This window comes from Allorhizobium undicola ORS 992 = ATCC 700741 (assembly GCF_000621665.1).
GTDB lineage: Bacteria > Pseudomonadota > Alphaproteobacteria > Rhizobiales > Rhizobiaceae > Allorhizobium > Allorhizobium undicola.
Genome location: NZ_JHXQ01000013.1, coordinates 1 through 115,343, shown reverse-complemented (window position 1 = coordinate 115,343; position 115,343 = coordinate 1). Strand labels below are relative to the sequence as shown.

General features: G+C 59.9%; 99 protein-coding genes, 1 tRNA gene, 1 other RNA gene and 2 pseudogenes (1 of these 103 running past the window's edge). 41 read left to right on the top strand and 62 right to left on the bottom strand.

All coding sequences use genetic code 11. The annotated features are described in order from the left end of the window. Positions 1-149: the 5' portion of an FAD-binding oxidoreductase gene (locus tag T424_RS0112785; RefSeq protein ID WP_027488080.1), read on the bottom strand. The gene continues 1,261 nt to the left of window position 1, outside the view; only the first 149 of its 1,410 coding nucleotides appear in the window; the start codon lies at positions 147-149; the stop codon falls past the left edge of the window. Between the two features lie 203 nt (positions 150-352). Between T424_RS0112785 and T424_RS0112780 the strand changes: the two genes are divergently transcribed. After that, the gene (locus T424_RS0112780) at positions 353-2,869 is read left to right on the top strand and encodes an ATP-dependent helicase (RefSeq protein ID WP_169737299.1); all 2,517 of its coding nucleotides are present in this window, start codon (positions 353-355) and stop codon (positions 2,867-2,869) included. A gap of 378 nt (positions 2,870-3,247) precedes the next feature. Here T424_RS0112780 and T424_RS0112775 read toward each other — a convergent pair whose 3' ends face one another. Both T424_RS0112775 and T424_RS0112770 read right to left on the bottom strand, forming a co-directional pair. Then, complete coding sequence (locus tag T424_RS0112775; protein WP_027488078.1) at positions 3,248-3,526, bottom strand: DUF6074 family protein; 279 nt, start codon at positions 3,524-3,526, stop codon at positions 3,248-3,250. A 251-nt stretch (positions 3,527-3,777) separates the two neighbouring features. Beyond that, complete coding sequence (locus T424_RS0112770; RefSeq protein WP_027488077.1) at positions 3,778-6,111, bottom strand: glucose/quinate/shikimate family membrane-bound PQQ-dependent dehydrogenase; 2,334 nt, start codon at positions 6,109-6,111, stop codon at positions 3,778-3,780. A gap of 242 nt (positions 6,112-6,353) precedes the next feature. On the opposite strand from T424_RS0112770, the gene pncA reads away from it, so the two are divergent. From pncA to T424_RS0112745, 5 genes are all read left to right on the top strand, one after another. After that, positions 6,354-6,980 carry a bifunctional nicotinamidase/pyrazinamidase gene (gene pncA, locus T424_RS0112765; RefSeq protein WP_027488076.1) on the top strand — a complete coding sequence of 209 codons (627 nt, stop codon included), beginning with the start codon at positions 6,354-6,356 and terminating at the stop codon, positions 6,978-6,980. 57 nt (positions 6,981-7,037) lie between these two features. Beyond that, positions 7,038-7,910 carry a pantoate--beta-alanine ligase gene (panC, locus tag T424_RS0112760; protein WP_027488075.1) on the top strand — a complete coding sequence of 291 codons (873 nt, stop codon included), beginning with the start codon at positions 7,038-7,040 and terminating at the stop codon, positions 7,908-7,910. After that, positions 7,907-8,734, top strand: coding sequence for a 3-methyl-2-oxobutanoate hydroxymethyltransferase (gene panB, locus T424_RS0112755; RefSeq protein WP_027488074.1), 828 nt, complete (start codon positions 7,907-7,909; stop codon positions 8,732-8,734). The genes panC and panB overlap by 4 nt, the downstream gene beginning before the upstream one ends. Positions 8,735-8,902: 168 nt before the next feature. After that, positions 8,903-9,628, top strand: coding sequence for an AzlC family ABC transporter permease (locus T424_RS0112750; protein ID WP_027488073.1), 726 nt, complete (start codon positions 8,903-8,905; stop codon positions 9,626-9,628). After that, positions 9,625-9,939: an AzlD family protein gene (locus T424_RS0112745; protein WP_027488072.1), complete on the top strand. Its 315-nt coding sequence runs from the start codon at positions 9,625-9,627 to the stop codon at positions 9,937-9,939. The genes T424_RS0112750 and T424_RS0112745 overlap by 4 nt, the downstream gene beginning before the upstream one ends. 45 nt (positions 9,940-9,984) lie before the next feature. On the opposite strand, the gene T424_RS0112740 is transcribed toward T424_RS0112745, so the two are convergent. Next, the gene (locus tag T424_RS0112740) at positions 9,985-11,826 is read right to left on the bottom strand and encodes an aminopeptidase P family protein (RefSeq protein WP_027488071.1); all 1,842 of its coding nucleotides are present in this window, start codon (positions 11,824-11,826) and stop codon (positions 9,985-9,987) included. 283 nt (positions 11,827-12,109) lie between these two features. Here T424_RS0112740 and T424_RS22575 point away from each other — a divergent pair, with 283 nt between their 5' ends. Then, positions 12,110-12,274, top strand: coding sequence for a hypothetical protein (locus tag T424_RS22575; RefSeq protein WP_154664901.1), 165 nt, complete (start codon positions 12,110-12,112; stop codon positions 12,272-12,274). A gap of 618 nt (positions 12,275-12,892) precedes the next feature. Here the strand turns inward: T424_RS22575 and T424_RS0112725 are convergent. The 3 genes from T424_RS0112725 to T424_RS22570 all read right to left on the bottom strand — a co-directional run bounded on the left by T424_RS0112725 (position 12,893) and on the right by T424_RS22570 (position 14,771). Further along, positions 12,893-13,765: a 50S ribosomal protein L11 methyltransferase gene (locus T424_RS0112725; RefSeq protein WP_027488070.1), complete on the bottom strand. Its 873-nt coding sequence runs from the start codon at positions 13,763-13,765 to the stop codon at positions 12,893-12,895. 201 nt (positions 13,766-13,966) lie between these two features. After that, positions 13,967-14,566, bottom strand: coding sequence for an SCO family protein (locus T424_RS0112720; RefSeq protein WP_027488069.1), 600 nt, complete (start codon positions 14,564-14,566; stop codon positions 13,967-13,969). 55 nt (positions 14,567-14,621) lie between these two features. After that, positions 14,622-14,771, bottom strand: coding sequence for a hypothetical protein (locus T424_RS22570; RefSeq protein ID WP_154664900.1), 150 nt, complete (start codon positions 14,769-14,771; stop codon positions 14,622-14,624). A gap of 307 nt (positions 14,772-15,078) precedes the next feature. Between T424_RS22570 and T424_RS0112710 the strand changes: the two genes are divergently transcribed. From T424_RS0112710 to T424_RS0112695, 4 genes are all read left to right on the top strand, one after another. Then, complete coding sequence (locus T424_RS0112710; RefSeq protein ID WP_027488068.1) at positions 15,079-15,870, top strand: DUF2189 domain-containing protein; 792 nt, start codon at positions 15,079-15,081, stop codon at positions 15,868-15,870. 143 nt (positions 15,871-16,013) lie between these two features. Beyond that, the gene (locus T424_RS0112705; RefSeq protein ID WP_027488067.1) at positions 16,014-18,002 is read left to right on the top strand and encodes a methyl-accepting chemotaxis protein; all 1,989 of its coding nucleotides are present in this window, start codon (positions 16,014-16,016) and stop codon (positions 18,000-18,002) included. 2 nt (positions 18,003-18,004) lie between these two features. Further along, on the top strand, positions 18,005-18,469 hold the full coding sequence (locus tag T424_RS0112700; RefSeq protein ID WP_027488066.1) for a chemotaxis protein CheW: 465 nt from the start codon (positions 18,005-18,007) through the stop codon (positions 18,467-18,469). A gap of 306 nt (positions 18,470-18,775) precedes the next feature. Then, positions 18,776-19,117 carry a hypothetical protein gene (locus T424_RS0112695; protein WP_154664899.1) on the top strand — a complete coding sequence of 114 codons (342 nt, stop codon included), beginning with the start codon at positions 18,776-18,778 and terminating at the stop codon, positions 19,115-19,117. A gap of 335 nt (positions 19,118-19,452) precedes the next feature. Here the strand turns inward: T424_RS0112695 and T424_RS0112685 are convergent, their stop codons facing one another. Further along, positions 19,453-19,950 carry a CreA family protein gene (locus T424_RS0112685; RefSeq protein ID WP_027488064.1) on the bottom strand — a complete coding sequence of 166 codons (498 nt, stop codon included), beginning with the start codon at positions 19,948-19,950 and terminating at the stop codon, positions 19,453-19,455. A gap of 471 nt (positions 19,951-20,421) precedes the next feature. Here T424_RS0112685 and T424_RS0112680 point away from each other — a divergent pair, with 471 nt between their 5' ends. Then, a complete protein-coding gene (locus T424_RS0112680) occupies positions 20,422-20,943 on the top strand; it encodes a GNAT family N-acetyltransferase (protein WP_027488063.1) in 522 nt (173 codons plus the stop codon). 192 nt (positions 20,944-21,135) lie between these two features. Here T424_RS0112680 and T424_RS0112675 read toward each other — a convergent pair whose 3' ends face one another. Continuing rightward, positions 21,136-22,938, bottom strand: a complete 1,803-nt coding sequence (locus tag T424_RS0112675; RefSeq protein WP_051558959.1) for a methyl-accepting chemotaxis protein — start codon at positions 22,936-22,938, stop codon at positions 21,136-21,138. Positions 22,939-23,244: 306 nt separating this feature from the next. Here T424_RS0112675 and T424_RS0112665 point away from each other — a divergent pair, with 306 nt between their 5' ends. The 3 genes from T424_RS0112665 to T424_RS0112650 all read left to right on the top strand — a co-directional run bounded on the left by T424_RS0112665 (position 23,245) and on the right by T424_RS0112650 (position 26,789). Then, positions 23,245-25,239, top strand: coding sequence for a DEAD/DEAH box helicase (locus T424_RS0112665; RefSeq protein ID WP_027488061.1), 1,995 nt, complete (start codon positions 23,245-23,247; stop codon positions 25,237-25,239). Positions 25,240-25,522: 283 nt separating this feature from the next. Then, on the top strand, positions 25,523-26,368 hold the full coding sequence (locus T424_RS0112655) for a TIGR02587 family membrane protein (RefSeq protein ID WP_027488060.1): 846 nt from the start codon (positions 25,523-25,525) through the stop codon (positions 26,366-26,368). A gap of 10 nt (positions 26,369-26,378) precedes the next feature. Then, positions 26,379-26,789 carry a TIGR02588 family protein gene (locus T424_RS0112650; RefSeq protein WP_027488059.1) on the top strand — a complete coding sequence of 137 codons (411 nt, stop codon included), beginning with the start codon at positions 26,379-26,381 and terminating at the stop codon, positions 26,787-26,789. Between the two features lie 69 nt (positions 26,790-26,858). Here T424_RS0112650 and T424_RS21765 read toward each other — a convergent pair whose 3' ends face one another. The 12 genes from T424_RS21765 to T424_RS0112585 form a co-directional block, all read right to left on the bottom strand. Continuing rightward, complete coding sequence (locus T424_RS21765) at positions 26,859-27,188, bottom strand: hypothetical protein (RefSeq protein WP_051558958.1); 330 nt, start codon at positions 27,186-27,188, stop codon at positions 26,859-26,861. Positions 27,189-27,415: 227 nt separating this feature from the next. Then, on the bottom strand, positions 27,416-27,754 hold the full coding sequence (locus tag T424_RS0112635) for a hypothetical protein (RefSeq protein WP_027488058.1): 339 nt from the start codon (positions 27,752-27,754) through the stop codon (positions 27,416-27,418). Between the two features lie 344 nt (positions 27,755-28,098). Beyond that, a complete protein-coding gene (gene ligA, locus T424_RS0112630; RefSeq protein ID WP_027488057.1) occupies positions 28,099-30,255 on the bottom strand; it encodes an NAD-dependent DNA ligase LigA in 2,157 nt (718 codons plus the stop codon). 27 nt (positions 30,256-30,282) lie between these two features. Beyond that, on the bottom strand, positions 30,283-31,131 hold the full coding sequence (locus T424_RS20910) for an endonuclease/exonuclease/phosphatase family protein (protein ID WP_051558957.1): 849 nt from the start codon (positions 31,129-31,131) through the stop codon (positions 30,283-30,285). Positions 31,132-31,171: 40 nt separating this feature from the next. Then, positions 31,172-32,620 carry a cardiolipin synthase gene (gene cls / locus T424_RS0112620; RefSeq protein WP_027488056.1) on the bottom strand — a complete coding sequence of 483 codons (1,449 nt, stop codon included), beginning with the start codon at positions 32,618-32,620 and terminating at the stop codon, positions 31,172-31,174. A 121-nt stretch (positions 32,621-32,741) separates the two neighbouring features. Continuing rightward, complete coding sequence (recN, locus tag T424_RS0112615; protein WP_027488055.1) at positions 32,742-34,415, bottom strand: DNA repair protein RecN; 1,674 nt, start codon at positions 34,413-34,415, stop codon at positions 32,742-32,744. Positions 34,416-34,451: 36 nt separating this feature from the next. Then, on the bottom strand, positions 34,452-35,330 hold the full coding sequence (locus T424_RS0112610) for an outer membrane protein assembly factor BamD (protein WP_027488054.1): 879 nt from the start codon (positions 35,328-35,330) through the stop codon (positions 34,452-34,454). A 204-nt stretch (positions 35,331-35,534) separates the two neighbouring features. Beyond that, positions 35,535-36,491 carry a UDP-3-O-acyl-N-acetylglucosamine deacetylase gene (lpxC, locus tag T424_RS0112605; RefSeq protein ID WP_027488053.1) on the bottom strand — a complete coding sequence of 319 codons (957 nt, stop codon included), beginning with the start codon at positions 36,489-36,491 and terminating at the stop codon, positions 35,535-35,537. 267 nt (positions 36,492-36,758) lie between these two features. After that, complete coding sequence (gene ftsZ, locus T424_RS0112600; RefSeq protein WP_027488052.1) at positions 36,759-38,573, bottom strand: cell division protein FtsZ; 1,815 nt, start codon at positions 38,571-38,573, stop codon at positions 36,759-36,761. A gap of 97 nt (positions 38,574-38,670) precedes the next feature. Beyond that, positions 38,671-39,999, bottom strand: coding sequence for a cell division protein FtsA (gene ftsA / locus T424_RS0112595; protein ID WP_027488051.1), 1,329 nt, complete (start codon positions 39,997-39,999; stop codon positions 38,671-38,673). Next, positions 39,996-40,931, bottom strand: a complete 936-nt coding sequence (locus T424_RS0112590; protein WP_407921397.1) for a cell division protein FtsQ/DivIB — start codon at positions 40,929-40,931, stop codon at positions 39,996-39,998. The genes ftsA and T424_RS0112590 overlap by 4 nt, the downstream gene beginning before the upstream one ends. Then, positions 40,919-41,845: a D-alanine--D-alanine ligase gene (locus T424_RS0112585; protein ID WP_027488049.1), complete on the bottom strand. Its 927-nt coding sequence runs from the start codon at positions 41,843-41,845 to the stop codon at positions 40,919-40,921. The genes T424_RS0112590 and T424_RS0112585 overlap by 13 nt, the downstream gene beginning before the upstream one ends. A gap of 299 nt (positions 41,846-42,144) precedes the next feature. Between T424_RS0112585 and T424_RS0112580 the strand changes: the two genes are divergently transcribed. Beyond that, positions 42,145-43,449, top strand: coding sequence for an MFS transporter (locus T424_RS0112580; RefSeq protein ID WP_027488048.1), 1,305 nt, complete (start codon positions 42,145-42,147; stop codon positions 43,447-43,449). 34 nt (positions 43,450-43,483) lie between these two features. Further along, positions 43,484-43,714 carry a hypothetical protein gene (locus T424_RS22880; RefSeq protein WP_027488047.1) on the top strand — a complete coding sequence of 77 codons (231 nt, stop codon included), beginning with the start codon at positions 43,484-43,486 and terminating at the stop codon, positions 43,712-43,714. 16 nt (positions 43,715-43,730) lie between these two features. Here the strand turns inward: T424_RS22880 and murB are convergent, their stop codons facing one another. The 18 genes from murB to T424_RS22565 all read right to left on the bottom strand — a co-directional run bounded on the left by murB (position 43,731) and on the right by T424_RS22565 (position 62,686). Then, a complete protein-coding gene (gene murB / locus T424_RS0112570) occupies positions 43,731-44,705 on the bottom strand; it encodes a UDP-N-acetylmuramate dehydrogenase (protein WP_027488046.1) in 975 nt (324 codons plus the stop codon). Further along, positions 44,702-46,117, bottom strand: a complete 1,416-nt coding sequence (gene murC / locus T424_RS0112565) for a UDP-N-acetylmuramate--L-alanine ligase (RefSeq protein ID WP_027488045.1) — start codon at positions 46,115-46,117, stop codon at positions 44,702-44,704. Before murC ends, murB begins: the two co-directional genes overlap by 4 nt. Next, a complete protein-coding gene (gene murG, locus T424_RS0112560) occupies positions 46,114-47,235 on the bottom strand; it encodes an undecaprenyldiphospho-muramoylpentapeptide beta-N-acetylglucosaminyltransferase (protein WP_027488044.1) in 1,122 nt (373 codons plus the stop codon). The genes murC and murG overlap by 4 nt, the downstream gene beginning before the upstream one ends. Before the next feature lie 4 nt (positions 47,236-47,239). Then, positions 47,240-48,394 (bottom strand): putative lipid II flippase FtsW, encoded by a 1,155-nt coding sequence (ftsW, locus tag T424_RS0112555; protein WP_027488043.1) that lies wholly within the window; start codon positions 48,392-48,394, stop codon positions 47,240-47,242. Between the two features lies 1 nt (position 48,395). Beyond that, positions 48,396-49,793: a UDP-N-acetylmuramoyl-L-alanine--D-glutamate ligase gene (gene murD / locus T424_RS0112550; RefSeq protein ID WP_027488042.1), complete on the bottom strand. Its 1,398-nt coding sequence runs from the start codon at positions 49,791-49,793 to the stop codon at positions 48,396-48,398. A 6-nt stretch (positions 49,794-49,799) separates the two neighbouring features. After that, positions 49,800-50,900, bottom strand: coding sequence for a phospho-N-acetylmuramoyl-pentapeptide-transferase (gene mraY / locus T424_RS0112545; RefSeq protein ID WP_027488041.1), 1,101 nt, complete (start codon positions 50,898-50,900; stop codon positions 49,800-49,802). Positions 50,901-50,926: 26 nt separating this feature from the next. Continuing rightward, the gene (locus T424_RS0112540; protein ID WP_027488040.1) at positions 50,927-52,357 is read right to left on the bottom strand and encodes a UDP-N-acetylmuramoylalanyl-D-glutamyl-2,6-diaminopimelate--D-alanyl-D-alanine ligase; all 1,431 of its coding nucleotides are present in this window, start codon (positions 52,355-52,357) and stop codon (positions 50,927-50,929) included. Next, a complete protein-coding gene (locus tag T424_RS0112535) occupies positions 52,354-53,814 on the bottom strand; it encodes a UDP-N-acetylmuramoyl-L-alanyl-D-glutamate--2,6-diaminopimelate ligase (RefSeq protein WP_027488039.1) in 1,461 nt (486 codons plus the stop codon). The genes T424_RS0112540 and T424_RS0112535 overlap by 4 nt, the downstream gene beginning before the upstream one ends. A gap of 277 nt (positions 53,815-54,091) precedes the next feature. Continuing rightward, positions 54,092-55,840: a peptidoglycan D,D-transpeptidase FtsI family protein gene (locus T424_RS0112530; RefSeq protein ID WP_027488038.1), complete on the bottom strand. Its 1,749-nt coding sequence runs from the start codon at positions 55,838-55,840 to the stop codon at positions 54,092-54,094. After that, positions 55,840-56,211: a cell division protein FtsL gene (gene ftsL, locus T424_RS0112525; RefSeq protein WP_027488037.1), complete on the bottom strand. Its 372-nt coding sequence runs from the start codon at positions 56,209-56,211 to the stop codon at positions 55,840-55,842. The genes T424_RS0112530 and ftsL overlap by 1 nt, the downstream gene beginning before the upstream one ends. A 3-nt stretch (positions 56,212-56,214) precedes the next feature. Beyond that, positions 56,215-57,240, bottom strand: coding sequence for a 16S rRNA (cytosine(1402)-N(4))-methyltransferase RsmH (gene rsmH, locus T424_RS0112520; RefSeq protein ID WP_027488036.1), 1,026 nt, complete (start codon positions 57,238-57,240; stop codon positions 56,215-56,217). A gap of 14 nt (positions 57,241-57,254) precedes the next feature. Then, the gene (mraZ, locus tag T424_RS0112515; protein ID WP_027488035.1) at positions 57,255-57,695 is read right to left on the bottom strand and encodes a division/cell wall cluster transcriptional repressor MraZ; all 441 of its coding nucleotides are present in this window, start codon (positions 57,693-57,695) and stop codon (positions 57,255-57,257) included. A 376-nt stretch (positions 57,696-58,071) separates the two neighbouring features. Continuing rightward, an RNA gene (gene rnpB / locus T424_RS21770) (RNase P RNA component class A) lies at positions 58,072-58,466 on the bottom strand. 78 nt (positions 58,467-58,544) lie between these two features. After that, positions 58,545-59,741: an NAD(P)/FAD-dependent oxidoreductase gene (locus T424_RS0112510; RefSeq protein WP_027488034.1), complete on the bottom strand. Its 1,197-nt coding sequence runs from the start codon at positions 59,739-59,741 to the stop codon at positions 58,545-58,547. A 269-nt stretch (positions 59,742-60,010) separates the two neighbouring features. Further along, positions 60,011-60,604 (bottom strand): lytic transglycosylase domain-containing protein, encoded by a 594-nt coding sequence (locus T424_RS0112505; RefSeq protein ID WP_027488033.1) that lies wholly within the window; start codon positions 60,602-60,604, stop codon positions 60,011-60,013. A 293-nt stretch (positions 60,605-60,897) separates the two neighbouring features. After that, positions 60,898-61,656 (bottom strand): N-acetylmuramoyl-L-alanine amidase, encoded by a 759-nt coding sequence (locus T424_RS0112500; protein ID WP_027488032.1) that lies wholly within the window; start codon positions 61,654-61,656, stop codon positions 60,898-60,900. Continuing rightward, on the bottom strand, positions 61,653-62,390 hold the full coding sequence (locus T424_RS0112495; protein WP_027488031.1) for a J domain-containing protein: 738 nt from the start codon (positions 62,388-62,390) through the stop codon (positions 61,653-61,655). The genes T424_RS0112500 and T424_RS0112495 overlap by 4 nt, the downstream gene beginning before the upstream one ends. Beyond that, positions 62,387-62,686, bottom strand: coding sequence for a hypothetical protein (locus tag T424_RS22565; protein WP_154664898.1), 300 nt, complete (start codon positions 62,684-62,686; stop codon positions 62,387-62,389). Before T424_RS22565 ends, T424_RS0112495 begins: the two co-directional genes overlap by 4 nt. Positions 62,687-62,709: 23 nt before the next feature. Between T424_RS22565 and T424_RS0112485 the strand changes: the two genes are divergently transcribed. From T424_RS0112485 to T424_RS0112475, 3 genes are all read left to right on the top strand, one after another. Continuing rightward, positions 62,710-63,936 (top strand): pyrophosphate--fructose-6-phosphate 1-phosphotransferase, encoded by a 1,227-nt coding sequence (locus T424_RS0112485; protein ID WP_027488030.1) that lies wholly within the window; start codon positions 62,710-62,712, stop codon positions 63,934-63,936. A 171-nt stretch (positions 63,937-64,107) separates the two neighbouring features. Further along, positions 64,108-64,743, top strand: a complete 636-nt coding sequence (locus T424_RS0112480; protein ID WP_154664897.1) for a hypothetical protein — start codon at positions 64,108-64,110, stop codon at positions 64,741-64,743. Between the two features lie 113 nt (positions 64,744-64,856). Continuing rightward, complete coding sequence (locus T424_RS0112475) at positions 64,857-65,903, top strand: lytic transglycosylase domain-containing protein (protein WP_027488028.1); 1,047 nt, start codon at positions 64,857-64,859, stop codon at positions 65,901-65,903. Positions 65,904-66,371: 468 nt separating this feature from the next. Here the strand turns inward: T424_RS0112475 and T424_RS0112470 are convergent, their stop codons facing one another. Continuing rightward, complete coding sequence (locus tag T424_RS0112470) at positions 66,372-67,745, bottom strand: serine hydrolase domain-containing protein (RefSeq protein ID WP_027488027.1); 1,374 nt, start codon at positions 67,743-67,745, stop codon at positions 66,372-66,374. A gap of 168 nt (positions 67,746-67,913) precedes the next feature. On the opposite strand from T424_RS0112470, the gene T424_RS0112465 reads away from it, so the two are divergent. The 4 genes from T424_RS0112465 (at position 67,914) to T424_RS0112450 (ending at position 72,099) form a co-directional block, all read left to right on the top strand. Next, a complete protein-coding gene (locus T424_RS0112465; RefSeq protein ID WP_027488026.1) occupies positions 67,914-69,161 on the top strand; it encodes a DUF3419 family protein in 1,248 nt (415 codons plus the stop codon). Continuing rightward, positions 69,158-69,841: a class I SAM-dependent methyltransferase gene (locus tag T424_RS0112460; RefSeq protein WP_027488025.1), complete on the top strand. Its 684-nt coding sequence runs from the start codon at positions 69,158-69,160 to the stop codon at positions 69,839-69,841. Before T424_RS0112465 ends, T424_RS0112460 begins: the two co-directional genes overlap by 4 nt. Before the next feature lie 168 nt (positions 69,842-70,009). Further along, complete coding sequence (locus T424_RS0112455) at positions 70,010-70,813, top strand: glycoside hydrolase family 25 protein (protein WP_027488024.1); 804 nt, start codon at positions 70,010-70,012, stop codon at positions 70,811-70,813. A gap of 83 nt (positions 70,814-70,896) precedes the next feature. Continuing rightward, positions 70,897-72,099, top strand: coding sequence for a lytic murein transglycosylase (locus T424_RS0112450; RefSeq protein WP_027488023.1), 1,203 nt, complete (start codon positions 70,897-70,899; stop codon positions 72,097-72,099). A gap of 818 nt (positions 72,100-72,917) precedes the next feature. On the opposite strand, the gene metF is transcribed toward T424_RS0112450, so the two are convergent. The 6 genes from metF to T424_RS0112415 form a co-directional block, all read right to left on the bottom strand. Next, positions 72,918-73,835, bottom strand: a complete 918-nt coding sequence (gene metF / locus T424_RS0112440; RefSeq protein WP_027488022.1) for a methylenetetrahydrofolate reductase [NAD(P)H] — start codon at positions 73,833-73,835, stop codon at positions 72,918-72,920. Next, positions 73,835-74,836: an ArsR/SmtB family transcription factor gene (locus T424_RS0112435; protein ID WP_027488021.1), complete on the bottom strand. Its 1,002-nt coding sequence runs from the start codon at positions 74,834-74,836 to the stop codon at positions 73,835-73,837. The genes metF and T424_RS0112435 overlap by 1 nt, the downstream gene beginning before the upstream one ends. A 148-nt stretch (positions 74,837-74,984) precedes the next feature. Next, positions 74,985-77,330: a methyl-accepting chemotaxis protein gene (locus T424_RS0112430; RefSeq protein ID WP_037067579.1), complete on the bottom strand. Its 2,346-nt coding sequence runs from the start codon at positions 77,328-77,330 to the stop codon at positions 74,985-74,987. 537 nt (positions 77,331-77,867) lie between these two features. Next, positions 77,868-79,517 carry an energy-dependent translational throttle protein EttA gene (gene ettA / locus T424_RS0112425; RefSeq protein WP_027488019.1) on the bottom strand — a complete coding sequence of 550 codons (1,650 nt, stop codon included), beginning with the start codon at positions 79,515-79,517 and terminating at the stop codon, positions 77,868-77,870. Positions 79,518-79,688: 171 nt separating this feature from the next. Continuing rightward, positions 79,689-81,443, bottom strand: a complete 1,755-nt coding sequence (locus tag T424_RS0112420) for a hypothetical protein (RefSeq protein ID WP_027488018.1) — start codon at positions 81,441-81,443, stop codon at positions 79,689-79,691. 16 nt (positions 81,444-81,459) lie between these two features. Then, entirely contained in the window at positions 81,460-82,188 is a 729-nt protein-coding gene (locus T424_RS0112415; RefSeq protein WP_037067576.1) for a ribonuclease T2 family protein, read from the bottom strand. Positions 82,189-82,378: 190 nt separating this feature from the next. Here T424_RS0112415 and T424_RS0112410 point away from each other — a divergent pair, with 190 nt between their 5' ends. Beyond that, entirely contained in the window at positions 82,379-83,311 is a 933-nt protein-coding gene (locus T424_RS0112410; RefSeq protein ID WP_027488016.1) for an alpha/beta fold hydrolase, read from the top strand. An 87-nt stretch (positions 83,312-83,398) separates the two neighbouring features. Here the strand turns inward: T424_RS0112410 and T424_RS0112405 are convergent, their stop codons facing one another. From T424_RS0112405 to T424_RS0112395, 3 genes are all read right to left on the bottom strand, one after another. Next, on the bottom strand, positions 83,399-83,740 hold the full coding sequence (locus T424_RS0112405; RefSeq protein WP_027488015.1) for a RidA family protein: 342 nt from the start codon (positions 83,738-83,740) through the stop codon (positions 83,399-83,401). Positions 83,741-83,809: 69 nt separating this feature from the next. Continuing rightward, positions 83,810-84,145: a TIGR01244 family sulfur transferase gene (locus T424_RS0112400; RefSeq protein ID WP_027488014.1), complete on the bottom strand. Its 336-nt coding sequence runs from the start codon at positions 84,143-84,145 to the stop codon at positions 83,810-83,812. 103 nt (positions 84,146-84,248) lie between these two features. Next, positions 84,249-85,070: a DUF4432 family protein gene (locus T424_RS0112395; RefSeq protein WP_027488013.1), complete on the bottom strand. Its 822-nt coding sequence runs from the start codon at positions 85,068-85,070 to the stop codon at positions 84,249-84,251. Between the two features lie 148 nt (positions 85,071-85,218). Between T424_RS0112395 and T424_RS0112390 the strand changes: the two genes are divergently transcribed. Beyond that, positions 85,219-86,583, top strand: a complete 1,365-nt coding sequence (locus T424_RS0112390) for a L,D-transpeptidase family protein (protein WP_407921396.1) — start codon at positions 85,219-85,221, stop codon at positions 86,581-86,583. 76 nt (positions 86,584-86,659) lie between these two features. Here T424_RS0112390 and T424_RS0112385 read toward each other — a convergent pair whose 3' ends face one another. The 3 genes from T424_RS0112385 to T424_RS0112375 all read right to left on the bottom strand — a co-directional run bounded on the left by T424_RS0112385 (position 86,660) and on the right by T424_RS0112375 (position 90,522). Further along, on the bottom strand, positions 86,660-87,373 hold the full coding sequence (locus tag T424_RS0112385; protein ID WP_027488011.1) for a ParA family protein: 714 nt from the start codon (positions 87,371-87,373) through the stop codon (positions 86,660-86,662). Positions 87,374-87,646: 273 nt separating this feature from the next. Then, a complete protein-coding gene (locus T424_RS0112380) occupies positions 87,647-88,792 on the bottom strand; it encodes an iron-containing alcohol dehydrogenase (RefSeq protein ID WP_027488010.1) in 1,146 nt (381 codons plus the stop codon). 158 nt (positions 88,793-88,950) lie between these two features. Continuing rightward, complete coding sequence (locus T424_RS0112375; RefSeq protein ID WP_027488009.1) at positions 88,951-90,522, bottom strand: amino acid permease; 1,572 nt, start codon at positions 90,520-90,522, stop codon at positions 88,951-88,953. A 933-nt stretch (positions 90,523-91,455) separates the two neighbouring features. Between T424_RS0112375 and T424_RS0112360 the strand changes: the two genes are divergently transcribed. From T424_RS0112360 to T424_RS0112335, 6 genes are all read left to right on the top strand, one after another. Then, positions 91,456-92,517 carry an ABC transporter substrate-binding protein gene (locus tag T424_RS0112360; RefSeq protein WP_407921398.1) on the top strand — a complete coding sequence of 354 codons (1,062 nt, stop codon included), beginning with the start codon at positions 91,456-91,458 and terminating at the stop codon, positions 92,515-92,517. Positions 92,518-92,582: 65 nt separating this feature from the next. Next, entirely contained in the window at positions 92,583-93,455 is an 873-nt protein-coding gene (locus tag T424_RS0112355) for an ABC transporter permease (protein WP_027488006.1), read from the top strand. Next, the gene (locus tag T424_RS0112350) at positions 93,452-94,240 is read left to right on the top strand and encodes an ABC transporter permease (protein WP_027488005.1); all 789 of its coding nucleotides are present in this window, start codon (positions 93,452-93,454) and stop codon (positions 94,238-94,240) included. The genes T424_RS0112355 and T424_RS0112350 overlap by 4 nt, the downstream gene beginning before the upstream one ends. A 29-nt stretch (positions 94,241-94,269) precedes the next feature. Then, complete coding sequence (locus tag T424_RS0112345) at positions 94,270-95,328, top strand: ABC transporter ATP-binding protein (RefSeq protein WP_027488004.1); 1,059 nt, start codon at positions 94,270-94,272, stop codon at positions 95,326-95,328. A gap of 208 nt (positions 95,329-95,536) precedes the next feature. After that, a complete protein-coding gene (locus T424_RS0112340) occupies positions 95,537-97,267 on the top strand; it encodes a methyl-accepting chemotaxis protein (protein ID WP_027488003.1) in 1,731 nt (576 codons plus the stop codon). A 139-nt stretch (positions 97,268-97,406) separates the two neighbouring features. After that, the gene (locus T424_RS0112335; protein WP_027488002.1) at positions 97,407-98,450 is read left to right on the top strand and encodes a zinc-dependent alcohol dehydrogenase family protein; all 1,044 of its coding nucleotides are present in this window, start codon (positions 97,407-97,409) and stop codon (positions 98,448-98,450) included. Between the two features lie 358 nt (positions 98,451-98,808). On the opposite strand, the gene metH is transcribed toward T424_RS0112335, so the two are convergent. Further along, complete coding sequence (gene metH, locus T424_RS0112330; protein ID WP_027488001.1) at positions 98,809-102,576, bottom strand: methionine synthase; 3,768 nt, start codon at positions 102,574-102,576, stop codon at positions 98,809-98,811. Positions 102,577-102,778: 202 nt separating this feature from the next. On the opposite strand from metH, the gene T424_RS0112325 reads away from it, so the two are divergent. Continuing rightward, a complete protein-coding gene (locus tag T424_RS0112325) occupies positions 102,779-104,032 on the top strand; it encodes an AGE family epimerase/isomerase (protein WP_051558954.1) in 1,254 nt (417 codons plus the stop codon). Between the two features lie 227 nt (positions 104,033-104,259). On the opposite strand, the gene T424_RS0112320 is transcribed toward T424_RS0112325, so the two are convergent. The 4 genes from T424_RS0112320 to T424_RS22560 all read right to left on the bottom strand — a co-directional run bounded on the left by T424_RS0112320 (position 104,260) and on the right by T424_RS22560 (position 106,424). Next, entirely contained in the window at positions 104,260-104,694 is a 435-nt protein-coding gene (locus T424_RS0112320; protein ID WP_027487999.1) for a hypothetical protein, read from the bottom strand. Between the two features lie 290 nt (positions 104,695-104,984). Continuing rightward, on the bottom strand, positions 104,985-105,209 hold the full coding sequence (locus T424_RS22875) for a hypothetical protein (protein ID WP_037067573.1): 225 nt from the start codon (positions 105,207-105,209) through the stop codon (positions 104,985-104,987). Between the two features lie 218 nt (positions 105,210-105,427). Further along, positions 105,428-106,207, bottom strand: coding sequence for a thermonuclease family protein (locus T424_RS23065; protein WP_037067571.1), 780 nt, complete (start codon positions 106,205-106,207; stop codon positions 105,428-105,430). A gap of 1 nt (position 106,208) precedes the next feature. Next, positions 106,209-106,424 (bottom strand): hypothetical protein, encoded by a 216-nt coding sequence (locus T424_RS22560; RefSeq protein WP_154664896.1) that lies wholly within the window; start codon positions 106,422-106,424, stop codon positions 106,209-106,211. Positions 106,425-106,511: 87 nt separating this feature from the next. Between T424_RS22560 and T424_RS0112295 the strand changes: the two genes are divergently transcribed. Then, on the top strand, positions 106,512-107,150 hold the full coding sequence (locus tag T424_RS0112295; protein WP_027487997.1) for an outer membrane protein: 639 nt from the start codon (positions 106,512-106,514) through the stop codon (positions 107,148-107,150). Between the two features lie 440 nt (positions 107,151-107,590). Beyond that, positions 107,591-108,229 (top strand): outer membrane protein, encoded by a 639-nt coding sequence (locus tag T424_RS0112290; RefSeq protein WP_027487996.1) that lies wholly within the window; start codon positions 107,591-107,593, stop codon positions 108,227-108,229. A 120-nt stretch (positions 108,230-108,349) separates the two neighbouring features. Here the strand turns inward: T424_RS0112290 and T424_RS0112285 are convergent, their stop codons facing one another. Further along, positions 108,350-109,078: an SIMPL domain-containing protein gene (locus tag T424_RS0112285; RefSeq protein WP_027487995.1), complete on the bottom strand. Its 729-nt coding sequence runs from the start codon at positions 109,076-109,078 to the stop codon at positions 108,350-108,352. Positions 109,079-109,257: 179 nt separating this feature from the next. Here T424_RS0112285 and T424_RS0112275 point away from each other — a divergent pair. After that, positions 109,258-109,333 (top strand) — tRNA-Ile (locus T424_RS0112275). Positions 109,334-109,533: 200 nt separating this feature from the next. On the opposite strand, the pseudogene T424_RS23245 reads toward T424_RS0112275, so the two are convergent. From T424_RS23245 to T424_RS22110, 3 genes and pseudogenes are all read right to left on the bottom strand, one after another. After that, positions 109,534-109,875: pseudogene (locus T424_RS23245) on the bottom strand (tyrosine-type recombinase/integrase); the annotation flags it as partial. A 601-nt stretch (positions 109,876-110,476) separates the two neighbouring features. Then, positions 110,477-110,743, bottom strand: coding sequence for a helix-turn-helix transcriptional regulator (locus T424_RS0112265; RefSeq protein WP_027487993.1), 267 nt, complete (start codon positions 110,741-110,743; stop codon positions 110,477-110,479). 10 nt (positions 110,744-110,753) lie between these two features. Beyond that, a complete protein-coding gene (locus T424_RS22110) occupies positions 110,754-110,972 on the bottom strand; it encodes a helix-turn-helix domain-containing protein (protein WP_084268489.1) in 219 nt (72 codons plus the stop codon). 95 nt (positions 110,973-111,067) lie between these two features. Between T424_RS22110 and T424_RS0112255 the strand changes: the two genes are divergently transcribed. The 5 genes and pseudogenes from T424_RS0112255 to T424_RS23240 form a co-directional block, all read left to right on the top strand. Next, entirely contained in the window at positions 111,068-111,478 is a 411-nt protein-coding gene (locus T424_RS0112255; protein WP_027487991.1) for a helix-turn-helix domain-containing protein, read from the top strand. Next, entirely contained in the window at positions 111,475-111,828 is a 354-nt protein-coding gene (locus T424_RS0112250; RefSeq protein WP_027487990.1) for a hypothetical protein, read from the top strand. The genes T424_RS0112255 and T424_RS0112250 overlap by 4 nt, the downstream gene beginning before the upstream one ends. 175 nt (positions 111,829-112,003) lie before the next feature. Continuing rightward, entirely contained in the window at positions 112,004-113,149 is a 1,146-nt protein-coding gene (locus T424_RS20890; RefSeq protein ID WP_051558953.1) for a hypothetical protein, read from the top strand. An 80-nt stretch (positions 113,150-113,229) separates the two neighbouring features. Then, positions 113,230-113,736, top strand: a complete 507-nt coding sequence (locus tag T424_RS0112240; RefSeq protein WP_027487989.1) for a hypothetical protein — start codon at positions 113,230-113,232, stop codon at positions 113,734-113,736. Between the two features lie 233 nt (positions 113,737-113,969). Then, positions 113,970-114,993, top strand: a pseudogene (locus tag T424_RS23240) (type II toxin-antitoxin system HipA family toxin); the annotation flags it as partial. 60 nt (positions 114,994-115,053) lie between these two features. Here T424_RS23240 and T424_RS0112230 read toward each other — a convergent pair. After that, positions 115,054-115,343: IS5/IS1182 family transposase (locus tag T424_RS0112230; protein WP_027487988.1), on the bottom strand; the 290-nt coding region annotated here is incomplete at its 5' end.

Sequence of the window (115,343 nt, the reverse complement as noted above, 5' to 3'; positions counted from 1 at the left end):
GCGGGCAGATAGGTGGTGGTGTGGGCGTGCTGCTCCCGGAAGGATTGCCCCGTCTGGAACCGCTCGCCAAATTGCTGCCTGAGCAGGTCGAGAGCGGCGGCAATGCCCGCCTCGTTTCGCTCGCCTGCAATCACATCCTTGCGGCTCATGGCAAGCTCCCCTGCAAAACGATTGTTTCTTCAAAGCGTGGCCGGTTTTAAAACCCAGTTTTAAAACAATGACACGGCGATGCGCAACCGCCACCGCCCTTGTGCCCGGAGGCTTGCTGCGCATTCTTTCAGATTCTCAAGAAATCGGAATAAAACCGGAACATTCTCTGGCCTTTCGACCCCGAATCACTACATTGGGCGGCATGACCAATGGTTTTGACGATATTCCCTTCTTCGACGAGGAACCGCAGCCGCGCCAGAAACCGGCCGCCGCGCCTGCTTCTTCCGGCAGGCCTGAGGCTGCCTCTGGCGGTTTGGGCATTGCCGCCCGCGCCATGGCCGCGCGCGATCAGGCCCGACAGCCGGATTACCTGTCCGGCCTCAACCCGGAGCAACGCGAGGCCGTGGAAACGCTGGATGGGCCGGTGCTTGTGCTGGCGGGCGCCGGCACCGGCAAGACCCGTGTTCTGACCACCCGCATCGCCCATATTCTGGCCAGCAGCCGGGCTTTTCCCAGCCAGATCCTTGCCGTGACCTTCACCAACAAGGCAGCACGGGAAATGAAGGAGCGCATCGGCCATCTGGTCGGCGGCCAGGTGGAGGGAATGCCGTGGCTTGGCACGTTTCACTCCATCGGCGTCAAACTGCTGCGCCGCCATGCGGAGCTTGTGGGACTGTCTTCGGACTTCACCATTCTCGATACCGATGACGTGGTGCGGCTCATCAAGCAGCTGATCCAGGCCGAAGGCATCGACGACAAGCGCTGGCCCGCCAAGCAGTTTGCCGCCATGATCGACGGCTGGAAGAACAAGGGCCTCGATCCCGCGCAAATACCGGAGGGCGATGCCCGCGCCTTTGCCAATGGCAAGGGCCGCGAGCTTTACGCCGCCTATCAGGCGCGGTTGAAAAGTCTGAATGCCTGCGATTTCGGTGATCTTCTGCTGCATCCCATCCGCATGTTCCGCGCCCATCCGGATGTTTTGAAGGATTATCACCAGCGGTTTCGCTATATTCTGGTGGACGAGTATCAGGACACCAACACCGCGCAATATATGTGGCTAAGGCTTCTGGCCCAGCGCCCCGCATCCCCCGGTGCAACCGGCAAACAGCCGGTTAACCTGTGCTGCGTGGGCGATGACGACCAGTCGATCTATGGCTGGCGCGGCGCGGAAGTGGACAATATCCTGCGTTTCGAAAAGGATTTCCCCGGCGCCAAGGTTATCAAGCTGGAGCGCAATTATCGCTCCACCGAACATATTCTGGGGGCTGCGGGCCATCTCATTGCCCATAACGAAGGCCGCCTCGGCAAGACGCTTTTCACCGACCGCATGGAGCCGGACGATGAGAAGGTGGTGGTTCATGCCGCCTGGGATTCGGAAGAGGAGGCCCGCGCCGTCGGCGAGGAAATCGAACGCCTGCAACGCGGCGATGCCGGGGGCCGCAAGCACAATCTCAATGACATGGCCATTCTGGTGCGCGCCTCCTTCCAGATGCGCGAATTCGAAGACCGTTTCGTCACGCTTGGCCTGAATTACCGCGTCATTGGCGGCCCGCGCTTTTATGAGCGGCTGGAGATCCGCGATGCCATGGCCTATTTCCGCCTCGTCTGCCAGCCAGCGGACGATCTGGCCTTCGAGCGCATCGTCAACACGCCGAAGCGGGGGCTGGGCGATACAACCATTCGCAACCTGCATGACTATGCCCGCGCCCGCGACATTCCCATGCTGGCGGCTGCTGCCGACATCGTCGAAACGGATGAACTGAAACCCAAGCCGCGCAAGGCGCTGTTCGACGTGGTGGCCGATTTCCGCCGCTGGCAAAGCCTCTTGGAAAACACGCCGCATACGGAACTGGCCGAGCAGATTCTCGACGAAAGCGGCTATACCGCCATGTGGCAGAACGACAAATCCGCCGAAGCGCCCGGGCGGCTGGAAAACCTGAAGGAACTGATCCGCTCGATGGAAGCCTTCGAGAGCCTGCGCGGCTTTCTCGAACATGTGTCGCTGGTCATGGATGCCGAGCAGAACGAAAATCTCGATGCCGTCTCGATCATGACGCTGCACTCGGCCAAGGGTCTGGAATTCGACACCGTTTTCCTGCCCGGCTGGGAGGAAGGGCTTTTCCCCCACCAGCGGGCCTTGGATGAAGGCGGACGCGCCGGGCTGGAGGAAGAGCGGCGGCTGGCCTATGTGGGCATTACCCGCGCCAAGCGGCGCTGCCATTTGTGGTTCGTCTCCAACCGCCGCATTCACGGGCTGTGGCAATCCACCATGCCCTCACGCTTTCTCGATGAGCTGCCGCCCATGCATGTGGAAGTGGCGGAAGTGGAAACCAGCTATGGCGGCTATGGTCGCGGCGGCTACGGCCAGTCCCGCTTCGACAAGGCAGAACCTTTCACCAACAGCTATTCCACCCCCGGCTGGAAACGCGCCCAGCAGAACCGTACCGAAGCCACGCGCGACAATTGGGGTACCCGCTCCGGCCATGCGGTGGAGCGCATCGGTTACGGCGAAAGCGGCCCGCGCGGCCGCACCATAGAGGGCGAACTGGTGGCCAAATCCACCAGCAGCGAACCCTCGCGCTTTGCCGTGGGCGACCGGGTGTTTCACATCAAGTTCGGAAACGGCAACATCTCGGCCATCGAGGGCAACAAACTGACGATCGATTTCGACCGGGCCGGACAAAAGCGCGTGCTGGACGGCTTTGTCGAGCGGGCGTGAGAGGTTTGCGGCAGGAGTGCTTCCGGGAAAAGGGCAGCACTCTCATCCGTCACAGGACACGACCCTACGGTTTAGCGTGTGGTTTACCCCCCTCTGTCCTGCCGGACATCTCCCCCTCAAGGGGGGAGATCGGCAAGATGAAGGCCTGCCTAAATCTTTGAAAAAGGCCGTCGTCACAAATATTTATTGAAGAATGACGCTTTGTCCGTATTGCAATCTCCCCCCTTGAGGGGGAGATGCCTGGCAAGGCAGAGGGGGGTAGGCCACGCCAAATTCCTCAGCGTCGTGTACTGTGCACGGAAACATTGAACCGCTCTAACTATTTGTTTTTAAGCATTTTCATGCGGAAAACCGGCTTCCACTTTTCCTGAAAATGCTCTAAACCCGTGCGGCCTCGCGGTGCAGCCACATCAGTTCCATCTGCACGGCTTCCTGGAATTCGATGATTTCTTCGCGCATGGCCTCTGCCGGGCAGCCAAGGTCCAGCAGTTCGGCGCCAAGCTTCTTGCAGGTGGTGCGCCAATAGGTATTGGCCTCTTCACCGTGAAGGCTGTTGAGTTCGCGGGCGGCCTTGCGCACCAGTTGGCGGCGGCTTGCAAGCGGGAAAAAGGCGAGCGTGGCCGGAGCGGGCTGGAGCTTGGCGGCAGTGTTAGTCATGCGAACCATCCTTCAAACAGAGTGATTCGGTTTTAGGCCTTTCATAGTTAAGGTTTGGTTGCCGCCAAAGCCGGCATTTTATGCAGCGCCAAGGCACGGCCCGGTACGCAAATGCACAATAAGTTCAATGAATACAAAATTATAGCAAATAGCGCCCACGCCGCACGCTCCGCCAAACTGTGCCAAAAAAAACCCCTCCGGCCTGAGAGACCGAAGGGGTTTTTAGAAAATCCGCCGGGACGCCTGCCCGTTCAGGGCAGCGTGTAAGCAATCACGTAATCGCCGGGCTTTGTGCCGATGGAGCCGTGGCCGCCTGCCACCATCACCACATATTGCTTGCCGTTGAGGTCGTAGCTCATCGGCGTTGCCTGTCCACCCGCCGGAAGGCGGCCTTCCCACAAGACCTTGCCGGAGGCGAGGTCGTAGGCGCGCAGGTAATTGTCCACAGCAGCCCCCAGAAAGGCAAGGCCGCCCTTGGTAATCATCGGCCCGCCAATGCCCGGCACACCGACCTTGAAGGGCAAGGGCAGCGGCGTCATGTCATGCACGGTGCCGTTACGGTGCTTATAGGCCACTTCGCCGGTCTTCAGATCCACGCCGGTCACATAGCCCCATGGCGGGGCCTGGCAGGGAATGCCGAGCGGCGAGAGAAACGGCCCCATATATACACCGTAAGGTGCGCCATCATTGCGGTTCAGACCCTGCTCCGATCCCTTCTCGTCCTGGCCCTTCGCCGGCACCTGATCGCGCGGCACGAGCTTAGAGGTGAAGGCCAGATAGGTCGGCATTCCAAACATCACCTGCCGTTCGGGATCGACCGCCACGGAGCCCCAGTTGAAGGTTCCGAAATTGCCGGGATAGATGATCGAGCCTTCCAGCGAAGGCGGGGTATATTGCCCTTCATACCGCATCTGATGGAATTTGATGCGGCAAACCATCTGGTCGATCAGGCTCACGCCCCACATGTCGCTTTCGCGCATCTGTGGTGGCCGGAAGCTCAGGCCGGAGATCGGCTGCGTCAGCGAGGCGCGTTCACCGGCGATCGTGCTGGCGGGAGCGGGCAATTCCTTCACCGGAATGAGCGGCTCGCCGGTGCGCCGGTCCAGCACATAAATGTCGCCCTGCTTGGTAGCCTGCACAAGGGCGGGAACGGTTGCGCCATTGCGGGTAAGATCCACCAGAACCGGCTGGGCGGGCACATCCATATCCCAGAGATCGTGATGCACGAATTGCTGCATCCAGCGATCCTTGCCGGTATTCATGTCCAGCGCCACGACGCCTGCGGAATATTTCTCCACATTGCCGCTGCGGCCAATGCCGATCTGGTCCGGCACCTGATTTCCAAGTGGAATGTAGATGAGGCCAAGCTGTTCATCCACGGCAAAAACCGACCAGCTATTGGGGGAATTGACCGTATACGTCTTGCCGGCGGGCAGCGGCGCGGTCTCCGTCGGGTTGCCGCTGTCCCAGTTCCACACCAGCGCGCCGCTGTTGACGTCGAAGGCGCGGATCACGCCCGATTGCTCATGGGTGGAGTAATTATCGTTGACCGCCCCGCCAATGACGATCTTGCCCGCGGCAATCACCGGCGGCGAGGTAGAGTAGTAATAGCCCGCCGGATCATAGGGCATTCCCTGCTCGAGATGCAGCGTACCGCGATCGGCGAAGCTTTCGCAAATGGCGCCGTTTTTGGCGTCCAGCACAATCAGCCGCGCATCGGAAGTGGGCAGATAGACGCGCTCGGCGCAGGGCGCACCGGCCGCCGCCGTCGGATCCTTGTAATAGGTCACGCCCCGGCATGTCTGGTGCTGACGGTCCGGATTGAGGCCGACATTGGGGTCAAATTTCCATTTCTGCTTGCCGGTGGCCGCATCGAGCGCAATGGCCCAGTTATGCGGCGTGCAGAGATAAAGCGTATCGTCCACCTTGAGCGGCGTGACCTGATAGGTCGTCTCGCCCACATCGCCCGGCTGCTTCACGTCGCCGGTCTGGAAGGTCCAGGCGGTCTTCAGGCTCTTCACATTGTCTGGCGTGATTTCGCTGAGTGGCGAATAGCGCTGGCCGTAGGGCGTGCGGCCATATTGGTGCCACTCCCCGTCCGCCATGGCGCCGCCGTAGGCGGGCGCGGCGGTTGCGGCCTTGAGGTCCAGCGTTCCTTCCTTGTCGTAAGGGTCCTGGGTGAGCGAATATCCCGCCACCACCAGCGCCACCAGCACCGGCATGGCAACCGGCAAGGCGCTGGCCGGAACGGCCGCCTCACGGCGGTGCAACGGCCCAAGCCGCCTGCGAATGGCTGGCAGCAACAGCACGAAGCCCAGAACGATCACAAGCCCGCCGCGCGTGCCAAGCTGCCACCAGTCGAACCCGACCTCCGACACCGCCCAGCCAAGGCAGCCGAGAATGAACAGACCGTAAAGCCAAAGGGCGGCACTGCGCCGCAGGGCCAGCAACAGCGCCGTGGCGAGGAAAACCAGCCCGGCCACGAGATAAAAAGGGCTGCCGTCAAGCGATAGCAGATAGGCGCCGCCACCGCCGAGCGTAAGCCCGATCACGGCAAAGACGATGACAATCAGGGAGAGAAGCATGGGAAATTCCACTGCGTTTGGGAAGAACAGGGCCGCCATTCCCGCAGGTTGATGGATGATCCGCAAAGATCACAACCCGGATAAGAGAATGGCCATGCCCGCTCAACGCGCGGATGATGTTTTTGTTCCATTACAATTTGGCTTGTGTGCGATAACGTTGATTTCCTCTTGCCCCCTTGAAGAGACAGGCAGGCTTTGCCACTTTCCCATTGTCCAATCCCGCCCGATGGCAAAGGAAAATCATGGCCCGCGCGCTGCTGCTTATCGATATTCAAAATGGCTTTTGCCCCGGCGGCAACCTTCCCGTGCCGGAAGGAGACGCGGTCGTTCCGCTGGCCAATGCGCTGATGGAAAGCGGTGGTTATGACCTGATCGTCGCCTCGCAAGACTGGCACCCCGCCAATCACGGCAGTTTCGCCTCGCAGCATCCCGGCCGTCAGCCCTTTGAAATGGGTGAGCTTTCCGGCAAGCCGCAGATGATGTGGCCGGATCATTGCATTGAGGGAACGGCCGATGCCGCCTTTCATGGAGATCTTGAAACCGGCAAGATCGATTTCGTGCAGCAGAAGGGCCTGAACCCCACCGTGGACAGCTATTCGGCCTTTCGCGACAACGACCGCAGCGCCCTGACAGGACTCGACAGCTATCTGAAGCAGCATAACGTCAGCGAGCTGGACATTATGGGACTTGCAACGGATTACTGCGTGAAGTTCTCCGCGCTCGATGCCATGGACATGCTGCCCGGCGTGAAAGTGCGCCTCATCATGGATGGCTGCCGGGGTATCGATCCGCTGACGGTGGATGCAGCACTTGCCGAAATGCGCGCCGCAGGGGTGGACCTCATCACCAGTCGCAGCGTGATTGGTTGATTTCCCGGCCAAGCCCGATTATCTCAGCCCCGCAGGTACGGGAGAGGACCGGGGCTTATGCAGACCATCAGGACGATTGCGGCACTCAGGCAGGCGCTTGCCGAAAGGCGGCGGCAGGGCAAGACCATCGGCTTCGTGCCCACCATGGGCTATCTGCATGAAGGCCATCTGACGCTGGTGCGCAAGGCGCAGGCGGAAAATGCGGTGAGCGTGGTTTCCATCTTCGTCAATCCGCTGCAATTCGGCGCCAACGAGGATCTGGCCCGCTATCCCCGCGATCTTGCCCGCGACAGCGCCCTGCTCGCGGCAGAAGGCGTGGACATTCTTTTTGCGCCGGAGGTTGAGGATATGTATCCCCGCCCGATGCAGGCGGTGGTGGATGTTCCAGCCCTTGGCAACCAGCTTGAGGGCGAGGCGCGCCCCGGCCATTTTGCCGGTGTGGCGACGGTTGTCACCAAGCTCTTCAACATCGTGCAGCCGGATGCCGCCTATTTTGGCGAGAAGGATTACCAGCAGGTGGCCGTTATCCGCCGCATGGTGGAAGACCTCGCCCAGCCGGTTCGCGTCGTGCCGGTTGCAACGGTGCGCGAGGCCGACGGACTGGCCTTTTCCTCCCGCAATGTCTATCTGAGCGCCGCCGAGCGGCAGGCCGCCGTGATCGTGCCGCAGGCGCTGGCTGAAGCTGAACGCCTGTTTGCCGGGGGCGAAGATCGTCCCGAACGGATGGAAGAAGCGATCCGCGCCTTCATTTCCCGTGAGCCACTTGCCCGTGCCGAAGTGGTGGCCGTGCGCGATCCGCACACGCTGCTGCCGCTCGCGGCATTGAAAACGGATTTTCTTCTGCTGCTTTACGTAACGATAGGCAGCACCAAACTGCTCGACAACAGGGTCATCACCCGCAGCGCAAGCCAGAAGGAGGCCGCCGAATGAGCGCCCCACCCCGCCAGAAACGCCTGACGCCCGCCGATATAGCAAGTCTCAAGGGCAAACGCCCCATTGTCTCGCTCACGGCCTATACCACGCCCATCGCGCGGCTTCTCGATCCGCATTGCGATTTGCTTCTGGTGGGCGACAGCCTTGGCATGGTGCTTTACGGGCTGGACAGCACGGTGAGCGTGACCATGGACATGATGATTGCCCATGGCCAGGCCGTATTGCGCGGCGTCAACCGCGCCACGGTGATCGTCGATCTGCCATTCGGTTCCTATCAGGAATCGAAAGAACAGGCATTTCGCAATGCCGCGCGCATCATGAAGGAAACCGGCTGCGACGGCATCAAGCTGGAAGGCGGCGAGGAAATGGCTGAAACGGTCGCCTTCCTCACGGCCCGCGGCGTGCCGGTGCTGGGCCATGTCGGGCTGATGCCGCAAATGGTCAACACTTCGGGCGGCTATCGCTCCAAGGGCCACAGCGAAGCGGAAGCGGCGAAAATCCATCGCGACGCCGCGGCAATCGGCGAGGCGGGCGCCTTCGCCATCGTCATCGAGGGCACGGTGGAGCCTGTGGCGCGTTCCATTTCGCAGGCGCTTGCCTGCCCCACCATCGGCATTGGCGCCTCCCCGGCCTGCGACGGGCAAATTCTCGTATCGGATGACATGCTGGGTCTGTTCAACGAATTCAAGCCACGCTTCGTCAAGCATTATGCAGAACTGGCAGGCGTCATCTCGAAGGCTGCGGAAGACTATGCGCAAGAGGTGACGCAACGGCAGTTTCCCGCCGCCGAACACACCTTCCAGCCGCGCGGCAAGCGCTGAGGTCGGGGTTTATTTCGTTCAAGACAGGCCGTTGCGACTGGTGAAATAGAAGTTCTTCATGTTAGCCCGCGCGAACGGAATGCCGCAAGCGCGGGCTTCAGGCAGAACGGAACCTTGCCTCAAATCCTGAGACCGGCTCCGTAAATGCCTGACAGCAAGGACGGAACCATGTCAGATTTTTTCAAGGGTGCGCGGCAAAGCATTCCGGTTGGCGTTTCAACCCTGCCATTCGCTATTCTTTACGGCGCTATTGCCGCAACCCATGGCCATTCCACATTCGAGGCAACGCTCACCAGTGCGGCGCTTTTTGCCGGGGCAAGCCAGCTCGTGGGGATAGAGCTTTTCAGTCACAATGTTCCGGCATGGCTGATCGTGCTGTCCATTTTTGCCGTCAATTTCCGACATATCCTCTATTCGGCGGCGGCAGGTCCCTATTTTTCGAAATTTTCGCCCATGCAGAAGCTGCTGGCCTTCTTCATGCTCACCGATCCGCAATTTGCCGAAATGGCCCGGCGCAGCGAAACGCCCGCCCCTGTTTCCTTCTCCTGGTATATGGGCTTCGCACTTGCCATCTATCTGCCCTGGGTCGGGTTTACGGCCGTCGGCACGTTGTTCAGTTCCGTCATCGGCGATCCGAAGGCGCTTGGTCTGGACGTGCTGTTACCGCTTTACTTCATGGGCAGTCTGCTGGGCTTTCGCCGACGTCCGAAATTCCTGCCGGTCGCGGCCGCGAGCGCCATAGCCTCCATCATCGCCATCAAGCTGGTGGGCTCGCCCTGGCATGTCAGCATCGGCGCGCTGGCGGGCATCGTCACGGCTGCCTTGCTGCCGGTCACGCCGAAGTACACCAACCCGCAACCCATGCCGCCAGCCCTTACGGAGGCAGCCGAATGACAGACATGATCGATCCGCGCATGATGATGATCATCGCCGCCGCCGCCATTGCCACCTATCTCACCCGCTGTGGCGGCTATCTGGTGATCAGCCGTATCCGCACCCTGCCGCCGCGGGCAGAAGCCGCGCTGAATGCCGTTCCGGCGGCCGTGCTGACCACCCTCGTGGCGCCAACCTTCTATTTCGGCGGCATGGATGTGAAGATTGCCATGGCAATTGGCCTTGCCGCCGGACTGCGTTTCTCGCTCATTCCCATGATGGCCGTTGCGGCAGGCTCCGCCATTCTCATCCGCCATTTGGGCCTGTTCTGATATAAGCGCAGGGCGCCCCCTTGCGTCAGGAGGCTTTCCCTACCCTCAATCTGCCCGGAAAAGCGGTTGCGTTGCCTGCGTCAGCCACTGCCGGGCGCTATCGCTTTCCAGCAGCGGCAACAGCCGCTTGCGGGTTTCGGCGTGATAGTCATCCAGCCAGCGCAGTTCCTCGCGGGTCAGCAGGTCTTCGACGATCAGCCTGCGGTCGATCGGCACGAAGGTCAGCGTTTCGAAGCTCATCATCTCCTGATCGCCTCCTTCCACGGGCGCAAGCTCGCGCACGTAAATGAGGTTTTCGATACGGATACCGAAATGGCCGGGACGGTAGTAACCGGGCTCGTTGGACAGAATCATTCCCGGCAGCAATTCCTGCGTGGACAGGCGCGAAATACGCTGCGGCCCTTCATGCACGGAAAGGTAGGAGCCCACGCCATGGCCGGTGCCATGGGCAAAATCGGCACCGGCTTTCCAAAGGGCGATGCGCGCCAGCGGGTCCAGGTCGCAGCCGCGCGTGCCTTTCGGAAACCGTGCGGTGGAAATGGCAATCATGCCCTTCAGCGCCAGCGTGAAGAAGCGCTTCTGCTCTTGCGGCACCGCGCCGATGGCAACCGTGCGGGTAATGTCGGTCGTGCCGTTTACATATTGCGCGCCCGAATCGATCAGGAACATTTCGGCATCCGAAATCACCCGGTCGCTCTCGGTCGTCACCCGGTAATGCATGATGGCGGCGTTTTCGCCAGCGCCCGCAATCGTATCGAAGGAAATATCCTTGAGCGGGTTCTGCAACCGCTCCCCCACCCGCAGCCGCGCCGCCTCCAGCGCCCTGGTTGCGGCAATTTCGGTGATGCTTCCGGCGGGCTGCGCATCGAGCCAGCTCAGAAACTCCACCACCGCAGCCCCATCCTGTTCATGCGCCCGGGCCGAGCCTTCAAGCTCCGTGGAATTCTTCACCGCCCGCCCCAGCTTGGCCGGATCGCTGCCATCCACGAGCTGACCGCCCTGATTGGCAATGAGCAGCGACAGCGCCGCCGGCGCAAGATCGGGATCGACGAGAATACGCGCCCCGGTCGCGGCAAGCTGACCCAGCATGGAGAGGAAGGCCTGCGGCTCGTGCCGCGTGGCCAGCCCGTCGAGATAGGCAGCCACCTCCACGCTCAGCTTGCGTTTATCGATGAAAAGCTCGGCCCTGCCATCTCCATGCACGATTGCCCGCGAAAGCGGGTGCGGCGTATGCGGCACGTCATTGCCGCGAATGTTGAAAATCCAGGCAACCGACGAGGGATCGGTGATCAGCACGGCAGCAAGATCCTTTGCCTTCAGCATGGTGGCTATGTCGGCAATCTTTGCCGCCGCCTCAACGCCCGCCGCCGCCAGCGGCTGGATGGACACAGCCCCCAGAGGCTCTGATGGGCGATCTGCCCAGATTGCATCGAGAGGATTTCCAGCGACCAGAACGAGCTGTCCGCCAATCTCCTTCAGTGCCTTTTCCAGCCGGCTCACCTGCTGGCTGGTGTGCATCCAGCCGTCTATACCCAGCCGGAATCCCTTGCCGAGATGGTTGGAAATCCATTTCGCGGGCGGCTCGCCGATCAGGTCTGCGGGGGTGAAAACCGCCAGATCCACCTGCTGGCGCACCTGCGTGACATAACGCCCGTCCACGAAAACCATTGCCTTATCGCGCGTGACCAGCACCTCCCCCGCCGAGCCGGTAAAACCGGTAAGCCAGGACAGGCGCTCTGCCGAGGCAGGCACATATTCCCCCTGATATTCATCGGCACGCGGCACGAGAAAACCGTCTATGCCGAGCCCGTCAAAGAGATTGCGAAGAGCGCCGACGCGGGCTGCGCCGAATTGCGGGGTAGAGGTAACATCGAAGGACTGAAACATGTGCCGTTCTCATTTGCTGATTCAAAGGTGTTATAGCATCTCGCACTGCATTTGTTTTCCTTTGTCCGGCGAAACTGCGGCACCTTGTGCCGCTACACCGCATCGCACCAAAGCCCTGCCGCGTCGCCGGAAGACTTTGTGACGGTTTTTTGACCAGAATTTGCCCACCCCGCCTTAAAACAATGCAAAAATGCATAGCTCCCATGCCGCGCACCCCCTGCCACGAAGCGGCACAAAGGGCTAGAAGCCCGCCAACGCAAACGCCAGCCACAAGAGACAGACAATGACCAGCCAGATCCGCACCACTGAACCGACCCGCGCACCGTCGCTCGGCCGTCAGCTTGGCCGCGTTGGCATGGCAGGCGCTTCCAGCCTGTCGCGGGACATCCTGTCGGCTGCAACCCGGCCCGGCACGGTGCGCAACAGCGCCATGATGCTGGCCATCTGACACCCCGTAAAATCAGGCTTATCCTGCCTCGTCCGAACCGAATCCCGGTTAGGCTTTGGGAGGGGCTTTGCATTTCAAGAGTTCGAGCCCGCTTGAGTTGACCTCCCACAGCTCGCGGGTGATCAGGGCAACCTGATCAAAGAGAAGGCGGCAATGGCGGTGCCGCCTTCTGCTTTTTCAGGCTGTGTGGATATTCGATTTTCCGTTCGAAAATGCGCAGAAACAAACAGTTAGAGCCTTTCCGTGTTTCCATGCACAGTACACGACGCTACGGTTTTGCGTGTGGTTTACCCCCCTCTGTCCTGCCGGACATCTCCCCCTCAAGGGGGGAGATCGGCAAGATCAAGGCCCTGCCTAAATTCCTGAAAAAGGCCGTCATCACAAATAGTCGTTGAAGAATGGCGCTTTGTCCGTATTGCAATCTCCTCCCTTGAGGGGGAGATGCCTGGCAAGGCAGAGGGGGGTAGGCCACGCCACATGCCTAAGCGTCGTGTACTGTGGTTTCCATGAAACAGGGAAAGGCTCTAAAGCTGCTGCATAATTTTCACCTTAAACCGATTCCGATTTAAGGAATTATGCAGTAGTCATGCCCCTGATGCACCGCTGCAATGCAGCATGTCATTGCAGATGGATCGTGACCCAGCCGTTCCGCCAGATCGTGCGAACATGCTTGACGCCCGCCCCGTTATAGGCGGCGATGACCTTCCAGCGCTGACTGGCGAGAATGCCGGAAAGAATCACGGAACCGCCGGGGGCCAGATGCGCCACCAGCTGCGGGGCCATTTTCATCAGCGGGCGGGCCAGAATATTGGCGATAATCAGATCGAACGGCCCGTGTTCACGAAAAGCGGTGGAGTGAAAGCCGGGGGCGGTTCGAAAATCGATACCATGCGGCACACCGTTGGTCAGGGCATTTTCCCTTGCCACCCGCACGGCCACGGGGTCTATATCCGTGGCAAGCACCGGCACCGGCGCAAGCTTGCGCACGGCAATGGCCAGCACGCCGCTGCCAGTGCCAAGGTCCAGCGCATTGCGCGGACGCCGCGCCCGCACCACGCTGTCAATCATTTCCAGGCAGCCCGCCGTGGTGCCGTGATGCCCGGTGCCGAAGGCCTGCCCGGCATCGATCTCGATGGCGAGATCATGCGGTTTCACCTTGTCGCGGTCGTGCGAGCCATGCACCAGAAAACGTCCGGCGCGGACGGGCGTCAGCCCCTCCAGCGATTTGGCGATCCAGTCTATATCCGGAATGACCTCTCGCTCCACCGCCAGATCGGGATAGGCTTCGGCCAGAAGCTCCACGAAGCGCTGCTGCACCTCGGCCTCCTCATTGGCCATCATATAGATCGAGGCCTGCCAGACATCGTTCTTCTCGTCGATCTCCGTGGTCGCGATGGCAAAATCCTCTTCACCGAAGGCAAAGCTCATCAGATCGAGAATGTGGTTGGCATCTGCCTCGGTGGTGGTGACAAAAAGTCGGATCTCGCTCACGGCGGGACAATCCTTTCAAGACGCCGGCCCGCCCAATGGGAAGGCTCTTCCCACGCGGACTTGCGCAAAACCAAAACGACAGCCAGCAAACGAACCCGTCATTCGTCGGCAGGCGGAAGAAAACGTGGATTTGAGCTACACCGGCTGACAGGTCAATGCAACATGGGCCGGACAGGGAAAATCGCCCCTTGGCAGGCCTGCTCAGCCCTTTGCCAGATTGTCCAGTTTCTTCACGGCAGTGTCGGGATTTTCGCCATAAGCGATCGTGCCCTTGAAACGTCCGTCCTTGTCCAGCAAAAAGACAGAGGCCGTGTGATCCATGGTGTAGTCGCCGTTTGGATCCTTTTCATCCACCGGCACCTTGCGGGCATAAACGCGAAAGCCGCGAATAACCTCGGCAATCTTTTCCGGCGGCCCGCCAATGGCCGTGATGCGGCTGGAAACGTTGGAGACATACTGGTTGAGAATTTCAGGACTGTCACGCTCGGGATCCACCGTGACGAAAAACGCATTCAGCCTGTTGCCATCCGGATCGACCTTTTTCAGCCAGCCATCCAGCTCGAAAAGTGTGGTGGGGCAAACTTCCGGGCAATGGGTGAAACCGAAAAACAGCGCGGTCGGCTTGCCCCGCATGGCCTGCTCGGTAATCGGCTTGCCATGCTGATCCACGAGCTGGAAGGGCACCCCAAAAGGTGCCTCGGCCACCTCGCGTCCGGATTTGCCGATTTCCAGCGTCATATAGCCCAGCACACCGGCAAGGCCGATTGCCAGCAGCCACAGAATGATTCGCACCGTCCTCATCGCATTCCCTTACCCTGCCCCTGCCCGTTACCCTGTGCTTGAATGTTCCGCCACTTCAAAGACAAAAGGAAAGCCCTTGCGCGGCAAATGTGAGCAGCATGTCGGCACCATAGTAGATCCAGCCTGCAAAACCCGCAGCCCCGGCCAGAAGCACAAGCAGCACACCGACCCAAAGGCCCGGATTTTCAAAAGCGGTTCTGTCCATGGTGACATCATAGCCCTCCCGCAAACGCAAGGCCAGAAATAATCAGGTCCACGCAGGCGCAACTGACCATTATCAAGGACGTGGCGGCAGTCCTTGGTCACACTCTGCTTGAGATGTTCGACCTTGTAATACCAAGCCTCGAAGATGCTGACGCATCCTCGCCTTGAAGGCTTGCGAAGTTTTCCCGGCGCTTGCCGCAGCCAGAAAGGAGCTTCAGGCACAGGAAAAGTGTAGTTGCGGTTTTCCGTCCGGAAATGCGGAAAAATAAAAATCAGAGCGCGTCATCACCGTTTCTTGGGAGGGAAGCATGGGGGAACAGGCAGCAAATACATCCGTGGCGCAGACCGTAGCCTTGCGCAAACTTCAGCCGGGCGATGTGCGGGAGGCCTTCCGGCTGGGCTGGCGCGATTTTCGGCTTTATCCTGTTTACGGCCTGTTTTTCGGTGGCATCTATGCTTTGGGCGGGCTTTTCATTACCTATGCGCTGCTGTGGCTGCATCTGCCATGGCTTGTGATTCCGGTGGCCATTGGCTTTCCGTTGATCGGCCCCTTTGTCGCCGTCGGGCTCTATGAGGTCAGCCGCCGCCATGAAGCCGGGGAGGCCATGAGCTGGCGAGCCGTGTTGACCGAAGTATTTCGCCAGCGCGAGCGGCAGATGTCGTGGATGGCTTTCGTCGTGCTTTTCGTCTTCTGGGTCTGGATCTATCAGGTGCGGCTGTTGATGGCCCTGTTTCTGGGCGCGCGCATTCCAGCTTCGCTGGAGGGCTTTGTTTCGCTGGTCATTCACACCCCGCAGGGTCTGGCCTTTCTTGCCGTTGGCACCGTGGTAGGGGCGGTGATTGCCGCCCTGCTGTTTGCCATCACCGTCATCTCCATGCCGCTTCTTCTCGATCGCGAGATAGACTTCATCTCGGCCATGCTCCACAGCCTGCGATTTGTAACCGAAAACAGAGCCGCTGCGCTCGGCTTTGGAATGATCGTGGCTGTTTTGGCGCTTGCCGCGCTCCTTCCGGGCTTTCTGGGCCTGCCTGTTGCCCTGCCCTTTGCGGGCCATGCAACCTGGCATCTTTATCGAAAGGTAAGCCCACGCGAAGAATAATACCGGGAATCGCCTGAAATCCGGCAATATTAGCAGAAGATTAACCTGTTTTGGTTGAATTTTATATTCCTAATGGGACAAGGCTTCGCCACCACCGGCATGGGCCGGACGGCATGGCAGCGGGGCGGGATTCGGGGCAGGTTATGGTTGATATGAAGAATGCAGGCGGGCTCACGGTTGGCCGCCGGTTAATGACCCTGGGCGGCGCCGCCGTTTGCGGCATCGCGGCCATGCTTACGGTCGGCTACTATGAAAGCAGCCAGGTGGACGCCTCCCTGCGCCGGGCCCTTTCCCTCAAGGCCCAGGTGGAAACGGTCAACGATCTCAGACTGGCAAATGGCGAACTGACGCTTGCGGCCATGGACACCATCATCGACCGCAATGAAGGCGCCATTCAAGCCGAGCGCATGAAGATCATCACGGATAACAGCAGCACCCTTACAAAGGCCGCGCCGGTCGTGAAGGCGCTGGCCGCCGAAATCGGACAGGACGCGCTGGTAAAGACCTACGAGACCGACGCCGCAAGCCTTGTGCGGGAAATTTCGGTGGAGCTGAAACGGCTGGTGGAAACCAAGGCGTCGGAAAGCGAATATTCCCGCATCGACGACACCATAGACGGCGCAGGCGAGCGGCTGGGCGACATGCTGGAAAAGCTCTCGACCACGGCCACGCGGCTTGTGGAAGAGCGCGTGACGGAAGCCACCAGCGCCTCCAGCAGCTCCATCATTCTGCAAATGAGCATCGGTCTTCTTGCCTTTTTCATCGTTCTGGCCTTGCAGATCATCCATGCCCGTTCCATCGTGCGGGGGCTTTCGGGCGTCAGTTCAAGCCTGAAAGACATTATCGACGGCAATTACGAGCGCCCCATCAACGCGCTGGACCGTAGCGACGAAATCGGCGACATCGCCCGCTCGGCGGAAATTTTCCGCGATGCCGTGCGCGACAAGCGCAAGCTGGAAGAAGAAAGCGCCGTAACGCTTCGCCGCTCCGAAGAAGAAGTGCGCGAGCGCGAGAGCGCCACAAGGGCCGAACGCGACCGGCTTCAGACCGCCGTGGAAGCGCTGGCCGAAGGCCTGACCCGCCTTGCCGATGGCGATCTGGAAACCACGATCGACAAGCCCTTCCCGCAGGACATGGAACGGTTGAAAACCGACTTCAACCAGGTTGCCGGCCACCTTCGCAACGTCATGACGGAGATTTGCGCGACATCGCACAGCATTCAGGCCAACAGCGCGCAAATGCGCTCCGCCGCCGATGACCTGGCGCGCCGCACCGAACAGCAGGCCGCCTCGCTGGAAGAGACCTCGGCGGCCCTCAACCAGGTCACGCAGACGGTGCGCACCTCTGCCGAGCGCGCCGAACACGCCAGCCACATGGTGGAAAACGCCAAGAACTTCGCCGAGGAATCGGCCAATGTCGTCAAGGATGCAATGGCGGCCATGGAGCGCATCCAGTCCGCCACGGGCGAGATCGGCAAGATCATCAATGCCATCGACGAGATCGCCTTCCAGACCAACCTTCTGGCGCTGAATGCCGGGGTGGAAGCAGCGCGGGCAGGCGATGCGGGCAAAGGCTTTGCGGTCGTGGCACAGGAAGTGCGCGCACTCGCCGGACGTGCGGCAGACGCTGCCCGCGACATCAAAACCCTGGTCGGCAAATCCAACCACGAAGTCGATACAGGCGTGGATCTGGTCAAGGCAACCGGCGAGGCTTTGCATCGCATTGGTGAAGATGTTCTACAAATCAACGACCATGTTAAGTCGATTGTAACCTCATCGCGCGAACAATCCGTGGGACTGAGTGAAATAAACTCCGCCGTTGGACAAATGGATCAGGTCACGCAGCAAAATGCGGCCATGGTCGAGGAAACCAATGCGGCAAGCCATACGCTCGCCAGCGACTCCGAAAACCTCGGAAAGCTGGTTGGCCAGTTCAAGACCGGCAACAGCACAAGACGTGCCGTTGCCCGGCCGGAAGCCGTCCATGCGGCTTCGGCCCCGCAGCCATCGCCCGCCAAGCAGCTTGTAAACAAGCTGGCGGGCGCCTTCTCCAAGGGAACAGCCGCCCCGGCCCGCGCCGTGGCAGCCGCCCCTGCCACCGCAGCAGCAACCGACCACTGGGAAGAATTTTAACCATGAGCAATGCCATCAAGCAATCCGGTGCCTATCTGGAGATCGTGTCCTTCCATCTTGGCGATCAGGAATTCTGTATCGACATCATGGCCATCCGTGAAATTCGCGGCTGGGCTCCGGTCACGCCCATGCCGCACACCCCGCCTTACGTGCTCGGCCTCATCAACCTGCGCGGCGCGGTTATCCCTGTCATCGACATGGCCTGCCGCCTGGGAATGCGCATGACGGAACCCTCCGAGCGCTCGGCCATCATCGTCACCGATATTGCCGGCAAGCTGGTGGGACTGCTCGTGGAACAGGTTTCCGACATGATGACCATCCGCAGCGAAGACCTGCAACCGCCGCCGGAAATCATTCCGGAAGCCCAGCGCGCCTTCTCGCGCGGCATCGTCGCTCTCGAAAAATCGATGGTCTGCTTCCTCAACCTCGATACCGTGATTGCGGACGAGCTGGCCAACGCCGCCTGAGGCGGCCTGAAACCGGCGCTCTGAAAGTGCCGCCGCGTATGCGGAAAAGGCGCGTGCGGCATCGCGTCGAAAAACAACGCCGGATCGGAGTGATGGCCCGATCCGGCGCTTTGGCGTTTTGCGTCCGAAAATGCCTCGAAACAGACAGGTAGAGTCGAGCGGAGCGGCGAGACAAACCATGTTCGAAAACCCGAAGCGGAGAAAACTGGCATTTGCAGATCACTCCAAGGCCAATGTCCCATACAAATCCGTCGTTCCTGTTCCTATATTCAGACAGAAGCAGCAATGGTTGCGAAGGAGCCTGATATGAGACACACATTTTTCCGCGCCGCAGCGCTTGCGGGCCTTGCCCTTCTGCCCCTGCCAGCCGCGGCCACCACCGCCGACGACGTGGCGACCTTGCTGTTTGGCCGCAATTACCATGACAATGTCACGGTGATTAACATTGCAGACCACAAGGGGCCGGCCAATAACGACCTGCCGCCCACCGTAAGTTATGCAACTCCGCGCAGCATCGCGCAGGCACAGCAGCAGGCGGATAGTGACCCCATGGTTCAAGAAGCCCTGGCGCGACGCGGCATAAAGCTGCACAATGTGGTGCTGGTGCAGACGGCCATGAATGGCGGGAAGATCGTTTACGTCAAGTGAAGGCGCGTTGAGGCAGGCAGCGCTTTACCATGCCCTGAAAGAGAAAATCGCCCTGGATGGCGTCCGGGCGATTTCCCGATCCGCAAAAGCGCGGATCTTGCAGGCAGTGCACCAGAACGCAGCGGATCATCCACGCCATTTTGGTGCATTGGCACTCTGCCTCAACTCAAATTCCTTAAAAAGGGGGCGGAAGCGTTAAAAGCGGCTTCACCCTCATCCGGTTGCGACCTTTTTTGGTTGCGCGCATGATCTGTCAATTCGGGAAAACAAGGGGTATCGGGAAAACAAGGGGCCCCGCGGCATTTCAGTCCACGGCCCCTCCTCTGCCGATCCGGTCAGGGCGTCGGTTTTCCGTTCTTCCAGTTCACCTGCTGATTGAACAACGGCACCGTCGAAATTGCCATTTTAGCGGAGCCATTCACCACCTGCCGGGAATGGGCCATGTAAATCAGCGTATCGTTCTGTTTGTCATAGATGCGATTGACGACAAGCGATTTCCAGATGAGCGAGCGGCCCTGCTTGAAAACTTCCTCGCCGCTTTTCGACTGGTCAATATCGTCAATCTCGATCGGGCCCGTCTGCTGGCAGGAAATGGAATTGTTCGACGGGTCCTCGAACCAGTTTCCCTTGTGCAGACGATCGATCACCGAACGGTCGAAATAGGTGACGTGGCAGGTCACACCCTTGACCTTCGGGTCACTGACAGCTTCCACGACAATGTCGTTGCCCACCCAGTCTACGCCAACCTTGCCAACTTCCTCTGCCTGAACCGGCGCCGAAAGGATCGGCAGGACCGTCATTACGGCGAACGTGACATTGCGATATTGGCTCATTTTGCCCTGCCTTGTTCTGTTTCACGCGACCGCTTCGCGGTATCGCAAAGTCCATGGCCCGTTCTTCAGCGGGACATTCCCTGCTTTCGCAAATGATTGCCCGAAGCGTCCCTCGCTATAATACCAAGGGTCACTGAAAATGACGCTTGGTATTCCCTTTTCGAATAACGCAAGCGACGGACGCAGTTGAGATATTCAAAATGACTTCAAGGCGAGGATGCGTTAGCATCTTCGAGCCTTGCTATAATGCGCCACATATGTGCAGGGTTCCCCAGCATCAGGGCCAACCCTGTTTTTCACCAGCCCTCTCCCTGTTTCAACCTTTGCTGTGGCATGGGCCCGTCTTTCGCCATATCTTGCCCGCCAATCAAACCGCTCCGGCCTTTTGTGTTTGCGCATTTCGGGCAGAGAGCCGGTTTCCACTTTCCCTGAAAATGCTTTAACGGATCAAACATGCCAGAAGAGACGCGATTGAGCGCAGACATAGCCGAACTCGTTATCCGCGCCAGCATACCGGCGGATGCTGCCGCAATAGCGGCCTTGCACAATCTTGCGAACTACCGCAACGGCACCCTGCGCCTTCCCTTTCATAGCGAACCGGAGCTGCGCAAGCGGCTGGAGACAAAGCCGCCGGAGGTGACGACGCTGGTGGCCGAGTTGAACGGGCAAATCGTTGGCGACATCGCCTTGATGCGCCAGACTGGCCGCCGACAGCATGTCGCCTCCATCGGCATGGGCGTTCACGACGATTTCCAGCGGCTCGGCATCGGCAGGGCACTCCTTGCCGCCATAATCGATCTGGCCGATAACTGGCTGAATATTGCCCGGCTGGAACTGACCGTCTACACCGACAACCAGGCCGCAATCCGTCTTTACGAATCCTGCGGTTTCGTGCGCGAGGGAACGCATGAAGCCTTTGCCTTCCGCGCCGGCGCCTACATTGACGCCCATGCCATGGCCAGACTGAACCTCATCCGCGCCACCCAACCATAATCGGAAAACCAAGGCCACTTTTCCTGCAAGTGCTTTCTTTCCCGCACTTGCGGACGGAAAACCGGGGCCACTTTTCCTGCAAGTGCTTTCTTTCCCGCACTTGCGGACGGAAAACCGGGGCCACTTTTCCTGCAAGTGCTTTCTTTCCCGCACTTGCGGACGGAAAACCGGGGCCACTTTTCCTGCAAGTGCTTAGGCTGCACGCCTGAGCGTGGAAAAAAGAAACCTGTCTACAAGCTGTTTCAGGCCCTGCGCATCCGCATTCATGGTTTCGGCGGCTGCGCTGCAATTTTGAGCCATTTCCGCGTTCTGGTGCGTCATGCGATCCATTTCCGCCACCACGCCGCGAACTTCGCGCAGGCTGGAGGATTGCTCGGCCGATCTTTCCGCCACGCTGTCTATGCCATTGGCAATGGCCGTGACCCGTTCCTGTATTTCGCCAAGTGACTGGCCTGTCCGGCGAACCAGATCCACGCCCTGCGTCACTTCCTGACTGGACGTGGCGATCAGGTTTTCGATTTCCTTGGCAGCATTGGCCGACCGCTGCGCAAGGTCGCGCACTTCCTGCGCCACCACTGCAAAGCCCTTTCCGGCCTCACCGGCGCGGGCTGCCTCCACCCCCGCATTGAGTGCAAGGAGATTGGTCTGAAAGGCAATCGCGTCGATCACTCCGGTGATCGAGGCAATCTTGCCGGATGCCTCCTCGATACGCGACATTGCCGCGACCGCCTCCTGCACGACGGCAGCGGATCGCTCCAGCACATTTCGCACATCGATGGTCTGTCCACGGGTTTCTGCGCTGCGGGACGAGTTCACATCCACCTGCTCGCTGATCTGCCCGATGGCCCCGGCCGTCTGCTTGAGGGCCGCCGCCTGTCTTTCGGTTCGCTCGGCAATCGAGGCGACCTGCCCGTAGAGATTGGCGGAACTTGCCTTGACGCCTTCCACCTTGCCAAGAATATCAGCCATGGTGGACTGAAACAGACCCAGCGATTTGTTGAGGTTAAGCCGAAGCGGCTCGAAATCCGCACTGAACGGATGATCCAGCGTCATTCGCAGATCGAATTGCGCCAGCCGCTCCATGGCAGCACCAAGATCCTCCACAACCTTTTGAAGGTCTGCCGCCTGCGCCGCCTGCGCTTCCAGCCGTGCCGCCCCCTCGTGCCGGTCGCGTTCGGCACGATCACGTTCGGCTTCGCGCATCCGGCGTCTCTCGATCGCCGCCTCCCGCAGCACCGCCCCGGCCTCGGCCATCTTGCCCACCTCGTCGCGGCGATTGAGAAAGGGCACGGTCAAATCGAAATTTCCGGCCGCCAGCCCACTCATGAATTTCTGAAAATGCTGCATGGGGCCAATGGCTGCCCGGCGAAAGCCGTATAATCCGGCCCACAAGGTCGCGACAGACAACAGCAGCGCCGCGATGGCCAGCGTTTCCAGCCGCAGCGAACTTTTGGCGGCACGCTCCTCCACCCTTTCCAGATAGATGTTCGATGCCGCGACCAGTTGCTCGACCGCCGCCTTTTGCGCCAGATACCGAACCCGCAAACGAACGAGGCTCTGCTCAGCCTCCGCCGTCTTGCCACCGTTCAAAAGCGGCAGAACCGTATCCACCTCACTCCAGAAGGCAGCGCTGGCAGGCTCCACGCCTTCTCGCAAAAGCCGCGTTATTTCCTCCGGCAGCGCCACGCCGCGCCAGAAGCGAATACGCGCATCGAAACTTTTACGCAGGCGCGCCAGCTCTTCGGCATTGGCCTGCAAGCGCGCCGGTTCCTGTCCCGCATCGGTTGCCGCGACATAAGCCTCGATGACAAAGAGCGGCGGCGGCAGAATATCGGCAATCACATCCTTTGCATGAACAATATCGGCGTAAACCGGACCGTTCACCCGCAGTGTCCGCAAGGCGTAAAACATGATGCCGCTGGACAGCATGAGCCCGGCAAACAAGCAGGCTCCGAACAGAAAGAGGCTTCTGGACAGGCTCAACCGCGTCATCATCGAACAATCCCCACTCTCGGGCGCGGCTTTACCGCGCACGCCGCACAACAGACCGGGGACCATTTTGCGAAGCACAATTTAACGTAATGCTAAAAAACATGCATCGCAGATTGCATTTTTTGAAACTGCCGCCTGCGCTGGTGCATCTCCCTGCTTTGGCCGCGTTTGCCGGATGCCTCCATTATCCATGCCGCGAAATTGCCGCTGTACTTTCCGGCCATTGGCGATTAGGAAGGCGTCAAACATGCCGCCCGCGCCGCGCCATTGTGCCACGGGCCTGCCTTACTCATTTCGAAAGATAAACCGATGACGAATTTTGACGGCATCGTCCCGGCAATTGCCGAGGCCTTGCTGAAACGCGGCTATGAGACCCTGACTCCCGTTCAGCAGGCCATGCTGAGCCCCGATCTCGAAGGTCAGGACGCGCTTGTTTCCGCCCAGACCGGCTCCGGCAAGACGGTTGCCTTTGGCATTGCCATGGCCTCCGACCTTCTGGACGGACAGGCGCGCTTTGGCCGTGCGGGCTTTCCGCTGGCGCTGGCCATTGCGCCCACGCGCGAGCTTGCCCTTCAGGTAAAACGCGAGCTGGAATGGCTTTATGAAATGACCGGCGCCATCATTGCCTCCTGCGTTGGCGGCATGGATATTCGCAACGAGCGCCGTGCGCTGGAGCGTGGTGCGCATATCGTCGTCGGCACGCCGGGGCGTCTTCGCGATCATATCACCCGTGGCGCGCTCGACATGTCGGAAATCCGCGCCGTGGTGCTGGACGAGGCCGACGAGATGCTCGATCTCGGCTTCCGCGAGGATCTGGAATTCATTCTGGAGCAGGCGCCGGAAGATCGCCGCACCCTGATGTTCTCGGCCACGGTGCCGCGCGCCATTGCCGATCTTGCCCGCAGCTATCAGAAGGCCGATGCCCGGCGCATCGAGACGGCGGCGGAAAAGAAACAGCATGTCGATATCGAATATCGCGCCCTGATGGTTTCCCCCTCCGACAAGGAAAACGCCATCATCAACATGCTGCGCTTTTACGAGGCGCGCAATGCCATCGTGTTCTGCTCCACCCGCGCCAATGTCAACCATCTGACGGCGCGGCTGCATAATCGCGGCTTTTCGGTGGTGGCGCTTTCCGGCGAGCTTTCGCAAAACGAGCGCACCCATGCCCTTCAGGCCATGCGCGACGGGCGCGCCCGCGTGTGCATCGCCACGGATGTCGCCGCCCGCGGCATCGATCTGCCGGGCCTGGAGCTGGTGATCCACGCCGATCTTCCCACCAATTCCGAAACGCTGCTGCATCGTTCCGGCCGCACGGGCCGCGCCGGAAACAAGGGTGTTTCAGCGCTTGTCGTGCCGGTGAACCTGCGTCGCAAGGCCGAACGCCTGCTGGATGGCGCAAATGTGCGGCCCACATGGGCGCTTCCGCCCACCGCCGACGAGGTTCTGGCCCGCGACGACGAGCGTTTGCTGGCAGAAGCCACGCTTGCCGATCCGGTGGGCGAAGACGAAGCCGCCATGGTCGAACGTCTGCTGGCCGAACATGGCGCGGAAAAGCTTGCCGCTGCCTTCATCCGCAACTATCGCGCCAGCCGCTCGGCGCCTGAAGATCTGGTGCCGGTAACGGTCGATCCGCAGAAGCGTCCGCGCCGCGACCGCGAGGATTTTGCCAGCGATGGCCGCGAGGCGCCGCCCCACCGCGAAAGCCGCCCGCGCGATGCCTTTGGCCCCAGCCGGTGGTTCTCGCTTTCCGTCGGACGGCGGCAGAATGCCGAACCGCGCTGGCTCATTCCCATGCTGTGCCGCAACGGCCAGATCACCAAGGCTGAAATCGGCGCCATCAAGATGCAGCCGGAAGAAACCTTTGTGGAAATCGCCGAGGATGGCGTGGATCAGTTCCTGGCCGCCATCGGCCCGAACAAGACGCTGGATCGTGGCATTCAGGTGCGCCCGGTCAAGGGAATGCCGGATTTCTCCGCTTCCCCCAAGGCACCGCGTGAACGCAAGCCCTATGGCGATCGCGCGGACGCAGGCGCCCGCCCGTCCAGGCCCCGCTTCAAGGACGACATGCAAAAGGCCGATGCCGAAGTCTGGGGCGATGCGCCCCGCGCCAAGCCGCGCCGCGACGACTGGAAGCCAAAGGGCGAGCGCCCTGCCCGCAGCTTTACCGGCGACAAGCCCGCAAAGTCCGACCGTCCATTCAAGGCCGACAAGCCCTTCCGCACCGACAAGCCGCGCTTCGACGATCGTGGCCCCGCAGGTGCCGATCGGAAAAAGCCCCGCAAGGGTAAATCCAACGGCTAAGGCATTTTCGAACGGAAAACCGGTCTCCACTTTTCCTGAAAATGCTCTTCTTTGACGCATTTTCGGACGGAAAACCGGTGTCCACTTTTCCTGAAAATGCTCTTCTTTGGCGCATTTTCGAACGGAAAACCGGTGTCCACTTTTCCTGAAAATGCTTTGAATCCCCGATGACACTCACATGATCCCGCCCGGTAAAGCCTGTCTTTGCCGGGCGGGATTTGGCGTCCACGCGGATGTGGAACCTTTTGCGGCCTGATGGTTTTGGACAGCGAGGGGGACGTCCATGACCAATGCGGCGCTTTCAACAGGCAGGCATCTCAGTTTCCTTGGACTGGCGCGGGGCCTTGCCGGCTCGCTTTTGTTTTCCCTGCCAATGCTGATGACCATGGAAATGTGGTTTCTCGGCTTCTACATGGATCGGCTCAGGCTTTTTCTGCTGCTGCTTCTCAATATTCCCGTCCTTGTCATATTGGCGCACCGCATCGGCTTTGAACGCACGATCGGCTGGCGGGATGCCGCTCGCGATGCTGTGATCGCCTATGCGCTGGGTATTTTGGCAAGCGCCATGATTCTTGCCGTTTTCGGAGTCATGACTTTTGACATGCCTCTTCGCGAAACAATCGGCAAGATTGCCATTCAGGCGGTACCAGCCAGCATTGGCGCCATGCTGGGGCGCAGTCAGCTTCAAGCCCGCTCCGAAATGGGGGAAGACGACGATGACGGCAACGCCTCGGAAACGGGTTACGTCATCGAAATGCTGATGATGGCCACCGGGGCCATGTTCCTTGCCTTCAACATGGCGCCAACCGAAGAGATGATTCTGATCGCCTACAAGATGACGGCCTGGCACGCGCTGGTATTGATCGCGCTCTCCATCCTGCTCATGCACGGCTTTGTCTACACACTCTCCTTTCCGGGCGGCCATAGGCTCGAAGAGGGCGTTCCGGGCTGGCACGCACTGATCCGCTTTACCCTGCCCGGTTATGTCGTTGCCCTGCTGGTCAGTGCCTTGCTTCTCTGGCTCTTCGGCAGAATGGATGACACGGGAGCTTTCGAAATCACCATGACCGTTATTGTTCTGGGCTTTCCTGCCGCGGTGGGCGCGGCCGCTTCACGGTTGATTTTATGAGGCCGCTGCCATGACCATCACGAAACAGGGCGGAAATATCGAAAACGCCGCGCCGCATTGGCTGGAATGGGTGGTTGGCGCCGTCTCCACGCTGGTGGTTGCCGCCTTGATAGGCTGGATCGGCTATGAGGCCGTAACCGCCACCAGCGCCCCACCGGATCTGACCATTCACAAGCTCGGAACCGACCGTCTGGAGGCTGGCTGGCGCGTGAATTTCGAAATTCGCAATCACGCGCCCAGTTCCGCGGCAGGTGTAGAGGTGCGCGGCGAAGTTCTTGACGGCAGCGAACCGCTGGAAGGTGCGGAAGTGACCTTCGATTATGTTCCAGCCCATTCACGCGCCCGCGGCGCGCTGATCTTCACCCACGATCCGAAAGACAAGACCCTCCGGCTCTCCGCCGTCGGCATGACCGAACCATAGGATCTCTGGGTAATCAGCGTTGCGCGGACCGGAAAACCGGCGGCGAGATTTCCCGGAAATGCTTCAGGCCTATTCGATCGTATAGGTGCCAACCTCGCAAAGATCGAGCTTGTCGGTAACGTCGTAAAGCTCTGCATCGGGCTCGAATTCTGCCAGCAGCGCATATTTGCAGGATTTTCCGTCTGTCGGAACAGAAACCGTCCGGCTCTTGCCCGCGCCGATGCTTTTACGGTTCAGCACCTCGACCTTCGCACCCTTTCCATCAAGCGGACGGAACGTCACGCGCACAATGGCGGCTTTGCTATGATTTTCCAGGGTGATCTGATGGCTTTCCGCCGCCATGGCCGAGCCGGAAAACAATGTTGCAAAAGCAATGCCTGAAACGGTGACGAAGCGCATGAAAACCCCCGATGCAAAAGACCGTTCCAGCCATGCAACGGGATGACGACACATTCAAGCGCCGCCATCGGCCAATTCTGGTCCCGATCCTGTCGGCGGGCTTATACCAAGGGTCATTGAAAATGACCCTTGGTATTCTCCTTTCGAATATCTCAGGCCTCTGACGCAGTTGAGATATTCGAAATCCCCTCAAGGCGAGGATGCGTTCGCATCTTCGAGCCTTGCTATTAGCGGTCGCGCAGCGTGTAACGGCCAACGCCGCACAGATCGACCTTGTCCATCAGGTCGTAATAGCCGCCATCCTGCTCGAACTCGCCCAGAACGCCGTATTTGCAGGTGCCGTCATTGGGTACGGAAATCACCCGGCTCTTGCCAATGCCAAGGCCGTGCTTGTTCAGCACTTCCGTCTTGCCGCCCTTTCCATCGATGGAACGGAAGGTCAGGCGGATAAGGGCGGCCTTGGTATCGTTGACGAAGACGAACCGATGGCTGTCGGCAGAGTAAGGTGTGCCGGTCATGACCGTGAAAGCGGCCAGACCAAGCCCGAAAAGCTTGAAGATACGCATAATGTCCCCACAAAACAAAAGTCATGCATCATCGAAAGACGGATTTGCTAGAGCATTTCCAGCAAAAGTGTAGTCGGTTTTGCGTCCGGAAATGCGCCGAAACAAGAAGTTAGAGCATTGTAGGTGAACCCGTGTTCACCGGAAGTGCTCTAGGACAATCCCGCACCCGACAACGCGGCAACAACCATGCATGGTGGAAGATCAATTTCAAGATGTGGATCGGCACCGATCACCGTTTCAGCAAAGGTATAAACCGGTTTTCATCACAAAATACACAAAGCAAGGAGCGTATGTATTTTAGTGTAATTATAAATTGCTGAAGCACTCAAACAGGCCATTCTCGATCACCCGTTGATCAGCGCCAGCCATTCATCCTCGCTCATCACCGTCACACCCAGTTCGCGGGCCTTGTCCAGCTTGGAACCGGCCCCTGGCCCTGCCACCACGTAATCGGTTTTTTTCGAAACCGAGCCCGCCACCTTGGCGCCCAACCCTTCCGCACGCGCCTTGGCCTCGTCACGGGTAAAGCGCTCCAGCGAGCCGGTAAACACCACAGTCTTGCCAGCCACCGGGCTATCGCCAGTGGCCTGGGCTTGCGCCTCCTGCACGCGCACCTCTTCCAGAAGGCGCTGCACCACATCGAGGTTGCGGGGTTCCTTGAAGAACTCCACGATGGATGCCGCCACCACCTCGCCAATGCCCTCTATGGCGTTCAACTCGTTCCAGGCCTCGCCGAATTTTGGCGCCGCCGCCTGCATGGCCTCGGAAAAATGCGCATAGGAGCCATAAGAACGCGCCAGCAGCTTGGCCGTGGTTTCACCCACATGGCGAATGCCAAGCGCAAAGATGAAGCGTGAAAGCGCAATCTCGCGGCGTGCATCGATGGCCTCGAACAGCTTGCGCACGCTGACACGCCCGAAGCCCTCGATATTTTCCAGCTTGGTGAGCGAGGCCTCCTGCCGGGCCTTCAGCGTGAAAATTTCGGGCGCCCTGCGGATTTGCAGGGCCGGATCTTCGCTGTCGAAAAAGAAGTCCACCTGCTTCGTACCAAGGCCCTCAATGTCGAAGGCATTGCGGGAGACGAAGTGCTTGATATGCTCCTTGGCCTGCGCCGAGCAGACAAAACCGCCGGTGCAGCGCGTGACCGAGTCGAGCTTTCCGGTCTTTTCATTGCGCTCGCGTACGGCATGACTGCCGCATACCGGGCAGGTCTTTGGAAAATCATAAGCGACAGAGCCCTCGGGGCGCTTTTCCAGCACCACATCCAGCACCTGCGGAATGACATCTCCCGCACGCTGCACGATGACGGTATCGCCTTCGCGAATATCATGATCCTTGGGACGGATGCGTTCGCCACTATTGCCGATCCCATGAATATAATCGGCATTGTGCAAGGTGGCATTGGTGACAACCACGCCGCCCACGGTGATCGGTTCCAGCCGCGCCACCGGCGTCAGCGCGCCGGTTCGCCCCACCTGAATGTCGATACGCTCGATACGGGTAAAGGCCTGTTCGGCGGGAAACTTGTGCGCCGTCGCCCAGCGCGGCGAGCGCGAACGAAAGCCCAGCCGCGCCTGAAGGTCCAGCCGGTCCACCTTATAGACCACGCCGTCGATGTCATAATCGAGATCGGCACGTTTCAGCCCGATCTCGCGGTAATGCGCCAATATCTCATCCACCGAGGTCAGCCGCCGTGTCAGCGGATTGACCGGAAAGCCCCAACGCCGGAACACCTCCACCATGCCATGCTGCGTGTCGGCGGGCATTTCGCCTATCTCGCCCCAGGCATAGGCGAAGAATTTCAGCTTGCGGCTGGCCGTTACCTTCGCATCGAGCTGGCGCAGGGAACCGGCGGCGGTGTTGCGCGGGTTCACATAGGCCTGCCTGCCTTCCGCCTCCATCTGCGCATTCAGCGCCAGAAAATCGCTCTTGGCCATATAGACCTCGCCGCGCACCTCCACCACATCGGGCGCATCGGCCGGAAGTTCGGTCGGTATCTCCTTGATGGTGAGAATATTGGCGGTGACATTTTCACCCGTCGTGCCATCGCCCCGCGTGGCCGCCGTCTTCAGCTTGCGGCCCTCATAGCGGATCGACATGGAAAGCCCGTCGATCTTCGGCTCGGCGGTGAAGGCAATGGAATTGTCCGGTATCTGGCCGAGAAAGCGATAGACGGAGGCAACGAAATCCTGCACGTCCTCATCCGAAAACGTGTTGTCCAGCGACAGCATGGGACGCGCATGGGTAATCTGTGCGAACACACCCGCAGGTGCGGCTCCCACCCGCTGCGAGGGGCTATCACTCAATACCAGCGCGGGAAATTGCCTCTCGATCGCCTCGTTGCGCCGCTTCAGCGCATCGTAATCGGCGTCGGAAATCTCCGGCCTGTCCTTGCCGTGATAGAGCGTATCATGACGGGCAATCTCGTCTGCCAGCCGCCGAAGCTCGGCGCTTGCCGCCTCTTCCGTCAGGTGTTCCACCGGGATCAGTTCGTCCGCCATTGCAGCCTCCAGAATGTCGCCGTCTGGTCATAGCGAAAAATCGCCGGAGGAAAAGCCCTCTTGCTGCGCTTTGGCAGCGGCGGTGAGATCGATCCGGGCCTTGAGCGGCAGATGGTCGGAGGCAAGCCGTGCCAGCGGGCTGTCATGCACGGCAATATCCGACAGAACGCCCGGCCGGTTGGTCAAAATGCGGTCGAGCGCCAGCACCGGCAAGCGGGCGGGAAAGCTTGGAACAGGCGCGGGTAAAGGCCCGAACACCGGCTCGAAACGGGTCAAGGCCGAGCCTGGACCAACCCTCCACTCGTTGAAATCGCCCATCAGCACCGTCGGGCAATCGCTGCGGGCCTTGATCAAATCCAGAATGAAATCCGCCTGCTGGCGCCTGGCCCAGCGCAACAGGCCAAGATGGGCGGCAATGATCCGCAATTCCCGCCCTTCGCCCAGGTCGATTTCCGCCACCACCGCGCCGCGCGGCTCCAGCCCCGGCAGCACGCAGGGCCGCACATCGCGCACCATGCCTTCGCGAAACAACAACACGTTGCCACGCCAGCCATGCGAGCGCGGCATTCCTGAAACCGGCACCCGCGTCAGCCCCATTTCATGGCTGAGGCGGGCCATGTCCAGCAGCCCCACCCGGTCGCCGAACCGTCTGTCGGCTTCCTGAAGGGCAATCACATCCGGCCCGATTTCCCGAATGACCTGCATGACGCGGTCGGGATCGAAGCGGCGATCCGTTCCCACGCATTTATGCACATTGTAGGATGCCACCCGCAGGCCGGGCCTTTCCGTATCCGCTACCGCCGTCACAGGCCGCCCGCGCCGGTTGCGCAGGGACGCCATGACCTGCGCGGCAAGGTTATGGTCTTTTTTCTTCATCACATGCAATACCGCCGCCGGTTTTGAAAACTTGTCCCGATCAGAGATAGGGCGAACCCAGCCAAAGTACACGTTCCAGCAACCGGATCGCGAAAGGCCTTGCCCGCAGGGCGTCCAAGGTCACTTCTTCCGCACCATGTCTGCTCTGCGCAATGCGACGCTCTATAAACCCTGCAAAATCGTCATCGTAGACCTCAAGGTCGATTTCGAAATTCAGGCGCAGCGAGCGCGAATCGAGATTGGACGAGCCCACATAGGCCCACCGCCCGTCCACAACCAGCAGCTTGGAATGATCGAACGGCCCGTTGGCACGGAATATACGGCAATCATTCTTCAGGATCGCCTCGAATTGCGCCGTCATGGCGCGGCTGACGATGGCCAGATTGTTCCTGGACGGCACGATGATCTCAACCTGCACGCCGCGCCGCGCCGCCGTTGCCAGCGCCGAAAGAAACACATTATCCGGCAGGAAATAGGGCGACATGATGCGGATGGAACGTTCCGCCACCGAAAACGCCCCCATCAGCACCCGCTGGTTAACCTCGAGATTGATGTCCGGCCCGGAGGCCACCGCCCGGACGAAAGGCACCGTGCCCGCTTCCCCCGCAGAAAGCCGGATCTGCCATGCATCCCCCTTCAGAACCTCGCCGGTCTCGAAGGTCCAGTCTTCGGCGGCAACCGCGAAGAGATCGGCCACCACCGGCCCCGTCACCCTGAAATGCGTGTCGCGGGAGGCATCCGGCCCACAAAAGCCCTCGCGCACATTCATGCCGCCCATAAAGGCCAGCGCCCCATCCACCACCAGGATTTTGCGGTGGGTGCGCAGGTTCGCATAGGGCATTCGAAGCCCGGTAATGACGCGGCCATTGAAGGCGGCCACCCTCACCCCGCCCTCTTTCAGATAGGACAGAATGCTGGGTGTGCTGTAGCGGGCGCCCACCGCATCCACCAGCACCCGCACCTCCACGCCGCGCGCTGCCGCCGCGATCAGCCGGTCGGCCATGGCAATGCCCGCCGAGTCGCGATCGAAAATATAGGTTTCCATCAAGATGCCATGCTCGGCCTGATCGATGGCCTGCTGCATGGCCGCATAGGCGGCATCGCCGGTGAGAAGCGGCTCCAGCCTGTTGCCGGAGGTCAGCGCCCGGCCCGCTACCTTGTCGCCCAGCCGCCGCAACTGTTCCAGCCGCGGGCCGAAACGCGCTTCCACCTCGCCGGGCTCGATGGCATAGGGCGCCAGCGCCTGACGCAGGCGGCTGCGCCTGAGATTGCGCCGCGCCATGAAATTGGCCCGCCGGACCCGGTTGATCCCCACCAGACCATAAATCACCGCCCCGACAATGGGTGAGAGAATGATGACGCCAACCCAGGCGATGGCGGAACGCACGTCCCGCTTGGTCATGGCCACATGCACCGCCGCCACCGTGCCAAGCAGCGTGGAAACAACGGCCAGAATATGCGGCCAATAGGTTTGCAGCAGATCAATCATGGCTCACCATCGCAGAGAAAGACGGGAGCGAAAAGACGGGAAAACAAAGGGAACAGCGCATGGCCTGAAGACGCATGACAGCGCCCTCTTGTTCCATCGCGCGCGTGAGGCGGAGGGGTTGTCAGCTCTCGGCGGCCAGAAGCTTTGCGGCGGCAGCACGGGCCTCGTCCGTCACCTCGGCCCCCGCCAGCATCCGGGCGATTTCTTCCCGCCGATGGTCCGGGCCAATGGTTGCCACACGGGTTGCGATGCGCTCATCTCCCGCGCTGGCCGGGCCCTTGGAAATCAGCAGATGCGTTGCCGCACGCGCCGCCACCTGCGGCGCATGGGTGACGGACAGAACCTGCACGCGCGCCGAAAGCCTTTTCAGCCGCTGGCCAATGGCATCTGCCACCGCTCCACCAACTCCGGTATCGATTTCATCGAAAACCAGCGTGGGCGCCGACCCGCGATCGGCAAGCGCCACCTTGAGCGCCAGCAGAAAACGCGAAAGCTCGCCACCGGAGGCCACTTTCATGATAGGCCCAGGCCGCGTGCCGGGATTGGTCTGCACGTGAAACTCGACCGTATCGATGCCTTCCGCAGCCGCATTGGCGGGATCGGCAGTCACTTCCACCATGAAACGCGCCCGCTCCAGCTTGAGCGCCGGAAGCTCGGCCATCACCGCATCGGCAAGGGCGGCAGCCGCATGGCTGCGCTTTTGCGAAAGGGCGGATGCCGCCTGATCGAAGACGGCGCGGGTTTCCGTCACCGCCGCTTCCAGCCGCGCCAGCTTTTCCTCGCCGGCATCGAGATCGGCCAGATCGGTCATCATCTTTTCCGCAAGGGCCGGAAGATCGGCAACGGCCACCGAAAATTTGCGGCCAGCGGCGCGCAGGGCAAACAGCCGCTCTTCCACCCGCTCCAGCTCACGCGGATCAAACTCGGTGCGGCGCAATGCGGCCTCCACCTCCATCTGGGCGCTGGAAAGCGTATCCAGCGCACTGCCCAGCAGAGAAACGGTTTCTTCCAGCAGGCCGGGAGCCTCGCCGCTCTTGCGCTCCAGCCGCCGCATCAGCGAGGCGATCATCGGCACGGGGCTGGCATTGCCGTTCAGAAATTCGCTCGCCTCGGCAATGTCACCGGCAATGCGTTCGGATTTCTGCATCCGGGCGCGGCGCTCGGCAAGCTCCTCTTCCTCGCCCTCCTGCGGGCTCAGCCCTTCCAGCTCCTCCACGGAGGCGCGCAGATAATCAGCCTCACGCGCCGCCGCCTCCACGCGGGCGCGATGCGTCTTGAAGGCCCGCTCTGCCTCGCGCCAGCGGCGATAGGTCTCACCCAGCGCCTGCGCTTCCTCGGTCAGCCCCGCAAAGGCATCCAGCAGAATGCGATGGGCACCCGTGTCCACCAGTGCGCGGTCATCATGCTGGCCATGAATTTCCACCAGATGCTGACCTGCCTGCCGCATGAGCTGCACGCTGACCGGCTGATCGTTGACATAGGCGCGGGTGCGGCCATCGGCGGATTGCACCCGCCGGAAGATCAGTTCGCCATCGTCATCAATGCCGTTTTCGCGCAAAAGCAGACGCGCGGCGTGGCTCGCGCCCACGTCAAAAACCGCTGTTACCTGTCCCTTGTCCTCGCCATGGCGCACAAGGCCACCATCACCGCGCCCGCCCAGCGCCAGTGAAAGACTGTCGAGAAGAATGGATTTGCCCGCGCCCGTTTCACCCGTCAATACGGAAAGACCCTGCGAAAAGCCAAGATCCAGCCTCTCGATCAGCACAATGTCCCGGATCGAAAGCTGGACCAGCATGGCGTCTCACGTCTCTTCGAAAAAGGGCAACCGAGATCAGGTGGCGGAATCGCCGAGCAACAGCCTTTTGCCTGCACGCGAAATCCAGGATTCCTGATTCTCGCGCGGCTCAAGCCCGCCGCCCTTCAGCAGATTGAAGCTGTCCTGATACCACTTGCTGTCAGGATAATTGTGACCCAGCACGGCAGCCGCCGTCTGCGCTTCCTGCGTGACGCCAAGCGCCATATAGGCTTCGACCAGACGCGCCAGCGCCTCTTCGATCTGGTTGGTGGTCGGATATTTTTCCACCACGGTGCGGAAGCGCTGGATGGAGGCCAGATATTCCTTGCGCTCAAGATAATAACGGCCAACCTGCATTTCCTTGCCGGCCAGCTGGTCGCGGGCAAAGCGGATCTTCACCTGAGCGTCCTGAACATATTCCGAGCTTGGATAGGTATCCACCACCTTCTGCATGGCTTCGATGGTGCGGGTGGAATATTTCTGGTCCTGCGTGACGGACGGGATCTGACGCCAGTTCGAAAGACCGACCAGATACTGCACATAGGCCGAATCCTTCGATTCGGGATAGAGCGTCATGTAGCGCGTACCGGTGGAAATGGCTTCGGTGTATTTGCCCTGACGATATTTGACGAAGGTGCTCATGACCAGCGCCTTCTGCGACCAGTCGGAGAAGGGATTCTGTTTGTCCACCGCGTCGAACTTGCGCGAGGCCTCGGCCAGATTTCCGGCCTTGATATTGGCAAGGCCCTGATTATAGAGGGTTTCCGGCGGGTCCGTCTCGGCGGCCAGTTTGGTAATATCAATGTCCTTGTCGGTCTGGCAGGCCGTCAGCAGGCCAGCAGTGCCGAGCAGAGAAAGGCACAGCGTCATGGCACGCGCCGATTGATAGACCATGGAAGACTTCACTTCACTCATACGACAGATCCCGATTGCAGCGGCGCTTGTTGAGCCCTCGCCTTCGCAAGGCGTTTTAGCCATAAAGCCACGTTGAGGGCAACGCAATGGTGATGCATTCATACATTTTTATGGCCATCTGCTTTTCTCCACCTTTATTTTGCCGAAAAAAACAGCGGATAAAAAAAGAGCGCCCCGAGGCGCCCTGTTTTGAAGTTCCGAACGTCACGCGCTCCAGGGCGCAAAACCCGGCTCGTTGACGGCCACGAACTCGCGGGCGCGGGCCTGGGCAGAGCGGGCGCCCGGCGCTTCCACCACCTCATAGGCGGTTGTGTCGGACAAAAGCGCCTTCAGCGCCATGGAATTGACCTTGTGACCACCGCGATAGGAGCGGTAGCAGCCGATGAAGGGCGCACCGGCCAGCGCCAGATCGCCCACGGCATCGAGCGTCTTGTGGCGGGCGAATTCATCCGGGTAGCGCAGACCTTCGACATTCACCACCTTGTCGTCATCGGAGATGACCACGGAGTTTTCAAGCGAGGAACCAAGCGCCAGACCGGCGGCCCAGAGCCGCTCAACATCGCGCATGAAGCCGAAGGTACGGGCACGGGACAGTTCCGTCTTGAAGGTTTCCGGCGTCAGATTGCCCTTCCAGCCCTGACGGCCGATCAACGGGCAATCGAAATCGATTTCCACTTCGAAGCGCGTGCCGTCGAAGGGGCGGAACTCGCCCCAGGAGGCACCACTTTCGATGCGAACCGTCTTGAGTACGCGGATATAGCGACGCTTGACATCGAGATTGACAATGCCGGCCTGCTCGATCGCATCGATGTAAACAGCGGAACTGCCGTCCATGACCGGGGTCTCCGGCCCATCGACCTCGACAATGAGGTTGTCGATGCCCAACGAATAAATCGCCGCCATGACATGCTCGACCGTGGCCACCCAACGATCGGGCGAAAAGCCCAGAACGGTGCTGAGGTCGGTATTGCCAACCTGCGAGGAAACGGCCTTGAGTTCGGTGACACGGCCGTCGGCATGTTGGCGATGGAAGACGATGCCGGTACCGGCCTCGGCGGGCAGAAAGCTCATGGTTACGGGCTGGCCGGAATGCACGCCCGTACCCTTGAGGGTCGCCGGTTGCGCGATGGTGGTCTGGAAGCTCAGCAAGCCGATGGCCATGGACAGTTTACCTTTTAAAGCGTGCCGCGATCCCAGGTCATGGCCGCGGCATATATTTCGGCGCCTTGGCAAGAGGCTTGCCTGCCTCCTCCGCGCTCCTTGTCTCCCGGATATACGGGGGGAAACGCAACAAACCAAATCAATGTTTCTTTCCGATTGTTACGAAGTCATCCAATTGAAAAAACAATAAAAACCTGTGGAAACATTGCGTGATGGAACAAAAAAACCGGGCGCTGACGCCCGGTTTTGCAAGCCTTGTGAAACGCCTCAGTTGGACTGGCGGCGCAGGAAAGCCGGGATTTCCAGCTGGTCGTCATCGCTGCCCATGCGCGACTGCGGCACCTGACGGCCCTGCTCATCGAGATTGCCACGACGCGGGGCGTAGAGGCTGGCCTCGGAAGACATGGGGCGGCGCTGCGGCTGGGCCGGAGCGGCGGGGGCTGCCGGAGCTTCGGCAGCTTCTTCACCGCGACCGAGCGAGGAGGTGATCCGGCGCAGCAGGCCCATGGGACCGCGTTCTTCATTCTGCTGCGGAGCAACAGCCTGGGCGCGATGATCGATTTCGGCCTGCACGACGGGCGAGAAATCCTCGACCTTCGGCATACGGGCCGGTTCCGACGGGCGCAGCGCCACGCTCGGTTCCTGACGCACCGGCTGCTGCATGGCCGGGCGGCTCATGACAGGCGCCTGCGGCTGGGCAACGGGCTCAGACTGGCGGGCCGGGCTCGGCTCGGAGACGGCAAAACCGGAGAAGAGCTTGCTCTGCGGGCGGAAGTCTTCAGCCGGAGCGGCTGCGGGCGCAACCGGAGCGGCAGGCTGGGCCTGCATGGCAGCCTGGCGGGCAACGGCGATTTCCAGCTCGCGCTCAAGCTCGGCTTCGGCAGCGCGGATCTGGTCTGCGATCGGATCGGCAGCGCGCGGTGCAGCAACCGGAGCCGGAGCGACCGGAGCGGGAGCGGCCTGCATGACGGGTGCGGGCTGCGGGGCGGGTGCCGGAGCAACCGGAGCGCTCATCACCGGAACGGGCTGGGCTGCCGGAATGGCCACCGACGGACGCACGATCGGCTTTGCCGCCATCGTGCGCATTTCCGCGCCACGGGCTTCCAGCGCATTTGCGGCGCGGTCGATGCCGGTGGCAACCACGGAAACGCGGATCAGACCTTCCAGCGCCTCGTCGAAGGTCGCGCCGAGGATGATGTTGGCATCCGGATCGACTTCCTCGCGAATGCGGGTTGCGGCTTCGTCCACTTCGAACAGGGTCAGGTCGCGGCCACCGGTGATCGAGATCAGGAGGCCCTGGGCACCCTTCATCGACGTTTCATCGAGCAGCGGATTGGCAATTGCGGCTTCGGCGGCCTGCATGGCGCGGCCCGGACCCGATGCCTCGCCGGTCCCCATCATGGCGCGGCCCATTTCGCGCATGACCGAACGGACGTCGGCGAAGTCGAGGTTGATCAGACCTTCCTTGACCATGAGGTCGGTGATGCAGGCAACGCCGGAATACAGCACCTGGTCGGCCATGGCGAAGGCGTCGGCAAAGGTGGTCTTGTCGTTGGCGATGCGGAAGAGGTTCTGGTTTGGAATGACGATCAGCGTATCGACAGACTTCTGAAGCTGTTCGATGCCGGATTCGGCCAGACGCATCCGGCGCGCGCCTTCGAAGTGGAACGGCTTGGTGACGACGCCCACCGTCAGAATGCCCTTGTTGCGGGCGGCCTGCGCCACGACGGGAGCCGCACCCGTGCCGGTGCCGCCGCCCATGCCGGCGGTGACAAAGCACATATGCGTGCCGTTGAGGTGTTCGATGATTTCATCGATGCATTCCTCGGCGGCCGCACGGCCCACTTCCGGCTGGGAACCCGCGCCGAGACCTTCGGTGACATTGGCGCCAAGCTGGATGATGCGCTCTGCCTTGGTCATGGTCAGGGCCTGGGCATCGGTGTTGGCCACCACGAAATCCACGCCCTGGAGACCGGCGGTGATCATGTTGTTCACGGCGTTGCCGCCGCCGCCACCCACGCCGAAAACGGTGATGCGCGGCTTCAGCTCGGTAATGTCCGGCTTGTGCAGATTGATGGTCATACTTTCCGTTCCTTCTTTCCCTGGCCGCATCACCACGCGCGCCACGTCACTTTAGTCTGCAAGGCCCGAATCGATTCTTCACCGGGGGGCCGGTCTGTCAAAAACTCTCTTTCAGCCATTGTCCCACACGCATCATGCGGCTGTTTCCTGCGCCAGCGGAGAAAAAGCCCCCGTGGCTGGCAGGAATTTCCTGATCGGCCACCTGCGGATAGATCATCAGACCCACAGCGGTCGAAAAGGCAGGCCCTTTCGCCGCAACCGGCAGGCCGGAGACACCCATCGGGCGGCCGATCCGGACGTTGCGGGCCAACATTCGCCGCGCGACTTCCGGCAGACCGGTCAATTGGCTTGCGCCACCGGTCAGCACCACTCGTTTCCCGACCACAGGGCTAAAGCCCGAAGCGTGGATGCGGTCACGAATCATCTCCAGTGTCTCTTCAATACGCGCTTGAATGATTCGCGTCAGCAGGGAACGTGGCACTTGTGTCGGTAAATCGCGATCGTCCTCGCCGATCGGCGGAATGGAAATGACGTCGCGGTCGTCCGCGCCGTTGGAAATGGCCGTTCCATGCACCACTTTCAGCCGCTCGGCGTCTTCGATGCGGGTGGAAAGACCACGGGCAAGATCCGTCGTGACATGGTGTCCGCCAATGCCGATGGCATCGGTGTGAATGAGCTTGCCTTCGGCAAAAACGGAAATGGTCGTGGTGCCACCGCCCATGTCGATGGCCGCGCAACCAAGTTCCACCTCATCGTCCACCAGCGCTGCAAGACCGCTGGCGTAAGGCGTTGCCACCAGCCCCTCCACCGTCAGATGGGCGCGGTTGATGCAAAGTTCCAGATTCTTCAGCGCGGGCCGTTCGGCCGTCACCACATGCATGTCCACGCCCAGCGTATCACCGAACATGCCAAGCGGATCGCGGATGCCGCGCTCTCCATCCAGCGAAAATCCAGCCGCCAGCGAATGCAGCAACACGCGGTCGCGCCGCTGCGATTGCTGGTTTGCCGCCGCCAGCACGCGGCGCAGATCGGCATTCTCGACTTCCTGGCCGCCAAGGTCGATGGTGGCCGTGTAGACATCGGAGCGGATGCGCCCGGCCGAAACATTGACGATCAGACTGTCCACCGTAAGGCCGGCCATGCGCTCTGCCGCGTCAACGGCCAGCCGCACCACGCTTTCCACCGCATCGATGTCGGCAATGACGCCGGATTTCATGCCGCGCGAGCGCTGATGGCCAATGCCGATGATCTCGACATTATGCGTGCGGCCCGGCAGCACATCGCTTTCCTTGCGCGGCGTCAGCCTGCCGATCATGCACACCACCTTGGTGGAGCCGATGTCCAGCACCGAAACCACATGGCTGCGCTTGGCCGAAAGCGGCTTCATGCGTGGCAAACCGAAAGAAGAAGACCCGAATATGCTCATATCCGCTGCTCCGCCTGGGAAACCGCCTTGCTGCGGGCGAGAACCGCCTTTTGACGGCGCTGGTCGGCCTCGGGCGAAAGTTGAACGGCCATCCGGTCGGGCAAACGCAGGTCCACGGCCACGATGTCGCGTTCCAGCAATTTCTGCTCGCCTTCCATCCGCGCCAGACGCGCCAGCGCCGCACCCACTTCCTCTTCCGGAAGCTTGACGAGTACGCCGTTATCGAGATGCACGTCCCAGCGACGGCTTGCCACCCGCACATAGGCCTTGATGCGCGCCTTGATCTGCGGCCAGCCATCGAAATCGGCATCGACATCCTGCGCCGCAACTTCCGCATCCCGGCCGACGAACAGCGGCAGATTGGCGAATTTGTTATCGCGAAGCGGGGCGATCACGCTGCCGCTTCTTTCGATCAGCGACAGTTCCGTACCGTGCTGCCAGATGCCATAGGCCTCGCGCTCCTTGATGTTGACCTCGATGGTGCGCGGATAGATCTTGCGCACTTCCACCGATTGCACCCAGGGCAGTTCGGCCACGCGGCGGCGCGCGTCATCGGCATCGATGGCCACCAGCGAGGTTGCCCCGTCCAGCCCCAGCGACTGCAACACGTCGATCTCGGATGTGTGCACATTGCCGGAAAGCTTGACGTCCTCGATGGCAAAGCCGGCGGAAGAAGTCATGTATTCGGAAACCACGGGCCAATGGCCGCCCTGCACCACGCCATATCCGCCAACAAAGGCGCAATAAACCGCAAAGGACAGCTTGCCGAGATGAGCGGGCACAGCGACCTTGCCGGTGCAAAGCGCCAGCATGAAGCGGGAGACACGCCGCAGCGGGCGCGGCAAAACCATGCCCGCATCATCGGACACCATGGCAGGCGCCCGCCCGGCCTTGCGCCTCTCACCCGATTTTCTGGCGCCTATCGCTCGCACGAAGCGTCCTCCACCATCCAGCTGACGAGATCCTTGAAGGAAATACCGGCATGAGCGGCCATTTCCGGAACCAGCGACGTCGGCGTCATACCGGGCTGCGTATTGACTTCGAGCCAGACAAGCTCTCCCTCTTCGCCGAACCGGTCGTCATAGCGAAAATCCGACCGGCTCACGCCACGGCACCCGAGCGACTCATGCGCCTTGACCGCCAAGTCTTGTATTTTTTGGTAAATTTTCGGTGAAAGCGGTGCCGGAATGATATGGGACGAGCCACCCTCGGCATATTTGGAATCGTAATCGTAGAAGCTGTTGGCCTTGGCTACCACCTCGGTCACATCCAGCGCCTTGCCATCCATGACCCCACAGGTCAGCTCGCGCCCTGCCACATATTTCTCGACCATCACCGTATCGCCATAGCGCCAGTCGGCGGAGCCGATGATCTGCGGCGGGTGCGACTGGTCTTCCTTGACGATAACCACCCCGAAGCTCGACCCCTCGCGCACAGGCTTCACCACATAAGGGGGCGCAACGGGATGCTCGCCCGCAACGTCGAAGCGCGACATGACCTTGCCGAAAGCGGTGGGAATGCCTGCCGCCGCCGCCACTTTCTTGGCCTGCCCCTTGTCCATGGCAAGCGCGGACGCCAGCACGCCGGAATGCGTATAGGGAATTTGCAGATATTCGAGAATGCCCTGAATGGAGCCATCCTCCCCATAGGGGCCATGCAATGCATTGAAGGCAACATCCGGCCGCAACGCCAAAAGTTGCGAGGCAACATCGCGGCTCACATCCACGCGCGTCACCTTGTATCCGGCCTCTTCCAGCGCAATCGCACAGGCATTGCCGGAAGACAGGCTGACCGGCCTCTCCGACGAAAATCCGCCCATCAATACAGCGACGTGCCTGGAACCCATGTGAACCTCAATGCGAAATCGAACAGACTTTAAACTCATGCAGGCTTGCGCCCGGCTTGCGGCGGAATCACGCGATTCCACCATCTTCATCGATTAGACGTCATTAAGGTTAATGAACCGTTTACTTTCGTTAACCGCCCGGCAAATTCCTGCGCCAGTGAAAACCACCTCTACGGGCAATCGCCCCGTGATTTGCAGGGAAATTGCGGCTTTTCGCTTTCCCGCCTTAGAAAATTGCGTTAAGGCGCCCTCACTTTTCTTGAAAGAACAGAAATGAAACCTATCAGTGGATTTGACCCATGACTGAAGCTTCCCGCTCCGTGTCGCCATCCTCTGAGCCGTCGGCGCCTGCACATGTCAATTCTCCTGCGCGCGTCCTCACGGCCAGCCTGGTCGGCACGACCATCGAATTTTTCGATTTTTACGTTTACGCAACCGCCGCTGTGCTTGTTTTCCCGACGCTTTTCTTTCCGAACAGCGATCCGATGACGGCGCTGCTGGCCTCTTTCGCCACCTTCTCCATCGCCTTTTTTGCCCGTCCCATGGGCGCGGTGGTCTTTGGCCATTTCGGCGACCGGATCGGGCGCAAGGCAACGCTGGTTGCAGCCCTCCTGACCATGGGCATTTCCACCGTCATCATCGGCCTGTTGCCGACCTATGAGCAGATCGGCGTTGCTGCACCGCTGCTTCTGGCGCTTTGCCGCTTCGGCCAGGGCTTCGGTCTTGGCGGCGAATGGGGTGGTGCGGTGCTGCTGGCCACGGAAAACGCTCCCGAAGGCAAGCGCAACTGGTATGCCATGTTCCCGCAGCTTGGCGCCCCGGTTGGCCTGTTCCTGTCCTCCGGCATTTTCTGGCTGCTGCTGCATGTCATGTCCAAGGATGCCCTTGTTGCCTGGGGCTGGCGCGTTCCCTTCATTGCCTCCACGCTTCTGATCGGCGTTGGCCTCTGGGTGCGTTTCTCCATTTCCGAAACCCCCGCCTTCCGCAAGGCCATGGCAGCGCATGAGCGCGTGGCCGTGCCGGTCAAGGAAGTGTTCGGCAAATACAAGCGCAGCCTGTTCCTCGGCACCTTCGTGGCGCTCGTTACCTTCGTGCTTTTCTATATCGGCACGGCGTGGCTCCTGTCCTACAATGTCAAGGTTCTGCAAATTCCCTTCATCGATGCCCTTGAGATCCAGATCCTCGGCGCGGTGGTGTTCGGTATTTTCATTCCGCTGACGGCCAAGGTGGGCGACAAGATCGGCCGCCGGCTGTCGCTGATCGTCATCACCATCCTGATTGCCGCCTTCTCATTCCTGCTGCCGGTGCTGCTGACGGCAGGCGAAACGGGCGTGGCGATCTTTGCCGCTGGCTCCATGGCGCTGATGGGCATGACCTATGCCTTGATCGGGGCAGCCCTTGCCGCCCCCTTCCCCACCAGCGTTCGCTATACCGGCGCATCGCTGACCTTCAACTTCGCCGGCATCGTCGGCGCATCGCTGGCGCCTTACGCCGCCACCTGGTTGCAAACCAATTACGGCATGGCAGCCGTCGGCTATTATCTCGGCCTTGCCGCCGTGATCACGCTGGTCTGCATTCTGGCCTCCGGCCAGGAAGAGGTATGATAATCATCGGGCATCGACACGGATCGATACCTGCTTGAACCAGATTCTGAACAACAGAAAACGCCGCCAAGTGATTCCACTGGCGGCGTTTTTCATGAAACTCTTGCTTCATCTTTCGCATTTTCGGACGGAAAACCGGTTCCCACTTTTCCTGAAAATGCTCTCTCTTACCGCATTTCCGGACGGAAAACCGGTTCCCACTTTTCCTGAAAATGCTCTCCCTTACCGCATTTCCGGACGGAAAACCGGTTCCCACTTTTCCTGAAAATGCTCTATGGCGCTTACTCGCTCGTGACCCCCATAAAGGGCGCCACTTCGCGGCCCTCCATGAAATTGCCGATGCGCTTGATTTCCCATTGCAGCTTGATGCCCGAATTTTCGAAGACAAGCTGACGGATCGTCTCGCCCAGATATTCGAGATCATAGGCCGTGGCGTGACCGGCATTGATCATGAAGTTGCAATGCAGCGACGACATCTGCGCGCCGCCGATCATCAGACCGCGACCGCCAGCCTCGTCGATCAGCTCCCAGGCCGAATGGCCGGGCGGGTTCTTGAAGGTCGAACCGCCGGTTTTTTCCTTGATGGGTTGCACGGTTTCACGGTGCTGGCGCACGGCATCCATTTCGGTGCGGATCTTGGCCTTCTCATCCGCATAGCCTTCGAACAGGGCGCTGACGAAAATCAGGTTTTCCGGCGCATTCGAATGGCGATAGCTGTAACCCATCTGCTCATTGGAGAGGATATGCGTATTGCCCTGGCGATCCACCGCCTCGACTTCGACGACTCGGGCTGCCGTTTCACCGCCATTGGCGCCCGCATTCATGCGCAGCGCCCCGCCAATCGAGCCGGGAATGCCGTAATAGAAGGCAAAGCCACCAATATTATGATCCATAGCCATGGCGGCAATGTGCTTGTCCGGGCAGATGGCGCCAGCGCGAATGCGGTTTTCACCGGCAATTTCCAGCGAACCGAAACCCTTGGCCGACAGGCGGATGACCACACCCGGAATGCCGCCATCGCGCACCAGCAGGTTGGAACCCACGCCCACCACCGTCAACGGCACGTCTTCCGGCAGAAGCTTCAGGAAGGCAACCAGATCTTCCTTGTCATGCGGGTGGAACATCAGTTCCGCCAGACCGCCAGCCTGAAACCAGGTCGCCCGGTCCATGGGCGCATTCGGCGTCAACCGGCCCCGCAACGCATCTACACCAGGCCCGAGCCGAGCCAAAAGCTTATCCCCATCCACCTGTTTCATTCAGACTTTCCTGACAGCAATTCCAATTCTTTGGGCAGCGCCGCTGCCCATTGCGTAATATTTCCCGCCCCCAAAAGGACCACAAAGTCACCCGGTTGCGCAATGGCAGAAATGAGGCGCGGCAATTCCTCAGGGGAATTCAGGAAGCGCGCATCACGATGACCGCCCGATTTGATGCGCGAAACCAGCGCTTCGGAGTCGATTCCTTCAATCGGATCTTCCCCGGCAGCATAGACAGGTGCGAGCAGAATACTGTCTGCATCGTTGAAACAATTGGCAAAATCGTCAAAAAGGCTTGCCAGACGCGAATAGCGATGCGGCTGATGCACGGCAATGATGCGCCCTGCGCATGACTCACGTGCTGCCCGCAAAACTGCCTTGATTTCAACAGGGTGGTGGCCGTAATCGTCGAAAACCTGCACCCCGTTGAAACTTCCCGTGAGCGTAAAGCGACGCTTCACGCCGCTGAAGCCGGAAAGGCCTTTGCGAATCGCTTCCTCGGAAATTCCCAGCCGGTTTGCCACGGCAATGGCGGCGCAGGCGTTGGAAATATTGTGACGGCCCGGCATGGGCAGCATCAGCTCCTTGAACTGGAACACGCGGCCCGTGCGGCGGCGGCGGATTTCCACGTCGAAATAAGATTTCGTACCATCCAGCCGCACATTGGAATAGCGCACATCGGCCTGCGGGTTTTCGCCATAGGTGATGACCTTGCGATCCTCGATGCGCCCCACCAGCGCCTGCACTTCCGGGTGGTCGAGACACATGACGCCGAAGCCATAGAAGGGCACGTTTTCCACGAATTGCCGGAACGCGGCCCGCACGGCGTCGAAATTGCCGTAATGGTCCAGATGTTCGGGATCGATATTGGTGACGACTGCCACATCGGCGGGCAGTTTCAGGAATGTGCCGTCCGATTCGTCGGCTTCCACCACCATCCACTCACCCTCGCCCATACGGGCATTGGTGCCATAGGCATTGATGATGCCGCCATTGATGACGGTCGGATCGAGCGATCCGGCCTCCAGCAGCGCCGCCACCATGGAGGTCGTGGTGGTCTTGCCATGGGTGCCGCCAATGGCGATGGCATTGCGGAAACGCATCAGCTCCGCCAGCATTTCAGCCCGGCGCACCACCGGCAACAGCTTTTCGCGGGCGGCGATCAGTTCAGGATTGTTCTTCTTGATGGCGGTGGAAACCACCACCACTTCCGCATCGCCAAGGTTTTCGGGCTTGTGGCCAACGAAAACCTCGATGCCCTTGGCGCGCAGGCGCTGCACATTGGCGCTGTCGGCCTGATCGGAACCCTGCACCCTGTGGCCGAGATTATGCAGCACCTCGGCAATACCGCTCATGCCAATGCCGCCGATCCCGATGAAATGGACAAGCCCAATGCTTTGCGGCATTTTCATTTCTGCATTCCCTTCACAGCATCAATCGATTGTCCCGCCGAGATAGCCCCAACCAGATCGGCAAGCAAGCCTGCGGCTTCCGGCTGGCCGGTCTGCCGGGCCGCCGCCGCCATGGTTTCCAGCTTTTCCGGTGCATCCATCCAGGCGGTTATCAGGTCACGGATTTTTTCCGGCGTCATTGCTGCCTGCTTCACCACCAGCGCGCCGCCCTGTTTTTCAAGAGCAGCGGCATTGGCTGCCTGATCGTGGTCGAGCGCGTAAGGATAGGGCACCAGCACGGAGGGTCTGCCGATGACGGCAAGTTCCGAAACGGTGGAAGCCCCAGACCGGCAGATCACCAGTTGCGCGGACGCAATGCGCGCGGCCATATCACCGAAGAAGGGCGAAACCTCGGCCGGAACCGCAAGCTTCTGGTAGCATTCGCGCACCCGCGCCTCGTCTTCGGGCCGGGCCTGCTGCGTGATCCTCAGCCGCTTGCGCTGGCCCTCCTCCATCAGGCAGATGGCATTGGGAATGGCATTGGAGAAATGCTGTGCACCCTGGCTGCCGCCAAACACCACGAGATGAAATGGCTGGCCGTCTTTCGCCGCTTCGTAAGGCAGCTTGGCGGCCTCAAGCACCGCAGGCCGCACGGGATTGCCGGTGACAACGGTTTTTGCCGCAAAGGCGCCGCCTGCTGGCAGGAAGCCGCCCGCAATGGCCCGCACCCGCGAGGCCAGAAGCTTGTTGGCGCGCCCCATCACCGCGTTCTGCTCGTGAATGAGGGTTGGCACATTGCCAGCCGAAGCCGCCATCAGCGGCGGCACGGTGGGATAGCCGCCGAAGCCCACGACCGCGACAGGCTTCAGCCGGGCGATCAGCCGCTTTGCGGCGCGATAGCCCTGCCAAAGGGTCAAAAGCGATCTTGCCACCGCAACCGGATTTTTGGAGCCGATGGTGGCCGATGGCACGACGTGGATCTCGTCGGCCGGAAACTTGCCCGCGTAACGCTCGGCCCGCTTGTCGGTGACAAGATGCACGCTGAAGCCGCGCGCCTTGAGTTCATGCGCCAGCGCCTCGGCTGGAAAAAGATGGCCGCCGGTGCCCCCGGCGGCGAGAAGAATAAGTCCGCTCGACATGTTTTTACTCCGCTGGAACGCCCTGCATGGAGCGGAAAAGCCGCCTTGCCTGCGACCGCTTTTCCGGCCTGTGGCGTGTCAGCGCCAGAATGAAGCCTGCCGTGACGCAGATGGCCACCATGGACGAGCCGCCATAGGAAATCAGCGGCAGCGTCATGCCCTTGGCTGGCAGAAGCTCAAGATTGACGCCGATATTGATCATCGATTGCACGCCGATTTGCAGCACAAGACCCGCCACGGCAAAACGGTTGAAATCATTGCGGTCGCGGTAGGCGTGATTGAGACCGCGAAGGACGAGGAAAGCAAAAATCGCCACCAGCAGCAGGCAGAAGGCAATGCCGAATTCTTCCGCTGCCACCGAGAAGATGAAGTCTGTATGTGCATCGGGAATGACGCGCTTGACGATGCCTTCTCCCGGACCCACGCCAAACCAGTTGCCGCGAATGATGGCCTCGCGCGCGGTGTCCACCTGGAAGGTATCGCCCTCGCCCGTCATGAAGCGGTCGATACGGCCTGCCACGTGCGGCATGGTGTAATAGGCCCCGACAGACCCAAGGCCACCGATCACGGCCAGCAGGATGATCCACAGCCACGGCACGCCCGCCATGAAGAACATGCCGCCCCAGACCACGGAGGTCAGGATGGTCTGGCCGAAGTCCGGCTGCACCATCAACAGCGCCACCACCATGATGTAAAGCAGGATGGCGAAGAGGTTGCCGGGAATATCCGGCTGGCGGGCATGTTCGGCAAAAAGCCAGGCGCAGACCACCACGAAGGCGGGCTTCATGAATTCCGAGGGCTGGATGGACAGGCTGCCGAAATTGATCCAGCGATGCGCGCCCTTGACTTCCGGCCCAAAGAACAGCGCCAGGATCATCAAGCCCATGGAGGCCATGAGGATCAGCACGGCGGCGCGGCGCACCTGCCGCGGCGAAAGAAAGGAAAGCCCGATCATGGTTGCCAGCGCTGGCAGCGTGAAGGCCGCGTGACGCTTGACGAAGTGGAAGCTGTCGAGCCCGATGCGTTCGGCCACCGCAGGCGATGCCGCAAACGAAAGCATGAACCCGATGCCCATCAGAAGGACGAAGGTGATGAGAAACAGCCGGTCGATGGTCCAGAACCAATCGGCCAGCGCTCCACGTTCCGCGCGGCTTACCATGTCACGTCACTCCCGTTATGGGTTGAACCAGCATCGTCACACCTTCCAGCGCGGCGACGAGCGAGACGAAACTCTCGCCCCGAACCTCGAAATTCTTGTACTGGTCGAAGCTTGCGCAGGCCGGTGACAGCATCACCGCCACCTCCGCGCCATCGGCCTCGGCATCGCGGCTGGCATGGGCCAGCGCCCTGTCCAGCGTGCCGGAAATCTCGAAAGGCACCGCCGTGCCAAGCGTTGCGGCAAAGGACGAAGCCGCCTCACCGATCAGATAGGCTTTGGCAATGCGCGAAAACAACGGCGAAAGCGCGGTGATCCCGCCCTCCTTGGGCAGGCCGCCAGCAATCCAGTAAATCCGGTCATAGCTTGAAAGCGCGGGCGCGGAGGCCTCCGCATTGGTGGCCTTGCTGTCATTGACGAACACTACCTTGCCCCTGCGGCCAACGGGCTGCATCCGGTGCTTGAGGCCTGCGAAACTGGCAAGCCCGCGCCGCACCTCATCCACGCTGAGGCCAACGGCCAGGCAGGCGGCAATGGCTGCGGCGGCATTTTGCGCATTATGGCTACCGCGCAGCGTCTGGATGCCGCTCAGATCGGCAATCAGTTCATCGCCGCGAAAAATCCTCTGGGCGTCGTTGTAAAGGCCGTCAGCCAGTTTCTGCCGCCTGGAAATCCGCAGCACGCGGTTGCCCGCCCGCTCCAGCCGCTCGGCAATGCGTTCGCAATAGCTGTCGTCCACGCCGACAATTGCCGTGTCCGCCCCAGCCACCAACCGCTCCTTGATCTCGGCATAATGCTGCATCGTGCCGTGCCGGTCGAGATGGTCGGGGGTGAGGTTGAGCAGGATGCCAGCCGTGGCATCGAGCGTCGGTGCAAGGTCTATCTGATAGGACGAGCATTCCACGACATAAAAGCGGTCCGCCACCGGCGGCTCCAGCGTCAGCACCGCCGTGCCGATATTGCCGCCAAGCTGGGTATCGCGGCCTGCCTGCTTGAGAATATGGGCAATCAGCGCCGTGGTGGTGGATTTGCCATTGGTGCCGGTAATGGCAATAAAGGGGCAACCTTCGGCATGAGCGCGGCGCTCGCGCACGAAAAGCTCCACATCGCCAATGATCTCCACGCCGTTGGCATGGGCGAGATCCACTGTCCAGTGCGGCTTGGGGTGGGTGAGCGGCACGCCGGGAGACAGCACGAAGGCGGCCATGCGCGGCCAGTCGATCTGGCTGAGGTCGCAGGCCTCAAGGCCGCGCCCGCGTGCCTTTTCCACGCTGTCTGGATTATCGTCCCAGACGAAAACCTCCGCGCCGCCTGCCTTGAGCGCCTCGGCCGTGGCAAGGCCCGAGCCGCCCAATCCGAACAGCGCAACCTTTTGCCCCTTGAATGTGGTGACGGGGATCATCGCGCCTTACCTCAGCTTCAGCGTCGAAAGGCCCAGCATGGCAAGGCCCACGGCAATGATCCAGAAGCGGATGACGACCTGGCTTTCGGTCCAGCCCTTCTTTTCGAAATGGTGGTGGATAGGCGCCATGAGAAAAACGCGCTTGCCGGTGCGCTTGAACCAGAACACCTGGATGATGACCGAGAGCGTTTCCATGACGAACAGCCCGCCGATGATGGCCATGACGATTTCATGCTTGGTGGCCACGGCCACCGTGCCGATCAGACCGCCCAGCGACAGCGATCCGGTATCGCCCATGAAGATTGCCGCAGGTGGAGCGTTGAACCACAGGAAGCCGAGCCCCGCGCCGATCACCGCGCCCATGATGACGGAAAGCTCGCCCGTGCCGGGCACGAAATTGATTTGCAGATAGCCGGAAAACACCGCATTGCCGACGAGATAGGCGATAAGACCAAAGGCCGCCGAGGCAATCATCACCGGCACGATGGCAAGCCCGTCCAGACCATCGGTGAGGTTGACCGCATTGCCCGCCGCAACAATGACGAAGCCGCCGAAGATCAGGAAGAAATAGCCGACATTGAGCAGCGCATCCTTGAAGAAGGGAAAGGCGACGGATGTGGCGATATGGGCGCCTTGCGGGGCCGTTACCATGGCCGTGCGCATCATGAAATAGACCGCGATACCGGCAATGACGAATTCGAAGCCAAGGCGGGCGCGTCCGGAAAAGCCCTTGTCGGATTGCTTCGTCACCTTGAGATAATCATCATAAAAGCCGATGGCGCCGAAGCCGAGCGTCACCAGCAGCGTGGCCACCACATAGACGTTGGAAAGATCGGCCCACAGCAAGGAAGAGCCGACAATGCCGGCGAGGATCATCAACCCGCCCATGGTGGGCGTTCCGGCTTTCTTGAAATGCGTTTGCGGCCCGTCGGCGCGGATCGGTTGGCCCCGCCCCTGGCGCACGCGCAGCGAGGCGATGATGGCCGGACCGAAGAGAAAGACGATCAGCGCGGCGGTGAACATCGCGGCACCCGTCCGAAAGGTAATGTAGCGGAACAGGTTGAAGAATTGCAGATGGTTTGCGAGTTCGACGAGCCATATGAGCATGGAGAAACTTTCCGGGTAAAGAAGCTTTATGGGCGGGCGGTGTCGTCCATTGGCGGGAAGCTGTCAAGCAGCGCGGCGATGATGCGGCCGAAACCGATGCCAAGCGATGACTTGACCATGAGGACATCGCCGGGCTCCACATGGGCCAGCACATAAGATGTCAGCTCTTCGGTGGAGGAAAAATGCACCGCCTGCACCGTCTCCGGCAAGGCGGCCTTCAACGCCGCCATGTCCTTGCCCGCAAGCCACACATGGGCAATGCCTTCAGATAAAAGCGGCTCGGCCAGTTCCGCGTGAAGACCGGCGGAAAAGGCGCCCATTTCAAGCATATCGCCCAGAACGGCAATACGCCGGCCTTCGCCTTGCGGGCGCGCCGCCGCCAGCAGCGAAATTGCCGCCCGCATGGAGGCCGGGTTGGCATTATAGCTTTCGTCGATCACCATCAGCGTCGATGTACCGATCTTCAACCGGTGGCGCTGGCCGCGCCCCTTGACGGCGGAAAGCGTCGCCATGGCATCGGCGGCGGCATCGAGATCTGCGCCCACCAGCCGCACCGCTCCCAGCGCCGCCATGGCGTTTTCGGCGATATGGCGACCGGGCGCACCGATTCGCACCTCGCGGGTTTCCCCCTCGATCAGCGCCCAGATGGTGGAATGCTCCGGCCCGCCATCGAATTCGGCCAGCCGGAAGGCCGCGCGGGGATGCTGGCCGAAGGAGTGGATGTGCTGCACACCCGCCTCCAGCGCCTTCTGTTCCAGATGCTCGTAATAAGGATTGTCGCGGTTCAGCAGCACTTCGCCGCCCGGCTCCAGCCCGCAGAAGATTTCCGCCTTGGCATCGGCAATTTCCTCGATGCTGCTGAAATTGCCGAGATGGGCAGGCGCGATGGTCGTGATGATCGCCACATGCGGGCGCACCATCTTCACCAGCGGCGTGATTTCGCCCGGATGGTTCATGCCGATTTCGAACACGCCGAAATGGGCCGTCGCGGGCATCCGCGCCAGGGTGAGCGGCACGCCCCAGTGATTGTTGAAGGAGGCAACCGCCGCATGGACATCCCCCGACGGCTCCAGCACATGACGCAGCATTTCCTTGGTGCTGGTCTTGCCGACAGATCCCGTTACGGCAATGATGCGCGCATGGGAGCGGGCGCGGGCCGCAAGCGCCAGCCGCACCAGCGCCGCCAGAACATCATCCACCACGATCATCGGCACGGTCAGGCGTCCGAGTGCGGGCAGCTTCGCCTCGTTGACGATCAGCAGCGCGGCGCCATTGGCCACGGCAATGCTGGCGAAATCATGCCCGTCCACGCGGTCGCCCTTGATAGCGAAAAACGCCTCTCCCGGTTTGATCGAGCGGCTATCGATGGAAATGCCGGTAATGCCCGGCGGCATGGTTCCGATGGGGCGACCGGCTATTGCTGGCAGCAGATCCTCGGTCTTCCAGAGAAAGGTCACGGGTGAAACTCCTCCATGGCTTTGCGGATTTCCGCATGGTCCGAGAATGGCAGGGTGAGGGAGCCGACAATCTGCCCCTCCTCATGCCCCTTGCCAGCCACGATCAGCGTATCGCCGCTGCCAAGCATTGCCACCCCGGCGCGAATGGCCTGGGAACGGTCGGCAATTTCGATGCCGCGCGGCGTGGCCGCCATGATCTCGCTGCGAATGACCGCAGGCGTCTCCGAACGGGGATTGTCATCGGTGACGATGACGATATCGGCAAGACGGTTGGCAATCTCGCCCATGATCGGGCGTTTGCCCTTGTCCCGGTCGCCGCCGCAGCCGAAAACCACGATGATGCGCCCGGACGTGAAGGGCCGCACGGAGGCCAGCACATGTGCCAGCGCTTCGGGCTTGTGGGCATAATCCACATAGGCCAGCGCCCCGGCCTTCGCCTGGGCCACCAGCTCCAGACGGCCCGCTGCCCCTTGCAAGCTTTCCAGCGCCTTCATGACTGTTTTGACGGCAACGCCGGTGGCGATGGCAAGACCGGCGGCCACCAACGCATTGGCAATCTGGAAATCACCGGCCAGCGGCAGGGACACCTCGAAGATTTCGCCCTGGTGATGGATCTCCGCCACCTGTTTGTGGCGGAAATGCTCTACCCGCTTCAACGTCAGAAACGCGCCGTCGCGGCCAACGGTCAGCACCTTGTGGCCTGCGGCCGTGGCAACGCTTATGGCCTGCCCCGACCACTCGTCATCGCTGAAGATCACGGCAGGCGAGCCCTTGGGCAACAGGGCTTCGAAAAGCCGCATCTTCGCGGCCATGTAATGCTCCACCGTCGGGTGGTAATCCATGTGGTCGCGGCCGAGATTGGTAAAGCCCGCCGCCGAAAGCTGCACGCCATCCAGCCGGTGCTGGTCAAGGCCGTGGCTGGAGGCCTCCATGGCCGTATGCGTCACGCCCTCATCCGCAAGCTCTGAAAGCAGCTCATGGAGCGCCACCGGATCGGGCGTGGTCAGCGAACCGTAATCCTTGCGGCCCGGCGAAATGACGCCGGTGGTGCCCACCTGCGCGGCGGCAAGACCGGCAAAAGCCCAGATCTGCCGCAGGAAGGAAGCAACGGAGGTCTTGCCCGCCGTTCCCGTCACCGCCACCATGGTTTGCGGCTGCCTGCCGTAAAAGCGCGCGGCCATCAGCGCCAGCGCCCGGCGCGGCTCGGCAACGGTGAAGACCGGCAGCGGCGCATCGAGCGGGACCGCGCAAACAATGGCAGCAGCGCCCTTTGCCACGGCATCGGCTACGTAAGCTGCGCCATCCGCCTTCACGCCGGAAAGGGCAAAAAAGATCATGCCGGGCTTGACCCGGCGGCTATCCGCCGTCAGCCCGGTAACGTCGAGACCAGCGGCAACCTGCCCCTCTCCGCTGACCTGTTCGCCCAATATGCCTTGGGCAAGATCGCCAAATGTCATCGTCTGTCGTCCCCTGCAAGCCTGAAGGCGTCTCCGTGTTCCACTGCAACACGGAAAGGCTCCAACTCTACGTTTCTACGCATTTCAGAGGGAAAACGGACTTTCACCTTTCCTGAAAATGCAAGAGGCCAGCCTGGCCATCATGACGGCCGCAGCTTGCCTGAACCATTCACGGCAAAGTCAGGCTGCATTCCCGAATCCGCCGCCCACCCTTGTGCCGCAAAAGACGACAGCTTTACGGCGAAACCGAATTTTTCAAATGCGCGCACCCGCCGGATCAATAGGATACGAGCATCCCGTTGCCGACATCGCCGAAATTCGGCTCCACGCCGAGAATGGGCGCCGAGCGGCGAATGATGTCACGCACGATGGGCGCCGCCGTGTTGGCCGCCAGCGTGCCGCCTTCGCCGTCATGCGGCTCGTCGCAGAAGCTCAGCACCACGTAACGCGGATTCTTGATCGGAAAAGCGGCCAGAAAGGCGTTGAAATTCAGCTTGTGGTCATAGCGGCCATTCACCACCTTGTCGGCGGTGCCGGTCTTGCCGCCGACATCGAAGCCGGGAACGCGCGCATTGCGACCGGAGCCGATCACACCATTATATTCGAACAGGTAGCGCATGTCGGCGCTGGTCTGCGGACGGATGACCGCCTCTGCCATTTCATCGGCCTGTTCACGCGAGCGCGGCAAAAAGGTGGGCGGAATGAGCTTGCCGCCATTGACCAGCGCCATGCCCGCCACTGCCGTCTGCAAGGGCGTGGTGGAAACACCGTGACCGAAGGCAATGGTGATCTGGTTGACGGGGCGCCATTCGCGCGGCTGCGAGGGCATTTTCACTTCCGGCAATTCCGTGTTCATCTTGGTCAGCAGGCCAAGACGGGTGAGGAAGGCCTTGTGATCGGGAATGGAGACCGTCTGGGCGATCTTGGCCGTACCGATATTCGAAGAATAGCGGAAAACATCGGCAACGCTCAGGAAGGTGCCGCGCCCGTGCAAATCGTGAATGGTAAAGCCACCGATCTTGATGGGGTAGCGGGCATCGAAACTGTCAGAGAGCTTTACCCGGCCCGAATCCAGCCCCATGGCCAGCGTGAAGGCCTTGAAGGTGGAACCCATCTCGAACGTGCCGTTCGACATGCGGTTCAGCCAGCCCTCCTTGGCGCCCTCCTCCGGCTTGTTCGGGTCGAAATCCGGATAGGAGGCCATGCCGAGAACTTCGCCGGTATTGGCGTCCAGCACAACGGCGCCCGCCCCCTTGGCCTTGAAGTTGACCATGGCGTTCATGACCACGTCATGCACCACATTCTGCACGCGCAGATCGATGGACAGCTTCACCGGCTCCAGCGGCGCATTGCTGGTCATGCCGAGATCGGCAAGATCGGCAAGACCCTGATTGTCGATGTATTTTTCCATGCCCGCCATGCCGCGATTGTCGATATTGACGAAACCGACAATATGGGAAGCCGTGGAACCGCCGGGATAGAAGCGCCGCTTCTCCGGCCGAAAGCCGATGCCGGGAATGCCAAGCGCCAGGATCTGGCTCTGCTGCTTGGGCGTCAACTGGCGGCGCAGCCACTGGAAATGCGATTTCGACGTCAGCTTGCGATAGGTGCCGCGCACGTCGAGATCGGGAAGCACGGTTTGCAGCTTCTCGGTCGCCTCGTCGGCATCGACGATCTTGTGCGGCTCGGCAAACAGCGAAACGGTGCGAATATCCGTGGCAAGAACCTGACCGTTACGGTCGAGAATATCGGGCCGAGAGGCCATAAGCCGGTCGGCGGGCATGATGCTGGAGGTATTTTCCGGCTGCGCATAGGTATAATGCACCAGCCGGAAGCCGATGACGCCGTAAAAGGCCGAAAAGGCCAGAATGATCAGGCCGACACGCCGCCGGGCCATTTCCGCCTTGCGCTTGCCCATGCCATCGAAATTGCGCGCCTTCGCCCCGGCAGGCGCGCGCACGCGGCGAGCATCGGCGGAAAAATGCGCCTTGGACTTCACAAGCATCAGTCGCGATAGAAAAGACATCAGCGTTTCACCGATCCGGTTGTGGTCTTGTCCATGGGAATGGGCGGCTTCTGGTTTGCTGCAAGGGCCGGTTGCGGCACACTGTCCTTCGGCATCGGCAATTCGTTGGGGCGGGCAAGCTGGTTGGGATCGGTCGGCGCAAGATTAAGCTCGGCCTTGTAGGCATTGGCCAGCTTTTCCAGACGGCTCGGCTGTGTCAGAAGCGCCCAGTCGGCCTCCAGAAGCTCGATCGTGTCCTTCTCAAGCTGGATTTCAGCCTCGATATGTTTGAGATCCTGAAGCTTGTCGTCCGTGCGATGCTTGATTTGATAGGTTATGGTGGCAGCTGCCGCCATGGCGCCGATCATGATGATGTCGATTGTGCGCAACATGGTTCAGCCTCCCATCCGTTCGATCTCGGCGAGATCGGGCAGGTCGAAAATCGAAAAATCAGCTTTCATGGCGGCAGCGTCGGTACGGATGCCCGCCCGGAGCTTGGCGGAACGGGCGCGTGGATTGAGCTGCGCCTCCTCCTCGCTGGCCGCCACCATGCCCTTGCCCACAGGCGCGAAGATCACCGGCTTTTCCACCGCCACCGGCATGTGGCGCGAGCCTGAGGCCTTGCCGGACCGGTCGGAGAAGAATTTCTTGACGATCCGGTCTTCCAGCGAATGGAAGGTGACAACCACGAGCCGCCCGCCCGGTTTCAGCGCCCGCTCGGCAGCAAACAGCGCCTGGGCAAGTTCGCCCAGCTCGTCATTGACGAAAATCCGCAGCGCCTGAAAAACCCGCGTTGCCGGGTGGATCTTGTCCTTTGCCTTGCGCGGCGTGACAATCTCGATCAGGCCAGCAAGATCGCGGGTGGTCTGGAAGGGCTGCTCGGCGCGGCGCTTTTCGATGGCGCGGGCAATGCGGCCTGCCTGCTTTTCCTCACCCAGAAAGCCGAAAATGCGGATGAGATCGCCGACCTTGGCGCGATTGACGACATCGGCGGCAGAAGGACCGGAAACGGACATGCGCATGTCCAGCGGGCCGTTTTTCTGGAAGGAGAAGCCGCGCTCGGCCTCGTCGATCTGCATGGAGGAAACGCCGATGTCCAGCACGACGCCATCGAGCCCTGCTTCGGGCGCGAAGCTGTCCAACGCGGAAAAGCGCGTGTGATGGAGAGACAGAAGACCGTTTCGCGAGGCAACCAGCGCCTGACCGGCAGCAATGGCGGTGGGGTCGCGGTCAAGGGCGATGACATTTGCACCGGCATCCAGAAGCGCCGTGCTGTAACCGCCCGCCCCGAACGTCCCGTCGAGAATAACCTTGCCTGGCTGAGGCGCGAGCGCCTCGACCACTTCGTGAAGAAGAACCGGGATGTGACGGACCGGTCCGCCTTCGGCATCAGCAATCCCTGTGCCAAGATCCGTCACCATCCCGCTTCTCCGTCTTACCCGGAGCCGGAACCCTTCAGCCCCAGCCCTCGTCTTGCCGCCATCTGCGCCTCGTGAAACGCTTCCGGCCGCCACAATTGAAAATGGTCCGAGCGCCCCACGAATGTCACTTCCGTGGCGATGCCCGTAAAGTCGCGGATGAAATCCGTGACCATAAGCCGCCCCTCCGAATCGAGGCGCATGAAAACTCCGCCCCCGTGTATCAGGAGCGACATCTCGTTTGCCACCGGCGAGAACGGATCCTCTGCCGAAATCTGGCGCTCGTAACGCTCGAGCAGATCCGGACCGCCGATGCTGATGGCCGGAAACATGAAATCCTGAAAGCAGTAAAGCTCCTGAATTTCGCGGTTCGCCAGCACAGCACGGAACGCCGCCGGAACGGAAACCCGCCCCTTCGCATCGATCCGGTTTGTCGCATGGGACAAGAAGCGGTTCATGACGCCTTACAGCCGCTCCCTTCCGATGAACGCGGACCTCATCGCCGCATGTCCACTGATGCACGCGCGCCGCCACAGGCTGCGAGAACGGCCTGAAATGGCCGCCACAGGTTTGAAAAACCTGAGCTTTTCTCCAGCATGACCGGGCTTCAGATCGCCCTTCGGCAGTGCAGAAATGGGATAACATGGGACATCATGGGCGTCAATGGGAACGCCCCGGCGGGTCGGAGCGCATCATCCCCCGTTTATATCCTGTTAAGTTTAATGAATGGTTATTGAATTCGGATCCAAAGGCTCATGCGCCGCCTTGCCGCCTGACAGGTGGCCAGCAATTTTCCCCCATTCTTCTCAGGGGTTTGTCAGAAAATTGCAGGAAATGACCAGTCGGCCTGTAAGCCGGGTTCTGTATGGCTCCGGTTTCCCGGAACGTGGCAGCCATTCATCTGGGACGACGCTTGCGCGCCGCCTCTCGCGACCCACCCGGATGGCCGGTCTGGAAACCAACTGGGCCGCAAGCGGCCCGTGCCATCCCTATTCGGTCTTGCTCCCGGTGGGGTTTACCATGCCAGTGGCTGTTGCCAGCCCTGCGGTGGGCTCTTACCCCACCCTTTCACCCTTACCCCGGAAAACCGGGGCGGTTTGCTTTCTGCGGCACTTTCCCTGAGGTCGCCCTCGCCGGACGTTATCCGGCACCGTGTTTCCATGGAGCCCGGACTTTCCTCACCCTACCGCCTTTCGGCACTGGTAAAGCGCGGCTGCCCGGCCGACTGGTTGGCCGTGCTTAGCGAAGACCTCGGGGGAATGCTACAGAAATTTCGCCGGAAGGCCGCATTGCGATGTTTTCACCATCTACGCCAAGAAAGAGACCCTGAAATCCGCCGTATAACCTTCGTTCGCCAGGGAGCCCTCCCGCAGCAGCACAGCCCCGAGGCGGCCGATCTCATCCGAGCTTTTGGCAGCAGCCCCGCAACCGCCCGTCAGCACGCCAATACGGGGGCTTTCGCTCCAGCCTATGGCCGGATAGCCGGTGGGCGTGAAGGAGGTGACGCAGGCGGCAATGGAGCGTGGCGCTTGCGCAAGCGAGGGCACGAGATTGCCGATGATGCGACCAAGATGCTGGCCGGTCGATTCGCGCCCGCCGCTGCGAAACCATGCCCGAAGTTCGGCATCGCTTTCAAGGCGCAGGTCATCGGGATCGCCGCCGATCTTCAGATAGGTTTTGCCATCCGGATAGCGCACTGGCGGCAGAAGATAGATATGGTCCCTTGGATCATCCGGCTCATGGATAAGCGAAGGCATATCCCGATAGGCCGCAAGAGCGCTTTCCTCGATTTCGAAAAACGCCACGGTGCGCGCATAAACGGCAAGATCCAGCCGCTGCGGCAAAAGGCCCTCGCAAATGGTAAAGCCGCCTGCGGCGACAAGCACCCTTTCCGCCCGGATTTCTTCGCCCTCGGCAGTCCGCACCGCGGCAAAACCGCCTTCATCGCGAATGCCGCAGGCTGTCTGCCGCAGAATGGTTGCCCCCGCCCGCTCCGCCAGCAGCGATTGCGCCTCGACCATCCGGCGCGGATTGATGTGTCCGGCCCGCCTGCCCTCATGGACGCCCATGGCGTTTTCGGGAAAGGAAAAATAGGGAAACCGCTTTTGAAGCGCCTGCGCATCGAGGTATTCGGTTTCAACATCCAGCCCCGAAGCCGCCGCCATGACACGCTCGATATAGGTGGAAGCCCCACCGGGCTTCGGCGCCACGATCAGGCAGCCGGCCTCGTTATAAAAGGAGATGCCGCTTGCCGCTTCGATCTCGCCATAGCGCGCGATGGAACGGTTGGCGAGTTGCGCCCAGACGGGATCGCCATCGATGGTGCGGGTAATGCGCGCCTCATCGTAATGGCTGGCAAACACGCCTTCATGTGTGCTTTTATTCTCCGGCTCGTCCGGGCCGATCAGCACCACGCCGTCTTCCGTGGCCGCCAGATGGCGCGCCGCTGCCGCCCCCATCATGCCGCGCCCGATGATCGCATATTTGAAAAGCCGTCCCGTCATATCGCCATCCTCGAAAAGCCGATGAGGTGGCATAAAGCATTTCCAGGAAAAGTGGGAACCGGTTTTCCGTCAGGAAATGCGCAAAACAGAAAAGCCTCATTTCCAGGAAAAGTGGGAACCGGTTTTCCGTCCGGAAATGCGTAAAACAGAAAAGCCTCATTTCCAGGAAAAGTGGGAACCGGTTTTCCGGGAAAAGAAAGAGCGCTATAGAGCGCGTCCGGTGAACAAAGGTTCACCGGACGCGCTCTTTGCAAGCCCAGTTCGGCAAATCAGGCGCGGCGGTCGCCGATCATGGCCTGAACCTGACCGCAATATTGCCGGGAAACCGGGTTCATGCGGGTGGCGCCATGGCCGGCATTGTAGCGCAGGATTGCGCCGCATGTGGTGCCGCCGCCGAGCTGGTGCGCCATGGCCAGATATTTGATGCCGTATTTGAGGTTGGTTTCGGGGTCGAACAGACCGGCCACATTGCCGGTATAGCCCATGGCGCGGGCCGTGGCGGGCTTGATCTGCATGAGGCCCACCTCGCCATGCGAGCCGCGGGCACGCGGATTATAGCCGCTTTCGATTTTCACCACCGCCTGCGCCAGTTCCACCGGCACGCCATACTGGCGGGCATAGGTGGCAATCATGCCGTGATAGGCACCTTCACCGGCCGCCATCACCGGGCGGGATGCGGCCCTGGCGGTGGGGCGGTCTTCATCGTCTTTCGGGGATGCGGCAGCCTGGGACTTCTTTTCATTGGCGGCACGGATCATGTCCATCAAAGTTTTTCCACCGGCTCCATCGGCGGCAAAGGATTGGCCCGTGGCGGACACCGTGACAGCAAGGCACGCAGCAGCAGCGAAAAGATGGGTTCTCATGTAGAAATACGGTCTCCAACAGGAGGCATGACGTAACGACAGAAAAAAGACACAGCTCATCCTGCGCCGCAGCCCAGTAAAGCTGCGGATTGCCATTGCTCTCAACATTGATATTCAGGCGGAACTTCGCACGTTGAAGTCAAAACCGCCATTCAGCTTGGGGACTGCCATGACGTTGCATGACAGACCGGGGCTTATAAACAGGTGCAATAAGGAAATCCTATGACGCACCATAAAGCTGAAATTTTTTGCCCCTTCGATGGCCTGTGAACGGCCTTGTGAAGACGTTTCGTTCAGGCAAAACGCGGCAATGCCGAAAGCAGCCGATGAAGCGTATCGATGGTGGAAAAATCGGCGATGCCATCCACCTGCTGCTGGCGGAAATGCAGCTGGAAACTGCGAAGGACACCTTCGGTCACATCATCGAATTCGCCAGTTATTTCAATTTTGTAACCGTAAAGCGACAGCATGGATTGCAAGGCTTCCACGGGCTGGCCGCAATCGCCGCGCTGGAAAAAACGCCCCCCCGTGATCTGGCCCGGCTCCACCCAGTGCCCAACCCCGTTGCGAGCAAGCACCGCCCAGGGAAAGCGCTCACCCGGATCGACCTTGCGAACAGGCGCCACATCGGAATGCGCAAGCACCCGCTCAGGGCGAATTTGCCAGCGCGAGGCACAATCCTGACACAATCGAATGACCGCCTCGATCTGTGCCTGCGGATATTCAGGAAGCGTTGGATGTCCGGCATTGCAGATTTCAATACCGATAGAGCGGGAATTCATATCCGTCGCGCCCGCCCAGAAGCTTTTGCCCGCGTGCCAGGCGCGGCGCGCCTCCGGCACGAGCTGAACGACCTCGCCGCTCCCGCGCACCACATAATGGCTGGAAACCTCGCTCTGAAGATCGCAGAGCCAGGAAATTGCCCCATCCTCCGTCGGCATTCCGGTGTAATGGAGAATGATGGTGTCCGGGGCGGCGCACTCCACCCTCTCGCCATGGTTCGGCGAGGGCGCGACAACAGCGCCCGCAAAATCGGCGGTAAAAGAGGTCATGCCGCGCGGCGTTCCTTTTCGATGGCCGCATAGGCCGCATTGAAGGCGGCCATGCGCTGATGGGCCGCCGCGTGCATTTCAAGGGGCAATCCCCGTGCATGAAGCCTGTCAGGGTGATGTTCGGAGGCAAGCGTGCGGTAGCGCTTGCGAATGGTGGCAAAATCATCGCTGCGCGACACGCCCAGAATGCCGTAAGGATCCTGATCCGGATAAAGATGACGGGCCGAAAGCGCCTCGAACCTTTCCTCGCTGATTCCGAAGATTTCGGCGATGCGGGCGAGAAAGGCCATTTCCTTCTCGTGAATCAGGCCGTCGGCCGTGGCGATGTGGAAAAGCGCATCGATGATTTCTTCCAGAAGCGCGCACTGCCCCTCCCGCGCGCCGCAAAGATTGGCCAGCTTCTCGGCATAGGCCTCGTAGCCGGCAATATCCTGCTTGGCGAGATTATAGAGCCGCGCGACGTTTCGCGCCTCTTCCGGCGGAAAATCGAAAATGGAACGGAAGGCGCTGACCTCGGCCTCGGACACGATCCCGTCAGCCTTCGCCATCTTGGCCGAAAGCGCGATGATGGCCACGGAAAAAGAAACCCTGCGCCGCGTCTCCGGATCGCCCTCGAACATCGTGCGGATGGCATCGACAATGGACGACAAGGCATTGCCCGCCGCCTCGGTGATCGAGCCGAGCAGCCTGTCCCACAGGGACGAAATCTGGAGGCAGCAAAAGTCAAATATCATAGGGAGAGATTGAGCAAATCAGCGGCAAAAAAGCAAGCGAATGCAGGCTGTAGGCCCATGAAACTTTGTTCATTTACGGGATTTTTCCGCAATGATGCAACGCATGATTGATAGTTTACTAAAACAGGAATCCAACTTATCCACAGGGCTGCGGCGGTCTGCGGCAATTTGAAACGATTATATTGCCCCGCTTCATGACAGCTATACGAAACCACGGATTTTCCTTGATTTTTTTCTTTACAGCCGCCACGGCCTTGCCGCATCCCTTTGGCATTGAATTCGTGGTTCAGCGGCATTGTGCGCCGCAAAAGGAGGAATGATGGCCAAGCAGAAAGTCGCAATGTTGACCGCCGGGGGGCTCGCGCCCTGTCTTTCGTCTGCCGTAGGGGGATTGATCGAGCGTTACAGCGACATTGCGCCGGATGCCGAAATCATCGCCTACAAGTCCGGTTTCCGCGGCCTTCTGATGGACTACAAGATCGAGATCACACAGAAAATGCGCGAACAGGCGCATGTGCTGCATCGCTATGGCGGCTCGCCCATCGGCAACAGCCGCGTGAAGCTGACCAATGTGGCCGATTGCGTCAAGCGCGGTCTGGTGCAGGAAGGGCAGGATCCGCTGAAGGTGGCCGCCGAGCGACTGGCCGCCGATGGCGTCACCATTCTGCACACGATTGGCGGTGACGACACCAACACCACCGCGGCAGACCTTGCCGCCTATCTCAAGACCAATGGTTACGACCTCACCGTGGTTGGCCTGCCCAAGACCGTGGATAACGACGTCTACCCGATCAGGCAGACGCTTGGCGCATGGACGGCGGCGGAAGTGGGCGCCCGCTTCTTCGACCACGTTTCCAACGAGCAGAGTGCCGCACCGCGCACGCTGGTGATCCATGAGGTCATGGGCCGCCATTGCGGCTGGCTGACGGCGGCAACGGCGCGCACCTACATCAACCGCATCAAGCATAATGAATATGTTGACGGCTTCATGATGAACGATCAGCTGAAGACCATTGACGGCCTTTACCTTCCCGAGACTCATTTCGACATGGAAGCGGAAGCCGAACGGTTGAAGGAGCTGATGGACCGCACCGGCTTCGTCACGCTGTTCGTTTCGGAAGGCGCCTGCATGTCGGAAATCATCGCCGACCGCGAAGCCGCCGGCGAAACCGTTGCCCGCGACGCCTTTGGCCATGTGAAGCTCGACACGATCAATGTCGGCTCGTGGTTCCAGAAGCATTTTGCCAAGCTTCTGGACGCCGAGCGCTCCATGGTGCAGAAATCGGGCTATTACGCCCGCTCGGCTCCGGCCAATTACGAGGATCTCCGCCTGATCCAGAGCATGGTTGACCTTGCGGTGGAAAGCGGCCTGAACCGCGTTTCCGGCGTGACCGGCCATGACGAGGATCAGGGCGGCAAGCTGCGCACCATCGAGTTCCCGCGCATCAAGGGCGGCAAGCCCTTCGACCTCAATACGCCGTGGTTCCAGGAAGTCGTTGACCATCTCGGCCAGAAGTTCCATCCGATCGACGCTGGCGCGCACTGACACCGGTTCGAATTCGATGGCTTTTCTTGTCGCAAGACGACAAGATGTGATTTCCAAAACCGGCGGGCTTCGGCTCATATGGCCAGGCGGGTATTCAACCCGTCTGGCCATACGCTTTGCATCGCCAGATGAAATCGAACACTTCCGGAAAACCGGGGAAGGAGGATGAAGATGACCGTAGAGCTTTTGCTCGTCTTCGCCTTGGCCAGCCTTGTTTTCCTCAGCATACCTGCTGAAGGGACCAAATTCGTCATTGCCTGCAACCGTGCGGGCGGGTTTTCACGCGCGGCCGTCGCCGGGCTTGGCCTTGCCGTGGGGCAGGCCGTGACGGGGGCGGCATTTTTTGCCGCCGGATATGCCGTTTACCGCGCCGACCCGCAGCTTTTGCCGGAACTGAGGTGGCTGGCAACGGGCTGTCTCATTCTGCTGGCGCTGCGGCTGTGGCGCGCCCCCCTCCATGTCGGCCCGCTGGCCGATAATGACAATCTGCCCGTGAAGAAAAGTCTGGGCGCCTTGCTGCTTGCCGCCGTGCGGGGCGTGAAGGGCGTTCGAACCATGCTCTTTCTTGCAGCCGCCGTCATCGAAATCAGTGTGTTTGCGCCCTTCACTCCGCAGCTCGTGGCCATACTTGCAATTGTCTTTCTTGCGGCAACTCTATCCACAAGCCTTTTTCACGCCGCCTTTGCCGCTGGTACGGAGCGCTTGATACGCCGCAGAACCATGCGTGCGCGCCCAAAAACCCCCGGAAAAACAGTGCTTATTTCCGGTCGCGCCGTCAGCGCGGGATACAGGCGCATTGCGGCATAACGACATCTCAACCAAGATTGGACGAAGGGGGCTGTCAAATTTGTGAATCTGGTGTTAATAGTTCGAGAGCTTCCCCAGGGTAGCGACGGTGTCAACAGCCAACGGACTTCGGAATGACTTCCAAATTGGACCGCACGATAACTCTGAGCCTCTCTGCTGTGATCGTGGCAGCCCTTTCCAGTTGCACCAATGTCAACGACCCCACCAAGGCGGAGCTTTCGCCCAAGCCCGGCGCAAAGCAGCAAACGGCATCTGCCGGACCGCAGCCGCTGATCGGCGGCGGAACACAGGTCGCAACGGCATCTGCTTCAGCACCTGCATCGCAAAATACGCAGCAGGCAGCAGCCGGGCAAACACCCGCGCTTGCAACCACTCCGGGCCAGTCTGCCGTAACCGCGCTTGCCAATAACACTGCGACCAATGACGCGGCCAAAGCCATCACCGCAACCGCCGGTAACGGTCCCCTGCCGCTCGCGCGCCCTCAGGGCGGCACGCTCGGCCCCACCGTGGCATCCGTCAATGCCGGCGCGGTCATGCCCGCCCAGGTCAGCGAGACGGAATCCGTGGGCCTTGAAAACGAGGTTTTGCCCGCAGACGTCACCGCCATGCATTCGGCGGTGCCAATGCCCCGCCCGGCAAGCGTTGCCTATGCCGCCCAGCCGGGACGCCCGAGCGTTACCTCCTTTGCCATGCTGGATGCGCGCTTCGATGAAACTCCGCCCGGCCCTCCGCCTTCCGTTGCGGCAACTCCGGCCTCCGTTGCAGCCGCCTCCCCCATCCGCAAGCCAGCCGATAGCACGTCGGTTGCCAAGGGGCCGACGGTCATCAATAGCCTCGTGGCAAAATATGCCGCCCTTTACGACATGCCCGCCAATCTCATCCATCGCGTCATCAACCGCGAAAGCCGCTATGATTCGGCAGCCTTCAATCGCGGGCATTACGGCCTGATGCAGATCAAGTACAACACCGCGAAATCCATGGGCTATAGCGGCCCGGCCGAAGGTCTGTTCGACCCGGAAACCAACCTGAAATACGCCATCAAATATCTGCGCGGCGCATGGATGGTGGCCGACAACAATAATGACAACGCCGTGCGGCTTTACGCCAAGGGCTATTACAACGACGCCAAGCGCAAGGGCATGTTGGACGACGTGCAATAAGCCGCCGGACGAAAACTCAAAGTTTGATTTAGGAAACCGGAAAGCGGACCGCTTTCCGGTTTTTTGTTTGCCCCTTCATCTCCCATAACGCCGAGGCACGGGATGCGCCCTACTGCATAATTCCTTAAATCGGAATCGATTTAAGGTGAAAATTATGTAGCAGCTTTAAAGTGTTACAGCGTCCTTTGTGCGTTTGATCACAGTACACGACGCTACCGTTTTGCGTGTGGTTTACCCCCCTCTGTCCTGCCGGACATCTCCCCCTCAAGTGGGGAGATCGGCAAGATGAAGGCCCTGCCTGAATTCCTGAAAAAGGCCGTCATCACACCTATTCATTGAAGAATGGCGCTTTGTCCGTATTGCAATCTCCACCCTTGAGGGGGAGATGCCTGGCAAGGCAGAGGGGGGTAGGCCACGCCACATGCCTCAGCGTCGTGTACTGTGGCGTTTGTTAAAACGCACGGCGCCCTATTGCGAAAACCTCTCCAATACGGCGCTTATCAAGGGCTGCGGCTTGTAGCCCAGCCGGCTCGGCGTCAGGCCCATGCGCAGCACGATCAGCTTTTTCGAAGGGATAATGGCAATCGTCTGGCCGTCATGCCCGCGCATATAGACGGTTTCCGCTGGCAATTGACTTTCGCCTGCCTTCTCCTGCGGTCCGGCCTTCCACATCTGGCCCTGCGTATAAGACCCCCCGGAGGCGGCGGTTGGCGTCCACATCATCTGCACGAACCCCTCCGGCAGTAGCCGGTGGCCCTGCCAGACGCCATCCTGGAGCAGGAATTGTGCGAATTTTGCCCAGTCCCGGCCCGTTGCGTAGAGATAGGAGCCGCCCGATAGCCAGCCGCGTTCATCGGCCTCCAGCACCGCACTGCCCATGGAAAGCGGCAGGAAAAGACCGGCGGCCGGGAAGGTCAGCCCCTGGCGGCGATCGGGAAAGCTGTTCATCACCAGCTTCGCCAGCAGCACGCTGGTGCCGGTGGAATAGTAGAAGCGCGTTCCCGGCGCATCGGCCAGCGGCTGGGCGGCGGCAAAAGCGGGCTGGTCGGGCTGGAGATAGAGCATCCGCGTCACATCGGAAACGTCGCCATAATCTTCATTATAGGAAAGCCCGCTTTCCATGCCCATCAAATGCCGGATGCGAATGGCGGCGCGGCCGTCCTTTTCCCACTCCGGGAAGAGGTGATCCTTGTCCAGCGCCAAAGCCCCCTGCCCCACCCGAAGCCCGACAAGGGCGGCGGTAACGGTTTTGGTCATCGACCAGCCGATCAGCGGCGTTTGCGGCCCAAAGCCGGGCCCGTAAGCCTCCCCCACCAGCCTGCCATCATGGATGACGAGGGTGGCGCGCATGTTCGGCCCCGTCAGCGCGGGATCGGCCAGAAGCTTTGCAATGGCCGGATCGGCTTCCGCCGGGCCCGCCCCGTTCGGCCAGGGCGCGCTGCTGGCAATGGCCGTCTGCGGCTGCGGTCCCGGCCAGGAAATCGTGCCTGCCGCGGCAACATCGCCATCCGGTACGCTTGCGCAGCCCATTCCGGGCCGGTTCACGGCCTTACCCGGTGCAAAAAGGCCGAACATATAGGCCGTTACCACGCCCTCGTCGCGATCCACCGACACCCTCAAAAGCTTGAGCAGCGGATTGCCCGGAGCTTGCACATCCACGCGCAACACCTCGTCGGGATCACGTCCCGCAACGAATACGTTGGAACAGACGATCTTCGCCGCATAGCCGGTGCCAACCCGCAGCAGTTCCGGCGGCGCAACCGCAAGCCAGACGGCAGCGCCCGCCACCGCAAGCGCCGCAAGGCCCGTCCCGATCTTCAATGTGCGAATCACCCTGCCCATGCAAAACCCTTCCCTGCCTTCAGGGCCGGGATGCAATCAGGTTTTTGCCGCCGTTTAAAGAGGGCGGAACGTCTTTTTGCAACGCAGGGGCCGCCACCTGCCCACCGTCATCAAACTGTATCGCTTGCGAATTATGCACGACGAAACTTCAGGATGAAGGGGCCTTTGATGACAGAAATCGTGCCTGATGCCGGGTTCGGCAAGAACCGCAAGCTCAAATCCGCCTTGCTGCAACATCGCCCGCTGTCCCGGCAGGGCTTTTCAGAGCGCCTGTTCGGCCTGCTGTTTTCCGGCCTGGTCTATCCGCAGATCTGGGAAGACCCCGCCGTGGACATGGAAGCCATGCAGCTTCAGCCCGGCCACCGCATCGTCACCATCGGCTCCGGCGGCTGCAACATGCTGGCCTATCTTTCCCGCAAGCCAGAACGCATCGATGTGGTTGATCTCAACCCGCATCACATCGCGCTCAACCGCATGAAGCTTGCCGCCTTCCGGCATCTGCCGGACCATGCCAGCATTGCCCGCTTCATGGCCGAGGAACAGCAGAGCGAAAATATTCGCCTGTTCGATAGCCACATTGCTCCCAATCTCGACGAGGCCACGCGGCGCTACTGGAACGCAAGAAATCTGACGGGCCGCCGCCGCATTGCCGTTTTTGCCCGTAATTTCTACCGCACCGGCCTGCTGGGCCGCTTCATTGCCGTCAGCCACATGCTGGCGCGCCTGCATGGCGTAAAGCTGAACGGCCTGATCGAGGCCCGCACGCTGGACGAGCAGCGGCAGTTTTTCGATGCGCATATCGCGCCGCTTTTCGACAAGCCCGCCATTCGCTGGCTCACCAACCGCAAAAGCTCGCTGTTCGGCCTTGGCATTCCGCCGCAGCAATATGACGAGCTGGCCAGTGTTTCGCAAACGGGTACGATTGCGCCCGTTCTGCGCGAGCGGCTGGAAAAGCTGGCCTGCCATTTCCCCATGCAGGAAAACTATTTCGCCTGGCAGGCCTTTGCCCGCCGCTATCCCCGCGCCGATGAAGGCGCCCTGCCCGATTACCTGAAGGCAGACTATTACGAGACGATCCGCGACCATGCAGCCTGCGTGCAGGTGCATCACGAAAGCTTCACCGTGCTGCTTTCGGGCAAGCAGGCAGGCAGCGTCGATCGCTTCGTTCTGCTGGATGCGCAGGACTGGATGACCGACCGCCAGCTCAACGCGCTGTGGACGGAAATCAGCCGCACGGCCGCCCCCGGCGCGCGCGTCATTTTCCGCACGGCGGCGGAGAAAAGCGTCATCGAAGGCCGTCTCCAGCCTGCCATTGCCGGGCAGTGGACCTATCTGGCCGAGCCCTCGGCCGCCCTGCATCTCAAGGATCGCTCGGCAATCTATGGCGGCTTCCACATTTACGAGAAGCGCGCATGAGCCTTGCTTCGATGGACAAGGATACCGGCCATGCCGAACGCATGGACGGCATCTACCGCTACCAGCGGCATATCTATGACGTGACCCGCAAATATTACCTGCTGGGCCGGGATCGGACCATTCGGGCGCTGAACGTGCCCGCCGGTGGTACGCTTCTGGAAATGGGATGTGGCACAGGTCGCAACCTGCTTCTGGCCAGCCGTCATTTCCCCCAGGCGCGCCTGTTCGGCCTCGACATTTCCCGCGAGATGCTGGCCCAGACGGCCCGTAATTTTCGTGGGGGGGGCACCGTGCCGCATTGCATCGTGGCCGATGCCACGGCTTTCTCCGCCGCCGATTTCGGCGAGGATGGCTTCGACCGTATTCTGATCTCCTATGCGCTGTCGATGATCCCCGACTGGGAAGCGGCGGTGGATGCCGCCCTTGCAGCGCTCAAGCCGGAGGGCGAGCTGCACATCGTGGATTTTGGCCAGCAGGAAGGCCTGCCCACATGGTTTCGCGATGGGCTGCGGGCATGGCTCCGGCGTTTCCACGTCAGCCCACGTGCGCGGGCCGAGGCCGTGTTGCAGGAAAAGGCCGCACTTGCGGGCAGAACGCTTTCCTTCCAGCGGCTCTACCGTGGCTATGCCTGGACCGCCTGCATAAAGCCCGCCACGGAAAAAGGCGGCGCTCACGGATAAAACCACCTGACAAAGGTTGAAAATAACCAATTTTTTACGATGATGGAGCAAAAGGGTAGAAGCGCCTCTTTTGTTCTTGCGTGTGCGCGCACAGCATCAGCGGCGGCCATCACGGGTTACGGCAACGGGCTCGTGATCCTCCAAGGGTCGAACTCACAGGGTTTCACAATGCGGTCGCTGCTTCTGACGCTTTTGCCAATCGCCTTCCTGATGGCTGGCTGCACGTCAACAAGCTACGACTTCATGGAAACGGCATCGATCTCGCCGCGCTTCCAGGACAAGGATCCGCAGGATTTCGGCTATAATTCGCCGCATCGCCATCAGGTGCACGGCATCGATGTGTCCAAGTGGAATGGCGACATCGACTGGTTGCGGGTGCGCCAGTCCGGCGTTTCCTTCGCCTTCATCAAGGCCACGGAAGGCAAGGACATCATCGATCCACGCTTTTCCGAATATTGGCAGAATGCCCACGCAGCCGGCCTGCCGCACGCGCCCTATCACTTCTATTATTTCTGCTCCAGCGCCGATGAGCAGGCAGACTGGTTCATCGCCAATGTGCCGAAGGCGGCCATGGACATGCCCCCCGTTATCGACGTGGAATGGAACCATACCTCGAAAACCTGCACCTACCGCCCACCAGCCGCCGTGGTGCGGGCAGAAATGAAGCGCTTCATGGATCGGCTGGAAGCCTATTACGGCAAACGTCCGATCATTTATACGTCGGTGGATTTCCACCGCGACAACCTCGAGGGCGCCTTCCAGGATCATTATTTCTGGGTCCGCGCGGTGGCCAAGCATCCATCGGAAATCTATCCGGAACGCCGCTGGGCCTTCTGGCAATATACCTCGACGGGCGTCATTCCCGGCATCAAGGGCGAAACGGACATCAATGTCTTTGCCGGAAACGCCGAAAACTGGCGCCGCTGGGTCAAGGCCGTGGCCGAACCGAAGCAGCTTCAGGCCGCAAACTGACGGAAACCTGCAAAACTCCTTGCAAAGGCCATAAATCTTCGGCACAGGGCAGCAGTCCCTTGGCAGAATTCAGGAAGATTTCCATGGCAGTTTCGACCCAGCTTGCAACCGCAACCTTGCTGACTCTTTTGACCGCAACCACGGCCATGGCCGAAACCAGTGCCAGCGGCACGGTCTGCGGCGGCGATCTGGTCGGGTTTCTGCAAGGGGTGAAGGCGGAAGCCGTGGCAGCAGGCGCATCGGCCGCAGCCGCAGACACCGCCCTTGCCAATGCCGAGATCGACCAGAAAGTGCTGTCGCGTGACCGCGCGCAGGGCATCTTCAAGCAGACCTTCATCGAATTCTCCACCCGTACCGTCTCAAAGGCCCGTATCGAGCAGGGCAAGCAGAAGCTCCAGCAATATGGCGAGGTGTTTCGCCGTGCCGAGCAGGAGTATGGCGTCGCCCCCGGCGTGATTGCCGCCTTCTGGGCCATGGAAACCGATTTCGGCGCCATTCAGGGTGATTTCAACACCCGCAACGCCCTCGTCACCCTCGCCCATGATTGCCGCCGCCCGGAACTCTTCCGCCCGCAATTGCTGGCGCTGATCAAGATGGTAGAGCATGGCGACCTCGATCCCCAGACCAATACGGGCGCCTGGGCGGGTGAAATCGGTCAGGTGCAAATGCTGCCAAAGGACATCATTGCTTTTGGTGTGGATGGCGATGGAGATGGCCATGTGCGCCTGAAAACCAGCTCGCCCGACGCCATCATGACGGCTGCGAAATTCATCCAGCATCTCGGCTACAAACGCGGCGAACCCTGGCTTCAGGAAGTGACCCTGCCCGAAAACCTGCCCTGGGAAAAAACCGGCTTCGATGCAGGTATGAAGGCTGGCGACTGGTTCAAGCTTGGCGTAACCCCGCGCGACGGCAACACCAAATTTTCCGAGCTTGAAGGCGAACTCCTGCTGCCGCAGGGGCGCAAAGGCCCCGCATTCCTCGCCTATCCCAATTTCGGCATCTATCTGGAATGGAACAAGTCCTTCATCTACACCACCTCGGCGGCCTATCTCGCTACCCGTCTCAGCGGTGCGGAAGCCTATCTGAAGGGCGAACCCGAACAGGGTCTCAACGATGTGCAGATGAAGGAACTGCAAACCAAGCTCAAGGCCAAGGGCTACGAGGTCGGCGAAATCGATGGCATTCTCGGTGGCGGCACGCGCGACGCCGTGCAGAAGGAACAGCAAAAGCGCGGCCTGCCCGCCGATGGCTGGCCGACGCCCGCCCTGCTTTCCGCCCTTTGATTTACCGCCCCACGCATGGGCAACACAGCCCGTGCGTGGGGCCCTCCATGCCACGTTGCGGCTTATCAGCCTCAAGCAACGTGCTTTAAGTTCTTGTTTTAACGCATGTCGTTATCGCAAAACCGCTGCACACTTTTGCGCGACACGCTTTAGCCGCATGAAAAGCCCGTTGGCCGCTTCCTCAATACATTTTTTTCAGCAAGCACAAGGCAGCGGCTTGAGCAGGGCGCAGGCTGAACACATATCACAGCCGCGCAGCAAGGTTTCCGTTCGAAGCATGATCCTGTCGATCCTCGTTTCGCTTCGGTGGGATATTGCCCTGTTAAGATTTTTTCGAAACGCATTTAAAACGGGTATTTTCCAAACATTTCAGATTGTTACGCTGCGTGATGGCAACTTATCCCCAGCCCTGTTTCGCAGTGCAGCAACGAATTCGCTTTGAAAAAGTCACAAAGCAGACATATTCTTTAATGCAAGGGACAACTGCATAATCTCGTAAATCGGAATCGATTTAAGATAAAATCATGCAGCAGGTTCAAGACATTAGCCTGTGCGTTTGGCAAAAGGCATAGCGGTGTAATGCACCTCGCATGACGAACAAAGGCAAGGAGACTGAGATGGGACTGACACGTTCACTCAACGTCCTGGCAATAGGCGCGGCGTTTCTTTTCATCGCCGCCATGCTGTTCATCTGAGAAGATGCAGCAAAACCGGCGCTGGACCCGTTTGGGAGGTGGGCCCAGCGCCGTTTTATTTTCTAGACAGACCAGCACCGCGCCCTGCCCCGTGAGGCCTCATGGGGTGTATAGCTGCCTTTATCAGGCGCTGGCGAAATTCTGTTTTTGCGTAGCTTCATCCACGCGGCCAAGACCCAGATTTTCAAGCGTTGCGTTGACCAGCGGCGCACGGTTCATGGTGTAAAGGTGAAACTCCTCCACGCCGCGCTTCATCAGGTCGGCAATCTGCTCTGCCGCCACCTTTGCCGCCACTTCGGCGCGGGCGGCAGGCTGGTCATCGAGACCGGCAAAACGCTCATCCAGCCATGACGGAACGGAAGCGCCGCACATGCCCGCGAACCGCTTGAGCTGCGTGAGATTGAGGATAGGCATGATGCCCGGCACGATGGGAATGGAAATGCCAGCGCGATGCACGGCCTCCAGATAGCGCTCGTAAACATCGTTATCGAAGAAGAACTGTGTCAGCGCCCGCGTGGCGCCGTTGTCCACCTTGCGCTTCAACATGTCGAGATCCACCGAAAGATCGGCGCTTTCGGGGTGTTTTTCGGGATATGCCGAGACGGAAATCTCGAAATCACCCATGTCCTTCAGGCCTTTGACCAGAGCTGCGGCATTTTCGAAACCGCCGGGATGCGGCTCATAGGCAGCGCCCAGACCCTGCGGCGGATCACCCCGCAGGGCCACGAAATGGCGCACACCAACGGCCTTGAATTCTTCGACGACCTGCGCCACCTCCTCGCGCGTTGCGCTGACACAAGTGAGGTGCGAAGCCGTGGCAAGAGGGGTTGTCGCGATCAGGCGGCGCACCGTTTCCAGTGTCGGCTCGCGGGTCGTACCGCCCGCGCCATAGGTAACAGATACGAATTCCGGCCCCCAGGATGCAAGATCATCCACCGTCGCCCAAAGCTGGCCTTCCATATCCGTGGATTTCGGCGGAAAAAACTCGAAGGAGAGTTTAAATGGCCGCTCGGGCGCTTGCGTTGCGTGTGTCAGAGCCATCAGATCCCTCCTGCCTTCTTCAATTCCCGCGCCTCTTCCCGCCGTTCCGCCTGAAGAACGGCCAGCCAGATCGTCGCTGTCAATGCTTCGTCATGATGTTGTCGCGGCTCTACATCCTCGGCGCGCTCCATGCGGAACCCCGCTTTTGCCAGCCACTCTTCCATAAGCTGATGCGAAAAGCCGAGGCGCAGATGGGCGTGATCGTCGCGCAGATGCTCCAGGGCGTGCGGCGCAAGATCGATGATGACCAGGCGTCCGCCCGGTTTCAGCAACCGCGCCGCCTCTCGCAGCGCCAGTTCCGGCTCCACCAGAAAATGCAGAACCTGATGAATGGTAACGAGATCGAACTCGGCGCCATCCAGCGGGAGGTTCAAAATGTCGCCCTGACGCACCGAAGCCTTATTGATGCCAGCCTTGTCGAGATTGGCGCGCGCCACGGCCAGCATGTCGCGGCTGGCATCGATACCGACCGCGCGGCGATAATAGGGCTCCAGCAATTGCAGGATCCGGCCGGTTCCCGTACCGAGATCGAGAAGCGCCTCAACCGCCCCCTCGCCCAGAAGCTTCAACAGCATGGCCTCCACGGCGCGGTCATTGACATGCAGGCGGCGCAATTCATCCCACTCGGCGGCATTGCGGCTGAAATAGCTCTGCGCCTTTTCCGCCCGCGCCCGCTTGACGGCACCCAACCGCTCGCCGTCGCGCAACAGCACCGGATCGGCGCTGCTGGCACTATCGAGAAGCTGGCGCGCCAGCATGGCAGCTTCGCCGTCCTGTTTCAGCCGAAAATAGGCCCAGGCGCCCTCCTGATAGCGGTCCACAAGGTCTGCTTCGGCCAGCAGCTTGAGATGGCGGGAAATGCGCGGCTGCGATTGTCCGAGAATATCGGTCAGGTCGGAAACGGTCAGATCACCCGCCGACAACAGCGCAAGCAAACGGAGCCGGGTCGGCTCGCCCGCCGCTTTCAGCAATTCCACCAGCTTGTCCAGAGTGAGCGCCATGGGTCAACTTTTTTCAATCAAGATATAAACATATCTTTATGTCGTCTGCGCATAAGACGCAAGCGAAAAAGCCGCGCTGTCCACCAAACAAAAACCCCGCCATCGGGATGGCGGGGTCGCAGAGCATCTCACGCAGAAAGGATGCTGGTCAAAATTCCTCCCAGCTTTCCTGCCGTGGCTGAAGCGCTGCGCTGCCACGGCTTGCGGGCATGGCCCGGCTTGCGGCGGGCGCAGACGCGGCCTTGCGGGCAGTCTGCGACGGCGAGGATGCCGGGGCCTGCTGGACGGCAGGCGCCAGAGACGCATTCGTGGTGCGGAAGGCCGCCAGCGATTCTGCAAGCTTCAGGGCCTCCTGTGCCAGCCCCGCACTTGCCGCATTCATTTCCTCCACCATGGCGGCGTTCTGCTGGGTGGCCTGATCCATGTGGTTTACGGCATTGTTCACCTCGCCCAGACCAACGGATTGCTCCTGCGCGGCGGTGGCAATGGCATCCATATGCTGGTTGATGGCCTGCACAAGGTCGGCAATTTCCGTCAACCCCTTGCCGGTATCGCCCACCAGCTTCACGCCTTCGCCCACAGCCACGGCGGAGTTGGCGATCAGGGCCTTGATCTCCTTGGCGGCATTGGCCGAGCGCTGCGCAAGCTCGCGCACTTCCTGCGCGACAACGGCAAAGCCTTTGCCCGCTTCACCGGCACGCGCGGCTTCCACACCGGCATTCAACGCCAGAAGATTGGTCTGGAAGGCGATTTCGTCGATCACGCCGATGATCTGGCCGATCTGCTGGGAGGCCTGCTCGATGCGGCCCATGGCGGTGACGGCATTGCCGACGACCACGCCGGAATGCTCGGCCTTGGCGCGGGTGTTGCGCACGATGTCGCGGGCCTCGCCGGTGCGGTGGGTTGTCGCCTTCACATTGGCGGTGATTTCCTCAAGGGCTGCCGCCGTTTCTTCAAGCGAAGCGGCCTGCTGCTCGGTGCGCTTGGCAAGATTGTCGGAGGCCATGGAAATCTCGCCACTGCCGCCGCGCACGACACGAGAGGATTCGCCAACCGAGATCAGCGTGGCGCGCAGTTGCGCCACCGAGGTGTTGAAGTCGTGACGCAAGGCCTCGAATTGCGGCGCAAACTGTTCCTGGATTTCACACAGCATGTCACCGGAGGCCAGTCGCTTCAGGCCGTTTGCCAGCGAGCCCGTGGCCTTGTTGAGGCGATCATTGGCGTCTTCTTCGGCACGGCGCTGCAATTCGATGCGCTCGGCCTCGGCACGCTGACGATTTTCTTCCGCCTCTGCCTCAAGCTGGGCATTGCGGATGGCGGCCTGACGGAACACTTCCACCGCCCGCGCCATTTCACCGATTTCATCGCTGCGGGCAGCGCCCGGCACCACGACGTTACGATCGCCTGCGGCAAGGCTGTCCATGCAGTGGGTCAGGCGGCCAATGGGGCCGACAACCCGCAGCACAACCACGGCCATGCCACCGGCGCCAATCAGCACCACCACCAGCAAAAGGCCGCTGAACAGGATCAGATCGGTGCGCGCATTGTCCTTAGAGGTCTGGGCGCTGGTATTGAGCGTGTCCATAGCCAGCGATGCCACGGCACCGATCTGGCCCAGCGATTCCGTAACGCGGGTCCGCCATTCGTCGATCGTCACCGGCGAGCCTGCGCCCGATGTGACCTTGCTGACGACATTTGCACGCCATGTGGCAAAATCACCCTTGAAATAGGCCTGATCTGCCTTGGCATAGGCCTCCTTGAGCTGGGCAGGCGTATGCGGATGACTTACGAGCGTGTTGACAGCCTGCCACGCAAAGGCCGCGCCAGCATCGGCATTGCCGATTTTTTCTGCCTCCGCAGGCTCCGCCTTGCGGTTCTGCGCCACCAAGGGATTGATCGTCAGCGTCGCCGTGCCGCCGAGCGAGCGGGCCGCCCAGGCATAGGCCCGGATCTGGATCAGTCCAAGCTTGCCTTCGTCAAGGGTACGGATCGCCCCTTCCACGGCAACAGAGGTTTTTTCGAGAGCCCCGATCAGTTCGCCGCCCTGACCAAGCACCGTCTTGTCCAGATCCTTCTCCCGCTTGTCCAGCGGCAGGGGGAAGTTGTCGTCGATCTTCTGACGCAAACCGTCGAAGCGGTTGTAAACCTGATCCAGATCGGCCGCCGCCTTTTTCAGGTCGGCTTCCTCGAAGCCATCCGCAATCTGACGCGCATCGGCAATCGAGGCCTTCACCTTGGCGCGTATGGCCTTGATGCTCTCCACGGATGCAGCCGTCTTCTCTGGCGGCAGGGTCAGCGCAGTGGCACTATCGCCCCGTTCAGTCCGCAGGTTGATAAGAGCAATGAACAAGGCCTTGTCATAACGGGCATAGGTCTCCACCCGATCATAGACCTTGTACTGCGCGAATGCCGTATAGGTCGATTTTCCAACCAGAAATGCCAGCGTGACACTGACCAGGAAAAAAGCACCCACGAGAATGTTGCGAATAGACACAGGAAATCCCCCTTAAATCGGCTTGGATTTTATAAGGGACTAATAAAAAACATGTAAACACACTAATTAATAACGCGCCATGCCCCGGAAGATCCACTGCCCGGAGCCGCCATTTCAGCCCAATTTAATATTTTAAAACAGCATCTTACAAGAGTAAAAGGCCGCCCTTTTTCTGCTACGGCCCGACCATATCGCCTTTAGCGATGGTAAGAAAATTCTTAAACAACGTAAGTGCAATCACGCCTCGAAGATGCTCCACAGTCTCACTTTTATCCTCTGTCATTTTCAGGCACCGGATGTGGAGGACGCCCGCCGGGCATGGCAATGCGCCATCGATCCAGCCATGCCCGATCCGCGGTGATCACAATACAGCGCTTTTCGAAGCATAATCTTGTCGATCCTCGTTTCACTCCGGTCGGATTATGCACTAAACAAAAAAGGGCGGATCAGCGTTCTCGTAAACACTGATCCGCCCGCACCGTTTGTTTCTACGCATTTCCAGAGGGAAGTCCGGCTTCCACTTTCCCCGAAAATACTTTAGCGCGTCAGGCGCTTATAGGTCACGCGCTTGGGGTTCACCGCATCGGCACCGAGACGGCGGATCTTGTCCTGCTCGTAATCTTCGAAATTGCCTTCGAACCATTCCACATGACTATCGCCTTCGAAGGCCAGGATATGGGTTGCCAGGCGGTCGAGGAACATGCGGTCGTGGCTGATGATAACGGCGCAACCGGCAAAGTTTTCCAATGCGTCTTCCAGCGCGCCCAGCGTTTCGGTGTCGAGGTCGTTGGTCGGTTCGTCGAGCAGGATGACATTGCCGCCGGATTTCAGCATCTTGGCCAGATGCACGCGGTTGCGCTGGCCGCCCGAGAGGTTGCCCACCTTCTGCTGCTGGTCGCCGCCCTTGAAGTTGAAGGCGCCGCAATAGGCGCGCGAGTTCATCTCGTGCTTGCCAAGCTTGATGATGTCGTTGCCGCCGGAGATTTCTTCCCACACGGTTTTGGACCCGTCCAGATGATCGCGGCTCTGATCGACATAGCCGAGATCAACGGTTTCACCGATGCGGATTTCGCCGCCATCCGGCGTCTCCTGCCCGGTAATGAGCTTGAACAGCGTGGATTTACCAGCGCCGTTCGGACCGATCACGCCGACAATGCCGCCGGGCGGCAGCTTGAAGGAAAGGTTTTCGAACAGCACGCGGTCGCCATAGGACTTGGTGAGGTTTTCCGCCTCGATGACCACCTGCCCGAGACGCTCGCCCACCGGAATAACGATCTGCGCTTCGCCGGGGCGACGGTCGGCTGCGGCCTTGACCAGTTCGTCATAGGCCTTGATACGGGCCTTGGACTTGGCCTGACGGGCCTTGGGGCTGGAGGCAATCCATTCCTGCTCGCGCGACAGCGCCTTCTGGCGGGCGCCTTCCTCACGCTCTTCCTGCGCCATGCGCTTGGCCTTGGCTTGCAGATAGGCGGAGTAATTGCCCTCATAGGGAATGCCACGGCCACGGTCGAGTTCGAGAATCCAGCCGGTGACGTTATCCAGGAAGTAGCGATCGTGCGTGACCATCAGGATGGCGCCCGGATATTCACGCAGATGCTTTTCAAGCCACGCGATGGTCTCGGCATCAAGGTGGTTGGTGGGTTCGTCGAGCAGCAGCAGGTCGGGCTGGCGCAGCAGAAGCTGGCAGAGCGCTACACGGCGCTTTTCACCACCGGAAAGGTTTTCAACCGATGCGTCGCCGGGCGGGCAGCGCAGCGCATCCATGGCCATTTCCACCTGGCTTTCCAGATCCCACAGGTTCTGGCTGTCGATGATGTCCTGAAGCTTTGCGCCCTCATCCGCCGTTTCGTCGGAATAGTTCATCATCAACTCGTTGTAACGGTCGAGGATGGCCTTTTTGGCGGCAACGCCTTCCATCACGTTTTCCAGCACCGACTTGGCGGGGTCAAGCTGCGGCTCCTGCGGCAGGTAGCCAAGGGTCGCGCCATCGGCAAGCCAGGCTTCGCCGGTAAATTCCTTGTCCAGCCCGGCCATGATCTTGAGAACGGTGGATTTACCGGCACCGTTGGGGCCGAGAATACCGATCTTTGCATCCGGATAGAACGAGAGATGGATGTTTTCGAGGATCTTCTTGTTGCCATAGGCCTTGTTCAGACCGGCCATGTGATAGATGAACTGGCGTGCCATGGGTGATGTTGCTCCGCGCGTCGAAAGGTAAAGTTGCCGCTATGTAGGCCAAAGCCCGCGCCGGGGCAATGCGCCGCGCAAGCAACCACGGCATTTTTGCCGTATTTTGCCAGCCTGCGGCGCGCCCTGTCCGGCTTTTCCGCTCCTTGCCATCCCATTGTCTCCAGCCCGTCAACGGCCTTGCGCCAGCGCCGGGTGGTCGATCCGGTAAAGCTGGAAACGGGCTGGAGGATCGCTCAGCGCCTGCAACCATGCGGGAGCCTTGCCTGCCGCGAGCTGCCCGAAAAGTGTCTTGCCGTCCGCTTGCATCGGCAAAACCGGACGGCAGATCGCCAGATAATCGTATGGCGCAAGCGGCTTGCGCCAGCTTTCGGCATCCTCGCCCAGAAACACCGTGAAAGCCTGTTTCAATGCCGGCGCGGCCCGGTGATAAGGAATGGCATTGACGGTAAAGCCGGAATGCCCCTCTGTCACCACGTTCAGCGCATCGCCCTGCGGCATGAACAGGCGGCCCGGCGGAACCTGAGCGAGAACGGCGTGATCTTCGCGGTCACACTGAACATAGGCCATGGCATTGGCAACATCCAGCACCTTCCTTTGCGACGGATTGATCAGCGCAAGTCCGGCCATGGCGAGAAACCCCGCAATAACGGCCCCCTTGCTCCACCATGCAGGCCGGATGAGGCCGGTCATCGCCAAGGGCAGGAAGAGCGGCACGAAAGCGGCGGCAAAACGAATATAGCGGGTCAGCACCAATGTAAGAAGGAGGCTGACGGCGGCGAGGCAAAATGCGATCAACAGGCCCGGTCTGCGGCGCGCCAGGGAGAAAACCACCGGCAGCGCGAAAATGACCACCGCGCACCACAGGAAGGCTAAAAACCCGAAGCCATATTGGCCATTGCGGAAGAACTGGCCAATGCCATGCTCCTGATCCACCCGCAACAGCCAGAGCTCTTTCGAAAGAGGATCGATCATCTGATAGGGTCCGGCAAGGCATTCGGAAAAGAGCCATGCGGCAAGCAGCAGCGCAAACAAGCCGCCCGGCCCATAAATCAGGCCCTTGCGCAAGGGCAGCCTCCCCCTTTCCTTGATGGCGCCGCCTGCGGTCAGAACCAGCCCGGCCGCTCCCATCAGGAAGAGATAGGGGGCGGAAAAGGCATCGCAGACGGTTTCGGCCATCGCGGCAGGGCCGGCAAAGATCCATCCGCCAAGTGCAAGGGATCCCGCCAGCCACACCCCGCTGCGGCGGGCCATGGCGGCAGCGCCGGGCAGCTGCAAAAGATCCGCCAGCGCCAACCCGCCCAGCACGATAACCAGCATGGGCAGGCCCTCAAGACCGATCAACAGCGAGACGGCGCATCCCACTCCCACCAGCGCCGCCCCCGCGGCATCCCAGCGGCAAAGGCCGTACATTGCTGCGGTCAGGGCAAGGATCTGGACATTGTGATGATCGATCCGCGTGGGCGCGAACTCCCCGAAGCCGATCGTCATCAGCGCAGCGGCAAGAACAAGCACCAGGCCCCGCAAACGTGCATCGAAGCCGGAATGCTCGAAGCCCGGCCGCAACACACCGCCCGCCATCAGGCAAAAGGGCAGCAACATGCACAAGGGCCAGACCTGAAAGGCAAGCGCCAACGGATCAGTCACTCCGGGAAAAAAACCAAAAAGCCAGGCAAGCCCCAGATAGGGCACATCCACCAGCCGCGACCAGGGCGAAATATAAGGCTCCGGCATCGCAATGCCGGGAAGCGTGAGGTCACGAAAGGAAACCAGCCCCTCGTGAAAAACCCTGATCTGCCAGGCCCGCAACTGGTCATCGATGTCGCGCAGAAACAGCGTGCCATCCAGCAGGTCGAAAGCAATCAGCAAAAGGCCCAGCAGGAAAAGCACAACACCCGAAAATCGCGGCGCAAGGATGCGCTCCATTGCGAACCGCCCTCGGTCATTGCAGGCCCACGCCATCAACCACACCCTCATCGCAATCGAATTTCGTGCCGCCCGCCGCCTGTATGCGGGTGGCAAGCGGCGCCTTGGCGGCGGTCGCGCCAAGGCCGATGGTCAGTTCGGTGATGATCCGCCGATCCCCGTCGCGCTCGCAGCGCATCTTCACGCGGCGGCTTGCATCCTTGCCGAAGCTCTCGTCAAAGGCATTTTGCACGGCGGCAGCCGTCACGACCTGCCCGACATTGCGGGCAAACAGACTGGCAACGGGTGAAGCGTTCAATTCATCCATCAGCGCCAGCGCATCGGCGAAATAGTCCTGCTGGCTCTGCCCCGTGCAGGTGCCGTGCTTGATCCATTCATGCCTCTCCAGTGCCGATTGCGTTCCCGGCATCACGCGGTCCAGCGCGGCTTTCGTCTCTGGCGCCAGTTCGACGGACGGAAGGCTCGTCCACTTGCCCGCCTTGTCCGCCTCGATGTCTGCCTGACTCACGCCGCAATAATTGCTGCGCATCGGCCACAGGCCATGGAGGGTGAAATGGCTGGCATCGAAGCGATCCGCCGTCTGGCTGCGGCATTCCGGCTTGTCCGGACGGGTTTCGCAAAAGGCAGGCTGCCAGCTTACCGCCAGAAGCGCGGTGGTCTTGCCGCGAACCTGCGCCTCGGCGGGCGCAATACCAAGGGGGGCGCCTGCGACAAGCAGGCAAAGCACAAGACGATCAAAACGCATGAAGATCTCCAGCGAGCGTAAAGCCGCCCTTTACATAAACGTTATGCGAGCAAAGGCCAATGAATTAAGCCACAAACGCCCTTTATCTGCGCGATCACCCAACACCAAAATGGCAGAGGATTTCCGGCAAGCCATTGTCTTCAAGCGAAAAATCGCGTTTCTATTCGGCGTAGGAAATCTGGAGGAGCCGATGTTCGGATCAATTGCCTATCTGGCGACAGGGGATGGCGCACGGCTGGCTTATCGTTTTCAACCGGCCCGCGGCACGCCCTGCGGCATAGCGCTTCTTTCGCACGGCCTTGCCGAACATTGCGCCCGTTACGCGGATTTCGCTGCAATCCTTGCCGATGCCGGTTTCGAAACCTATGCCCATGACCATCGCGGCCATGGCCATACGAAGGCGCCCGGCGCGCCGCTTGGCCGCTTTGCCCATGCCAACGGCGTGAACCGGGTGGTGGAAGATCTGCGCGCCATGCGCGAGCTGGCTGTCAGCAATCATCCCGGCCTTCCGGTTCTTCTCTTCGGCCATTCCATGGGCGGCTTGATCGCGCTCTCGGCCGCAACCCGCTTTCCCGATCTTTTTCAGGCGCTTGCCGTGTGGAACTCGAATTTCGATCTGGGCTTGCCCGGCCATGTTGGCCGCCTTGTTCTGAAGATCGAACGGGCACTGAAAGGCTCCGACGTTCCAAGCGAAATCATGAACCGCGCCACCTTCGAAAGCTGGGGAAAAGCCATCGACGGCCACAAGACATTGTTCGACTGGCTTTCCCGAGACGAGCAGGAGGTTGCCGCCTATATCGCCGATCCGCTCTGCGGCTTTCCGGCCAGTATCTCGCTGTGGCTGGACGTCATGCAGCTTTCGCTGGAAACCGCCACGCCGCAAAACCTGTCGCGGTTGGCCAGGGATATGCCTGTGCATCTTGCCGGTGGCGGGCAGGATCCGGCAACCAACAAGGCGCGCGCCACCCGCAATCTCGCTGCCAGACTGAGAAAAGCCGGGCTGCACCACGTGAACCTGACAATCCACGATGACATGCGCCACGAGACATTGCATGAACGGGGCGCGCAACAGGCCGCGCAAGCCTTTGCTCTGTGGGCGCGAGAGGCCATGAAGCGCGCATGAGCGCCGAAAGCGGCGCGCGAGCTTACCTTGACCCTATGAAAAAAGCCGGGATCGCTCCCGGCTTCATTTTTACACAGGCGACAGCAATCAGATTGCCGCCGTCACGATGAATTCAACCTTGTAATCCGGCGTGGCAAGCGCGGCTTCGCTGGTCGCGCGGGCGGGCGGATTGGCCGGATCGATCCAGGCTTCCCACACGGCGTTCATTTCCGCAAAGGTGGACATGTCCGAAAGATAGATCACCGTTTGCAGGATCCTGGACTTGTCGGAACCGGCCAGCGCCAGAAGGCGATCCACTTCGGCCAGCGCCGACTTGGACTGCTCGGTCACGCTTGCGCCCTCGCCGACCTGACCGGCCAGATAGACGGTGTTACCGTGGACGACGGCGCCGCTCATGCGCTTGCCGGGCTCGATACGCTTGATGGACATGAATTTCTCCTGCTTGCGGTTTGAAGACAGGCCGGACGGGTCGAATGTCCGGACCTTTAAGAAAGCTGTTCAACGCTGGCGCTGGCTATGCTCGTAGGTGGCGGTGGAGCGTGCGCCGGATCGGCAATAGCCCAGCATGGGCCGCTCGAAATCGTCCAGCGCGTCCACCATCGCGGCCACGGCATCCGGCGTCACGCCCATGGGGCCGACGGGGATATGGCGAATGGCAAGACCAAGCTCCTTTGCCCGCGCCTCGACTTCTGCAAAACTGGGCTGTCCCGCCTCTTCACCGTCGGGCCTGTGGCACACGATGGATTTGAAGCCCATCGCCTTGATCTCATCGAGATCAGCCGGCTGAATCTGCCCGCTGACGGAATATTCCTCATTGATCGGTCTGATATTCACGGAACAATCCCTCCTGCTTTGAGCGCATTTCCGGGAACGAGGCTGGAAACGCACGCCGAACCCGGAAAAACCGGGCAAGACTTACGCTGCATGACACCCAACGTCAATCAGCCGGGCCGAACCAGAACTGCAAGGCAAAGTCCCGCGCCTCGCCGGGCTGCAAGGGTAGAAACGCACCGGATCGTTCCAGCACGTCGCGATCCAGCCAGTCATGCGAAACGGGCTCGATGCCAAGCACATTGGCGGGCGCCTTCTGATTTCGCCAGATTTGCAGATAAGGCAAGGTTGCGGTGGAAAAGGCCACATGCAGCGAAAGCCCGCCAAGGCTGGCCATTGGCCCAAGGCTGAGCGTGGCAAGGTCTTCGCCGCCCGCCGCCACACAGAAAACGCCGCCCGGCTCTTTACCGAAGCGCCAGCCAAAGCCACCACCCTCCAGCATTGCCCCTTCAAGCCGCACGCCATCGTCGAAAAGCCGCGCGCCGATATTCATATGATACATGAGAAAGGCCGGAAAAGCCTGCTGTCCCGTATTCACCAGCCGGTCGGCCAGCCGCACGCGCCCCTCGCCATCAATATGCCAGTGCCGTTCCAGCCGCGAATGGCCGCCATCGGCATGACATATCTCGACGACGGCGCGGCAGAAATCCTGCCCCTGCGCGACAATCATCGCCGGATGCGATGAAAACGAGCCATGCAGCGGATATTTCCGGCCGCTGCCATCGGCCATGGGAAAGGGATGGCGGATGTGGTCGGGGCCGCAGGTGAACAGAAACCCTTCCAGCGAATGGTCGATGCGCGCATCGCCGTCATCGGGAATGGCGCGCCCCGGCGCAAGATCGACGCCGTCCATCACAAGGCTGCGTATATCCAGCACAGAAGCTGGATCAAGCTCCACCTGCGGACCGCGCATGGCCTTCAGCTTCATGTTCGGCTCCTCTCCCGTTCACCGCACGTCATCAGGGGTTTTTCATTTTTATTCGAAATGCTCAACCGCAAAAATGGACGGAAAGAATGCTTAAGCAATTATTTACATCCCGTCTCGCTTCTCCATATTAGAGACAAGATTCGCGTGTTTGAGCGATCATATATCAATCTGGGAAATCACCGCCGTGCCGCGCCTTCGCAAATCCGTTTTTCTCGCAGTCGCTCTCGCCTCGACGGCCTGTGGGCCGGTTCTTGCCCGTGACCCTTACGGCTACGGAAACGGTGGCACGGTGTTGATCACTCCCTCGGGCGAGGTGCTGGACTATGTGCCGGAACGCGGCGCTGTTACCATTGCCCGCGACCGGGCCGGTCACAAGGTGCTGATCGACCGCTACGGCAATCTCGTCGCCACGGAAATGCCAGCCGACGTCGTTTACGGACGGCGCGGCGGCGATCGCTACCGGCAGGATTATTACCCCCCCGCGCCCTCCGGCGGCGGTTACGACGACGATGTGATTACCTCCGGCATTCCCGACGATATGCAGGATGGTTCCGGCGAGGCGCTGGAGCAGCCCTATCCGCAAGGCAGCGAGCGCTCGCCTTATGCAACAGGGCGGCAAAACGAAATGCCGCGCCAGAGCGCCCCGCAAATCAGCGCCAGCGGACCCGCCAAGCCGGAAATCACCGCACTTCAGGTCTTTCTCGACCGGGAAGGCTTTTCGCCGGGCGCCATTGACGGGCATATGGGCCAGAACGTGCAGAAGGCCATCGAGGCCTGGCAGCAGAAGACCGGCGAAACGCTGGACACGAAAAATACCGATGCCATCATGGAACGGCTGCGCATGAATGGCGGTATGCCCTTCACCAGCTACACCATTACCGCGGCGGATGCCGCAGGCCCCTATGTGGCGGAAATCCCGGAGGACTACAGCCAGAAAGCCATGCTTTCCAGCCTGAGCTATACCTCCACCACCGAAATGCTGGCCGAAAAATTCCATATGGACGAGAATTATCTCAAGGCCATCAATCCCGGCGTGGATTTCACCATTCCGGGAACAACGGTCAAGGTGGTCAATCTCGGCCAGCAGAATGCGGGCGGCAAGGTGGCGAAAATCCTGGCCGACAAGGGCCGCAAGCAGGTGTTTGCCTATGACGATCAGGGCCAGCTTCTTGCCGCCTACCCCGCCAGCATCGGCTCTTCCGATACGCCCTCACCGTCCGGCACCGTCACGGTGGAGCGCGTGGCCTTCAATCCCGGCTACACCTATAATCCCAGGCTGAACTTCCAGCAGGGCAATAATGACAAGGTGCTGAACATTCCCCCCGGCCCTAACGGCCCGGTCGGCACGGTGTGGATTGCCCTTTCCAAACCCACCTATGGTATTCACGGCACGCCGGAACCCTCCAAGATCGGCCGCACCCAAAGCCATGGCTGCATTCGCCTGACCAATTGGGACGCAACCGAGCTTGCAAAGATGGTGCAGCCCGGCGTAACCGTAGAATTCGTGGATTGACGCCTGACAATGAAAAAACGCCCCGTTACAGGGCGTTTTGTTTCAAATTCTTCAACGTTTGCCCGCGATGCCCGGCTTAGGCAGCGCTGCCAAAGCGCAGAATGCGAGGGCGAAAACTGCGCACCACGCGCACCGGCAGAAGCTTCATGACCTCGCTGGCGAAGGCGCGGGAATTTTCCTGGGCGCGTTCCAGATTGCTGACCTTGGCCGGGTCCATATTGTAAAGCGTGCCGCCGGTTTCGAAAATGTCGCGAAAGGCATTGCGCTCGGCAATGGGCGTGTTGATGACATTGACGCCGCGGGCCGCCAGCAACCCCTTGATGGCCAGAAGCGCCCGCGTTGTCACCATGGAAGCCACCCGCGTCAGCACCACGGAATGAGGAATGACAAGATTTCCGGCAATCCGCATCTGTTCGATAAGGTCGAGAATGAGGGCCGCCCCCTTGGCGTCCATCGCGCAGCCCTGCACCGGGATCATCACATGGTCGGAAAGACCGATTGCCATGGTGACAAGCGCGTCGCGCGCACCGGCCAGATCGATGATGATATAGTCGGAGTTATTGCGACCCTCGCGGATGTGGCCTTGCAGATTGCCGATGGTGACATGCGAAATCACCTCGATATTGTGTTGGGGACAGGCAATATTGCCCCATTGGCTGATCCAGCCCTGCGGGTCGGCGTCGATAATGGTGATGCGGTAGCCCTGATGGGCCAGTTCCGTTGCCAGCAGCAGCGCTGCCGTGGTTTTACCTGCTCCACCTTTGGCATTGGCAAATGAGATGACCGGCATGTTATCCTCTGCGCGTGGTGAGCCACTCATCGCTCTGTCAGGCACCGGTTTCATCGTGCCCGGTTCATGAAGGTTTGCTCAATTTGGTTAACAAATCAATAACCACGTATCGATGAGTTAACTTTCATCAAAAGTTGCATTCAAATCCACTAATAAATTCAATGAATCATCCTTTTCCAGCCATGTTCGCGGCAGATTTTCGAAAAGCGCGGGGGCGTCTGCGGCCCAATGCGGCACAGGTGATTCGGTATCCTTGGCCCCGCGCCCTAAGCCTCAGAAGCAGGCTTCCAGCAGCAGCGGCACATTTTCCTCGGTCAGCTTCACAGGGTTGGTCCTGCCCGTCGGATCTTTCAGCACCAGTGGCACGAGCGCGGAAATCTGGTCTCTCGGCACGCCAAGCTGGGTCAGGTTTTCGGGAATACCGAGCGTTTGCCGGAAGCCCAGCACAAAGTCATGGAAACCATCGAAGCCGCCGGGAATATCGAGATAGCTGGCAAGCCTGTCGATTTTCTTTTCAATGACCTTGCGGTTGAAGGCCAGCACCATTGGCATCACCACCGCATTGGTCGTGCCGTGGTGGGTATTGAACAGCGAGCCGATGGGATGGGAAAGCGCGTGCATGGCGCCGACCCCCTTTTCCCGCGCCACCGCCCCCATGATCGAGGCCGACATCATGTTGATACGCGCTTCCAGATCCACCGGATCGCGATAGGCACGCGGCAGGAATTCCTTGATGAGCCGCATTCCCTCGATGGCGATGCCCTGCCCCATGGGATGATAAAGCGAGGTGCAATAGGATTCCAGGCAATGGGCGAAAGCATCGAGACCGGAACCGGCGGTAATAGTGCGCGGCATACCCACCGTCAGTTCGGGATCGCAGATCACCACATTGGGCAGAAGCTGCGGGTGGTAGATAGCCTTCTTGCTATGGCTCTGCTCCTCGGTAATCACGCAGGCATAGCCAACCTCCGCCCCCGTGCCAGCCGTGGTGGGCAGCGCGATAACCGGATAGATGCCATTCGGATCGGCATCCCGCCAGCCTTCCGTTCCCCAGCTGAAATGCCAGAGCGGCAGGCTTTGCCCGCCCATGAAGGCAACGCATTTCCCAATATCCATGGCCGAACCGCCGCCAAGCGCCACCACGCCGTCATGACCACCGGCGCGAAAGGCAGCCAGCGCCGCCTGAACGTGACGCTCCGTCGGGTTGGGGTCCACCTCGCTGAATACCGCGTGCTGCAAGCCGCCATCGGAAAGCACCTCGCGCGCGGTGCGGGTAATGGCCATGCCCACCAGATGCCGGTCTGTCACCAGCAGCGGCCGCTCCATGCCCTGCGCGCGGCATTGTTCGGCCAGTTCCTCTATGCGTCCACGGCCAATTCTGATTTCCGTGGGATAACTCCAATTTGCAGACGTCTTCATCCAATCCCCCTCACCGTCGCAACGCCGGGGCGGCGAACGCCCCTCTCCACAACCAGATTGTCAGAGGAAATATAAACATATCCTAATTGAATCGAGACAAATGGCGCAATTGGCGACAGGCGGAGGCAAAAGCCGCCGCCTGTCCTTGCGCGTTCAACTCATGCCTCGCCGACGGCCTGCTCTGCGGCGGCGATTTCAGCCTGACGGCGGGCAACCTCCTCACCGATCGGCGGCCCCTTGAACCGGCGTTGCTCGAACAACAGCCAGATCGCAGCCGTCAGCACCAGAAAACCGACGGTGATGTAAAGCGCCCACTGATTGGGCGGCTGGACGCCGATGATGAAGATGGCGGCCATGGCCAGAATGGCAAGGCATCCGACCAGCTTGTACGCGCCGATCCCCATGTTCCACGGTCCCATGGCCGGCCACTTGGAAGTGCCGATGGCCTTGATGCCAAGTGCGATGGGAATGCAGAAGGACAGAAACAGGAAGATCACGGTACACGACACCACGATCGTGTAGGCCGAAGCGCCGCCGATTGTCACCAGCGAGGCGCCCCAGACGAACAGCACCGAGGCAATCGACCCCACCCAGATTGCCGTGGCCGGGGAGCGCAAGCGTGGGCTGACACTGGCCAGCGCCCTGGAAAACGGCAGGCCGCCATCCCGCGAGAAGGCAAAGATCATGCGGGAAACGGAGGTAACGGTGGCAAGACCGCAGATGAATTGCGCGATAAAAATCGCAATGTAAAGCAGCTTGGCCACCGCAGGGGCCGCCACACTGTCAATGGTCCAGAAAAATACGTTCCAGCCCTGGGCGGAAGCCTCCTGCATATCGGGAATGGCCAGCACGAAGGCCACCAGCATGATATAGCCGAACAGCGAGGCCCACCACACGGAAGACACCATGCCCTTCGGCACAGATTCGGACGCCTTGATGGTTTCCTCCGAGGTATGGGCCGAAGCGTCGTAGCCGGTAATGGTGTAGATCGGCAAAAGCAGGCCAAGGGCAAAGACATACCACAGGTCGGAGCTTTGCGGCCAGACCGGCGCATCGCCGGCGGGCGTGCCGGAATAATTGGTGAAGGTCCACAGACGGCTGAATTCCCAGCTTTTTGCGCCCGCAAGGCAGACCACGGTGAGCGCAATGGCCGTAATGAAAATCAGATAGCCGGAAAGATCGGTCAGCTTTGCCGTGAGCTTTATGCCGAAATGATTGATCGCCGCCTGAATGACGGTGATGCCCGCCACGAAAAGGATCTGGTTTGCAAAACCGCCTGCCGTGGTCGTATCCACATTCATGCCGAACCAGCTGGCAAGCGAGCCCGCGAAAAAGCCCCAGGTGCCGACATTGATGGCGCCCAGAACCGTCACCAGCCCGATAAGGTTGAACCAGGCGGTAAGCCAGCCCGTGAAGCGGTTGCCCAGAATGGAGCCCCAGTGATAAAGCCCGCCCGCCGTGGGATAGGCCGAGGAAATCTGCGCCATTCCCAGCGCGAAAACCCCGGAAATCAGGCAGCCCAGCGGCCAGCCTATGCCAATGGCCGCCCCGCCCGCCCCGGAGGTGGCCTGCGCCAGCGAATTGATGCCGCCGGAAAGAATGCAGATGATGGAAAAGGAAATGGCAAAATTGGAAAAGGAACTCATGCGCCTTTCCAGTTCCTGCGCATAGCCCATGGAATGCAGGAGGTGAAGATCCTGCGCCTTTTCGGTCTCGGTATATCCGGTCATGTTGACCCCCAGTTGGGCCGGGTTTTCCCGGCAGCTCCGCCTCGGCTTCTTTTTTCAGCCGTTGCAGTCTCCGCTGCTCCCATGGGTCTTTTTTAAGAGCGGCGCGGACGGATACGAAATCCGGCCCGCGTCCGGCTTCACCCGCAGGCCACGACCCTTGGCGGCGGTTTTGAAGCTGAGGCTGTCGCGTGAGCGCAACGGGAAAAGGTGGACGCGCTCACAATTCTGGTTTTCCTACTGTTTTTCCGGTCAGGCTCCCTCTGCCGTTCCGGCCATGCCTGCGTTCCTACTGCATAATTCCTTAAATCGGAGACGATTTAAGGTGAAAATTATGCAGCGATTTAAAGTGTTACAGCGCCCTTCGTGCGTTTGATAAAACGCACGGCGCTGTAAAGCCCGGACCACATCGGCACATTCAGCAATTATTGCGTGTCCCTTCCGCTTTGCCTGTTTCATCAGCGGCAGAATCAGGCCGATTTTCGCCATCCTCGCGCCGGGGCGAGCCACCGGCGCAGGCGCCGGTCCGGGGCTGCCGTTTCATGCCCAAAAATAATCACGCCACGCTTCGCGCGGCAAGCACCGGGCCAGATTATTTTGCAAACCGGACAATTGACAGGCGGCTTTTTCATGGGCTTATCTTGTCACAATTGAACCGGCAAAGACCGGAAGGGGAACAGAAAAATCATGAATGCAAGTCCGCGCGGCCTTTTATCGGCACGTTATGCGCGCAACCGCGGCAATTCCCGATCCAAAGCTTTTCGCGGCAACAAACCGGCCGGATTTGATCTTGCCTCATCTTCGGCCGCACGGACGAAGCAAACCGTCACATAACATTCATCTCACAAGCCTATTCCAGTCGCCGGCTCACAGAAGACCACAAGGAGAACCTCAGTGAACACCCGTCTGCGCCGCATTCTCTCGCTTTCGACCGCCATGGTCATCACCTCGGCCAGCCTTGCCGCCGCCGAGCCGAGCGCCGAGTTGATCGCCGCCGCCAAGAAGGAAGGCACCCTCACCACCATCGCGCTTCCGCATGACTGGTGTGGCTATGGCGACGTCATCGAAGGCTTCAAGAAGAAATACGGCCTCAAGGTCAACGAACTGAACCCCGATGCCGGTTCCGGCGACGAAATCGAAGCCATCAAGGCCAATAAGGGCAATACCGGCGACCAGGCGCCCGACGTGATCGATGTCGGCCTCTCCTTCGGCCCCTCCGCCAAGAAAGACGGCCTGATCCAGCCCTACAAGGTTTCCACCTGGGACAGCATTCCCGCTGAAGCCAAGGACGCTGACGGCTACTGGTATGGCGACTATTACGGCGTCATGGCCTTCGAGGTGAACAAGGATCTCGTGAAGAACCCGCCCAAGGACTGGGCCGATCTGCTGAAGCCGGAATATGCCAATTCCGTGGCGCTTGGCGGTGATCCGCGCACGGCAAACCAGGCCATTTCCGCCGTCTTCGCCGCCGGTCTTTCGGCGGCCAAGGGCGATGTGTCCAAGGCTGGCGAAGAGGGCCTGAAATTCTTCAAGGAACTGAACGACAAGGGCAATTTCGTCCCCGTCGTCGGCAAGCCCGCAACGCTTGCCCAGGGCACCACGCCAATCATCCTGCGTTGGGACTATAACGCGCTGGCAGGCCGCGACTCGCTGAAGGGCAACCCGCCGGTTGACGTCATCATCCCCGCCTCCGGCGTTGTCGCCGGCGTTTACGTTCAGGCGATTTCGGCCTATGCGCCGCACCCGAACGCTGCAAAGCTGTGGATGGAATATCTTTACTCCGACGAAGGCCAGATCGGCTGGCTGAAGGGCTATTGCCACCCCATCCGCTTCAACGACCTTGCCAAGAACGGCAAGATCCCGGCCGACATTCTGGCCAAGCTGCCCGATGCCAAGGCCTATGAGAAGTCGATCTTCCCGACGCTTGAGCAGCAGGACGCCTACAAGAAGACCATCACCGAAGGTTGGGACAAGGTCGTCGGCGCCGCCGTCAAGTAATGATTTTCAAGGCTCTCCCCGTCCTGGGCGGGGGGAGCCATTCAACATTTTTCAGGACGATCCGAATGCCATCCACAGCGAAAGCGGATTTCAACAAAAGGCTTTTTGACTGGCTGGGCATCGCGCCCTTCATGCTGTTCGCGCTGATGTTTCTCATCGTGCCCACGCTTTATCTCGTGGCGGGCGCCTTTCAGGATGCGGACGGCTCCTTGACGCTCGCCAACATCGCCGGGCTCTTTACCGATAAAATCCTTGCCTCCTTTTCGATCAGTATCCGCATCAGCCTTGCTTCGGCGCTGGGCGGTGTTCTTCTGGGCTTCTTCATTGGCTGGGCCATCGTGCTTGGAGGCCTGCCCGCCTTCGTTCGGTCGGCGGTTCTGACCTTTTGCGGCGTTGCCTCAAATTTCGCGGGCGTGCCGCTGGCCTTTGCCTTTCTGGCAACGCTTGGACGGCTCGGCCTCATCACCATGCTGCTGCGTGACTGGTTCGGCATCAATCTTTATGCCTCCGGCTTCAATCTTCTGAGCTTTACCGGCCTGACGCTGACCTACATGTATTTCCAGATCCCGCTGATGGTGCTGATCATCGCGCCCGCGCTGGACGGCATGAAGAAGGAATGGCACGAGGCCGCCGCAAGCCTTGGCGCCACCACCTTCCAGTACTGGACGAAGGTGGCCCTGCCCATTCTCTTCCCCTCCATCGCCGGGGCCTTCATGCTGCTGTTCGCCAATGCCTTTGGCGCCATTGCCACGGCCTATGCGCTGACGGGAAGCTCGCTCAACATCGTGCCCATCCAGCTTTACGCGCAAATCAGGGGCGATGTGCTGCACAATGCCAATCTGGGCTATGCGCTGGCGCTTGGCATGATCGTCGTCACCGGCATCTCCAACATTCTTTACATCACGCTGCGCATACGCGCCGAACGGTGGCAGAAATGAAGACGCAGAAGTTCCTGGCCTGGCTCGCCGTTGCGCTTGGCTCCATCTATTTCATCGTACCGTTGATTGCGACCTTCGAGTTTTCGCTGCGGATGCGGCGGGGCGAATATTCCTTCGATGCTTACCGCACGGTATTTTCCGACGGAAATTTCCAGGCCTCCTTCAGCTATTCCATGCTGATGGCGGTCATTACCATTGCCGTGATCACCCTGCTGGTGGTGCCAACGGCCTATTGGGTGCGGCTTCGCCTGCCCGCCATGCGGCCGGTGGTGGAATTCATCACCATGATGCCGCTGGTGGTTCCGGCCATCGTCATCATTTTCGGCTATCTCCGGCTCTATAATTCCTCCTCCGTGCTGCCGCTGACCGGCAGCACGACCGGCACCGATCTCCTGTTTCTCTGCGGGTTGATGACGCTTTCCCTGCCCTATACCTATCGCTCCATCGATGCGGCCATGCGCGCCATCGACGTGGCGACCCTGACGGAGGCTGCACAAAGCCTGGGCGCGGGCTGGGGCACCATCATGTTCCGCTGCATTTTCCCCAATGTCCTGTCCGGCGTGCTGTCGGGCGCTTTCATCACCTTCGCCATCGTGATCGGCGAGTTCACCATTCCCTCGCTGCTCAACCGCCCGGCCTTCGGCCCCTATCTGCAATTGATCGGCGCCAACCGCGCCTATGAGCCGCCGGCGCTTGCCATCATCGCCTTTGCAATGACCTGGGCCAGCATCGGCCTGCTCAACATTGTTGCCCGTTTCACCAGACCCGTTCCGGCCAAGGCCTGAACCGGCTGCCAGAGTTCAGAGAATAGCCCATGTCCTTCTTGACCCTGACCCATATCCAGAAGAGCTTCGGCTCCGTGCAGGTCGTGCATGATTTCAACATGTCGATCGAAAAGGGTGAGTTCATTTCCTTCCTTGGCCCTTCCGGTTGCGGCAAGACCACGATCCTGCGCATGGTCGCCGGTTTCGAAACGCCTTCTGCGGGCGCCATCACCATTGCCGGCAAGGACCAGACGCGGCTGAAGCCGAACCAGCGCAATATCGGCATGGTTTTCCAGGCCTATGCGCTGTTTCCGAACATGAACGTGTTCGACAACGTGGCCTTCGGCCTGAAGATCGCCGGAATGGCAAAGGCCGACATCGAAAAGCGGGTGACGGAAATGCTCAAGCTGATCCATCTGGATCATCTGGCCGACCGCTACCCCTATCAGATGTCGGGCGGACAACAACAGCGCGTGGCGCTGGCGCGCGCGCTTGCGCCAAAGCCGCAGGTGCTGTTGCTGGATGAGCCGCTTTCGGCGCTGGATGCGAAAATCCGCGTTTCGCTGCGCGAGGAAATCCGCCAGATCCAGCGCCAGCTTGGCATCACCACGATTTTCGTCACCCATGACCAGGAAGAAGCGCTGTCCATCTCCGACCGCATCGTGGTCATGCACGCCGGTCGCGCCGACCAGATCGGCACACCCTTCGAGATTTACAACCATCCGCAAACCCGCTTCGTCGCCTCCTTCGTCGGCACGCTCAACCTCATCGAGGCGAAGGTGACGGATCCGGCCAGCAATACCATCATGCTGGGCAACCAGAGCGTGACCCTCACAAAGCCGGTGGCACGGGCGGCGGGCGAAAGCATTACCGTGGCACTGCGCCCGGAGGCAGGCTCCATCGCCGAAGGCGCAAGCGGCAATCTCGCCCTGCATGGCACAGTCACGTCCAGCCACTTCCTCGGCTCGGTCATCCGTACCCGCCTCGACATCGGCGGCCAGACATTATCTTTCGACATGTTCAACGATCCAGGTCAGGCCCCGCCTGCTCTCGGCGAGAAAATCACGCTGAAATTCAACCAGCAAGACCTGATGCTTCTTGCCGATTGACAAATCAGGGACAAAACGGGAGCTGATTTATATTACAACACTCGAATATTCATACGTTATTTAAGAATTTAATAGGAAAGATGAATTACTAGTCCTTTTTGAGGAGCATTCTTCACCATTTGAGAGGCGGCTTGATGCTCCCGCTCGTTCGCTGGACCGGGTCAAAGCCGGTCCGTCGTTCCGGGCCGCTGTCTCTGGAGGACTGTCCATGCTAGGGCTGTCATTAAAACGTAAAAAAAATGCACAAGCAGTTATTGAAGCCCTCAATCGCTCCCAAGCCATCATCGAATTCGATCTTCAGGGCAATATTGTCGAGGCAAACGAAAATTTCTGCCGGGCCATCGGCTATTCCAGAAACGAGATCGTTGGAAAGCACCATCGCATTTTCGTAAGCCCGCAGGAGGCGGCCAGCGAAGATTATGCGCGCTTCTGGAAAAAGCTCGGCAGCGGCACCTTCGACAAGGGCCAGTACAAACGCTTTACCAAAAGTGGCCAGGCCATCTGGATCGAGGCATCCTACAATCCGGTTTTTGCAGGCGGCAAGCCGGTCGGCATCGTCAAGATCGCCTCCGACATCACGCCCTATAAAATGCAGGCGATAGAAAACGACGGCAAAATGAATGCCCTTGACCGCTCCCAGGCGGTTATCGAGTTTACGCCGCAAGGAAACGTGATTTACGCCAACGAAAATTTTTGCAAGACGCTGGGCTATGAGCTGCGGGAAATCGTCGGTCAGCATCACGCCAGGTTCTGCACGCCGGATTACGCGCAATCGCTGGACTATTGCCAGTTCTGGTCGCGGCTGGCGAGCGGGGAATTCTATTCCGGCGAATTCACCCGCCTGCGCAAGGACGGCACGCTGGTGCATATTCAGGCCACCTACAATCCGATCCTCGACGATACGGGCAAGGTCATCAAGGTGGTCAAGTTTGCCACCGACGTCACAGGCCGCGTGAAGGCGATAGAGCAGCTGGCCGCCGGACTGGACAGGCTGGCCCATTGCAATATCCGCATGACGCTGGATGTGCCCTTCGTGGCGGAATTCGAGCATTTGCGGCAGGATTTCAACACCTCGATCGGCCGTGTTCAGGAAACACTTGCCGAGGTGCTGCAAAACACCTCCGAGCTGCGCGAACAAAGCGGCGAGATGCGGGAGGGCTCCATCAGCCTTGCCCATCGCACGGAGCAACAGGCAAGCGCGCTGGAAGAGGCATCTGCCGCCCTGGAGCAGATTACCGCGACGGTGAAGGATTCCAGCCAGCGCAGCTACGATACCCGCAATCTGGTTCGTGATGCGCATAAGGCGGCAGGCGAATCCGTGGCGGTGGTCAGCTCCACGGTAGAGGCCATGAGCCGCATCGAAGCCGCCTCGCGCGAGATCAGCAATATCATCAGCGTCATCGATGAGATCGCCTTCCAGACCAATCTCCTCGCCCTCAATGCCGGCGTGGAAGCCGCCCGCGCCGGGGAAAGTGGCAAGGGCTTTGCCGTGGTCGCGCAGGAAGTGCGCGAACTTGCGCAACGCTCTGCGAAAGCCGCCAAGGAAATCTCCGCCCTCATCGCCAAATCCTCCGGCGAAGTCAAAGAGGGCGTGCGGCTGGTGGGCGAAACCGGCAATGCGCTCACTCGCATCGAGGAATTCGTTCAGCAGATCGACCGCAATGTCGAGGCCATCGCCGAAACGGCCACCGAGCAATCCGGCAAGCTGGGCGAGATCAACGCCGCCATAGCCGCACTGGATGAAATGACCCAGAAAAATGCCGGCATGGTGGGCCGCATGAGCCAGATCAGCCAGACACTGGCAGAAGGCGCGGAGTTGCTGGCCGGGCTGGTCAACCGCTTCAAGCTCAACCGCCGCAGGGCCGTTCGCGAGCCCGGTTCCGAGGCCGCCAGCCGCAGCGCCTCCGAGCGCCGCAATAGCCACCGCTCCGCCGCCTGACGAAGCCTCGCAGCTCTCCGGCACGCAAGGCGCATGGCACAGCAAGTTCAGCATTGACCCGGACCGGCAGAGGCGGCAAAACACCGCCGGTCAACGCTTGGGCCATGCCCGAAGCGCGAAAACGCCTTGGGGGATATCCATGAAAGCCTTGATCTTCGAAAATTTCTGCGAGGCGCCAAAGGTCGCAAGCCTGCCGGACCCGTCGCCTCAGTCCGATGGCGTGGTCATCAAGGTGGAGGCTACAGGTCTTTGCCGCAGCGATTGGCATGGCTGGATGGGTCACGATCCGGATATTCGCCTGCCGCATGTTCCCGGCCATGAATTTGCCGGCGTGGTTGCAGCCGTCGGCCGCGACGTGCGCCGTTTCAGGATCGGCGATCGCGTCACTGTGCCCTTTGTCTCGGGCTGCGGCCATTGCCGTGAGTGCCGCTCCGGCAACCAGCAAGTTTGCGAAACGCAATTCCAACCGGGCTTTACCCATTGGGGTTCATTTGCCGAATATGTCGCGATCGGCTATGCCGACCAGAACCTCGTTCACCTGCCTGAAAGCATGGGCTTCGACACCGCCGCAAGCCTTGGCTGCCGCTTTGCCACCTCCTTCCGGGCGGTGGTCGATCAGGGCCGCCTCAAAGGTGGCGAGTGGCTGGCCGTGCATGGCTGCGGCGGTGTCGGCCTCTCCGCCATCATGATTGGCGCCGGTCTCGGGGCGCAGGTGGTAGCCATCGACATTGCCGAGGACAAGCTTGCCCTTGCCCGCCAGCTCGGCGCCATCGCCACCATCAACAGCCGTGACGTGGAAGACGTGGCGCAAGCCGTGCGCGACATCACCGGCGGCGGTGCGCATGTCTCCGTCGATGCGCTGGGCCATCCCGCAACATGCTGCAATTCCATCAGCAATCTGCGCCGTCGCGGACGCCATGTGCAGGTGGGGCTTATGCTGGGCGACCACGCCATGTCGGCCGTGCCGATGGCCCGCGTGATTGCGCACGAGCTGGAAATCTATGGCAGCCACGGAATGCAGGCCTGGCGCTACGATGCCATGCTGGCCATGATTGAAAGTGGCAGACTTTCTCCCGAAAAGCTGATTGGCCGTCACATCAGCCTCACAGACGCTGCAACCGCCCTTCCCGCCATGGACAGCTTCCGCGAAAGCGGCATCAGCATCATCAGCCATTTCGAGTAAAAGGTCGCTTATGACGAAAACTAATTTCCATTTCTCCCACATGCCCGGGCGGCGAGAGGCCGCGCCGGATCACGGAGAACACTCATGCATCATAAACGAAAGCGACCTAAAAACCGCCGCGCCGGCTGCCTTATGTGCAAGCCCCATAAAGCCAATGGAAATTGCCCCCGGCATCTGAACATGCAAGCCGGCAATCTTCGCCGCTATCAAGCGATGACCTATCAGTTGCGCTGCGAGGAACCTGATAAGCGATAAAGCAAACGGCGCGATGGCGCAGCAGCCTTTCCACGAAACCCTGCTGCGCCAGCATTTTTGTCTGGCTGGCTCTTTCGTCACCCGTTGCAAACGCGGTTTCGCCTCAAGCGGCCTCTTCGCCTGCCGCCGCCTTCGGCACATAGTTCAACACCGGCCCCAGCCAGCGTTCCACCGCGCGAATGTCCATGCCCTTGCGGCGTGCATAGTCTTCGACCTGATCGCGCTCCACCTTGGCAACGCCAAAATAGTAGCTGTCGGGATGGCCGATATAGAGGCCGGAGACGGATGAGCCCGGCCACATGGCGTAGCTTTCCGTCAGCGTTACGCCGGTGGTTTCGGTGGCGTGCAGCAGGCTGAACAGCGTGGTCTTTTCCGTATGGTCGGGTTGGGCCGGATAGCCGGGCGCCGGGCGGATGCCCGCATAGCCTTCGCCGATCAGTTCCTCGTTGGACAGCGCCTCATCCTTGGCATAGCCCCAGAATTCCTTGCGCACGCGCTCATGCATCCGTTCGGCAAAGGCCTCGGCGAAACGGTCGGCCAGCGCCTTGACCATGATGGAGGAGTAATCGTCATTGGCGCGTTCGAAGCGCTCGGCAATCGCCACTTCCTCTATGCCCGCCGTGACGACGAAGCCGCCGACGTAATCGGCAATGCCGCTTTCCTTCGGCGCCACGAAATCCGAAAGCGCCACATTCGGGCGGCCGTCGCGCTTGGCAAGCTGCTGGCGCAGCGTGAAGAAGGTGGCAAGCTCTTCCATGCGGCTTTCATCGGTGAACAGGCGAATATCGTCGCCGACGGCATTGGCAGGCCAGAAGCCGATGACGGCGCGGGGGCGGAACCAGTTTTCCGCAATGATCTTTTCCAGCATGGCCTGCGCATCGGCATAAAGCTGGCGGGCGGCCTCGCCCTGTTTTTCATCCTCCAGAATGGCCGGATAGCGGCCCTTCAATTCCCATGTCTGGAAGAAAGGCGTCCAGTCGATGTAGGCGGCCAGTTCCTTGAGATCGTAATCCTCAAAGACCTTGATGCCGGTAAAGCCGGGCCTGGTGGGCGTGTAGCCGCTCCAGTCGATCTTCACGGCATTGTCGCGGGCAGAGCTGAGTGGCAGGCGCTGCTTTTCGGCCTCGGCCCGCGCATGGGCATCGGCCACCCTGGCATATTCGCCGCGAATGCCCTCGACATAACCATCCCTGCCCTCTTCAGACAGAAGTGCCGAGACGACCCCCACCGCACGGCTGGCATCGGTGACGTAAACCGCCTGGCCCGCCTGATATTGCGGATGGATCTTCACCGCCGTGTGAACGCGGCTGGTCGTCGCGCCCCCGATCAGCAGCGGCACGTCGAAGCCCTGCTTCTGCATTTCCGCCGCCACATGCACCATTTCATCCAGCGACGGCGTGATCAGGCCGGAAAGGCCGATGACATCGACCTTCTCTTCCTTCGCCACCTCAAGGATCTTCGTGGCAGGCACCATGACGCCCAGATCGATGATCTCGTAATTGTTGCAGGCCAGAACGACGCCGACGATATTCTTGCCAATGTCGTGCACGTCGCCCTTGACGGTGGCCATCAGCACCTTGCCGGCACTCTTTTTCTGGTCGCCGCCGGTAAGGCGCTTTTCCTCTTCCATATAAGGCAAGAGAACGGCCACGGCCTGTTTCATCACGCGGGCGGATTTCACCACCTGCGGCAGGAACATCTTGCCCGCGCCAAACAGATCGCCCACCACGTTCATGCCCGCCATCAGCGGCCCTTCGATCACATGCAGCGGGCGTTCGGCCTTTTGCCGCGCCTCTTCCGTATCGGCCTCGATGAATTCCGTGATGCCATTGACCAGCGCATGTTCCAGCCGTTTTTCCACCGGCCATTCGCGCCAGGCAAGATCCTGCCCCTTGGCCTCCTTGGCGCCGGTGCCGCGAAAGCGCTCGGCAATCTCCAGCAGCCGCTCCGTGCCATCCGGGCGGCGGTTCAGCACCACGTCTTCGCAGGCCTCGCGCAGCTCGGCATCGATGCTTTCATAAACGGCAAGCTGACCGGCATTGACAATGCCCATGTCCATGCCCGCCTGAATGGCATGATAGAGAAACACCGCGTGCATGGCCTCGCGCACCGGCTCATTGCCACGGAAGGAAAAGGACAGGTTGGAAACGCCGCCGGAAATATGCACCAGCGGCATTTTCTGGCGAATGGTGCGGGTGGCTTCGATGAAGTCCACGCCGTAATTGTTATGCTCCTCAATGCCCGTGGCCACCGCAAAGATATTGGGATCGAAGATGATGTCTTCGGGCGCAAATCCCGCCTCCTGCGTCAAGAGCCGGAAGGCGCGCGAGCAGATTTCCACCTTGCGTTCATAGGTATCGGCCTGGCCCGTCTCGTCGAAGGCCATGACGACGACGGCGGCGCCGTAATTGCGGATGAGCCGCCCTTGCGCAATGAAGTTTTCCTCGCCTTCCTTCAGCGAGATGGAATTGACCACCGCCTTGCCCTGCACGCATTTAAGCCCGGCTTCGATAATCGGGAATTTCGAGGAATCGATCATCACCGGCACGCGGGCAATATCCGGCTCGGCGGCAATGAGGTTCAGGAATTCCACCATGGCCTTTTCGCTGTCGATCAGGCCTTCGTCCATGTTGATGTCGATAATCTGCGCGCCGTTTTCCACCTGATCACGGGCAACCGCCAATGCAGCGGTGTAATCACCTGCCGTAATCAGCTTGCGGAACCTGGCCGAGCCTGTGACATTGGTGCGCTCGCCGACATTGACGAAGGGAATGTCCTTGGTCAGCACGAAGGGCTCAAGGCCGGAAAGCGACATGAAGGGGCGGTGTTCCTGCGGCTGGCGGGGAGCCCTGCCCTTCACCGCCTCGGCAATGGCGCGGATATGGGCAGGCGTGGAGCCGCAGCAACCACCGACCACATTGACCAGCCCCTCATCGGCAAAGCCGGACACCAGCTCCGCCATGATCTCCGGCGTCTGGTCATATTTGCCGAACTCGTTGGGCAGGCCCGCATTCGGATAGGCGGAAATGAAGGTATCGGCAATGCCGGAGAGTTCCTGCAAATGCGGGCGCATGGCATCGGCACCCAGCGCGCAGTTGAGGCCGATGGCGAAGGGCCGCGCATGGCGCACCGAATACCAGAAGGCAGACGGCGTCTGGCCGGAAAGCGTGCGGCCGGAAAGATCGGTGATTGTGCCGGAAATCATCACCGGCAGATGAATGCCCTTGGCGGCGAAGCGCTCCTCGCAGGCAAAGATCGCCGCCTTGGCGTTCAGCGTGTCGAAAATGGTTTCGATCAGGATGATGTCGGCGCCGCCATCGATCAGCCCGTCGATCTGCTCGCCATAGGCAAGCCGCAGGTCGTCGAAGGAAACCGCGCGGAAACCGGGATTGTTGACATCCGGCGAAATCGAGGCCGTCCGGTTGGTCGGACCAATCGCGCCCGCCACGAAACGGCGCTTGCCATCCTCCCGCTCGGCGCGCTGAATGGCGCGGCGCACCACCTCCGCACCGTGACGGTTCAGATCGTAAACCGCGCCCTCCATCTCGTAATCGGCCTGGGCAATGCGGGTGGAGGAGAAGGTATTGGTCTCGATGATGTCGGCACCGGCCATCGCATAGCGATAATGAATGTCTTCGATGGCATCCGGCTGGGTGAGGATCAGCAGGTCGTTATTGCCCTTCTGGTGGCAGGCGCAGCCGATGAAGCGCTCACCGCGAAAATCCTCCTCCTCCAGACCCAGATTCTGGATCTCGGTGCCCATGGCGCCATCGAGAATAAGAATGCGCTCCCGCGCGGCCTTTTGCAGGGCTTTCAGGATTTCCGCGCCATCCCGCTTCGAACCCTCCTGGCCAAACAGTGAATCGAGCATAGGCGCACTCCTTCCATAAGCATCAACGTGAAATCACATAAACATATCTTTATGTCAACATGTGACAGAAAAAGAATATGGTTTTCATCCGCCCTGCTCGCCGGTAAACCTGACATGCAGGATGCAGGGCGCCTGCTGGCCGGTCAATCACGCTGGCAGGCTTCTGCAAAAGCCATCCGGATTGTAGTGAGTGGAGGAAGACATGCTGGACACCCCGAATGCCCTGGTAACGCCGCCCGAGACCTGGGCTTCCCGTCCCTATCATCGCCAATGGCTGCTGCAACAGGCCAACATCCTGTTCGATTTCTTTCAGGGCGGCGCGATCAACCCCAAGGGCGGCTTTTACGACCTGACCCGCGAGGGCAAGCCGCTTGCCACCAACAATCCCGCCCGCGGCATTCATTCCAGCGCCCGCATGGTGCATTGCTTTGCCATTGGCGATCTGCTGGGCCGCCCCGGCAGTGCCGATGTGGTGGATTACGGAATGCATTATCTGTGGTATCGCCACCGCGACAGCAAGCATGGCGGCTATTACTGGCAGGCCAATGATGACGGTGCCGCCGATGCCTCCAAGCAGGGCTATGGCCATGCCTTCGTGCTGCTGGCGGCTTCTTCTGCCAAAACCGTTGGCCACCCCCTTGCAGACCGGATGCTGGAGGATATTACCGAAACACTGGAAAAGCGGTTCTGGGAAGAGCGCCACGGCGCTATTGCCGAGGAATTTTCGGAAGACTGGCAGCCCGTGCCCGGCTATCGCGGGCAAAACTCCAACATGCACCTGACCGAGGCGCTGATGGCCGCGCATGAGGCGACCGGCGAGAGCCATTATCTCGACAAGGCCATTTCTATTGCCGATCTCATCATCAACCGGCGCGCAAGGGAGGAAAGCTTCCGCGTTGCCGAGCATTTCGATGAAAACTGGACGGTGGACCGGGATTATTACCACCTCAATGAAATGTTCCGCCCCGCAGGCACCACGCCCGGCCACTGGCTGGAATGGGCACGCCTTCTGCTTCAGCTCTGGGTTCTTTCCGGGCGCAAGCATGACTGGATGCCGGAAGCCGCCCGCGGCCTGTTTTTCCAGTCCATGTCGCTTGGCTGGGACAAGGAGCGCGGTGGCTTCCATTATACGCTGGACTGGAACAACCGCCCGGACAAGACCTTCAAACTGTGGTGGCCGCTTTGCGAAGGCGCAGGTGCCGCCCATTTTCTCAACCAGTTGAGCCCCAGCGAATTCCACGAGGAAAGCTATCGCAAGATCTGGAATTTCATCTCCAGCCATAGTCTGGATCGGCAATATGGCGGCTGGCATGAGGAATTGTCGGAAGATCTCTCCCCCTCCTACACCCTCTTCCCCGGCAAGGGCGACATTTATCACGCGCTTCAAGCCTGCCTTATCCCGCTGTTTCCGGCAGAGGGCAGCCTGACAAAGGTGATTGCGCAGAACGGTCTTTGAAAGTGTGCCGCCTGTAGATCAGACTGTTTCCGTGTTTCAGGAGAACACGGAAACATTCAGCCGGCCACGCGGGAAGAATTATCTTACAGCGCCGTGCGTTTTATCAAACGCACGGCGCTGTAACACTTTAAATCTGCTGCATAATTTTCACCTTAAATCGATTCCGATTTAAGGAATTATGCAGTAGAGCGCTTGTCGATCCTCGCTTACTCCGGTCGGATTATGCTCTAAAGCGACTTGTCGATCAGGAAACTGCCGGAAAAGGCCGTGCCCTGTTGCAACGTGCCGGAACAGGAAACGGTAAAGGTGGTTTCGGTCACGCGCGCCGTTACGCATTTGCCCCGTGCACCCAGACGCTGCGGGTCCTTGCCCCGCCCGTCATTCAGCAGCAACTGGTCCACCTTGATCGTATCGACCTCCATCGAATCACGCTTGCGCTCGGTGCTGACCGTGCCGCTGAAGGTGACGATATGATTTTGCCCCACAAAGAAATAGATGCCCGTACGGCCATCCGAATGCAGGCTGCGCCCCAGCACCTTGCCGCAAGGTTCGGTCATGTCCTGCTTGCCGATCACAAGCCGCTGGCAGGTTCCATTCACCTGGGCAAACTGGGGCTCGGTGGTTTGAGCGGCATGGCCCGCTTCGGCGACCGCAACAAACATTGCACCCCAACAGAGAAAAAGCCTGCTCATTCCCGCAATTCACCCCTTGGTTTTACGCATCGACCGGAAAATAATCGGTGCGATGTCTGACAAGCGTGCGATGAGAATGTCACATCCACGCCCCCGCTCAAATTCAATTTACCTCTGCAAGACCTTATGGACTTCCCGGAAAACAGCCGGCGCTGAAGCAGGTTGTATGGATTTATAAGATATACGCAAAATAGAAAACAAAATATGAAACGCCGGTCTGGCGTGCAGACCGGCGTTTTACATGCCCCGATATGTCAATGTCACATACCCTTGCAAGAAGTGGACGTCATAGCCGAACCGCAAATCATGTAAGGCTGCGGCACATTCTGCCCGTCCATGGCCAGGGTGCTATGCCGCAGGCGGGCGGCATCTTCCAGAAGATGCGCAAAGGCGCTGAGCGAAACGCCATCGGCACGCAGAACCTGGCGGATGATAGGATCACGAAGGACTTCGGAAATCGTCATGTCTTGGGTGGTGGCTGTCATGTTACGCTTCTCCCTGTAAGTGATTAAAGCATAGAGGAATGATGTTACCGCCACATGTCGGGGAGAAGGCGGAAAAGTGGCAAAAGCAGAAAGCTTTTACGACCTCCCGAAGAGGTGATCCGAACACGTCCTCTTCTTATGGATCAGCCTCTCCATCGGCGTAACCTGCATGAACGCCGCCGCGCGCAAATGGTTCCACAGCATCGGCATGGGCTAGGTCAGCACCAGGGCTTGCGCTGCCCCGTCCAGGGACGCGCCAGCCCCTCATCGACCAGCATGGCGCCCAGCGAGCGGCCATCGCGCGTTACAACCCGCAATTTCCGGCCATACTTGTCCTCATCCCGCGTGCCGAAGGAACTCAGCTCGAAGCTTCCCGCATTGAGCAGATCCCGCAGCCGCATCTTGGCTGCGAATCCGCGATCGCGCTCCGATTTGCACTTGGCCTGCTCGGTTTCGGGAGCGTCGATGTCGGCCATGCGGATTTTCATGCGATTGACCCAGAAGGTATCGCCATCGACCACGCAATTGTTCAGCCCGCTCGTGCCGCAATAATAGAACTTGCCGGACATGCGCTGTTTTTCTGCCATTCCGCCCCGAAGAGAGGCAACCTGCTGATCGACATCATTGCCACTGGCTGGCGGCAACGGCGCATCGGAGCGCAGGGGCTGCAAGGCCGCAACCCCTGCAACGGGCGTTGCGGCGGGCGGCAATGGATCATTCCTCCTGACGGGAGCCGGAATGGGCAGCGGCGGCAGCGAGCCGGTCTTTTCACCCGTTGCTTGCGCGGCGGAAAGCGCGCCGTCTGCCACATGGCTTGCGCCCTTGCGCTCATCCCCGATCAGCCCATGGGCCACCTTGAGAAGCTGGCTGCGGTTGTCATAGGCCGAGATTCCACCGATTACCAGGGCAAGCACCGCCAACAGCGGCCACATGCCGCCGCTGGACGCCCTGCTGGTTTTGCGCCGCCTGCCCTTCGTGCCGCGTGCCTTCGTCGCCATGTCATGCTCCCTGATCTGATGCGGGATTATCGCGGTTAAGAGTTTCTAAAAGGTTGGCGTAACGTTTCCAGCTGAGACTTACAGGCCTTTCCACAGGCTTTTGACAGACCGCAGGGAACCATTTCGAGCGAACCGCGTTTCGAGTGCGGCTCACAGCATGTTTCACGAGCGGCACGAAAATATGATCGGCCTGAACTGCCTTTTTCAGAATTTTCATCAGCCTCTCCATTTTTTGAACACATGGCTGCGGTGTGTACCTGCGGCGTAATCCCCTCGCCCAGACTGTTATCAGGAGTAGAACATGATGAAGAAACTGACCCTGGCTTCGGCCGCAGCAGCGGCAGCGCTCTGGTCTTCCGCAGCTCTTGCCGCGGATGCCGTTTCCGAACCGCCCGCACCGCCGCCGGTTGCCACCGACGTTGCCCCCGCTGCCTTCAGCTGGTCGGGCGGCTATCTCGGTTTGCAGGGCGGCTATAGCTGGCTGAACGGCGATTTTTCCAGCGGTCTGGGTTCCCACACCTTTGATGGCGGCCGTTTCGGCGCGTTCGGCGGCTGGAACTTCGATGTCGGCAGCAATGTGATTCTCGGCCTTGAAGGCGACGTGAACTATGACTGGAACAAGGAAGGCGTTGCATCGGGCGTCGATTTCGGTTCCGAATTCTCGGGCTCTGCCCGTGGCCGCGTCGGCTACGCCATGGATCGCACACTGATCTACGCCGCAGGCGGCTGGACAGCCACCCGCGCCGGTTTCAGCGGCACCGTAGACGACAAGGCAACCCTCAACGGCTGGACCGTTGGCGCCGGCGTCGATTATGCCGTGACCGACAAGGTCTTCCTGCGCGGCGAATATCGCTACAACGATTACGGCAGCAAGAACATTTCCGGCATCGACACCGATCTCAACCAGCATGTCATCAATGTCGGCGTGGGCATGAAGTTCTAAAGCATTTCCAGCAAAAGTGTATTCGCTTTTGCGTCCGGAAATGCGTCGAAACAAACAATTAGAGCCTTTCATCGTTTCCGTGAAACGGTGAAAGGCTCTAATATTTGCTCGGCGAGGCAGAGAGGCGCTCTGAGAGCCCCTATTTTGGTCTTTTACAAAAGGCCCGGCGAGCCCCGTCTCGCCGGGCCTTTTCCGTTTAGCCCACCTCAGAATGACATGACTGAAAAAGCAACCCTGAATTGTTGCAATTCAGTTACAGACAAGGGCAGCCATTCTATCTATGGTGGCCGCGTTTTTGCAGAACACCTGCAAAAACAGATAGATAGAAGTCTATAGGAGTCGCGCGGCCCGATGGTCGGACGCGCAATACACCTATCGGATCGAACTGCTTCAGTAACCGGTCACGATTGTGCCGGACATGTCCATTCAGGGGTATTTACATGAATTTCAAACTTTTGCTCGCCACCGCCGCAATGCTCGCGATTTCGGGTCAGGCCATGGCGGCTGACGCTGTTTCCGAAACACCGGCGCCTCCGGCTGCGGTGGAAACGCCCGCTGCCTTCAGCTGGGCTGGCGGATATGCGGGTGTGCATGGCGGCTATGGCTGGCTGGACATGAAACTTTCGTCTGGCGGCGCTTCCGCCTCCGACGATTTCGATGGCGGCCGGTTGGGCGGCTTTGCCGGGTGGAATTTCGACGTGGGCCACAACGTCATCGTCGGCATCGAAGGCGACCTGAACTACGACTGGAATGAAAACGACTATAGCGGCATCAAGTTGGGAACGGATGTATCCGGCTCTGCCCGTGCGCGGGTGGGCTATGCACTGGATCGCGCCCTGGTTTATGCGGCAGGCGGCTGGACTGCCACGCGCGGCCACCTGGACAACACCGGCTCTGTCGATGGTCACACCACCTTTAACGGCTGGACGGTTGGCGCTGGCGTAGACTACGCGCTGACCAACCGCATCTTCGTTCGCGGCGAATATCGCTACAACGATTTCGCCTCCAGGGATCTGAGCGGCATCGACATCGACATGAAACAGCATGTGGTGAATGTCGGCGTTGGCGTAAAGTTCTGACGCTTCTACGGCGCATCTGACAGGCCAATCGCCGTCACGCGGGAATGATTGGACAGATGCGCCGTTCACAGGCCTTGATGCGGCATCAACATGCCGAAGGCCGTCAATCTGGAAGGGAAGTCACGGCGAAAGGGAAAAAGCCATGCTGACCGTAACGCGGTAGCTGTTTTCTCCCGCGGCAATCGGCACGGCTTCTGCCGCAGCATTACGCATTGCCGCCTTCATTACCATGGGCGCCGCCACCGGATTTGTGCCGCTTTCCTGAATGGAAATGACGGGACCAAGCTTGACGCCCGCAGCCTCGGCCAAAATTCTGGCGCGGCGCATGGCATCTTCAACAGCAGCCTTGCGGGCGCGATCCAGCGCCTCGTCGGGTTTGTCATTGGTAAATTCCACCGAGCCACCCTGATTGACGCCAAGCTTGACAGAGCGATCAATCACACCGCCAAGCTTCTGCAAGTCCCGAACGCGAACGGTCAGGCCATTCGATACGCTATAGCCCTCGATAGAAGGCGCCTGCGGCGGCTTGTCCGGCTGATCCTGCCGATACAGGGGCACGATCTGGAACCCGCTCGTCTGCAAATCCCGCTCCGCCAGACCGCCATCCTTCAAGGCTTGCAAAACCTTGGCCATGGACCGGCTATTGGCAGCAAGGGCCTCATCGGCACTCTTGCCCTCACTCACCACTCCAAGCTGAACAATGGCCATATCCGGCGCCACGGAAACCTGCCCCTCGCCGACGACATTTAGAACCGGCCGGGCCTCCCGCCCCTCCTGCGCAAACGCCGGACCCGCCAGCCAGCACCCGGCCAAAATCACCAGACAGCCGCGCGAAACAATGGAATTCATGCCCACATCAATCCTCCTGAAACAAACAGCAAAACGCCCCAAAACCCCAGCTCTGCCAGAAACCCGATCCCACACTGCTCACTCATTACGGCAAACACTTGTCGAGCCAAGGATTTTCCGCTAGACGACCCACGCCGGTTTCTGAAACCATTGACAAAACCGGCCCGGTGCAAACCGGAGGGCCTGTAGCTCAATGGTTAGAGCCGGCGGCTCATAACCGCTTGGTTGGGGGTTCGAGTCCCTCCGGGCCCACCATTTCTGTCTTCGGACGTTGTTTTTCCATCATTTTTTCCTCGATTTGTCTCACCGGAATTCCGGTTCGATGAAAGTGGGACATTTTTGCGGGCCACATAGGTTTTCCTACGCTCGAAACCGGCATCGATAATCCGCTTGGACTGGGCCGCTTTCGTGTAGTGCTGGGCCATCTTGGAATCAGACCAGCCGAAGATCGCCATCAACTGATGTTCGGTCGCGCCGGCCTCGGCGAGGATGGTCGCGGACGCCTTTCTGAGGCCGTGCGACGAGCATTCCGGTAAATCGGCATCGTTGCACCACTGGCGCATCTTGTTGCCGAAGCCGTTCCCGCTGAACGCCTTCCCGTATTCGGTGACAAGAAAGGTCGGCTGATCATGCGTGATCGCGTCCAGCGCCTCGCGAAGCTCGTCTGTGACGGGCAAGCTGAGGGACTGCGCATATTTGCCCGAGCCCTTCTCCGGCATGAATTCGATGCGGTCGCCGACCAAGTTGCGCCACCCGAGCTTGACGAGGTCCGACCGGCGGACGCCCAAATTCAGCATCAGTTCCATTGCAAGCCGGGCCATGGAGCCCAGCGGATAGGCTGCGCGATAGCGCGCCAGTTCCGCTTCGCTCCAGGTGTGGAAACCGGGAGATTTATGGATTTTGGTGACGCCGTTCGCGGGATTGAAGGTGGCCAGTTCGGCGCTGATGGCCCAATTGAACAGAGCCTTCAGGTACTTCACCAGCTTGTCAGCCGCGCCGGGCGTGCCGCTGCGCTTCATCTGACTGGCTTCGATGTCGGATTTGCGGATCTTCTTGAACGGCAGTTCGCCCACATTGACGCAATAGCGATTGAGAACGCTCTTCTTGTCTTTCTGCGTGGCCGGAGACTGGCTTTGAAATGCCTTGGAACGATAATAGGTCTCGACCAGCCAGCGAACCGAGCCGGGCTCCAGTCTTGAAATCGGGACCGTCTTTTCACCACGATCGCCAGCCAATACGCGATGATATTCCTCGGTAAACGCCTGGGTAACGCTGCCCGCCTCGTCCAGATAAACGGACGTCATGCGATATTTCGGCATGCCAGGCAGGCGGAGATAAAAACGCTCGTTGCCGTGCCGATCGATATCTCGCGAGCAATATTTGAAGGGGACGCGCTGACTACCCGACCGCGTAATCAAACGGGTTTTCGCCATCGTCTTCATCTCCGCTCAAGCCCTGTTCTTTGATGTCGTACCAGGACGCCCGGATTTCCTCCGCGTCCCAACGGCGCAACGCGCCGATCTTCACACCTTTCGGCATCAGGCCACGGCGAACCCAGTCGTCAAAGGTGCCCGTCGAGACGTCGAGGAGTTCCGCCGCACGGACGCGGCTGACCGCGACTTTGTAGATGGGGCGTGGGGCCAGCGCTTCAGCTTGCTGCTTCATGTGCCGCTCCTCACGCTCTGGAGAGGCTGTCAGCAAGCGCCAAAGCCTTCTGCTTGGGCTCGACCATATTCGCCGCAAGATACTCATCCACGGCGTTTTCCGGCAGGAACAAGCTTCCGCCAATCCGGACATGACGGATTTCCTGCTTGGCGATCAGGTTCCGGATGCGAGCGACCGGCCATCCGGAACGATCGGCCAATTGCTTCGGTGATAAAAGCTGAGATTGCATAACTGCTCAACTCCATAGAGATAATTCGACACGAGACAGAACGAATCATATAATCGCGCTGGACACAACACTTTTATCGCATTTGAGATATTTCGATGCAAGATGGATTCATGGAGGCGATGGGGCAGCGGCTGGGTAAAATCCGGAAGGATTCCGGGTTAAAGCAGGTGCCCTTTTCAGAAGCGCTTGAGGTGTCGCAAAGCGCTTACAACACCTACGAGCGCGGTAATCGCGAGATCCCGGCAAAACTTCTCCGGCTTCTGCATGTCAAATTCAATGTGAACCCCGCGTGGATGCTCACGGGGGAAGGAAGCCCTTACAATCGGGATACCGTCGACCTGTATCACCAGGTCACGGGGGCAGTTGACGCTTTCATCGCAAGGGAAAACTGTCAGGTGGAACCGGACAAGCGCTTGAAGCTCATCCGGTTCCTGATCGACTACGCCGAACAGCACGGCGAATTCACAGAGGAAATTGCAGAAAAATATCTGAGGTCAGCGATATGAGTAAATCGAACTTCGAAGAGCAGATAATGCAGGGCGTATACGTGCTTGGTCGCCAGCGTGATCAACTGGTATCCGAAAAGCGAAAGTTGGCAAGGCAGTTACGCTATGCCCGGCATTCGGCCCGGCTCAGCAGCCTCTCAAAACAATACGATTTCGGGATGGTCTTCTTCGCGGCGATTGGCGCCATTCTGCTCATCTTGTTTGATCGTGAAAATTCTTCAGGCGCTTGGCTGTATCCGACAACAAGCGTTTCAGTGATGGTGTTCTCGTGCGCGATTGCACTGCGTGGCCGAAAGATGGTCACTCGGATCAGGATTTTCCGCGACCGTTTTGGGAGCTGGCAAGCTTGACCCTATTGTGTTGCGAGGAATGCCCCGAGGTCGTTCTGTCAAAAAGCCGTCAATTATACGAAACGAACAAATTTCGTATAAAGGTTGTGGAGGTGAGGCGAGAAATATTGCAATCGTTGTAGCGCTTTGAATAGACCTTATACTTCTATCTAAGAGTGATTCTGTCGGGGCGTCTATGGCCGTTGTAATTGATCCAGAAATTCGCATCCTTCCTGACGATCATCGAATCTTCATTCTTCATCCTGGGGATGGGAAGCGCTTTTACGCGGATTTTTTTGAAACGAATTCGGTTTTCTTGGACATACCAGGCATCACGTTGCCAGCGGTAATCAACATTGACGATGAAGATTTCCGAAACCGGCTCCGAATGGCCAAGCGTATTTCGTTATGGCACCGGGGCTCAAAAAAAGATGACGAGCCGAGTAGAGACGCCGCGACTTATCAAGTTAAGAATCCGGCTGTGCAGGCCCCACGGTTCGTACATGAGATTCACGACCTCTATGCGGAAGCTCGTCCGGGCGACCTCATTGTAATACCCGGCAAAGGCTACAATTCGACTGTCTACATTGGCGAGTTTGAAGGCGAGTTCGATCCGAATTATCAAGTGGTCAGCCGTCGTTATCCCGATGAAAAAATACCTGCTCGGAAAGTGAAGTGGCTCGACGTGACGATGGCGAAAGGCCAGTTTAGTCGAAGACTCATCAGGCTGATGCAGAATCGTCAGGCGATTATCCAAGTATCGAAAGATGAAGATAAGCGGGATATCTACGAATTTGCGTACGGCGAATACATATGGAAGGAGACGTCCGGAAGTTTGATCAGGGTTACGGAAGACGTGATCGATGTAAAGGATCTCACGGAAGCGTTTGATCTAACTAACTATTTTGCGTCTCAGTACATCGCCTTGAGAAAGGGTGAACTCGAAAATTTCCTTCAGCTGTCATTTCACGAAGCAATTGAAAAATATTACGATAAGAGGTATTTTGGCGGCGTGAGTGTCGAAATACACTCGCCGGGGTATTTTGGACGTCCGATGAAGGACGTCATGTTGGCGGGTTATGTGTCTGCTATGCTGGCTATTTCAGGCGCGGGTGTTTCTGCGCAGGAAGCTATCGCAGTAACGGTTGAAAATTCTGCCAATGCCACCCGCTCAGTATGCGACGAGAAGCTCGAAGCGGATATTCGCGAATCGATGGAAATGCACGCAAACTTCGATCTTTGGGAAAAGGTCGTGTGTCCCAGACGCGAAGCGACAAAGAAAGAGGTCGGCCTGAAGACCGGTGTGTCCGTCAAGGTCAACCGGAACGGGCAAAAACCCTAACGATCCGTCAATTAATTCCTATATACTATCAGACTGAGTTCATGTAGTCGTGCGCGATCTGCGACCAGGAGGTGTTGACAATGTGGAAGGGAGCTCTTGCGTTTTGCCGCGAACATATCCTTGCCACAGCATGCGCCACCATGGTGGCAGGAGGCTTGGGCGGCTACACGATCGGGTGGTCACTGTATGAAGCCCGAGTGAACCGTATTGAAGAAATGAAGGTCGAGGCTGTCAAGAATTTGAATAAGGAACGGGAAAATATGCTCGTTCTATTTCAGTCTTTTACGTCTGGTCTTATCAATGATGGCAAAGTGGACTCTCAAAAGAGGGACGAGATTGCAGCAAGCCTATCCAGACAATATTCCGGATATAGCGCGTACACTCAAAATCTGTCCTTACAGGATTCTGTAGCCGTGAAGAAGCTGCAAACGTCAATGAACGATTTGCGAAAAAGCCTTCTTGCGGTACGGAAGATGGAAGACTTGGATCCCGTATATATGGATATGAAAGGGATGTTCGAGTCATTTAAGTCCGTCGATCCTATAATCGATCGAACGATAAAGAGTGAACAATCTGTGTCAAGCTGAATGCCTATTGGTAGATTTTGCGCCAAAAGGCTACATTTTCAGACTCATTTCTTATTGAGCGCTAATTGCGATGGCTGTCTCTGTTGGAGAAGTCTTCTGCATGGCACCGCCGTAACTTAGGTGATTTGGGCATCTCGATATAGGCTCAGTGGTCCAATGCGTGATTCAACCCACTTTATTGGGTTGAATATATACCAATTTTGCGATAATTGATCCATTGAGAGGGTCAATTAATGCGCCTAACGCTCCAAACCCATTTTGACGGCAAGTGGCATCACGCCGCGACATTGGAACTCAAGGACGACGCAGCCGGCTTCCAGGGCGCGTCGATCGTCGATTACGATCTCGACTATTTCGTCACCGTGGCATCGACGGAGTTTTCTGCGGGAAAAACGGTCCGTGATCATCGCGCCTTATCCGTCCGTTATCCCGTCGATCTCGAAAATCGATATAGCCGCAGCTGGCCGCCTTTCCTGTTGGATCTCATGCCGCAGGGACATGCGAGGCGAAAGCTTGCTGAGCATCTCAGCCTTGCTGAAGGCTCGCGCGCCTCTGATCTTCCTCTGCTTCTGCGATCGGCAACGGGCGGCATAGGCAATATCCGCAAAGGAAGCGGCCGACGCCGAAACGGAACGGCTGCGCGGTGTTGAGCGCCAAGGGGTGACAGAAGCGGAAATCCTTGAGCGGTCGGATCGCTTCATGGAAGTCGCCGACCGCTTTGGAATGCTGGCCTCCGGCTCAAGCGGCCTACAAGGCGAATGGCCGAAGGTCTCTATGACACAGGCGAATGACGGGCTCTATTATCCCGACAGCTTCGTCACCGATGATGAGGCCGTGCGCCACGTGATCGTCAAGCTGGTCCGCAGCAACGAGCCTATAGACCGCCTGATTCTCGAAGGCGAAGCCCTCTATTCGCGGATCGCTCAAGAGATCGGTCTGAATGTTAACGAACCCTCGGCCTATGCCGAAGGCGTCCTGATCATTCCCCGGTTCGACCGGAAGAACAAAGAAGGCGTCGGAACCGTCAGGCTGGGCCAAGAGAGCCTGGTGTCCGCGATCGGCGTTGCCGATTTCGGCCATGTCGGCACGCATGAGGCCTATATCGACGTTCTGCGCCAATATTCGGCTGATCCATTCGCAGACATTGTTGAATACATAAAGCGCGACATCGCCAACCTGGCCCTCGGCAATCCCGATAATCACGGCCGGAATTCCGCATTGAGCAAGCACCAGGGCGGCACGATCCGCGTAAGCCCCCGGTGATGGCCGTCTTGCGATGTTGATGGGAACATCGGAAGTCCTAGGTCGTGTGGACAGTTACCTGATCCATAGGACGATAGCTGCGATTGTGACGACTGCGAGATAGTTTCGTGCTGTTTTCTCGAAGCGTGTTGCGACCCTGCGGAAGTGCTTGAGCTTGGAGAAGCAGCATTCGATGAGATGGCGTTGGGCATAGAGGTCCTTGTCCAGCGGGTGTTTCTTGGCGCGGGAAGGATTGTTAGGGATCACCGCCACTGCGCCTTTCTCGGCGATGGCGGCACGTAGGCGATCACTGTCATATGCGGTGTCTGCCATCACGATGTCGGCGGGTAAGTCTTCGATCAGAG

Bases quoted from the DNA above. Each gene is read 5' to 3' on its own strand.
- murC (WP_027488045.1), bottom strand. From the start codon at position 46,117: ATGAAAATGCCGCAAAGCATTGGGCTTGTCCATTTCATCGGGATCGGC.
- murD (WP_027488042.1), bottom strand. From the start codon at position 49,793: ATGATCCCCGTCACCACATTCAAGGGGCAAAAGGTTGCGCTGTTCGGA.
- T424_RS0112635 (WP_027488058.1), bottom strand. From the start codon at position 27,754: ATGCGTATCTTCAAGCTTTTCGGGCTTGGTCTGGCCGCTTTCACGGTC.
- T424_RS22875 (WP_037067573.1), bottom strand. From the start codon at position 105,209: ATGACAGCCACCACCCAAGACATGACGATTTCCGAAGTCCTTCGTGAT.
- cls (WP_027488056.1), bottom strand. From the start codon at position 32,620: ATGATTGATCTGCTGCAAACCTATTGGCCGCATATTCTGGCCGTTGTT.
- T424_RS0112325 (WP_051558954.1), top strand. From the start codon at position 102,779: ATGCTGGACACCCCGAATGCCCTGGTAACGCCGCCCGAGACCTGGGCT.
- T424_RS0112720 (WP_027488069.1), bottom strand. From the start codon at position 14,566: ATGAGGACGGTGCGAATCATTCTGTGGCTGCTGGCAATCGGCCTTGCC.
- T424_RS0112675 (WP_051558959.1), bottom strand. From the start codon at position 22,938: ATGATGACGCGGTTGAGCCTGTCCAGAAGCCTCTTTCTGTTCGGAGCC.
- mraZ (WP_027488035.1), bottom strand. From the start codon at position 57,695: ATGAACCGCTTCTTGTCCCATGCGACAAACCGGATCGATGCGAAGGGG.
- T424_RS0112780 (WP_169737299.1), top strand. From the start codon at position 353: ATGACCAATGGTTTTGACGATATTCCCTTCTTCGACGAGGAACCGCAG.
- T424_RS20910 (WP_051558957.1), bottom strand. From the start codon at position 31,131: ATGAAGAAAAAAGACCATAACCTTGCCGCGCAGGTCATGGCGTCCCTG.
- T424_RS0112775 (WP_027488078.1), bottom strand. From the start codon at position 3,526: ATGACTAACACTGCCGCCAAGCTCCAGCCCGCTCCGGCCACGCTCGCC.
- T424_RS0112285 (WP_027487995.1), bottom strand. From the start codon at position 109,078: ATGAATTCCATTGTTTCGCGCGGCTGTCTGGTGATTTTGGCCGGGTGC.
- metH (WP_027488001.1), bottom strand. From the start codon at position 102,576: ATGCTCGATTCACTGTTTGGCCAGGAGGGTTCGAAGCGGGATGGCGCG.
- T424_RS0112455 (WP_027488024.1), top strand. From the start codon at position 70,010: ATGCGGTCGCTGCTTCTGACGCTTTTGCCAATCGCCTTCCTGATGGCT.
- pncA (WP_027488076.1), top strand. From the start codon at position 6,354: ATGGCCCGCGCGCTGCTGCTTATCGATATTCAAAATGGCTTTTGCCCC.
- T424_RS0112770 (WP_027488077.1), bottom strand. From the start codon at position 6,111: ATGCTTCTCTCCCTGATTGTCATCGTCTTTGCCGTGATCGGGCTTACG.
- panC (WP_027488075.1), top strand. From the start codon at position 7,038: ATGCAGACCATCAGGACGATTGCGGCACTCAGGCAGGCGCTTGCCGAA.
- ftsW (WP_027488043.1), bottom strand. From the start codon at position 48,394: ATGGTAAGCCGCGCGGAACGTGGAGCGCTGGCCGATTGGTTCTGGACC.
- T424_RS0112295 (WP_027487997.1), top strand. From the start codon at position 106,512: ATGAAGAAACTGACCCTGGCTTCGGCCGCAGCAGCGGCAGCGCTCTGG.
- T424_RS0112740 (WP_027488071.1), bottom strand. From the start codon at position 11,826: ATGTTTCAGTCCTTCGATGTTACCTCTACCCCGCAATTCGGCGCAGCC.
- T424_RS0112450 (WP_027488023.1), top strand. From the start codon at position 70,897: ATGGCAGTTTCGACCCAGCTTGCAACCGCAACCTTGCTGACTCTTTTG.
- T424_RS0112350 (WP_027488005.1), top strand. From the start codon at position 93,452: ATGAAGACGCAGAAGTTCCTGGCCTGGCTCGCCGTTGCGCTTGGCTCC.
- T424_RS0112340 (WP_027488003.1), top strand. From the start codon at position 95,537: ATGCTAGGGCTGTCATTAAAACGTAAAAAAAATGCACAAGCAGTTATT.
- T424_RS0112415 (WP_037067576.1), bottom strand. From the start codon at position 82,188: ATGCGTTTTGATCGTCTTGTGCTTTGCCTGCTTGTCGCAGGCGCCCCC.
- T424_RS0112395 (WP_027488013.1), bottom strand. From the start codon at position 85,070: ATGAAGCTGAAGGCCATGCGCGGTCCGCAGGTGGAGCTTGATCCAGCT.
- T424_RS0112495 (WP_027488031.1), bottom strand. From the start codon at position 62,390: ATGATATTTGACTTTTGCTGCCTCCAGATTTCGTCCCTGTGGGACAGG.
- T424_RS0112320 (WP_027487999.1), bottom strand. From the start codon at position 104,694: ATGTTTGTTGCGGTCGCCGAAGCGGGCCATGCCGCTCAAACCACCGAG.
- T424_RS23065 (WP_037067571.1), bottom strand. From the start codon at position 106,207: ATGGCGACGAAGGCACGCGGCACGAAGGGCAGGCGGCGCAAAACCAGC.
- T424_RS0112375 (WP_027488009.1), bottom strand. From the start codon at position 90,522: ATGACCGGATATACCGAGACCGAAAAGGCGCAGGATCTTCACCTCCTG.
- rsmH (WP_027488036.1), bottom strand. From the start codon at position 57,240: ATGGTGACGGATCTTGGCACAGGGATTGCTGATGCCGAAGGCGGACCG.
- T424_RS0112710 (WP_027488068.1), top strand. From the start codon at position 15,079: ATGGGGGAACAGGCAGCAAATACATCCGTGGCGCAGACCGTAGCCTTG.
- recN (WP_027488055.1), bottom strand. From the start codon at position 34,415: ATGCTGGTCCAGCTTTCGATCCGGGACATTGTGCTGATCGAGAGGCTG.
- T424_RS0112500 (WP_027488032.1), bottom strand. From the start codon at position 61,656: ATGACCTCTTTTACCGCCGATTTTGCGGGCGCTGTTGTCGCGCCCTCG.
- T424_RS22560 (WP_154664896.1), bottom strand. From the start codon at position 106,424: ATGAAAATTCTGAAAAAGGCAGTTCAGGCCGATCATATTTTCGTGCCG.
- T424_RS0112705 (WP_027488067.1), top strand. From the start codon at position 16,014: ATGGTTGATATGAAGAATGCAGGCGGGCTCACGGTTGGCCGCCGGTTA.
- T424_RS0112470 (WP_027488027.1), bottom strand. From the start codon at position 67,745: ATGGGCAGGGTGATTCGCACATTGAAGATCGGGACGGGCCTTGCGGCG.
- T424_RS0112585 (WP_027488049.1), bottom strand. From the start codon at position 41,845: ATGGGTTCCAGGCACGTCGCTGTATTGATGGGCGGATTTTCGTCGGAG.
- T424_RS0112290 (WP_027487996.1), top strand. From the start codon at position 107,591: ATGAATTTCAAACTTTTGCTCGCCACCGCCGCAATGCTCGCGATTTCG.
- T424_RS0112700 (WP_027488066.1), top strand. From the start codon at position 18,005: ATGAGCAATGCCATCAAGCAATCCGGTGCCTATCTGGAGATCGTGTCC.
- ettA (WP_027488019.1), bottom strand. From the start codon at position 79,517: ATGGCACGCCAGTTCATCTATCACATGGCCGGTCTGAACAAGGCCTAT.
- T424_RS0112655 (WP_027488060.1), top strand. From the start codon at position 25,523: ATGACCAATGCGGCGCTTTCAACAGGCAGGCATCTCAGTTTCCTTGGA.
- T424_RS22110 (WP_084268489.1), bottom strand. From the start codon at position 110,972: ATGCAATCTCAGCTTTTATCACCGAAGCAATTGGCCGATCGTTCCGGA.
- ftsA (WP_027488051.1), bottom strand. From the start codon at position 39,999: ATGAGCATATTCGGGTCTTCTTCTTTCGGTTTGCCACGCATGAAGCCG.
- T424_RS20890 (WP_051558953.1), top strand. From the start codon at position 112,004: ATGGCCGTTGTAATTGATCCAGAAATTCGCATCCTTCCTGACGATCAT.
- T424_RS0112750 (WP_027488073.1), top strand. From the start codon at position 8,903: ATGTCAGATTTTTTCAAGGGTGCGCGGCAAAGCATTCCGGTTGGCGTT.
- T424_RS0112405 (WP_027488015.1), bottom strand. From the start codon at position 83,740: ATGTCCATCAAGCGTATCGAGCCCGGCAAGCGCATGAGCGGCGCCGTC.
- T424_RS0112665 (WP_027488061.1), top strand. From the start codon at position 23,245: ATGACGAATTTTGACGGCATCGTCCCGGCAATTGCCGAGGCCTTGCTG.
- murG (WP_027488044.1), bottom strand. From the start codon at position 47,235: ATGTCGAGCGGACTTATTCTTCTCGCCGCCGGGGGCACCGGCGGCCAT.
- T424_RS21765 (WP_051558958.1), bottom strand. From the start codon at position 27,188: ATGCGCTTCGTCACCGTTTCAGGCATTGCTTTTGCAACATTGTTTTCC.
- T424_RS0112250 (WP_027487990.1), top strand. From the start codon at position 111,475: ATGAGTAAATCGAACTTCGAAGAGCAGATAATGCAGGGCGTATACGTG.
- T424_RS0112535 (WP_027488039.1), bottom strand. From the start codon at position 53,814: ATGACATTTGGCGATCTTGCCCAAGGCATATTGGGCGAACAGGTCAGC.
- T424_RS0112650 (WP_027488059.1), top strand. From the start codon at position 26,379: ATGACCATCACGAAACAGGGCGGAAATATCGAAAACGCCGCGCCGCAT.
- ftsZ (WP_027488052.1), bottom strand. From the start codon at position 38,573: ATGACCATCAATCTGCACAAGCCGGACATTACCGAGCTGAAGCCGCGC.
- T424_RS0112505 (WP_027488033.1), bottom strand. From the start codon at position 60,604: ATGAGAACCCATCTTTTCGCTGCTGCTGCGTGCCTTGCTGTCACGGTG.
- lpxC (WP_027488053.1), bottom strand. From the start codon at position 36,491: ATGGCCATCGGCTTGCTGAGCTTCCAGACCACCATCGCGCAACCGGCG.
- T424_RS0112265 (WP_027487993.1), bottom strand. From the start codon at position 110,743: ATGAAGCAGCAAGCTGAAGCGCTGGCCCCACGCCCCATCTACAAAGTC.
- T424_RS22565 (WP_154664898.1), bottom strand. From the start codon at position 62,686: ATGCCGCTGAACCACGAATTCAATGCCAAAGGGATGCGGCAAGGCCGT.
- murB (WP_027488046.1), bottom strand. From the start codon at position 44,705: ATGAAACAGGTGGATGGGGATAAGCTTTTGGCTCGGCTCGGGCCTGGT.
- T424_RS0112530 (WP_027488038.1), bottom strand. From the start codon at position 55,840: ATGTCTTTTCTATCGCGACTGATGCTTGTGAAGTCCAAGGCGCATTTT.
- T424_RS0112460 (WP_027488025.1), top strand. From the start codon at position 69,158: ATGAGCCTTGCTTCGATGGACAAGGATACCGGCCATGCCGAACGCATG.
- panB (WP_027488074.1), top strand. From the start codon at position 7,907: ATGAGCGCCCCACCCCGCCAGAAACGCCTGACGCCCGCCGATATAGCA.
- T424_RS0112465 (WP_027488026.1), top strand. From the start codon at position 67,914: ATGACAGAAATCGTGCCTGATGCCGGGTTCGGCAAGAACCGCAAGCTC.
- T424_RS0112345 (WP_027488004.1), top strand. From the start codon at position 94,270: ATGTCCTTCTTGACCCTGACCCATATCCAGAAGAGCTTCGGCTCCGTG.
- T424_RS0112255 (WP_027487991.1), top strand. From the start codon at position 111,068: ATGCAAGATGGATTCATGGAGGCGATGGGGCAGCGGCTGGGTAAAATC.
- T424_RS0112335 (WP_027488002.1), top strand. From the start codon at position 97,407: ATGAAAGCCTTGATCTTCGAAAATTTCTGCGAGGCGCCAAAGGTCGCA.
- T424_RS0112240 (WP_027487989.1), top strand. From the start codon at position 113,230: ATGTGGAAGGGAGCTCTTGCGTTTTGCCGCGAACATATCCTTGCCACA.
- T424_RS0112480 (WP_154664897.1), top strand. From the start codon at position 64,108: ATGACCGTAGAGCTTTTGCTCGTCTTCGCCTTGGCCAGCCTTGTTTTC.
- T424_RS22575 (WP_154664901.1), top strand. From the start codon at position 12,110: ATGACCAGCCAGATCCGCACCACTGAACCGACCCGCGCACCGTCGCTC.
- T424_RS0112580 (WP_027488048.1), top strand. From the start codon at position 42,145: ATGACTGAAGCTTCCCGCTCCGTGTCGCCATCCTCTGAGCCGTCGGCG.
- T424_RS0112685 (WP_027488064.1), bottom strand. From the start codon at position 19,950: ATGAGCCAATATCGCAATGTCACGTTCGCCGTAATGACGGTCCTGCCG.
- T424_RS0112695 (WP_154664899.1), top strand. From the start codon at position 18,776: ATGAGACACACATTTTTCCGCGCCGCAGCGCTTGCGGGCCTTGCCCTT.
- T424_RS0112385 (WP_027488011.1), bottom strand. From the start codon at position 87,373: ATGCCGGTCATCTCATTTGCCAATGCCAAAGGTGGAGCAGGTAAAACC.
- T424_RS0112420 (WP_027488018.1), bottom strand. From the start codon at position 81,443: ATGGAGCGCATCCTTGCGCCGCGATTTTCGGGTGTTGTGCTTTTCCTG.
- T424_RS0112745 (WP_027488072.1), top strand. From the start codon at position 9,625: ATGACAGACATGATCGATCCGCGCATGATGATGATCATCGCCGCCGCC.
- T424_RS0112410 (WP_027488016.1), top strand. From the start codon at position 82,379: ATGTTCGGATCAATTGCCTATCTGGCGACAGGGGATGGCGCACGGCTG.
- T424_RS0112510 (WP_027488034.1), bottom strand. From the start codon at position 59,741: ATGACGGGACGGCTTTTCAAATATGCGATCATCGGGCGCGGCATGATG.
- T424_RS0112475 (WP_027488028.1), top strand. From the start codon at position 64,857: ATGACTTCCAAATTGGACCGCACGATAACTCTGAGCCTCTCTGCTGTG.
- T424_RS0112435 (WP_027488021.1), bottom strand. From the start codon at position 74,836: ATGGCGCTCACTCTGGACAAGCTGGTGGAATTGCTGAAAGCGGCGGGC.
- ftsL (WP_027488037.1), bottom strand. From the start codon at position 56,211: ATGTTGCGCACAATCGACATCATCATGATCGGCGCCATGGCGGCAGCT.
- mraY (WP_027488041.1), bottom strand. From the start codon at position 50,900: ATGCTCATATGGCTCGTCGAACTCGCAAACCATCTGCAATTCTTCAAC.
- T424_RS0112380 (WP_027488010.1), bottom strand. From the start codon at position 88,792: ATGAAGACGTCTGCAAATTGGAGTTATCCCACGGAAATCAGAATTGGC.
- T424_RS22570 (WP_154664900.1), bottom strand. From the start codon at position 14,771: ATGGACAGAACCGCTTTTGAAAATCCGGGCCTTTGGGTCGGTGTGCTG.
- T424_RS0112485 (WP_027488030.1), top strand. From the start codon at position 62,710: ATGGCCAAGCAGAAAGTCGCAATGTTGACCGCCGGGGGGCTCGCGCCC.
- ligA (WP_027488057.1), bottom strand. From the start codon at position 30,255: ATGGCGGACGAACTGATCCCGGTGGAACACCTGACGGAAGAGGCGGCA.
- T424_RS0112610 (WP_027488054.1), bottom strand. From the start codon at position 35,330: ATGAGTGAAGTGAAGTCTTCCATGGTCTATCAATCGGCGCGTGCCATG.
- T424_RS0112355 (WP_027488006.1), top strand. From the start codon at position 92,583: ATGCCATCCACAGCGAAAGCGGATTTCAACAAAAGGCTTTTTGACTGG.
- metF (WP_027488022.1), bottom strand. From the start codon at position 73,835: ATGGCTCTGACACACGCAACGCAAGCGCCCGAGCGGCCATTTAAACTC.
- T424_RS0112360 (WP_407921398.1), top strand. From the start codon at position 91,456: ATGGTCATCACCTCGGCCAGCCTTGCCGCCGCCGAGCCGAGCGCCGAG.